We start from the raw sequence: 95,426 nt of genomic DNA, 5'->3' as shown, positions 1-95,426 counted from the left end.
GGGCCTCGCGAAAGACGGTGACGGTCGTCCCGGTCGTCGACGGCTCGAGCCGGACCCCGGACTCGTCGGCCTCGAGGCGGAGCTCGGCGCGGAAGACGTACCGGGCGTCCATCCTCAGGCGTCGCGCTCGGACTCGATCAGCTCGGCCATCTCGATGTCCTGCTCCGTGACGCCGCCCTCCTCGTGGGAGGTCAGTCGGATCTCGACTTCCTCGTAGCGGATGATGATCTCGGGGTGATGGAACTGCGCTTCGGCGATCTCGCCGACCATCTGGGCGAAGTTAACTCCGCGGAGGTAGTCGTCGAACTCGTAGGCGCGAACGATCTCGTCGCCCTCCTGGGTCCACTCGTCGGGCAGTTGTGCGTCGATCTCGTCGTCGGACAGTAGGTCGGCCATAGTCGCCCGAACGGAAGCCAATCAGATAATGATTGTGCCACGGCGTATTGACCGCGACGGGTCTCGAGACCCCCGCGAGCGGATCGAATCGGGATTCGGAGACCGTGACGACGACACTCGCGATAGACGATAACGCGCGTCGCGACCGAATCGATAGCCGGAACCGAGTTCGGGGACGGCCGTGGCGCCGACAAGGACTTATCCACGAGCGGAGTACGTGCTGGCAGTGTAATGTGTGACCGGTCAGGCGACTGCGCGAACGACGAGACGTGCCAACTCGTTCTCAAAAACGAACACACCGGGATCGAGACGACCGAGTACTACTGCAAGGCACACCTCGTCCTCAGAATCTGGGAAGTCGAAGCCGACGATGCACTCGATATCGTCGACGCGACGAAGCTCTGGCACTAACCGTCAGTCGTCGTCGGTCGCCTCGAGCGGCGAGGCGGTGCCGGTGACCGGTGGGGCGACGGGGCCGTCGTCGCCGGCGAAATCGGGATCGAACAACTGAAGGGCGGTGTTGATCGTGCTCCAGTCGTCTTCGGCCGCCGCCTCGCGGAGGCTCTTGGTCGGCGGCGCGAGCAACTGGTTGACCAGCGCGTCGGCCATCGCCTCGACGACCTCCCGCTGTTCCGCGGAAAACTCCTCGCCCTCGAGTCGCGACAGCGCCGTCTCGAGTTCGCGTTCCTTCATGCGCTCGGCGGATTCGTACATCGCGGCGATCACCTCGTCGGCGCGGGCGCGCTTGTACTGGTCACAGAGCAGGTCGAACTCGCGGTCGACCATCGATTCGACCTCGCTTGCCGCGTCCGCGCGCTGTTCGCGGGTCTCCTGGGTGATCGACTCGAGGTCGTCCAGATCGTAGACGGCGACGGTCGAGAGGTCGCCGGCGGCTGGCTCGACGTCGCGGGGCTGTCCGAGGTCGACGACGACGCGGTTCGTCTCGGCGTCGGCGTCGGCGCCACCGTCGGTCGCGAGGTGGTCCGGTTCGAGGATCGGCTCCTCGCTGCCGGTCGCGGTGACGACGACGTCGGCGCCGCCGGCGACGGTAGAAAGCGCCTCCAGCGGGATCGCCTCGGCGTCGGCGTCGAGTTCGGTCGCGAGGTGTTCGGCGTGGGCGACCGTCCGGTTCGCGACGACGATGTCCTCGACGCCGGCGTCGGCGAGGCTGCGAGCCGCGAGACGGCCCATCTCGCCGGCGCCGACGACGAGCGCGGTCGTCCCGTCGAGGGAGAGCTCCCGGTCGGCGAGTTTCGTCGCCGCCGACCCCAGCGAGACGACCCCCTCGTTGATCTCGGTCTCGGTTCGCGCCCGTTCGCCGACGTGGATCGCCTTCGTCACGGCGGTCTCGAGCATCTCGCCGATGCCGCCGATGGTCCGGGCGTCCTCGTAGGCGGTCCGGACCTGCCCGAGGATCTGATCCTCGCCGAGGACGACCGACTCGAGGCCGGCCGCGACCGACAGCAGGTGGTGTAAGCTCTCGTCGTGGTCGCTGACGACGACCGCGTCGTCGTCGACCGCCGCGAAGAACTCCTCGAGTGCGGCTCGTCCGACGGCGGCGTCGGTACCGACGACGTAGGCCTCGACACGGTTGCACGTCGAGAGCACGTACGCCTCCTCGATCTCCGGTACCGAGAGCAGGTCGGCGACGGCGTCGCGTTGGCTCTCGGGACTCGCGTCCGCGAGATCGTCGACGCTGCCGCTCTCGTGTGTTACGCGCGCAGCCGTGACGACTCCGGCCGAGATCACGGTCGATCACCCCCAGTATATAGTTCCTCGCCCAGCACGTCCTCAATCACTTGACGATAGTTGGAAGTACCGGTACGTAAAGCTGTCCAAAGGTCCGGAGAATTGACGACGTCGGTGACGATCTCCCGCCGTCGCTCGGACGGGACGTTCCGCGATTTCAGTTCCGTCCGCAACTCGGCACAGACCCGCGCCATCTCCCCCGCGCCGGCGAGCGTCTCCTCGAGGTCCTGCCGGAGGTGCTTGCTCAACGCGGGCGCGGTGCCGCCGGTCGCGACCGAGACGACGACGGGATCCTCGCGCACGGTCGCCGGGACGACGACGCTGCCGACGTCGCGCTCGCCCGATCGATCGGCGCGGTTGACCAGCGTGCCGCGCGCTCGAGCCGCCTCCGCGACGGCCTCGTTGAGCGCCGCGTCGTCGGTCGCGGCGACGACCAGCGCGGGATCGGTCCGCTCGAGCCAGTCGTCGACGGCGGCCGGATCGGGCGCGGCCCGGACCAGTTCGGTACCGCCGAACTCCCGATCGGCGAAGTCGGGGCTGACGACGATCACGTCGGCCTCGCGGGCGAACCGACGGGCCTTCCGGGCGCCGACCCGCCCGCCGCCGAAGACGAGTACCGTGGTGCCCGTGAAATCGTGCAGAAGCGGAATCATTCTGGTATCGAACGTTCGTTCGTCATCCGTTACTCGGCCTCCGTGTTTGCATCGGCGCGCTCGTCCAAACGAATACCGGTTTTCTTCAATATCTGTGTAGAGTGCAAGGTATCCCAGTCGTCGGCAGTTACGTCCCAGTAGTCGTCCATCCGTTCCCGAACCTGTTCGATTCGCCGCCGGCTCTCGGCCTCGCTGCGACCGTGGGTCATCGCGAAGAAGTTGTACGGCCAGACGCCATCGTGGCGCGGGCGCTCGTAACAGTGGGTGACGAAGGGCAGCGCGGCGATCTCGGGGCCGACCTCCGCGACCCGGTCGTCGGGCACGTTCCAGACCGTCATCCCGTTTTCCGTGTAGCCCAGCGCGTAGTGGTTCGGCACGACGCCGATCCGGCGGATCTTCCCCTCCCGCTCGAATCGCTTGATCGTCTCGAGGACCCACTCGGTCTCTCGACCGATCGTGTCGGCGACGTCGGCGTAGGGCGTCTCGGTGAGGGGAAGGCCGTCCTGGACCTCGAGGACGAGGTCGCGTTCGGCCGGTGAAAGCGTCTCGCTGTCGGCCGGCACCACGTCGGGGCCGAGATCGGTGCAGTCAACGCCGGCGCGCTCGACGTCGCCCTCGCCGTCCAGCGGGCCGTCGACGTAGAACTTCGCCTCGACGCGGAACTCCCGCTGTTTCGGCAGGTTGTACGTTTCCTGCCCGGTTTCGTCTTCGATCTCCGCGAGAACGTCTTCGACGCGATCCTCGTCGGCCACCGACACGACGAACCAGACGTTCAGATGGGGGTGTTCGCGCTCGTAGTTGTGGGCCACCTCGCGGTGGGCGTTGACCTGCTCGACGATCTCGTCGAACCGCTCTTCAGGGGCGTGCATGGCGACCAGCGTCGCCGCGCCGCCGATCTCCTGGGCGTTGACGAGCGGGCCGAACCGGGAGAGCACGCCGCGCTCGTCCAGGTCGCGGATCGTCTCGAGCAACTCGTCCGCCGTGATGTCGACCCCGCGGTCGCGCATCGCGGTCGCGGCCGGCTCGAAGGGCCGTTCGGTGACGGGGAATCCGCCCTGAAAGGCGTTGACGACCGCCCGCTCGCGCTCCGTGAGGTCGACGTCCGTACTCATACGTGACGGTCGGGACGCCCCCGATATAAGGGAACCGGACGGTGTCGGTCGACGGTGATAGCGAACGCGCCCGACCGACAACGCAGAAACCGCGTTGGGAATCAGTTATCCCGCCGCATCGCTCCCGCTTGACCGCCGGTCAGAAGGGATACTCGCGGTCCTCGTGTTGCAGCGAGATCCACTTCTTCTCGGTGACCTCCTCGAGGAAGTCGGTGGTGTTGTAGCCGCCGACGCCTGAGGCGCCGGTGCCACCGAATGGGACGTGGGCCTCGTCGTTGATCGGTTGGTCGTTGACGTGGACCATGCCGGTCTCGAGGCGGTCGGCGATCCGCTTGCCGGCGCCGACGTCGCCCGCGTGAACGGAGCCGGAGAGGCCGTACTCCACGGCGTTGTGGAGTTCGACGGCCTCGTCGACGTCCGAGAACGGGATGACCGGCGCGATGGGGCCGAAGTGCTCGTTGCACGCGGCGGCCATGTCGTTGGTCNGTTCGACGGCCTCGTCGACGTCCGAGAACGGGATGACCGGCGCGATGGGGCCGAAGTGCTCGTTGCACGCGGCGGCCATGTCGTTGGTCGCGTCGGAGAGGACCGTCGGCGCGACGACCAGCGAGTCGTCGACGCCCTCGAGGTCGACGGTCTCGCCGCCAGTCTCCAGCGTCGCGCCCTGGTCGATCGTCTCCTCGACGTACTGGAGTATCTCGTCGCGCTGGGACTCGTCGATGATCGGGCCGACGATCGTGTCCGGATCGTGGGCGCTGCCGACGGGCAGCGACTCGGCGCGCTCGGTCAGCTTCTCGACGTACTCGTCGTAGACGTCCTCGTGGACGAGGTGGCGGTTGATCGAGATGCAGACCTGGCCCTGGTGGACGAAGTTCCCGAAGACCGCGGCGTCGACTGCCTGATCGACGTCCGCATCGGCGGTGACGATGTGGGCGTTGTTACCGCCCAGTTCCATCGCCGCTTCGGCGAGGTTCTCGCCGGCGGTGGCGGCGACCTGCCGACCGACGGGGGTCGACCCGGTGAAGGCGACGACGTCGCTCTCGGGATGGCCGGCGACGCGGTCGCCGATCTCCGAGCCCCGGCCGGTGACGACGTTGAGGACACCCGCGGGGAGGCCGGCTTCCTCGAACAGCTTCGCGATGAGGAGTCCGCCCGCGATGGGCGTGTTCGTCGCCGGCTTGAGCACGACCGAATTCCCGGCCGCGATCGCTGGCGCGACCGCCCGCATCGAGAGGTTCAGGGGGAAGTTCCACGGCGAGATGACCGTGACGACGCNTCGACGATGTTCTCCTTGCCCGGGATGTTCGAACGAGCGTGTTCGCCTTTCATCCGCCGGGGCAGCGTCGCCGCCTCGGCCGCCTGATCGGTCGCGAGGTGGACCGACGTCCCGCCCATGACCCGGCTGCCGCCGGCCTCCCGGACGAGGAGTTCGACGATGTCCTCCTCCCACTCTTCGAGGCGTTCGACGACGCCCTGGACGATCTCCTCGCGGGTGGCCGGCGGCTGTTTGGCCCACTCCGTCTGGGCGTCCGCGGCGGCCTCGTAGGCCGCGTCGACGTCCGATTCGACGCCCGCGGGGACCTCCGTGATGACCTCGCGAGTCGAGGGATCCTCGACCGCGAGCGTCTCGCCGCTCTCGGACGGCACCCACTCCCCGTTGAGGTACAGTTCTCCCCAATCCGCCGTGATCGAAATGTCCAGTGACATTCATCGATACTGTGGCGCACGGTAGTATAACGCTCACGGTGCTCGAACGGTTCGCGTTGACACAATCCCGAACCTCTATTATTATAACAGCGGAGTCTCAGAGAGAGATTCAGACGTGCACGGCGATCACGTCGCCCGATTCGAACGAGGATACTGGAACAGGGCTGAAACGACAGCGGCGTATCGGCGGTCGGAACGAACCGACTCGAGTTCGCAACAGCGGTATGACTGCCGACGGTCGCGCGAACGACCGACCGAGCCGGGACGCCGTTCGGCGGGCGGTTCCAGAGACGAGAGCGGGACGGTTCGCGCGGCGGTCGCTACTCGTCGCCCCGAACGCCGGTGACCTCGTGGCCGAGCTCGCGGATGTCCTCGAGAATCCCCTCGTGGTCTGCGCTCGCCCGGTAGTAGATGACGATGTCGAAGCTCCCCTCGCGAAGCAGTTGCTGGCACTCCCAGACGAACTCCTCGTCGTCCAGCGTCAGCCCCTGGTGCTGGTTCGAGGAGAAATCGGAGTCGTCGTTGCCGGAGTAGACGTAGCAGTCCTCGGGATCGTACCCCGAGCGCTCGGCGATGACGTCGCCGACGTCGAGGGTCGCCTGCATCATCTGGACGTCCTCCTGGCCGTCGTAGTCGGTGTGGACGATCGCCCCGTTGAGATCGATCTCGCCGGGCTCGAGCAGTGCCTTGGTCCGCTGGTAGAGGTCGTCGTCGATCGCGTCTGGCATTGTCAGAACCGAGCGGGGCCGAACGGATAGCGGTCACGATTTTCTCGAGGAGCCTGCGTTCTCATGCTGCTAGATGGCACGCAAGACACATAGGGATAGAAGACCTTTACTCCGGCAATGAAGCGGTGGCTCCGTGAACGCGTCGACGCTGCCTACGAGCGGCTGCTCTCGCGAGAGATTTCCGGCGCACCGACCCACGTCGCGGTGATTCAAGACGGGAACCGACGGTACGCCCGCAGCAACGGCGACGACGCTCCCGAAGGCCACCGCGAAGGTGCGAAGACGACCGAACGGGTCCTCGAGTGGTGTCAGGACATCGGCGTCGAGGAGCTGACGCTGTACACGTTCTCGACCGAGAACTTCAACCGGCCCGACGAGCAAAACGAGGCGCTGTTCGATCTGCTCTGCGAGAAACTCCACGAGTTCGCGGACGCCGACCGCGTACACGAGAACGAGGTCTGCATCCGGGCGATCGGCGAGACGGAGCTGCTCCCCGACCGGGTGCAACACGCCATCGAATACGCCGAACGCCGTACACAGGAGTACGACCAATTCGTGCTCAACATCGCGCTCGCGTACGGCGGTCGGTCGCGGCTGCTCGAAGCCGCCCGCGGGGTCGCCGAGGACGTCGAGCAAGGCGACCTCGACCCAGCGGAAATCGACGTCGAGGACATCGAACGCCGACTTTACGACCGCCCGATCCGGGATGTCGACCTCATCATCCGACCCGCCGGCGAGGAGCGGACCTCGAACTTCCTGCCGTGGCACGCCAACGGCAACGAGGCGGCCGTCTTCTTCTGTACGCCCTACTGGCCGGAGTTCTCCAAGACGGACTTCCTGCGGGGGATCCGAACCTACGAACACCGCGCCGAGTCCTGGCGGCGAAACCGCGCTCGGCGGGCGCTGGCCCTGCTGGGCGCCGTCAGCGACGCCGAACTCGCGGAGGCGAAGTCGGTCGTCGAGCGGTTCCGCGACTCGCTGCCGACCGCCGAACAGCCCGATCCGGAGGAGTTAGAGACGATCCAAAACGAGCAGGGCGACGGCATCGACTCGAGCAGTCGGGCCGCCGACTGATCGACTGCGACCGCCGACGCACTCGCAGTCGCAATAGGGAGCCGACGCGACCCCAAAAATTTTACCGATATGTGTGGAAAAATAATAACCATGGTAGTAGCTGGCAGCGTCGTCGACATCGAGCGGCTCGCGCAAGTGACGAATTGCTCGATAGAGGCGGCTGCAACCCTGCTCGGGAGTTCACGGACGCGGATCGCGCTTCGGGTGCTGTCGCGGTGTGACCCGCCGGTCTCGCTCGATCGACTGGCGGCCGACGTCGCCGCGGTCGACGACGAGCGAACCCGGGCGGCGGCCCGCATCACGCTCGTTCACGCGACGCTGCCGAAACTCGAGGACTACGGGCTGCTCGAGTACGATCTCCGATCCGGAACCGTCCATCTGTCGGGTCCCCTCGTCGCCCTCGAGGAGCCGCTGGGAACGCTGCCGGACGGCGACGACCGCGAGTCGAGCGACGTCCGTGACCGGCGCCGTTAGCGGCCGAACCGACGCGAGCGGTTACAATATTCCCGGACGGCCCGCAGGAAGTCCCGCTTGCGGAAGTCCCGCCAGTTGACGTCCGTGAAGTACAGTTCCGAGTAGACCGACTGCCAGATCATAAAATCCGAGAGCCGCTCGGCGCCGGTCTTGATCACGAGGTCTGGCTCGGAGGGGAAAACGAGGTGATTCTCGACCCGCTCGTCGTCGATCTCCTCGGGCGCCAGTTGCCCGCCCTCGACGTGTTCCGCGAGCGTCCGGACCGCGCTGGTGAACTCGTGTTTCCCGCCGAGACCGATTCCGATTCGAATGGGCGCTTCCGCCGGCGTCCGATCGTCGGGGCCGCGGACGGCCACCTCGCGGGGCGCCTCGAGGGTCTCGAGTTCGCGTCGCAGGGCCGGCACCGCCGCGGCGTCGAGGACGCTGACGTAGACGGTCACCTGGGTGGCGTACTCGAAGGCCCACGCGAAGAAGTCCGTCAGCGTCCCGTAAGCGTCCCGCTCTAAGAGGTCGCGCTCGGTGATGACGAGCGCGATGTGATCGGGGAATTCGCCGTCGTGGCGACGGATGCGGAGGCTGAGATACTGTTCGTACAGACCCACGGCAGTGTGTTTCCCGTCCGATCCCATACCGGTTTCGGGTTTTCGCGGGTAGCGATTCCTCGTCTCGGCCGGCGACCGACCCGCCTGTAGCCGATCGGTCGGTCGTCCGAACGGAGAGGTTCCGACGCAACACCCCAGTGAGGCGGGGCAGAACGGCCACAGCGGAGTTCACGAAGCTTCAAGTGAACGCCACAGAAAGGACTCGATATCGTGACAGCACCTGTTCGGCGAGCAGGCGTGTTTGCAGCCCTCTGTACGCTCGCACTCGCCGTTCCGCTCGGCAACCCGCATGTCGGGGCTGTGATCGCCGCCGTCGCGGCTCTCGGGGCGCTCGCCGTGACCGACGGGCCGCTCTTCGAACTGCTGGCCTATCCGAGCGACTACGAAGCGGGGCGCCTCTACGGCATCGTCACGCTCGTGCTCGCGGGGACCACGCTCGGCCTCATCGCGGTCACGACGTCGATGTCGATCGCGGTTTTCGTCGGGACCGTCCTGCTGGTCGGATACGGCAACCTCGCCGAGCAACTCGCCCACCGGTGGACCGACCGCGATGTCGTCCACACGGCGGCCTTCTGCGTCGTCGCGACCGTCGCCGCCGTCGTCGGCCAGTCGGTGGCGCGCTCGATCGCCGACGGCGCCGCCTTCGAGTCGCTGTCGCCGGCGCTGCCGACGATGCTCTTCCTCGGGGCCAGCGGCGCGTTGCTGGCGTCACTGCTCCGGGACATCCTGTTCGCGAACGACGATCCCGTCGTCATGCTCACCGTCGGCCTCCTCGGCTGGCTGATCGCGGAGCTCGAGCCGGCGCTGGCCCTCTCCGGGGGCGAGATCGTCGTCGCGCTCGCGATCACCGTCGCATTCGGCTACCTCTCCTACGCCCTCGAGACGGCCTCGATCGCGGGGATGCTCACCGGGATCCTGCTGGGGCTGTTGACGATCGTCCTCGGCGGCTACGGCTGGTTCGCCGTCCTCATCTCCTTTTTCGCCATCGGCGGCCTCTCCTCGAAGTACCGCTACGAGGAGAAGGCCGAACGCGGCGTCGCCGAGGACAACAACGGCGCCCGGGGCAGCGGGAACGTCCTCGGTAACGCCGCCGTCGCGCTCGGGGCCGTCCTGGGATACGCGGCCAGCTCGGCGACGCTGTTGCCCGGCAATCCGGAGCCGAGCCTGTTTCTGTTCGCCTTCGCCGGCTCCGTCGCCACGGCGATGAGCGACACCCTCTCGAGCGAGATCGGCAGCGTCTTCGAGACGCCCCGGCTGATCACCACCTTAGAGCCCGTCGAACCCGGCACCGACGGCGGGGTCACTTGGCAGGGCGAGATCGCCGGCATCGCGGGCGCGATCATCGTCGCGACCATTTCCTACGGTCTCTTCGACGCGGTCGCGACCGTCGGCGCGGCGATCATCGTCGCCGCCGGCGTCGTCGGCATGACCGTCGACAGCCTGCTGGGAGCGACCCTCGAGGGGCGGGTGCTCGGCAACCAGAGCGTCAACTTCCTCGCGACGCTCTCGGGCGCGCTGGTCTGTGCACTGTTGGTCCTGTCGTTTGCCGTGCTCGGCTGAGAAGAACACCGATCGACAAGGGTCGCGAAAACGAGACGCGTTCCGTCCGCCCGGCTGCGGTGGCCGGTCTCAGTCGTCGGCGGTGGGGAACGAGCGTTCGGCGGTTTTCCCGGTCGATGCCTCGAGGTCGTCGAGCCGATCGTCGGGAACGATACGGTCGAGTCGGTCGTCGGCGCGCGCCTGCCCGGTCGCGCTGGCAGCGGTCGCCCAGAAGATCGTGAGCATCCAGACGCCGAGCAACGCGAGCGCCGCTGTTACCGGCGGTGTCATTACCGCTCGGTCGGCGCTCTCGGCTTATCAATTACTCGTCCGAGTCCCGCTCGCTGGGAGTCGCGCGAGCGCCGCATTAACAGCCACAGGAGTCGCCACAGCCGCGGCCGCCAGTCGACCGTCGAATCCACAGGTAGAGGCCGCTCCCGACGACGACGGCGCCGCTCCCGACCAGCAGTCCGGAGACGGTGCCGACGGCCGGAACCGCGACGGGCTCCGGCGGTACGAGCGTGCCGATACCGAGCCCGACGATGACGGCCGCGAGGAACTTCCCGATCCAGAGTGCAGAGGTCGACTCGAGCGCTGCTGTCTCCATCTTTCCCGAACTGTCACTCAGTACCACCTTCAGTCTTGGGGACGAGACGGGCGACTCGAGAATCGGGATCGAACCGGGACTCGAGGCCGAACAGGGCGACCCGACGGCGGCCGCTACTCCGTGTTCGGCGGTTCGTCCGCGATCTCGTCGATCGCGTGGATCTGAACGGCGGTCGGTCGCTTGGTGAACTGCCCCAGCGAGCGCGCGACGATCCGCTCGACGCCGCGGTCCGCCGCGAGATCGAGCAGCCGCTGGTCGAGGATCTCGTCTAAGACGATCGTCGTCGGCGCCGTCTCGAGTCCCTCGAGGGTGTCGTAGGCCCCGCTCGCGTCGGCCTCGTCGACGGCGTCGCCGTCGGCGTCGAGAAAGCGGACGCGGCCGGTGTTCCGCCGGACGATCGCCGTCGCGTGGCCGTAGACGGTCTCGGGTTCGGCGTCGGCGTCACTGGTATCGTCCCCAGCCGCCGCGCCGGAACCGGGTTCGGCCGATGTTGACTCGGCGGTCGGCTCCGTTGCTGACGCGTCTGAGATGTCATCGCGGACGGCACCGTCGTCGACGGTCTCGTCCCTGCCGTCCATGTCGCCGGTCGGCGCCGAGGGACTCGCCGTCTCGGGCGGTGACGTCGCGGGACCGTCGATCGCCTGCGACGAGTCGTCGGCGTCGCGGTCGGTCGCCGACTCGGTCGGCGCCGGGGCCGGGGTCGAACTGCCGTCGGTCGCGGCGACGGCCTCGCGGGGCTCGTTCATCCCCGAGACGGTATCGTAGGGGACCTTGTTCCGCAGGGCGGTGAACAGCTGGTGGTGGTCGAGATCCTCGACGGACTCGCCGGCCGGCGCGAACGCGACGTAGTCGACGTCGCCGACCTGGGACAGTTCCTCGAGGATGAGGTCACCGCCCCGGTCGCCGTCGAGGAACGCCGTGACCGTGCGATGGTGGGTCAGTTCGGCCACCGCGTCGGGGACGTTGGTTCCCTCGACCGCGATGGCGTTCTTGACGCCGTACTTGAGAAGAGTGAGGACGTCGGCACGGCCCTCGACGACGATGATCGCGTCGCTGTCGGTCACGCGGGGACCCGCGGGGAGCCCCTCGTACTCGGTGATGTCCTCCACGCGGACGTGTTGGCGGACCTCCGCGAGGATCTCTTCGGAGGACATGACGCTATCGTCGAAGCCCGTCTGGAGCAGTTCCTTCGCGCGGTCGACGACCGCCTTGCGCTTGGCCGCGCGGACGTCCTCGATTTCGGTTACCTCGAGGTCGGCCCGGCAGGGGCCGACCCGGTCGATCGTCTCGAGGGCGGCGGCGAGCGTCGCGGTCTCGACCTTGTCGAGGCTGGTCGCGATGGTGAGGTGACCTCGAGACTGGCCGCCCGTGCTGACGATTTCGACGTCGATGCGTCCGACTTTCTGCGACTGGCGGAGGTCGCGGAGATCGAGTTCGTCGCCGAGCAGGCCTTCGGTCTGACCGAAGATCGCGCCGACGACGTCGCTCCGCTCGACGACGCCCTCGGCCGTAACATCGGCGTGGATGAGATATTTCGACGTGTCTTCCATAGATCTGTCCTCGCTGCGCGGTCCCGCGGTCGGGATCGCGATCGGTTTATGTAGGTTTTGGATCGTGACGGGGAAATAGCTGTTGACCTTGCAGAACGCCGAGGATCGAATCGGCCGCCGGCGGAGGTCGACCGGCCCGGCGATCGGACCGTCCTCGAGTCGCCTCGAGCGGGACTCAGTACGCCGGGCGGTACCGGTACCAGTAGGCCGTGACGGCGAGCAACACGAGCAGACCGCCGAGGAAGAAGAGCAGGCCCGGCGGCGCGACGTCGAAGATCGCGTCGGCCACGTCCGCGGCGCCGTCGGCCGCCGCGTCGACGGTCTCGTTGTCGGTTGCGTTCTCGGTCGTCCCGTTGTCGTCGAGGCTCGACGCGCCGTCGCCGCTGGGTTCGTCACTGGTGATTCCGACGTCGTCCGACTGCTCCTCGAGGGCATCGGCACCGTCGCCGTCACCGCCCCCGCTTCCGTCCGTCCCGTCGGCCTCGCCCCCGCCATCGGTACTCTCCGGCGTCGCCTCGGCGGGCGCGGACTCCGTCACCGACTCGGCCCACCGCGTGAGACTGTACTGGACGAACAGGCCGCCGGCGGCGAGCAGCGCGACCCCGCCGACGAACCGCGAGAGGGCCTCGCGCAACAGGCTGGCCGTCGACTCGTCGCTCGTGACGATCAGCGGCCCGTCGGTCGTCGCGTAGACGCTCATCTCGTTGCCCCGCGAGGAGTACCACGTGTCGACGACCTCGACGAGCCCCGCCTCCTCCAAGTTCTCGAGGTGGTAGCGGACGTTCTGGATCGAAGAGTCGATGGCCTCGGCGACGTCGCTGGGCGTCGCGGGTTCCTCGTCGAGGCGCGCGTAGATCCGGCGGGCCGTCGTCGAGGAGAGCGCGCTGAACACCGCGTCGGCGTCCTCGCCCTCGAGGCCGACGATCCGCGGCTGGCCCTCGGTTTCGGCGGGTTCGGAGCGAAACGGGAACAGCCGGGCCATGTGAGTCGCTTCGTACTCGCGCGGCGATTACTATACGTTTTGTCCTGTCTGAAAGAGCGATTTTACCTTCGGATAACCAGTGGCTTGCGCTGGCAAAGAGCGATTTGAGTCCGAAACGACCGGCGGAGAGCGCTCTCGAGGCGTCGATAACGAAACGTCTTCAATCGCGACGGTTGAAGGGAAACTGTTACCAACGTCGGGCCGAACACCCGGATATGCGTCGACTGCAACTCCTGGGGTGGTCCGCGGTCGGGACCGTCCTCTGTGCGCTGGCGGTTCCGTGGTTCCTCTGGGGCGATTCGACGATCGTCGCCGGCCTGCCGCTGTGGCTCTGGTGGCACGTCGGCTGGATGGGACTCGCGTCCGTCGTCTTCTGGACATTCGCTCAGCGGGCGTGGGGAATCGGCATCGAACCCGGACATGGGGACGACTCGAGCGACGCGAGCGGGTCGGAGACCTCGGGCCTCGAGCGCGGGGATCGCTCGTCGCGGTCGGCACCGGGAGGTGACCGGCCGTGAGCGTCGCCGTACAGCTGGGGATCATCGTCGGCTACCTGCTACTGGCGCTGGCCGTCGGGCTGGTCGCCTACCGACTGACCGACCGGACCGCGGAGGACTTCTATCTCGCGAGTCGGACGCTGGGAACGGTCGTCCTACTCTTTACGACCTTCGCAACGCTGCTGTCGGCGTTTACCTTCTTCGCCGGTCCGAACATCGCCTACGCGCAGGGTCCCGAGTGGATCCTCGTCATGGGACTGATGGACGGGATCATCTTCGCGATTCTCTGGTACGTCATCGGCTACAAGCAGTGGCTGCTCGGCCGCCAGTACGGCTACGTCACGCTCGGCGAGATGCTCGGCGACCGCTTCGGGTCGAAACGGCTCCGCGGGCTGATCGCCGGTATCAGTTTGTTGTACCTCTTCCCGTACGTGATGCTCCAGCAGGTCGGCGCCGGGACCGCCCTCGAGGCGCTCACCGAGGGCGCGATCCCCTACGCCGCCGGCGCGGGGCTGATCACCGCGTTCATGATCCTCTACGTCGTCGTCGCCGGGATGCGCGGGATCGCCTGGACCGACACCTTGCAGGGCGCGTTCATGCTCGTCACGACGTGGGTCGCGACGATCTGGGTGCTCGCTGCCGTCGGCGGTCCCGGCGCCGCGACCGAAGCGATCGCCTCGAGCGAGGCGACGAGCGGATTCCTCTCGCTGGGCAGCGCCTATTACACGCCCCAGTGGATGCTCTCGACGGCGATCACGATCGGCTTCGGCGTCGCGATGTTCCCGCAGGTCAACCAGCGCTTCTTCGCCGCAGGGTCGAAGACGGTGCTCAAGCGCTCGTTTGCCCTCTGGCCGATCCTCTGCGTCCTGCTGTTCGTCCCCTCGTTCATGCTCGGCGCGTGGGCCGCCGGCCTCGAGGTGACGGTGCCGGAGGGCGGTAACGTGCTCCCGATCGTGCTCGCCGAGTACACGCCCGTCTGGTTCGCCGCGCTCGTCATCGCCGGCGCGATGGCGGCGATGATGTCCTCTTCGGACTCGATGCTGCTATCGGGGTCGTCCTATTTCACGCGGGATCTGTGTCGCCCGACCCTCGCGTTCTTCGGACGGGCGCTCTCCGAGCGAGGCGAGGATCTGATCGCCCGAATCGGCGTCGTGGTCTTCGCCAGCGCGGCCTTCCTCGCGAGCCTCTGGAACCCCGCGACGCTGTTCGAACTCGGCGACGCGGCCTTCAGCGGCTTCGCGCAACTGGCGCTGCCCGTACTCGTGGCCCTCTACTGGCGCCGGACGACTCGAACGGGGATCACGGCCGGAATCCTCGCCAGTCAGGCGTTCTACCTCTTGAGCCTCTTTCTCTCGATCGTTCCAAGCAGCTACGCCGGCTGGACGGCCGGCGTCGTCGGCATGGGCGTCGGACTGCTCGTCACCGTCGCCGTCTCGCTGATCACGACGCCCGCGGCCGCCGAGCGGCGGGCGATCTACTTCGAGCGGCTGGGCGCGGACTGAACGGCCGTCCGTCCGGCCGACCTCGCCGCGGCGCAACTGGTCTCTCGTGACTCCCTTGCCACTGGCACCGGGATTTTGTAGTTCGTCGCCCTGGGTACGCGCATGGACCTCGAACTCGACGGGAACAGCGCACTGGTGACGGCCTCCTCGAGCGGTCTCGGCTTCGCGAGCGCCGAGGCCCTCGCCGAAGAGGGCGCGAACGTGATGATCTGCGGCCGCGACGAGGAGCGCCTGGAGGAGGCCCGCGAGAAACTCGCCGAGGTGGGTGACGGAGAAGTCCGGGCGACGCCGACCGACCTCACGGACCCCGACGAGGTCTCCCACCTCGTCAGCGAGACGGCCAACGCCTTCGGCGGGATCGATCACCTCGTCACCTCCTCGGGCGGCCCGCCGAGCACCACCTTCCTCGAGACCGACGAACAGGACTGGTACCAGGCCTACGACCTGCTGGTGATGAGCGTCGTCTGGACGATCGAGAACGCCCACGAGCACCTCCTCGAGTCCGACCACGGTACGATCACCTGCATCACGTCTCGGACGGTCCGCGAGGTGGCCGATGGCCTCCTGCTGTCGAACTCCGTACGCCGCGGCGTGATCGGCCTCGTCAAGACCGTCTCACGGGAGTTCGCGCCCGAAATTCGCGCGAACGCGGTCCTCCCGGGAACGATCGAGACGCCCCGCATCGAGGAACTCATCGAGGCGAACATCGAGCGCGGCGTCTACGAGGACTACGAGGAGGGGCTGGCGGACATGTCGAGCGACATCCCGATGGACCGCCTCGGCGAGCCCCGCGAACTCGGCGACGTCGTGGCGCTGCTCTCGAGTCCCCGCGGGAGTTTCGTCAACGGTGTCGCCCTCCCGATCGACGGCGGGCTGTTGCGGAGTTAGGCGCGCTCGAAACCGCGTTCGAACTCCCTCGAGCGTGATTCGAACAGTAGGTGCACTCTCTGCGGTGGCGCGCGGTCGGGAGTCTGAGCGATAGCGAAGACTCCCGACGAAACTGCGCGAGGTCTTCGCGAACGTGTGAGCGAAGGCTTGTCAGAGCGTGCTCTGACAGTGGATGAGCGAGCGACTGAAGGGAGCGAGCGAATCGGTTGGGGAGGGTGTGGCAATTCCCTGTTGCCAGAACAAGCAGACCGCTTCGCTGTTCTTTTCGTGCCGTTCGAACGTCCCGTTCCATTCACGAGCCTCTACGTCGATCGGTCCAGCGGTACCCGTTCTCGAGTATCGCCATTCAAATCACCTCCTCGAAAGAATCCTCGTTCCTCGTTCTCGTAGCAACGGTGATTTCCACGTCCTCACTGCGCTCGGACAGCCGACAGCGCGCGCCACTGCACACTGGCTTTCCGGTGGGTACACTCAGAATCGCGAGCGGGACGCTGAGATCGTGTTCGGCGACGGGTTCGTCACTCGAACCGAGCCTCGAGCAGCCGTTCGACGTACTTCGCGAGCACGTCGACCTCGAGGTGGACCCGATCGCCGACCGACTTCTCGGAGAGCGTCGTGAGGTCGTAGGTCGTCGGGATGATGGCGACGGTCACTCGGCCAGCGGCTTCGTCTAGATCGGCGACGGTGAGGCTGATCCCGTCGAGCGTGATCGATCCCTTCTCGACGACGTACTTCGCGTACCCCTCGGGCAGTTCGAACTCGAAGAACCAGTCCTCTTCTACGGACTCGATTTCCGTCACCGTCGCGACCGCGTCGACGTGGCCCTGGACGACGTGGCCGTCGAACCGGCCGTCGGCCGGCATCGCTCGCTCGAGGTTGACGATCTCTCCCTCCTCGAGGGTCCCCAGATAGGTCCGCTCGACCGTCTCGGTCGCGAGGAAGACCTCGAACCACGCGCCGGTTTCGAAGCGTTCGACCGTCAGGCAGACACCGCTGACGCTGATGCTCTGGCCGTGCTCGAGGCCCGTCGCGACCGCGTCGGCGCCGATGCGCAGTCGGAGACCGTCGTCGGTCCGCTCGCGAGCGACGATCTCGCCGGTCTCCTCGACGATTCCAGTGAACATACTCGAAGGTCCGAGTCGACGGATAAAGCCGTTCCGAACTCGGAACTCGTTCCAGATCTGTGGCGACTCGAGTGTCGCCGGCGGCGATGATGGAGTCGCCGCGCTTTTGACCGCATCGCGCGTACGCCGGGGTAATGGCCGGTATCATCGACACGATCAAACTCGCGGGGACGCTCGTCTTCGCGCTTCCCGCCGCCATGGCCGGGATCCAGTTCCTGATCGACGGGAACACGCTCGTCGGCGCGACCCTAGTCACCCTCGCGGTGTTGCTCGTCGTCGTCCAGCATCACCTGACGACGCCGTCGGACCTCCCCGAACTGGTCGCCAAACGAGTCGTCGGATCGGTCGTCAGCGACCCGGAATCCGAGGACGAGGACCGCGACATCGTGGACGTGACTCCCGAGGACGAACGGAAGTAGTGTTCAGGTATCAACAGTTATTCCGCTGGAGCGACTACGGACCGATAGATGTCGGACCTCATTCTCGGACTTATTCACGCCGTCAACTTCGTAGCCGAGGGCGTCCTGAGCGTTTACGCTCGAGTAACTAGTTCCGAAGCGGACGCAGACGGCGACGCGACCGACGAGCGCTCGATAACCGACTCCAACGATACCCACTGAGCGCGCCGGTGGCCGCTACTCCTCGAGCAACGCCCGCGGCTCGAGCGAGCGCGACGGCGCCGACAGATAGGTCGCCCGCTCGCCCTCGTCGCCCTTCACGAGGAGGTCGGCGATCCGCAGCCAGCGGTCCCCCTCGACCCGCACCGCCGACTCGAGTCGCACGACGCTTCCGGACTCGATCTCGTCGCCGCCCGCGAGCGGTCGCTCTCGGGGCTCGAGCCCGACGCCGCCGACCCGCGTCGCGACGGCGTCGGGATCCTCGAAGCCGAACGCGCGGACCTCTGCCTCGAGGTCGGCCTCGACGGCGGTGACCGACTCGCTGTCGGCGGTCAACATCGCCGCCGCGGAGCGAAACGACTGGGTCGCGCCGACGTGGGCCCGCCGCTCCCGACCGCCGTCGCCGTCGACGACGAGCGTGCGGACGAGCCCCCCGTGGTAGCCGTCCGGACCGCGGGGCGCCGTCTCGAGGACGATCGGTTCGGCGGGTCGAAGCGGTTCGTCGGCCGCGTCGGCGCCGCCAGCGGCGACGGTCGCGTCACGACTCGAGGGCGCGTGTCCGGAATCGGGATTGACGACGGTGTTGCCCGCGGGAAATGCGCCCGCTGCCACGATGCCCTCGTCGATCGCCCTCCGGAGCCGGGCCGGGGTCACGGCGTCGCCGTCGGCCACGAGGTGGCCGTCGTCGACCGTCGCGTCCGCGAGTAGCGCGGCCCCCCGACGGATGCCGGCGCCCGCGGCGGTCTGCGCGGCGGCGATCCGCTCGCGTTCGGCCGGCGTTTTCGCCGCGCGAGCGCGTTCGAGGACGTCCGTCGAGGCCGGTTCGAAGCCGGCTTCCTCGAGGTAGAGCGCGGCGTCGTGGGGGAGCCGCGCCGGCGTCAGAACCGTTCCGGAAGCGACGCGATCGGCAAGTTGCGAGGCGAGCACTCGAGCGGGATGGGGCGACGCGTCGGCGGCCGTGGCCGTGAGCCATTCGCGCGTGTCACCGTCGAACGCGACGGCCGTGAGCGGTTGCTCCCGCTCGACCACTGACTGATCGCTGCGTTCCTCGGGCTCCGCGAGCGCCACCTGGCAGTACCGGAGTCCCGGATCGCGCGGGGAGCCGACGTGAACGAACGCGACGGCGTCGCGGTGCTCGAGGGCTTCGGCGAGACGCGACTCGAGGCGGTCGGCGACGCTGCCCGCGGGTGCGGTAGCGGCGTCGCCGCCGCTGGCGTCTTCGCTCTCGCCGATCGAGTCGGCGTCGGTCACGGCGCTTCGGCTTCGACCTCGTTGTCGTCGGCCTCGGCGTCCTGGGCGTCCTGGGGTTGCTGGGCCTGCTCGATCAGGTCCTCGAGGGGCATATCGGTCAGCCGGTTGTTGAGCAGGACGTCGATCGGCAGCGTCGGCGCGCCGTCGACTAAGTTCTCGAGGAGGACGAGCCGTTCCCGGGCCCGGGACATGCCGACGTAGAAGACGCGGCGTTCGTTGTCAGTGAGAACGGGGACGGGTGAGGTGTTCTTGGTGAACTCCTCGACGCCGGGGACGTCCTCGGGGTCGTCGACGGTCGCGACCATCTGCTCGACGACCTTCTCGGTGAGGTCGGTGCCGACGATGACGTGATCGGCCTCGCGACCCTTCGCGGAGTGGATGGTGCCGACGCGGACGCGGTCGGTCTCCATCCCGAGGTACTCGCCGATCGCGAAGTACGACCGGACGCTCTTCTTCTGGAAGTTGGTGACCTTCCGAACCATGTCGGCCGCCGAGGCGGGACCGGGCATGAACGGCACGTGGTCCGCGACGACGTCGGCGGGGATCATGAGCTCCGCTAAGTCGTCGATACCGGCCTCCTCCTGGCGGTCGTCGATTGTGTCGAAGAGGTCGTCGCGCTCGTTGGTCCCGAACGCCGACTCCTGGAGCATGTCGGCGAGCCGCCGGGCCTGCAGGCCGGTGACGTCCCTGCCTTCGTCGATGGCTTCGACGGCGCGGACGTACTGGGTGAGTCGGTCGGTCCACATCCGCTGGTCGGTCAGCGACGTGAACGGAACGCCCTCGGTAATGAACTCATCGATGAACTGGAACATCTGGTAGCGCGCCCGGAACAGGATCATGACGGTGCCGTCGGTCTGATCGAGCGTCCGCCGGACGTTCCGGACGACGTCGAGCATCGACGCGTTCGCTCGCGCCTCAACGGCGCCGCCTTCCTTGCGGGGCTTTAGGTCCTTGTCCTGGCGGGTCTCGATGTGGCGGATCTCCTTGTTGACCGCGTTGAGGACGTTCGAGGGGAGTCGATAGGAGTTCGGGAGAATGACGTCCTCGTCGACCTGCTCGTCGAGCAGGAGCGCGGGGTCGGCGCCCTGCCAGGAGTAGACGACCTGGTCGTCGTCGCCGGCGATCAGCACCTGCCGCATGTGGGGTTTCCACTCCTCGTAGACGTCGTACTGCAGCGTGGTGATGTCCTGGAACTCGTCGATCACCAGGAAGTCGACGTTCGGAAGCAGGGAGCGCTGTGCGACCCGCTCGAGCATGTCCGCGAAGCCGATCTTGCCCTCCTCGCCCTTGTAGGAGCGCCAGGCGCGGATCGCCTCGGGGACGTCGATCCGGTCGTCGTCGCTGGGCCAGGTCGGGGTGTACTTGTTGCCCTCCTGGGCGTTGGGATCGATTTCGGGCGGCAGTCGAACTTCTTCGTCGTTCCACTGGAAGGGGACGTCGTACCAGTCGGTGACGTCCCGTCGGGTCCGCTGGAGCCACTGGCTGGTCGCAATGACCTTGTTCCCGATCGTCGTCGATCGGGCGGTTCGGCGACCGGCGCCCGAGTACTCGTCCTCGTACTCGATGCCGTACTCCTCGCAGAACTCTTCCTTGTCGGACTCGCCGATGACGTCGCTTCGAGAGAGGTCCAGCAGTTCGTAGGCCTTCGCGTGCATCGTACAGACGTTGCCCTGCAGTGCGCGGGGACTCTCGCCGAGTCGCTCGGCCAGTCGCTCGCGAACCTCCTGTGCTGCCGCTCGCGTGTACGAGACGACGAGGATATCCCGGAAGGTTACACCCTCCTCCTCGAGGATCTCTTCGACGTGGTCGAGCAGGGCAGTAGTCTTCCCGCTGCCCGGACCACCGAACAACCGGGTCACCTTCGTCTCCGTGGTAGCCATTATCCCTGTTCAGGGTCGCAATACCCATAAGTCACGTGGGTTTTCGTCGGCAAAAATCGACGGCCGTTCGACAACGGAAACGGATCGGGACCGACGGTCAGGGGTTCCGCGGGGAGCGGGCGGTTCGCACGTTGGCCCCGTCGCGGATCTTGTCCTGACAGTCGGGACAGACCCGCGGATCGTCGACGTCGCGCGGCGTAAACACGCGCGCGTAGGCATCCGTTACGAACGCGCCGCAGTTCTGGCATTCCGGCATTGTTCTCAGCGAACTATAGGGTAACCATACGTTATAGTTGTATCGCATATTATGCGTTGAAATTACGGGTAGACGGATGCCTAACCCACCGTCTTCGAGCCGGCGAACGCTGTTCCGTTCGGTTCGGCGGACGCGAAAAAACGAGCGACGCGGAGTCGCGTTACGGCGTCGGTTCCCACCCGCAGACGGTACAGGCCGTAGCGGACGTGTCGTGCAGGCCGCCACACTCGGGGCACTGCTTCTTGTTATACTCCTGCTCCCACCCGACTCGTTCTACGGTGTGACCGCGGTCCGAGAGGAATTGGTCGATGACGTCGTCACCGCCGTCATTGGGTGAGGTTGCCATAAGTGTGTCAATGGCTGCCACAGTATTAAACGATTGGGTTGACCCCCACATCTGCCTCGAACGCCGAACACCATCGGCGACCCGACGACGGGGGTCGTCCCTCCGATCGACTCGAGCGGTGTTCCAGCGCCGCCGGCACGACCCGCGGACTTTTCTCGGTCTCGGCCCAACTAGCTCCCATGAGCGACCTTCGCCTCGATGCGACCCAACTCGATCGCTACTCGAGACACGTCATCATGGACGAGATCGGGCCCGAGGGCCAACAACGGCTGCTCGAGGCCAGCGTCCTCGTCGTCGGGGCGGGCGGTCTGGGCTCGCCGGCGATCCAGTACCTCGCGGCGGCGGGGGTCGGCCGACTGGGGATCGTCGACGACGACGTCGTCGAGCGGTCCAACCTGCAGCGCCAGATCGTCCACGGCGACGCCGACGTCGGCCGCCCGAAGGTCGAGAGTGCCGCCGACTACGTCGACGCGCTGAACCCGGACATCGACGTCGAGACCTACGAGACCCGCATCACGGCCGACAACGTCGGCGAACTCGTCGCCGGCTACGACGTCGTCTTAGACGCCAGCGACAACTTCGGCACCCGGTACCTGCTCAACGATCACTGCGTCCTCACCGAGACGCCGCTCTCCCACGGCGCGATCTACCGCTTCGAGGGGCAGGTCACGACGTTCACGAACGAGCGCGGGGGAGAAGGGGACTCTCCGCCCTGCTACCGCTGTATCTTTCCCGAGGCACCCGAACCGGGCACCGTCCCCGACTGCGCCACGACCGGCGTCCTCGGCGTCCTGCCCGGGACCGTCGGCTGCATTCAGGCCACCGAGGTCGTCAAGTACATCCTCGGAAAGGGGGAGCTCCTCGAGGGGCGCCTACTCATGTACGACGCGATGGACATGAGCTTCGAGGAGGTGCCGATCCAGTCGAACCCGACCTGTCCAGTCTGTGGCGACGAGCCCGAGATCGAGTCGGTCGAGGACGTTAGCTACGAGGGGAGCTGCGAGATTTCCGCGGATTGAACATCTAATCAGCAAGAATTTACACTTCGGTTTCTCCAGATTGAGTGACCGCTCCGCGGTGGCGCGTGCTGTCGGCTGGTCGAGTGATCGCGAGACCAGCCGACGAAGTTACGCGAGGGATGAGCGACCGGAGGGAGCGAATCGGCTGGGGAGGGAGTGGCAATTCCTTGCTGCCACGAGAGGCGGAACCTCGCGTTCATCCAAACGCCGCTCGGAAACGCGCCTCGGAACGTTGTGGCTATCTTCACTGAGCAACGTCACGTGAAAAATCGGTCCCGCTATTCCGCGTCGTCGGCCAGCCGCTGCTGGCACGCCTCGAGGATCGCAACCTGTCGCTCGAGTAAGTCGCCGGCCATTTCGTCGTTCGCGTCGGCCATCTCCTCGAGTTGCGCTCGCATCGACCGGAGCAACTCGAGGTGAGACGCGAGCTGCTGCTCGAACTCGTCGGCGGCGAACTCGTCGGCCGGGAGCTGGGCGTTTGCGTCCTCGAGGTCGCCGATCGACCCCTCTATCGACTGGGGCGCTCGACGATCCGAATCGGCGCCACCCAGCAACGCACTGACGGCGTCGAAGTAGCCGCTGGTTGCCGACTGCGTCGCCTCGAGGCCCTGCCGTTGCAGCCGGAGCGGCGTCTCGACCGCGGAGCGGGCGGCGGCCTGCTGGGCGGCGATCCCCTGCTTGACCAGCTCCTGTCCGGCGGTCATCGCGGCCCGCTGTGCCGAAATCATCGCTCCGAGCGGCGAGTCCGATCGACCGTCTCCGCCACTCGTTTCGGTGTCGGTGCCGATCTCGGTCTCCGCGTCGGAAACCGCCGCCTCGTCGACGCGCTCTCTGGCGACCACTCCGTCCACGTGCTCGGCGTCGGTCGCCTGGCCGGCGAGCGTCTCCGGATCGAGCTCTGTCTCGGAACCCGCGTCCGCGTCGGAGTCGACCGCGGATTCGATGTCGACGTCGGGAACGACGTCCGTCGGCGACTGCTGCTCGTCCGACGTCGGCGACTCGAGTGCGGTCTCCGGCCGTGGATCGGCCTCGGGACCCGAGCGAGCGTCGACGTCGGGATCCAGTTCCGCCTCCGGGCGGGCGTCAGCCCGCGACCCTGAGTCGTCCGTCGCGACCGATTCGATGTCGACGCCCGTATCGACCGCATCGGCGAAGTCCGTCGATTCGGTCCCGCTCGAGGACGCCTCGCGGTCGGCCTCAGTGGTCGATTCCGCGGCCGACTCGAGGTCGAGACCGGTGTCGACCGCGTCGGCGACGTCGGCGTCCGCGTCGGTCTCCGTCCGGTCCGGTTCGTCGGATTGGTCGCCACTGGACGCTACCGCGGCTTCGATATCGGTGCCAGTATCCAGTTCGTCGGCGAGATCCGTCTCCTCGGTCGCCGGTTCCGACGCGTCGTCGCTCGAGTCGCTCGTTGCCGACTCCGCGGTCGATTCGGGAACGTCTCCGCCGTCGGCGTCGTTCTCGCGGCCGGTGTCGTCCTCGAGGTCGGCATCGGCCGGCGCCCCCATCTCGGCGTGGTCGGGTGCAGACTTGGCCTCGCCGACCGGCGCGTTCTGGACGCCCGCGCGATCCATCTCGCTGGGGGCATCCCCGTCTCGAGTGCCGCTCATTTCGTCGGGAGACGCCCGTGTATCGGCGGTTTCGGCGTCGATCCCGCTCTCCGTGTCTCCCTCGCTCCCCGTGTCAGACTCGTCGCCGACATCCGGCTCGCGCTCCGTCTCCGACTCGCTCCCTCTGCTCGTCTCGTCTTCCGTTCCCGGTTCGTCCATCTCGAGTGGTTCCGCCTCGATCTCGCTCGGCGTCTCGGACGTGTCGGCCCTGTTACGCGCGTCGCTATCGTCGGAAGCGTCTATCGAGTCATCCGCCATCGAGTCGTCGGTCTCCCCCATCGGTTCGATCGGGTCGGAGTCGGCGGAAGCGTCCGTCGACTCGTCCAGTTCTGGATCGCCGGGCGCGTCTATCGGCTCGCCCATTCCCGGTTCGTCGGGCGGGTCTACCGACTCGTCGATATCCGGGTCGTCGATCATGGACGGCTCCGCTGGCCGTGTCGTCTCCGACTGCGCGTCGTCGGCTTCGAACGGATCGGGCGCCTCGGTGGGCGTATCGGCGGGCTCGGCGGTCCGCTCGGTTGCGTTCCCCGTCGCAGTCTCTCCCTCATCGACGGTGTCACGCTGGGCGGTCCGGCTCATCTCTTCGGCGAGTTCGGTGTCCGGGTCGCGCTCCGCAGCGTTCGCGGGTTCGTCGTCCGCTCGAGACACCGGCTCCGTCGCGTCGTCGATCTCCGACGGCGTCGATGCCGCTCTGTCGAGGTCCGCCGGTTCGTCCGTCGACGTCTCGGACGCCGTCTCGCCCGCCGCGGCCGTCTCGAGGCGGATCGTCTCGCTCGAGATCTCGTCGACGGCCTCCTCGTGGATCGCGACGGCGTCATCGTGGCTCCCCCTCCAGCCGAGGGCGGCCCTGATCGAGTCGACCAGGCCGGCCCGGGGCTCGACGAGGGCCGTGTCGTCCTCGACGGACGTGACGGTCCCGATCACCTCGCCGGACTCGTTCTCGACGGTTTTCTCGAGATCGTCGTCGGTAAACGTGGCGCTCATGGGTGACTCTCGGGCCGCTCCGAGGCAAGCCACTGCTGCCTGCACCCGCGGGCTGCGTCAGAACCGCCGCTCTGACGGGTCGACACGGTGGGATCGTCGCTCGAGACCGAGACTCCTCAGCGTCCGGGCGGGTCGAACTCGGTCTGTTCCGACTGCGGTTCCGGTCCGGTATCGTCCCTGACGGCGCGGAAGGCCCGACGGTATCTGGCGATCTTCCGGTAGAGGAACGCGCCGATGGCGAGGTCGAACAGGACCACGTAGCCGATAAACGCCGCGCCGAAGGGAAGCGGGGTGAAGCCGGTGACGAGCTCCGGGACGATACCGACCGTAACGTTGTACGTGCCGTGGATGAACGCGGCGATCAACACCCCCTTCGTGGCGATCGACCCGGCGTGCTCGGGATTGAACTTCGCGAGTCCGAGGTAGTAGCCCGCGATCGCCGAGTAGATGACGTGGCCGGGACCGACGAGCGCCCGGACGGTCGTGGTTCCGGCGGCGACGGTGAGGAGTCCGCCGTCGGCCGTCGCGACCGCGCCGGAAATGTAGAGGGTGTTCTCGATCGCGGCGAAGCCGAGTCCGGCGACGGCGCCGTAGACTGCGCCGTCGATGACGGCGTCGAACGCCTCGCTCCGGTACGCGAAGAACCGGACCGCGAGCAGCTTCACCGTCTCCTCGACGGGACCGACGATCAGGTAGAAAAAGAGGACCATCCCGACGGAGCCGAGCGCCTGAAAGCTCGGACTGAACAGGGAGTTGACGACGGCCGCGAACGTCGCGAACAACACGGCCAGCACGAAGGTCGCGACGAGCAACGTGAGCGGTTCGTTCGTCGTGATATCCGAGTACCAGATGAAGGCCGCGAGGATCGCCGCCGGAACGACCGAGAGCCCGAAGAAGACGGCGATGAATATCGATCCCTCCTCGAGGACGAGCAGCGCCGGTTGGACCAGCAACGCGACGGTGATCGCGAACGCGACCGCGAGCACGATCGTCTGCAACCCGTAGTTAATCGCGGTGTAGATCGCGTACGCGAATCGATCGAGGCGGGATCTCGGCTCCCACGTCGAGACGTCGTACAGATCGGTCGACTCCTCGCTGGCTGCTTCGACCGGATCGCGCCTGCGTGCCATACGCAAGTGTACACGAGCCGGCCCAGTATAGGTTCGGCACACGGACTCAAGTGGTGGGTACCCGGCGGCGTTCGGACTCACCGTCGCCGGGAAAGAACCCAACTCGGAATCCACAAAGGCCCGCCCCGCGTATCGGTGCCCATGCACTTCGATCAGCGAACCCAGCAGGCGCTTCGCGACGTCGGCCTCGAGACCGACGATCTCCGAGCGGCCTCTGAGGCGGTCGTCGAGGCCGTCGAAGCCGACGCGGCGGCGCTCGAGGAGTTCTTCGACGAGCGCGACGCGGTCTACTCGGATATGGATATGGCTCACTCGTCATCGGACTACCCCGAACACGCCGTCGAGTACCTCGATCTGACGACCCACGCCGACGAGATGCGGGGCTGGCTGCGGTTCGACACGTGGGGCGTCTACGTCGAGGACGGCCGCGTGCTGCCGGACGAATCCGTCGAACTGACGCTCGGACCGACGATCAATGACCGCGTGCGGTTCGCGCCGGACCGGGAGACGCTGCGGTGAGCTCCAGTATGGAGGGACAGCGATGACGACGGGACGCGTCCGCGGCATCTACACCACCGCGATCACGCAGCTGCTCCGCAACCGCGGCTGCGAGGTCGTCCAGGCCTCCGAACCCATCCGGGAGCGGTTCGATGCGTCGTTCGAGGCCGCGCCGGCGGACGTGGCGATCGAGACGACTCGGGACCGACAGGGCGTCGAACTCTCGGGCGAGCCCGACGCGGTCGAGACAGTCGCGAGCGAACTCGAGTCCCTCGCGATCGATAGCTTCCGCTGGGACGACGCCGTCCCCCGCGGCGCGGTCTTCGACTGCGAGGTCGTCGACGCCGGCGGCGGGGGCGGGGCGACGGTCGACCTCGGCGACGGCCGACGGGGCTACCTCCACTACGACGACGCCGACGGCTACGTCGACTCGGGGAACCGCTACCGCGTTCAGGTCACCGAGCCCGCGCCGCCGTGGACCGACGACGACCCGCGCGTCGAGCCGACCCTCGAAGCCGCGGACGGACTGGTCGCCCTCTCGCGCGATCGGTCCGGCGTTTCAGCGGCACTCCGGGGTGAGCGGGCCGACGAACTCGTCGGCATGACCGACCTCCTGTCGGTCGACGTCCCCGACGGCTGGGGCGTGCGCTGGCAGGGAACGGCAGCCGACGCCGACCTCGAGGCGATGGGAACCGCCCTCGAGCGGGCGGTCGATCGCGCGCAGGCGCTCGAGGACGCGCTCGCCGACGCGCCCGAGACGCCGGGCGAGCCCGACCACCTCGCCGCGCCGCGGACCACGACGTGGGTCTGGTTCGGCCGCGAGTCGCGGTTCGCGCTGGACGGAGTTCGCCGCGAGGTCGAGACGACGATGGCGGGCCACCACCGGACGAAGGCCGCCGACCGGGCCGCGAGCGCGGCCGTCGACTTCGCGGAGGCCGTCTGCGAGTCCCCCGGCGAGAGCGACGACGGCGACGGGTTCCCCTTCGATGCGGTCTCGCGCCAGTTCGGACCGACGACCGGCGACCGCCTCGAGATCGGCCACGGCAAGCCCGACGGGCGACTCATCTCGCTCGGCCGCGGCGAGGTAACCGACTGGGACGCCGACGGCTCAATCACCCTCGAGCGGTCGATGCGCGGCGGCGGCAGCTACGACGCGCTCGGAGTACCGAAGGAGGAGGGCGACGTCGCCATCACCAAGTTCCGCGAGGGCCGCTGGTGGTATCCGACGACGTACAGGGACGAAAACGGGACGGCGAAGGGAACGTACGTCAACGTCTGTACGCCTGTCGAACTCTTCCCCGGGACGGCGCGGTACGTCGACCTCTACGTCGACGTGATCCGCCGCGCCGACGGGACGGTCGAGACGGTGGACGAGGACGAACTCGAGGCCGCGGTCGACGACGGCCACGTCTCCGAAGAGTTGGCCGAGAAAGCGATGAACGTCGCGGCGGCGGTCGAACGGGCGCTCTCGAAGTAAGGCGGATCGAAATCGGGATTTTACCGGGTCGCCGGACGTAGCGCTCGAACGCTAGCGGTGACACTCGAGCCCCGAGACGCAGACTCAATCCGAGATGCTCGCGATATCGCCCTCGCCGGAGGCGGAGCCGGTCGGCAACAGGTGGACGTAGTCGTCGAGATCGAGGGCGAACTCGCGGTTCGTCGACGGCTGGATCCACCGGAACTCGAACTCGGCGCCGTGTTCCTCGCCGCCGTCGGTGACAGTGTGAGTCCAACTGTCGCGCGGTTCGTGGACCGTCGCGTGGAAGAAGTGCCGGACGTACCGCTTGGGCGGCGACTCGCGGCGCGTCCAGACGTCGGTCGTCAGCTTCGTCGCACCGTTTAACGTGCCGAGACCGCTTTCCTCGAGAACTTCTCTGAACAGCGCCTCCGCAGGCGATTCGCCGGCCTCGAGCGTCCCTTTCGGGATCTGGAGACCGTCGTGTCCCGGCCCCTCGAAGACCAGTAGCTCACCCGACCTGCGAGTGATGTATGCGCACGCTTTCTGGACGTACGTGACGTTACTCATGATACGATATCGACACCGTTCTCCCGTAAAAACCCTGTCCCGTAGTATGTTAAAAGACACTAAGGATATTGTACGTTCGATTCGGAATCGAGGGAGAAACGAAACGGACGGACTGGGAGATTAGTCCGAAGCGATCGTCGCGTCGACGTCCTCGATCGGCTCGTCGTCATCGAGGTGCGTAAAGAGCGTCGCGAGCGCCGGCCCGGAGACGTTGTGCCAGACGCTGAACAGCGCCGGGATCAGCGCGGCGCCGGGGCTGAAGTGCGCGGTGGCGAGGGCGACCGCGAGCCCGCTGTTCTGGAGGCCGACCTCGAACGCGCAGGCCCGCGCTCGATCCTCGGCCATATCGGTCGCGCGGCCGACAGCGTAGCCGGATCCCAGTCCGAGCCCGTTGTGCAGGACGACCGCGAGAAAGACGAGCGCGCCGGCGCCGAGAATCGTCTCGACGTTAAGTCCCACGACGGCCGCGACGATCGCGACGATCGCGACCACGCTGATCGCCGGGAAGACGGAGAGCCCCGCCTTCGCGACGGCCGGCGCGCGCCTGTCGAGGACGTAGCGCAGCGTCAGTCCGCCGACGACCGGAAGCAGTACGACCTGGACGATCGACTCGGCCATCTCCGCGAACGTGACCGAGATCGACTCGCCGGCCAGCGTGACGATCCAGGCCGGCATCACCAGGGGCGCGGCGATCGTCGTCACCGTCGTGATCGACACCGACAGCGCGACGTCACCCCGTCCGAGGTAGGTCATTACGTTCGACGCCGTTCCGCCCGGCGACGCGCCGAGCAGGATCAATCCGAGGCCGATCTCCCACGGTAGCCCGAGCGCGACGACGAGGGCGTACGCGATCGTCGGCATCAGAATCCACTGGGCCAGCGCACCGATGGCGACGTCGCGCGGCCGCTCGAGGATCCGCTGGACGTCGTCGGGCGTCAGCGTCAGCCCCATTCCGAGCATGATGATTCCCAGCAGGGGCGTGATATACGGCGCGATCGGCGTGAAGAGATCCGGCGCGTACAGCGCCAGCGGCGCGGCGATCAGCACCCAGAGGACGAAGTACTTGCTCGTGAACTCACCGATCCGCTCTAGAGAAGACTGCCAACCCATTCGAATCAGCAATCCGCGTGTCTCGGGCATTAACATTCCGGCTTCCGTGTATTTCCGCCCGCCGGACCGCGGTGCGTCTCGTCAGCCCGAACCGTCGACCGTTTCGAGCGCGTCCGTCTCGCTCGGGGAAAACCGGACGCTATCCGTTCGAGATATCGAAACCGCCGTCGAGCGATCGGCGTTCGCAGCGGCGTCGGACGGCGAAGTGTTCGCCGGTAACCGATCGACCGCAGATCGGACAGCCGTTCGCCAGCGTCGCCTCGCGCATCGGATCGGTCACCGGAATCGCGCTCCGACAGTCCGGACAGGTGAATTCGTACGTGTTCATGGGCTGTGTCCCTCTCGATTAGCGGTACGCCAGCGTTCGGGATAGCCGATCGACCCAAATATAGAGGGGGCTATAAGTAGTCGGTCGGTCGCCGACTGATTCGCGCTCGAGTCTCGACGAACCCGGGACATCTACTTCAGGGCCTCCGGACGAAGGAACGTCACAATGAGTTGTCGAGTACTCTTGACCGGCGCAACCGGAACGCTGGGGACGGCGCTGCGACCGCGCCTGTGCGACGCGGGCCGCGAGGTGGTCGCGGCGAGTCGTTCGCCGCCGACCGACGGCGGGACCGACGTCGAGTGGACCGCGCTGGATCTGGTCGACGGGACGGGAATCCGCGACATCGTGGCGGACATCGACGTAATCGTCCACGCCGCGACCGCCCCGCAGGGCGACACCGAGGCGGTCGACGTCCGCGGAACCGAACGGCTGCTCGAGGCGGCGGCCGACGCCGGCGTCTCGAACGTCGTTTACGTCTCGATCGTCGGCGTCGACGAGATCCCGTACTCGTACTACGAGCACAAACTGGCGGCCGAACGGGCCGTCGAGGAGAGTCCCGTTCCGTCGACCATCGTGCGGGCGACCCAGTTCCACTCGTTCGTTCACGACATCCTCGAGACGATCGCGCGCGTGCCGATCTGGCCGCTCCCGACGGGGATTCGACTCCAGCCGATCGACGTCGACGAGGCGGCAGCGGCGATCGCCGACCGCGCGACGCCGGACGCGGCCGGACGGGTACCAGACGTCGGCGGTCCCGAGATACTGACCGTCCGCGACCTCGCGGAAACCTATCGCGAGGTTCGGGGTCTCCGACGGCCCATCGTCCGCCTCCCGCTGCCGGGGTCGGTCGCCGCCGGTTTCCGGTCCGGCGCGGCCTGTTGTCCGGATCGAACCGTCGGCACCACGACGTGGGAGACGTGGCTCGAGGACGAGAATCGCGATCGCGACCGGCTCGCGGCGGACGCGAACAGATAGGCGCTGTCAGCCCCACTACCGCCGCTCACCACAGGTTCGCGACGATGAGTACGATTTGGGTGAGCAGTAGCGACAGGAGAACCACCAGCGCCGCCAGCTCGTAGTATCCCCAGTTCCCGTCGAACCCCTCGCTGCGCTCGAGGAGCGTCGCGCCCCCGCGAAACGCGGCGGCCGCGACGGCGACGAGGATCGGGAACGCGGCGAGGACGATCACCGTCGGCGCGTACTCCGGGCCGTAGTAGGTGCCGACGCTCCAGCGGATCCGGAGCGTCTCCCCGAGGAGGCCGGCCGCCGCGAGGCTCACGGCGGCGCTGACCGCAACCAGTGCGAGCCCGCCGCCGGCGGTCGGTCGGAGCGGACTCGAGCGCCCGAGGCGGGTCCGCAGCCAGTCCGCCGCGCGGCGCGCGATCCTCGTCGAGTCGGTTCGGTCGTCGATCGCTCGAGTCGACGGTGACATACGACCGTCAACGCGTTCGGGGCCAAAAGATTCGCGAGCGCGACTGCAGCGGCTGCAGTCGTGAAAATCCCTTTATAGTAGTTCTCGGTAGACGGTGCTACCGTGAGTGAGGAGCCGGACGTCGAGACGATCGGGACCCTGCTGGAGGACTCGACGGTGCGCACGATCCTCACCCAGACGAGCCAGGAACCCATGTCAGCGACCACCTTGAGCGATCGCTGTGACGCGTCCAAACCGACGGTGTACCGGCGGCTCGACGACCTCCGCGAGTGCGGGCTCCTCGTCGAGCGAACGAAACCGGATCCCGACGGCGGCCACCATCGGACCGTCTACGCGACGAACTTAGCGCGGATCACGATCGAACTCGAGGACGACGGGTTGACGCTTCGGATCGATCGCCGGACGGACATCGCGGACCGGTTCACGGATCTCATCGAGGGGATCTAGCGTGCAGTCGCTACCGCTGCAGCTCTGGGAGTCGACGGCCGCGGAGTGGCTCGTGACGTTCGTCCAGGCGACCGACGTTCTGAGCGCCCTCATCGGGCTGTTCATCGCGTACCAGGCCTACCGCGGCTACCGGCGAAACGACAGCCGACCGATGCTGGTCATCGCTATCGGGTTCGCACTCGCGCTCGCCGTGCCGTTCCTGCTGGTCGTGCTCTACGCGACGCTTCCGTTCCTCCCGGAGACGGCGATCGCCGTCCTCAGTCAGCTCAGTCAGCTGTCGGGTCTGGTCGCGATCCTCTACGCGCTCCGGATGCCCTCCTGACACGGCCGCCGCATCGATGACGCCGACTCGAGTCGAACTATCAAGGTCAATTGTTAACGTCTCTCACGAACTATACCCATCGATGTCGACGTTAAACGACGAGATGGCCGACGTGCGGTCGGAGGTCGACGACGTCCGCGACCGGCTCAGGGAGGACGTCCCCGACCTCTTTGCGTTCGACGTCACGGTCGGCAACATCGCGTACAACGCCAACAGTAACAGCGTCTCGGTCACCGTCGAGCCGAGCTCTCGAGCGCGGGAGCAACTCTCGGACGAACTCGGCGGGGTCAACGTGAAGACCGAAGGGCACCTCGAACTCGAGTTCAGATTGACGAACACCGACCGGGAGTAGTCCGTCCCGCGACTTTTCGCTCGAGGGCCGAAAACGCGCTCAGTCAGCCGCCAGCTTGTCGAGGCCGGCCGACTCGATGTCCGCACCGTCGACGGAGGAGCGAAGCGAGTCCATGCCGTCGTCGCGGTCGATGTCGAAGTCGTTCTCGTACAGTTCCTCGACGCGGGCCAGTTCCTCCGCGGAGAGTTTCGGAACGTCGCTCGCCGCGGTCCACTCGTCGATGTCGTCTCTCGTGCGGAACGTCGGCGTGACGGTCGCGACCGGTTCGTGGGAGAGCAGCCACGCGATCGACGCCTGGCCCATCGTGCGCTCGCCGTCGCGCTCTAAGAACCGCAACTTCTCGAGTTTCTCCCAACCGGTCTCGTACCACTCGTCGGGACGGAAGCCGCGGTGGTCGCCCTCACCGAGTTCGGTGTCGGGCGTGACCTGCTCGTTCAAGATCCCCGAGGAGTGGGGGACGCGGGGGATCAGGCTCGTCGACGAGCCCGTCTCCTCGATCGTCTCGAGGAAGTGGTTGCCGACCTCCTGCTCGAGCACGTTCCAGACTAACTGGACGGAGTCGAACTCCTCCTCGATGGCGAGGTCGCCCTCCGCGAGCCAGCCGATCGAGGGCCCTAACGCGAGGCCGGTCGCGTCGATCAGTCCCTCCTCCTCGAGTTCGTCGAGGAGTTCGAGCACGTCGGGCGTGATCTCGTCGACGTCGGCGTTGTGCAGTTGGAGGACGTCGACGGAGTCGACGCCGAGCCGATCGAGACTCTGCTCGACGGCGTCCCGGAGGTACTCGGGGTCCATCTCCTTTGGCAGTTCGCCGTGGCCGGCCTGGGGATTGTTGTAGAAGTCGTAGCCGACCTTGGTGGCGATCGTCACCTCGTCCCGGAACTCCGAGAGGGCCTCGCCGACCAGTTCTTCGCTGCGACCGTGGCCGTAGACGTCGCCGGTGTCGAAGTAGGTGATTCCCTGCTCGACGGCGTACCGGATCATCTCGAGGGCGTCGTCTTCCGAGCGGTCGCCCCACCAGTCGGTGCCGACGACCCACGCGCCGAAGCCGACTTCGCTGACCTCGACGCCGGAGTCGCCGAGTTCCTGGTATTGCATAGTCGTCCGTTCGTATCGAGGGAACTTATGGGATGCGGAATATCGCTTTCCTATTCCCGAAATATGATGGGGGTTGCGTAATCCGTCGACTCGATTCAATCGCGCCGCCGCTCCTGATCCAAACGACTCATGGGAGTCGACTGACAATCCACGGTATGGACACGCAGTGGGACCGACGCCTCGAGTACGCCGCGTTGCTACTCGCATTCGTCGTCGTCCCCATCGCAGCGGTCGTCATCCTCAGAGTCACTGCGATCCCGCGATTCGACCCGAGTCGCATCACGAACTGGGCGGTCGTCGGCGGCGTACTCCTCGCGGTCGCGGCGATCGCGCTTCCGGCCGTCTTGCTCTCGGGATGGCAATCGGCGCGGCAGTCGACGAGCGGGGAACCGCCACGGGAGCGCCGTCGCTCGTAGTCGACGGCTCGAAAAGGAGTCCGCTTCCGAACAGAACGGTCTCCGCGTCCGCACGGACGGTCCGCGAACGGTGTGGATTCGACTCGAGTTACTGGTCCTCGTCGTCGCCGTCCTCGGTTGCCTCGTCCTCGTCGTCGGTGCTGTCGGCGTCCTCATCCGGTTCGACCTTCATGTCCGAGGCGTCCTCCTCGGGCGTCTCTTCGGGTTCGATCGCGTCGGTCTGGGAGGGCTGGGCCTGTTCGGGATCGGGACCCGTCGCCTCGCTGGTCTCCTCGGCCATGGCCGTATCGGAGACGTCGACCTCGACCGTCTCGTCGTCGTCGCCGGTGTCCCGGCGCGGATCCTCCTCGTCACCCACGTGGTCCGGTTTGGTACGCGTCTCTTCCTCGTCCGTCTCGTCGCTGAACTCGATCCGCGATCCCGTCTCGCCCTCGTCGCCGAGCTGTGCCGACTCGTGGACGTCTCCGCTGGCGTCGATCTCGGATTCCTGTCCGGAATCGGGGCGCTCGGCGGCCGCGTGGGCCGCGTCGGAGACGTCTTTCCCCTCGGTCCCGCCCTCGATATCGGCTAAGGTCGGCTGGAACGTCTCCGCCTCGTCCCCGCCGCGGTTCCGCAGCCCGTAGCTGAACAGGCCGGCGGCGACGGCGGCTTTCGGGATCGCTCGGAGTTGGCCCTTGCCGAGCGATTTGAGCGCCGAGAGGAGCACCACGCCGCCACCCAGCAACGGCACCGCGGCTTTGAGATCGCCACCGACGATCGACAGCACCGCGCCTATCGGATCGTCTACGTCGTACTCGTCGAGTTTCTCGGTCGCTTCCGTCGGGAGCTCCGTCGACAGATCGTGATCGTGTTCCTCGGACATTGGATGAACCTCCGCGCACGCTGCGCTCGTGGTGGCTACACCCCCCGGACGGTTGAAGCTTGGACCGGCAACTGAAGCTGAACGTCGATCAGCCGCTCCAGTCGAACCGTTCCGGATTCCGTGCCGCGAGCGCCGTCCGGACCGCGGCGACGTTCTCGGGGACGTCGTGGACCCGGACGATATCGGCGCCGCGATCGGCCGCGATCGCGCTCGCCGCGACGGTCGACGGGCCGCGCTCGCCGGCCTCGCGGCCGACATGTTCGAACATCGACTTGTGGGAGTGTCCGATCAGGATCGCACAGCCCAGCGCCCGGAACTCGTCGGTGCGATCGAGGATCTCGAAGGCCTCGCGAGCCGACTTGCCGAAGCCGATCCCCGGATCGACGATGATATCCTCGCGGTCGATGCCGGCCTTCTCCGCGAGCAGAATCCGCTCGGAGAGGCGGTCGATCACGTCTTCGACGACGTCGTCGTACTCGACCTCGCGGCCCGGCACGACCGGCGCGTCGATGCTGTGCATCAACACCAGCATCGCGTCGTGGTCGGCGACGACGAAGCGCATCTCGGGATCCTCGAGCCCCGAGACGTCGTTGATGATGTCGGCGCCGGCCTCGAGGGCGGCCTCGGCGACGGCGGCTTTTCGGGTGTCGATCGAGACGAGGGAGTCGAGATCGGCGATCTCCTCGACGACGGGCACGACGCGGTCGATCTCCTGCTCGATCGGAACCGGGTCGGCGCCGGGCCGGGTCGACTCGCCGCCGACGTCGATCACGTCGACGCCGTTCTCGATCATCCGTTCGGCGCGGGCGACGGCGTCCTCGAGGGCGTCGTACTCGCCGCCGTCGTGGAAGCTGTCGGGCGTGACGTTCAGGATGCCCATGACGGCGGTGCGGTCGTCCCAGGGATAGCTCGAGTCGGCGGCGTCGGAACCGGCGGTCGCGGTCTGGCCGCTCGGGACCGCCGCAGTCGACTCCCGTGGACTCGAGGGCTCTCCGGCCGGCCCCTGTGGACTCGAGTCCGCCGCCGGTTCGATCTCGAGGCTCTCCCGAAGCTCCCGGGCGACCTCGAGCAAGCCGTGGGCGGTCGCGTCGGCGTCCGAACCCGCCGTCGGTCCGGGGTCGGACTCGAGGCGCTCGACGAGGCGTTCGAACTGGGTGACGGTGCCCATCAGGACGGCGTCGACCGACTCCTCGTCGCGTTGCAACCCCGAGAGGGCGCACTCGCCGCCGAGTCGCAGCAGTTCCCGTTCGACGGCCGTGGCCTGCCGGTAGCCCAGCGAGAGCGAGACGACGCGGTGGACGGCGTCGCCTTGGAGCTCCGGATCGCTCGCGGCGGGAACGTTCGCCGTCGCGAGCGTTTCCCGGGCGTCCTCGCGGTCGCGAATCCGCTTCGGTACGCCGGCGTTCGTCCAGCGCGATCGGGCCTCGGCGACGGCGAACAGCGAGCCCGTCACGAGCACGCAGTCGTCGGCGTCGGCCTCCCGAAGGGCGGTCTCGAGGGCGTCCTGGACGGCGGCCGACGTTCGGACGTCGGCGACGCCGGCATCTTCGAACACGTTCGCGAGGAGGTCGCGGTCCTCGGCGCGGTCGAGGGACGGCTCGGTCGCGACGACCGCGTCGGGCGTCGGCAGCGTCGCGGCCATCTCGCGGTGGTCCTTGTCGTGCATCGCCCCGAAGACGAGGTAGAGGTCGTCGTAGTCGTAGGTGCCGAGCGTCGTCGCGAGCGTCTCGCAGGCGCCGGGGTTGTGTGCGCCGTCTAAGACGACCAGCGGCTCGGTGTCCATCACCTCGAACCGACCGGGCCAGTGGGCGCTTCGCAGCCCGCGCGCGAGATCGTCGTCCGAGACGTCGGCGACCTGCCGGGCCAGGACGGCGGCGATCCCCGCGTTTTCGGCCTGGTGGGCCCCCAGCAGCGAGAGCCGCGTCTCGAGGTTCCAGTCGCCGCGCTCGACGGTGACGGCGGCTTCGGTGTGGTTCACCCGGCCGCCGTACGCGACGCGAACGTCGGGCTCGTCGTCGCGGTCGGCGTCCGCGGCCCCGACGGTGATCACGTCGCCCGCGACCTCGCGGACCCCCTCGAGGGCGTCGCCGGTGGTACCGGTCACCAGCGGGGCGTCGGCGGGCGCGACGTGGGCCTTGTCGCGGGCGATCTCGCCGACCGTGTCGCCGAGGATGCCCGTGTGCTCTAACGTGACGCTCGTGACCGCGCTCGCGACGGGGTCGACGACGCTCGTGGCGTCGTACTTGCCGCCGATGCCGACCTCGAGGACGGCGACGTCGACGTCCTCGCGGCCGAACTGCCAGACGGCCATGGCGGTCATCGTCTCGAAGAACGTCGGCGACTCGCCGTCGGCGCCCCGATCGGTGATGTACTCGCGGGTCGCCTCGACGAACTCGCCGACCGCCGAGCGGGGGATCTTCCGGCCGTCGACGCGGATCCGCTCGCGTAAGTCCTCGAGGTGGGGCGAGGTGTAGAGGCCGACCGAGAGTCCGGCTTCCCGGAGGCTTCGCTCGACCATCCGTGCCGTGCTCCCCTTGCCGTTGGAGCCGGCGATCTGCACGAACGCGACCCCGTCGTGGGGGTCGCCGAGGTGGGCGAGCAGCCGCGCCGTCGACTCCGTCCCGGGTTTGGGGCGAAAGCGCCGCAGATCGAATAAGAAATCCGCCGCCTCGTAATACTCCATACCCGAACCACAGAGTCCGCGCGCTTAGGAATGTCGGACTCCGCTCTCGAATCGCGGTCGCGTCTCGGTCGGATCGCGGTCGGATCTCGCGACCGAGCGGACCGGGCAGCGCCTCACGCGTTCGTCGCCGTCAGCGACAGGTCCAGCCCGACGTGATCGGTCAGGTAGTTCGGCACCTCGCCGTTATCGTCCGCGTAAAACTGCTCCGGCGGCGCGAGTTCCCGCCAGAACACGCGGCGCTCGAGTGCGTCGACGCGCAGGTCCAGCTCGTGGTCGGCCGTCGGCTCCTCGAGGAAGACGTAGTCGATTCGCTCGCCAGCGTCGTCGCTGGGGCAGTACGCCGGCGGCGCACCGCTCGGGTCGAAGGCGCAGCCGTCGATGATCGCGTCGTCGTTCGTGCCGCCCGGTCCGCGCCCGTGGTCGAGCCACGCGTCGGACAGCCCGGCGGTCGACGCGAACGACTCGAGGGCGTCGGCCGCCGCGCCGTCCGGCGCGATATTGAAATCGCCCGCGACGAGGGTCACGTTCTCCGGACTTGTCTGCTCGGCGACGAACGCGCCCAGTTCCTCGAGTTGCTGGCCTCGGAGCGCCGGGATGTCCTCGTCGCCGCCGTCGGTCCACGGCAGGAGCGAGCCGGACACCAGATGCGTCGTAAACAGATCGACCTTTCCGGGGCCGAGATCGAGTTCGACGTAGTTCGCCCCCTTTCCGACGTGGGCGTCGACGTAGGTCAGATGGTCGCTCGGTTCGGCGTCGTACTCGAGCGTTGCGTGGTCGGTCACGGTGACGCCCGCGACCAGATCCAGCAGTCCCGCACCCTTCTCGCCGCCGTCAGGTCCGGGACCCGGGATCGCCGTCCCGGTGCCGGCACCGTCGACGTACTCGGCTTCGACCGTCTCCTGCTCGTCGTTGAACACTTCGCAAAGTCCGACGACGTCGTAGCCCTCCGCGCCGAGTCGCCTGCCGAGTTCGCTCGCCCGCTCCTGGTACTGCGGTTTCGCCGCGACGTTAAAGGGGAGACCCGCGACGCCCTCCATGCCGTCGGTGAGCCACGCGTTCACCCAGAGGAATCGATAGGACTCGGACGCCGCCCGAACGGGTTTCGAAGCGCCCGCCGCGCCGAGCAGTGCGCCGCCGAGGCCGGTCGCGCCGGCTTTCAGTGCCGTTCGCCGTCGAAACGTCGGAAGATCCGCGCTGTCAGTCATGCGTCAACGACTGGTCATCCGACGACCGTTTTACATTTAATATTTTATCTATATCTACTAAAATTTGTTTCTGTATGGGTACGTTACTGGAATAGCTGACCGCGAGAGATCGTTGCGCCGGTTCTCTCGCGGCGGAGACGCCAGCGGATGCGAACTTCGCATCCGCGTTCATCCGGACGAGACGACCGACGATCGATCGAACGTTCCCTTCCGATCGCGACGGGCTAACACGTTCGGGAGAAAGGCGACCCGTTCAGCCTGTTTACGCTTCCGTACGCGTAATTTCGGGAGCCGCCGGAGGACAATCACCGATGCCAGCAACGGACTTCGACACCGAACGGACGTACGAGGAGGAGCGATTCAGCACCGTGCCGGTCTTCCGGAGCGATCGGATGAAGGTCGTCCTCGGCTACTTCGAGCCGGGACAGTTCATTCCGGTCCACGCGCCGGGTAGCGACGTGGCGATCTGCGTCCGGTCCGGACGCGGAGTCGTCCGCGAGGGCGACGCCGAACACGACGTCGAACCGGGCGACGTCGTCGTCGTTCCGGCCGACGTCGCCCGCGGCGTACGCGCTGCCGACGAGGACCGACTCGAGGCGCTGTTAGTTACGGCGCCGCCGCCGACGGACGAGGAACACGAGCCCGTTCGCGAGGGACTTCAACGGGACGTCTTCGACCCCTAACTCCGACGGTCACGTCGTCATCGCAGCGTCATCGCCGCCGTTACCGCAGCAGTCGCCGCTTGGACCACCGAAACGGCGTCGACCGCTCCCGGTTCATCCCAGTTGGCGGACCGCCGAGCCGCCGCCGTCGAAGTACCGGCGTCGATTGAAGAGGTAGACGACGGCCGCGATCCAGAGGACGCCGATGAACGCGTAGATGGCGTAGCCGTCGGGATGACCCGATCCGCGGAGCGCCGCCACCGCGTAGACGAGCGCGTACGTTCCGATCGGCGCGCCGACGTACGCCAGCGCGTTCGGCACCCATTCCACTCTCGAACGACGGGGAGCGGTCGCATCGGCGAAAAGCGCACCGAGAGCGACTACCGACAGGGGAACCAGAACCAGAAGCCCGAGCACCGTGAGGGCGAATCCGACACCGCCGGCGGGAACCTCGAGGAGAACGGAGCCCACTACGGGCGGTGCGACGAGAACGTACGCGGCGAGGATCTTCCGCCACTTCGGATCGGGGACGGGCGACCCGCCGTCGTCGGATACGTCCGGGGCTCGGTGCGCTCGCCGGAGTCTCGTCGTCACCCAGTCGGCAAACTGCGCGGCGAACATCGAGAACAGAACGACGAATCCGACGCCGAGAGCGAGGACGAACGGCGTCCCGATCACGGCGACGACAGCCCATTGCGACGGTTCGGAGACGATCGTCGCGACCGTATTAGCGCCGAAGACTAGCACCGCCGCGATCGAGGCGGCGAGACCGGTCCAGATACCTGCGCGACGACTCTCCGTTTCTCGATCGCTGTAGTAGTAGCCGACGAGCAATCCGGCTAGCAAGAGCGGCGTACCCGAAACGGAGCCGCCGGCGATGATCTCGTTCGCAATCGGATCCCAGGAGAGGGCGACGGTGAACGGGACCGTCGCGAGGCCGACGAGAATCGCGACCCGCAGCGAGTCGTCGGTCACACCATCGCGGAGAGCGTGGAGGGCGCGGATCGGGTGCATGGTGTCACTGTAATTATACCACTCGAGGAACCATTAATGTATTGATGGATGGGGCCGGAACGTTCGCACGAGACTACTCGAGCGACGGCTCCGCCGACCGCTCCTCGGCCTCGGGCGTCTCCTGGGTCACCTCGAGGAACGCCTCCTCGAGACTCCGGGCCTCGCCGGTCTCCGCGCGGGATTTCAGCTCTTCAGGATCGCCCTGTGCGACCAGTTTGCCCTTGTGGAGGACGCCGATCTCGTCGGCCAGTTCGTCGACGACGGGGAGGATGTGCGTCGAGAGGAAGATCGTCATCTCCTGGTCGGCCAGATCGGCGATCGTCTCCCGCATCGTCCGGGCCGCGCGGGGATCGAGTCCGCTGGTCGGTTCGTCGAGGAAGGCGACGGCCGGTTGGTGCAACACGGCCTGAATGACGCCGACCTTCTGGCGCATCCCCTTCGAGTAGCCCTCGATCCGCCGACCGGCGTCCTCGCGCAGGTCGAACCGCTCGAGCATCGACTCGATCCGCTCGGACGACTCGGCTTCCGGCAGATCGCGGAGTCCGGCGGCGTACTCGAGTTGCTCGCGGCCGGTGAGTTCGTCGTAGATCGGCGGCTCCTCGGGGAGGTAGCCGATGTGGGGCGTAACGGCGTTGCGATCGGTGATCGGCTGGCCGGCGACGCGGGCCGTCCCCGACGTCGGTCTGGTGAGCGTCGTCAGCATCCGCATCGTCGTGGTCTTCCCGGCCCCGTTCGGGCCGAGAAAGCCGTAGACCGTCCCGCGGTCGACGTCCATCGTCAGGTCGGAGACGGCGGTCGTCTCCCCGTATCGTTTGGTTAACCCGTCGGTCTCGATCGCGGGGACGTCAGCGGGGTTCATGATTGATTCTTCGTCCGGATAGAGTTAAAGGTGTGTCATTTATCGCGGCCGCGACTGGCGCGCCGTTACTGCACCTGTCCCGGCGTCATCCACTCGCCCTCGACGTAGTTCTCGACAGAGAGCCGTTCGGCGTCGTCGAGCGAAAGGGTCGCGGCGTCGACTGTCGTCACGCTCGCCTGGGACGTCTCGTTCGTCTCGTTTCCACTCTCGGTGCCGGATTCGTCGCTGCCAGATCCGGTTCCCTCGACTCGCCGTTCGAGGATCGTCCCGTCGTCGCCGACCGCGACGTCGTACGATGACCCCGTCGCGACGCCGTCGAGTTTCGATTCGACGCTCGTTTCGTGCTGGCGCCACTGACCGGCGGACCGACGCTCGTAGACCGTCCCGCCGTCGCCGGCCGCGAGTCCGTCGGTTCCGTCGCGGTCGACGGCCCGGATCGCCCGTCGCTTGTCGTCGACGACGTGGGGCGTCCAGCGGAAGCCGTCGTAGCGATAGACGATGCCGGAGCCGGCGGCGACGTTCACGTCCTGCTGGCCCTGACTCGCCAGATCGAAGAACGCGCCGCCGGCGAAGTCGATGCCGATCCGCTCCCACGTCTCGCCGCCGTCGGCAGTCTCCCCGACGAACTGGCTCGTGGTACAGACGTGGCCCGCCTCCCTTGCGTGGAAGTCGATCCCTGGAATCGTCGAGCCGCCGCCGGGTTTGATCACCTCCTCGTACTGCATCGCACCGCTGTCCTGACGGACGCCGACGAGCAGTTCGCCGGAGCCGTTGACGAAGTACACCCGCTCGTTCTCGCCGGCGGTCCCCCGCACGGCGCAGTCCTCCCAGGTGCTGGTCTTCCCCTTCGGCGCGGAGTAGTTAGTCAGCGTCCGCGTCTCGACGTCATACTCGCCGATGACGCCGCTGCCGCCGACGAACCAGACCGCTCGGCCGTCGTCGGTGGCATCGATTCCGGTCAAACGACGGCTCCGGGCCTGCGGGCCGTACGCCACGACCGTCTGCCAGCCGTCCTCGCGGCGGGCGATGACGTTTCCGTCGGCCCCGGCTGCGAACGGTCCCGCCGCGGTATCGACGGCGTCGTTTAACGCCTTTCCGGTCGGCGATTCGACCCGTTCCCACTCGCTGTCGTCCGATTGCGCGGCGGCCGTCGAACCGAACGGAAGGACACCGGCGGTCGCCGATGCGGTCGCGAGCCGAAGCACGTCGCGTCTGGTCTGGTCGGTCATGGGTCGCGACCCGGAGTAGCGCTCGAGGGCCTATAAGGACCCGAGACGTTCCAACTCGGTAGACTAAACGAGGGCGGCAACGCGCTCGATCGACGTCCGTCCGCATGACAATATCCGAACTATTTACTGGATACGGCACGCGGTTTCGACCATGGCCCCCGCAACGACGACACGTCGAGACGAGAACGGAGGCGATCGCTGATGACGGGAATCCCCGCGCTCGTCGCCAAAACGGAGTTTCGGCGGACGGTGCGAACGGTCGCGTCCGATACGACGAAACTCCTCATGACGGGGTTTCTGGCGTTCGTCATGGGCGGATTGATCCTTCTGGCGGGCGGCTATATGCTCCCGCGGCTGGGCGCGGAACTCGCCGATGGGGTGACGTCGGATACCGCCGCGTTCGCGACGGATCTCGTCACTGGCGGCGTCGGCGTCATCTGGTTCTTCCTGGCCTTCTTCACGACGCTCCGCGCGTTCTCGACGGCCGCGGATCCGGACGAACCGGAGTTCCTCCTGACCTCGACATCCCTTCGAAACGCCGTGATCGGCGTCATCGGCGCCGAAATCCTGCTGTTCGGGAGCTGGCTCCTGCCCGCGTCGCTCGTGCTCTCGGGCGCGTTCGCCTACGGCACGGGAACGATCTGGCCCGTTCTGGCCGGTCCGCTGCTCGTCTGCCTCGCCCTCGCAACCGCCGTCCCGATCGGTTTCGTGATCGGCATCAGCGTCCGACATCTCGTCACCGTCTACGAACCGATCGCCCGCTTCCGCATCGTGGTGTTCGCCGCGTTCTGGGTCGTGTACCTGTGGGTGTTCGCGACGGACCGCATTGGCGGGCTCACGAGCTGGCTGTTCTCCCTCCTCCAGGACACGCCGCTCGGCTGGCCCGGCCACATCTTGCTTGCCGCCGTCCCGAACGTCGACGCCTCGAGTACGGCGATGCTGGGCGGCGTCGTCGGCGCCGTCGCCGTCAGTGCCGCCGCGTTTGCCGCCGCGATCGCCATCGCCGGCGTCCACTGGTTCGCTGATCCGGCCCGGTTCGAGGAGGAAGAGGCGACCGCGACGGAGTCGTCGAACCGGCTCGCGGCCCTGCTCGGTCGCGGCCTCTCGCGGCCGGTCCGAACGGTGGCCGTCACCGCGATCCGACGGACGAAGCGAGCGCCGATCCGGCTGGCGTACGTCGCCTACCCGCTGTTCGGCTCGATCGCGTTCTTTCAGGAGATCGTCCAGACCGGACGCGTGCCCGCGTACATCGCCGTGATCCTCTCAGTGTACCTCGCCTGGGCTGCTGGCGCCCTGTTCACGCTCAACCCGCTGGGCGATCTGGGCCGCGGGCTGCCCGCCGTCGTGGCGTCGCCGCTGTCGGGTCGGCAGGCGATTACCGGGCTGGTCGTCGCCGGCGCGCTCGTCGCCGGCCCGATCGGCCTCGTCGGTTCGCTCGCCCTCGGTCTCGCCAGTCCGCTCTCGCTCGAGCGGACGGCCGCGCTGGCCGCGGGTACCGCCGTCGGCGCCGTCGTGACGCCCGCGCTTGCGACGGGTATCGGGACGGCGGCGCCCCGCTTCGGCAGCGTCAAGGTCACGAACAACCGCGAGGCGGTGATGCCGAGCAAGACCGCGTTCGTCGTCTATTCCCTGGCGATCGTCCTCCCGGCGATCGCCGCGATCGTGCTCTACGCCGACGCCCCCGAACTGATTGCCGAGACCGTGGTCGCCGTCTCGTCGTGGGTCCCCGGGCCGACGGTGTCGATCTCCGCACGCGGGATCACGATCGCCGCGTGGGTCGTCCTCGTGGCCGGCCTGATCGCGCCCGTCATCTCGTACCTGTACGCCGTCGAACGGTTCGACTGGTACACGCTCGACTGAATCCCCGACCCCCTTCGAACGCGATTAAATCGTACTCGGCGCCGGCGACCGTCGGCGCCCCGGTGTCGGCGACCCAATACTTATCTCGCGGGCCGAGAAACCGCTCGCGCAATGCCACGGCTGTGGCGGCTGACACGGAATCGGTACGGTCGCGCCGTCTACGACGCGCTCGCACGGCGCGGAATCACGGCGACGGAGCTGATCGAGTACGTCGCCGACCTCGAGGACGCGCCGGCCGCCGACGGCGGGGACCAACGCAGCGCGTACGCGGTCGAGACCTGCGACCCCTCGACGGTCGCGGCGCTCGACGCGCCGATCGAGGAACTCCAGTCCGACGAACTCGTCGTCGCCGCGCTCGAGGACGGCCGTCCCCGCGGCTACCTGTTTTGCTCCGTCGACGCGACCCACGAGATCCATCCCCTCGAGCGGGAACTGCGCTTCGAGGGGGCCTACATCAGGCGCGTCTTCGTCGATCCCGACCACCGCAACCGCGGCATCGCGACGGCGTTGGTCGGCGAGACCTGCCGACTCGCTCGGGAACGGGGTGCGGAGCGCGCGACGGCGCTAGTCGCGCTCGACAATAGCCCCTCGCGAGCCCTGTTCGAGCGCCGCGGCTTCGACCCGCGGCGGCGCCGCCGCTACGTCAGAGTCGGGCCGTTCTCCCATCGGTCGGTTCGACCGTCCTGACCGGAACGATTCCTCGAGAACGGTGAATTCGCCGCCTCGCGTCGATCGTCTGAAACTCCGTACCGGTACGTAGCGACCAAGAACTATATAGATCCGTACTAAGTAAATAGTTCTCGGAGCAGCTTTATTCCGGTTCGGGTGGAGGTATCACGCGAGCGGATGACCAACGAACTGCGAGAGGCGATACGGGGCGTCAGGAACCGACTGGATCTCGCCGATCGACGGGTTGGGACGACGGCGGACCGAACGAACGTGCTCGAACAGTTGACGGGCGCCGACTACATCAGCCTCGGGGCGCTGTTCGTCGGCTGGGCGAGCGCGCTGCTGTTCGTCGGCGGCGAACCCAACTGGGCGCTGCTGGCCATGTTTGGCGCGTTCCTGCTGGACAAGGCCGACGGCTGGTACGCCCGCCGCACGGGGACGTCGTCACCCTTCGGCCGGCAGGTGGACTCCTTCATCGACATCTTCGCCTACCTGGTGCCGGCGGTGTTGCTCTATCACTTCGTCCTCGCGCCGCACGTGCTCGCCAGCCTCGTCGTCGGCTTCCTCGTACTGGCCTTCGGCGGCCTGCGACTGGTCCGACACAACGAGGAGGGCTTCGGCTCCGACGGGGGCGCAAGTTACTACCACGGAACTACCGTCGTCCACACGAACCTCCTCGTGGTCGCGAACTACTTCGTCGCCGCCCTCGTCGCCCCATGGAACGGCTGGATTGCGGGACTGCTCGTCGCCGCCGCCTGCCCGCTGATGGTCTCGGACTACAAGGCCTACAAGACCGACGGCACCCACGTGCTGGCCGGCCTCGCCGCAGTCGCGGCCGTCGGCCTGGCGCTGGGCCTCGAGTTCGGCTACCTATGACGAGTCGGGCCGAGTACGCCGCGGTCGATCGGGGGCCGCAAACGCTCCGAATCGATCCTCACGTGCACACCACGGCGTCCTACGACGGGACGACGACGCCGGCGGAGCTGGTCGATGCGGCCCGCCGCGCCGGTCTCGACGGGATCGCCGTCACCGACCACGACACGATCGACGGCGCCCGCGAAGTCGCGCGACTGGCATCCGATGATCTCCTCGTCATCATTGGCTGCGAGGTCTCGACCGCTGACGGCCACCTGCTCGCGCTCGGCGTCGACGCCGCGCCGGAACCCGGCCGTCCACTCCCCCAAACGGCGCGAGCGGTGCGGGAGGCCGGCGGCGTCGCGATCGTCGCCCACCCGTTCCAGCGCTCGCGCCACGGGGCCCGCAGGGCCGCGATCGAGAACGTCGACGGCGTCGAGGTCTACAACGCCCACGCCGTCACGAACGTCCGTAACCGGCAGGCAGACCAGTTCGCGACCCGCCGCGACTACCCGCGGTTCGGCGCCAGCGACGCCCACCGACCCGAGAACGTCGGCCGCGCCGCCACCGACGTTCGACTCCCCGCTGACGCCGTCCCTTCCACCGCCGACACGCCCCCGACGGAGACGGTCCTCGAGGCGATGCGCGCCGGCCGAACCGATCCCGTCGGCGACCGAACGACGACCTGGCAGTACCTGACCAAGGTCGTCGGCAACGCCCGGCGGAAGACGACCTCGCTCTCGCTGTTCTGACTCCGTCTCGCCGTAGGAACGCGGCCGGCGATACGGCCGCGACGTTCCTCTCGTCGCGCTGTCGCCGCGATGTGAGGACCCTCGCTCGAGTACGGTTTGATCGACCGTCGCCGCTCGAGTCCGCCCCAACCGTCAAAAGGGACTTCTTTATCAGGATTGAGAACTACGTACCGTACAATACTGCTATGATGGCGCTCACCCACGGGTTCATGGCCCTCGCGGCCGCCGTGTTCCTCCTGCCGGCCATCGGCGAGTACGCCGGCCCGGCCATGCTCGCGGCCGCGTTTCTCGGCGGCCTCGCACCCGACGCCGATCTGGTGGCGCGCCACCGGAAGACGCTGCACTTTCCGGTCTGGTTTTCGGTCGCGACGCTCGCGCTCTCGATGCTCGCCGTCCTGACGGGGTCGGGTGCGCTCCTGGTGCTGACGATCGCCGTCGGGGCCGCCGCCCTTCACTCGCTTTCGGACGTCCTCGGCGGCAGCGCCGAGCGCGAGCCGTGGAATCCCACGACCGAGAACGGCGTCTACAACCACGTCCTCGGGCGCTGGCACCGGCCGCGCCGGTACGTCCGCTACTCGGGTGCGCCGGAGGACTTCCTCGTCTGTCTCGCCTTCGCGGCCGTCGCGATCAACTCGGGACTGACCGGGCCCGCCGTCGACCGCGTCCTGTTCGGCCTGGTCGCGTTCGCGGGTGGCTACTCGCTGTGTCGGAAGCGATTCGCAACGATCGGCGCGGTCGCTAGCGGTCTCGTCCCGATGAGACTGCGCGCGGTCCTCCCCGCGGTGTCCGTCGAGGAGACGGAAACCGACGGGACGACGGTCGACATCCGGTTCGGGCGCTGAGGTAACGCACGAAACTGCGGTCGGAGATTGGGGCCGTCAGCCCAGTCACGAACGGTTCCAGTCAATCGTAGTCGTCTTCTGTGGATCTCTGCTGCCGATAGCGGGTAAGAGCGATTTTGGTCACGAACGAACCGATGACGACACCGGTGATGACCTTCGCGGCTTCTCTAGCGCTGAGACCGCTGAGTCCCCAGCTGATCGTTCCGAGGGCGATCGGAAAGAGAATCCAGACGATTACGAAGTCACGGTCGATTTCGGCCATCCTCTGTCGTCTCACATGACGATAAGCTTCGTCTCGGCAAAACAGTAGGGTACTAGCAATACGGTCTTCACGCTCGTGTCAATATTCCCGACCTGAAAGAGGTGAGCTCGTCCTCGAGAGACGAATAGCGCTATCGAATCTGTCGGAGGACTGCTGAAGCGAAGATACCCTGAATAAAACCGACCAGTTCTCAGACCGGTTCGGTTACGGCCTGATCAGTCCGAACGGCCCCACTCGGCCGTGCGCTTCGGGCGGTCGGTGATCGCCTGCACGTCGATCGGCTCGTCCTTAGCCTCGAGGGCCTCGAGCGCGGCCGAGGCGCTGGCGGGCGTCGAGAAGTAGGTGATCTCCTCCTCGACGGCGACCTCGAGCAGGTCGCGGTCGCGGGAGACGATGAGGTCGACCTTCCCCTCACGGACGGCCTGAGCGAGGTCGACTTCCTCGCAGAGGTCGAAGTACTTGGTGAAGCCGTCGACCAGTGCCTCGCCCTCCTCGGTCTCCGGGTCCGGGAACTTGTCGGCCGAGAGGTCGATGATCGCGGTGCCCGACTCGGGGATCGGCTTGCCCGTCGCGTCCTGGGCCTTGTCGTAGGCCTTGCCGAAGGTGTCGGCGCTGCCCATGACCTCGCCGGTGGACTTCATCTCCGGGCCGAGACGCGGGTCCGAGCCCGGCAGGCGGTCAAAGGGCAGGACGACCTCCTTGATCGAGGTCTGCTCGGGGATCTGCTCCTCGATCGCGAGGTCCGCGAGCGTGTTGCCGGCCATGACCTTGGCGGCGATCTTGGCGATCGGGACGCCCGTGGCCTTCGAGATGAACGGGACGGTACGCGAGGAGCGCGGGTTCGCCTCGAGGACGTAGACCTCGCCGTCGCGGACCGCGAGCTGGACGTTGAGCAGCCCGACGGTGTCGAGTGCGGTCGCGATGTCCTCGGTGACCTCGCGGACGCGCTCTAAGGTGTCGTCGTCGAGCGAGCGCGGCGGGATCATACAGGCCGAGTCGCCGGAGTGGACCCCCGCGGCCTCGACGTGTTCCATCACGCCGCCGATGAGCACGTCCTCGCCGTCGGCGACGGCGTCGACGTCCAGTTCCACGGCGTCGGCGAGGAAGTCGTCGACCAGGATCGGCTTGTCCGGGCTGACGCGGACGGCTTCCTCGATGTAGGTCTCGAGTTCCGCGTCGTCGTAGACGACGTCCATCGCGCGGCCGCCCAGCACGTAGGAGGGACGCACGAGGACCGGGTAGCCGATCTCGTGGGCGAGTTCCATCGCTTCCTCCTCGCTGTGGGCGGCGCCGCCCTCGGGCTGGGCGATGCCCAGTTCGTCCATCAGAGCGTTGAAGCGGTCGCGGTCCTCCGCCAGGTCCATCGCCTCGACGCTCGTACCCATGACCTCGCAGTCGAGTCCGCGGCGCTCGAGTTCGTCCTCGAGCGGTTCGCCGATGTTGACGGAGGTCTGGCCGCCGAACTGGACCATCACGCCGTCGGCGCCGGTCGCCTCGGCGACGTCGGCGACCTCCTCGGCGGTGATCGGCTCGAAGAAGAGGCCGTCGGAGGTGTCGTAGTCGGTCGAGACGGTCTCGGGGTTGTTGTTGACGACGTGGGCCTCGATGCCCATGTCACGGAGCGCCTGAACCGCGTGGACCGAACAGTAGTCGAACTCGACGCCCTGTCCGATGCGGATCGGACCGCCGCCGACGACGATCACGCTCTCGATGTCGCGGTCGACCTCGAGTTCGCCGGCCGCGGCGTCGCCCTTCAGCGGCCCCTTCTCGAACTCGTTCTTGCGCGCCGAGTAGTAGTACGGCGTCTCGGCCTCGAACTCGCCGGCGCAGGTGTCGACCTGCTTGTAGGTGCGACCCGGCACTTCCTGTTCGACGGCGCCGACGTCGGCGCCCGCCGCGGCGGCGATCGTCGCGTTCGTGTGACCGGCGATCGCGGCCTCGGTGAAATCGCCCTCCTGGGCGGCGACCGTGGCGTCGGCGATGCGCTTGAAGCGCTCGGTGTACCACTCGTAGATGTCCGTCAGCTCGCAGATCTCGTCAACCGTGTAGCCGCGTTCGAACGCCTCGAACATGGCGTAGGGTCGGTCCGGTGACGGACGAGCCAGATACTGCTCCTCGAGTTCCTCGTCGCCGACCTCGTTCCAGTCGACGTCGGGTTCGTACTCGGAAGAGCGCAGCGCCTTGAGCAGCGACTCCTCGAAGCTGCGGCCGATGGCCATCGCCTCGCCGGTCGACTTCATCGCCGTCGTCAGTTCGAAGTCGACGTCGTCGAACTTGTCTTTGGGCCAGCGCGGGACCTTGGTGACGACGTAGTCGATCGCGGGTTCGAAGGCGGCGGTCGTCTCGCCGGTGATCTCGTTTTCGATCTCGTGGAGGCGCTTGCCGAGCGCGACCTTCGCGGTCACGCGGGCGATCGGGTAGCCGGTCGCCTTCGAGGCCAGCGCGGAGGAGCGGGAGACGCGCGGGTTGACCTCGACGACGCGGTACTCGCCGCCGGGGGTGCCGTCGTCGCGCCAGGCGAACTGGATGTTACAGCCGCCCTGAATGCCGAGTTCGCGGATGACCTCGAGCGCGGCGGTGCGCATCTCCTGGTGACCCTCGTCGGGGACGACCTGCGAGGGGGTGACGACCGTCGACTCCCCGGTGTGGATGCCCATCGGGTCGATGTTCTCCATGTTGCAGATGATGATACAGGAGTCGTCGGCGTCGCGCATGACCTCGTACTCGTACTCGACCCAGCCCGCGATGGACTCGGTGATCAGCACCTCGCTGTTACGCGAGAGGCGCAGGCCCTTGCGAACGCGGCGCAGCAGTTCGTCCATCTCGTGGACGACGCCCGATCCCGAACCGCCCAGCGTGTATGTCGTACGGGCGATGACCGGCAGTCCGCCGACCTCGTCGACGGCGGCCTGAACGCGCTCTTTCAGGCCCTCCTCGGTCATCTCCGAGACCTCCTCGCCCTCCTCGAGCGAGATGGTCGTCGACCGCGGGACGGGCTGGCCGATCTTCTCCATGCGCTGGCGGAAGAGATCGCGGTCCTCCGTGGCGTAGATGGTGTCCAGCGGCGTTCCCATGATCTCGACGTCGTACTCCTCGAGAACGCCTTCCTCGGCCAGTTCGGCCGTGACGTTCAGGCCGGTCTGGCCGCCCAGGCCGGCGATGACGCCGTCGGGCTGCTCCTTGCGGATTATCTCGGAGATGGCCTCGGTCGTGATCGGCTCGATGTAGACGCGGTCGGCCATCTCCGGGTCCGTCATGATCGTCGCGGGGTTGGAGTTGACGAGGACGACGCGGGCGCCCTCCTCCTGCAGCGCCCGGCAGGCCTGTGCGCCGGAGTAGTCGAATTCGGCTGCCTGTCCGATCTGGATCGGGCCGCTCCCGATCAGCAGAATCGTGCGTCCGTCCCCTGTCTCGCCCTCGCTTGGCTGGTCCGTACTCATTTCTCTTGTTCGTCCGGAGTTCGCACATCGTAATAAGCCCCACGATACAGTACGAATCTCGAAATGGCTTTTCGAAATTCGAACCCAACCCTCGATACGGGTCGTCGACGGCGCGACCCGTCGTGCCGTTTCGACGGAAATTACCCATATTTTATCTCATTTCCGGCGCGATCCGCTCTGGCGTTTCACGGATCAGCGTCCGTCTGCGCCCTCCGTCTCGAGGTCGACAGTTCGGCGATCGGGTGAGCGAGTCCGCGCGCGCCGGCCGAATCGCTTATCGTGGCCCCGTTACTGTTCGGACGCAACGAGATGGTCGACGCCGGACGCACACGTTCGATGCTATCGAAAGCCGTGCTGTACGTCGATCCCGACGAGACGGCTCGACGACGGCTGTCGCGCGACCTCGCGGCCGGCGCGGCCGACGCCGCGATCGAACTCGAGGAGGTAGCGACCGCGGGCGCCCTCCGCGACGCGCTCGCGGACGGGTCGAGCGCGTACGCCTGCGTCGTCACCGAATACCGCCTCGACGATCCGGAGACGGACGCGCTCGCGCTGTACGATTCGCTGCGAGCCGACGGACTGGCGACTGCCCCGTTTCTCCTCTACACCGCCGACGGAAGCGAGACGCTCGCCAGCGAGGCGATCACGGCCGGCTTCTCGGGCTACGTTCCGAAGGGACGGACTGATTCGGTCGAGCGACTCCGCGAGCAGTTGCAAACCGTGGGCGGACCGGACGCGAACCGAGCGGGCCGCGCTCGGACGGACCAGCGGGCGGCGCCGCGGGACCCGAACCGAGAGTGCGAACGCGAGCGGGACCTCGAGCGGTACCGAACGGTCGTGGAAACGGTCGGGGACTCGATGTACGTGCTCGACGAGTCCGACCGCATCGAGATGGCCAACGAAGCCATGGCCGACGCGTTCGAGACGACGCGCGACGAACTCCTCGGCCGGCCGGTGGACGACTTCGTCGCCGACGAAGACGCCGGCCGCATCCGCTCGACGCTCGAGGCGGTCCGGGCGATCGACGGTCGGACGTGGAAGACCGTCGACCTGACCGTCGAAGTGGCCGACGGAACGACCCGCGACGCCGAAGTCAACGTCGCGCCGCTGGTCGACGACGGAACGCTGACGGGGAGCGTCGGCGTGATCCGCGACGTCTCCGAGCGGACGAAGCGCGAGCGGCGGATCAGACGGCTCCACGACGGGACACGCCGGCTAATGGCGGCGACCGAGACCGACGAGATCGCCCGCATCGTGACCGAAATCGCCGCCGACGCGCTCGATCTCGATCTCAACTCCGTTCACCTGTACGAGCCGAACGTGCTGACGCGATCGGCGGCCCGCGCCCCCGGCGAGAGCGAGCCGGCCGTCGGCGACGGTTCGCCGGACGCGACCGACGAGGAGCAGGGCGGACTCGTTCCCGTCGCCATGAGCGACCGCGTGCTCGAACTGTTCGACGGGATCCCGTCGAACATCGAACCCGGCGGCGGGATCGCCTGGGACGCCTACGAGGCCGGCGAGGCGATCGTCCACGGCGACGTCCGGCAGGCGCCGAACGTTCGCAACCCCGAGACGCCGATCCGCAGCGAGGCCCACGTTCCGCTGGGCGATCACGGGGTCTTCATCGTGAGTTCGCTCGAGACTAACGACTTCGATCCGGAAGCGCTGACGCTGGCGCGGATCCTCGCGGCCAACGCTGAAGCCGCCCTCGACCGCGCCGAGCGCGAGGGCGAACTCGCGGAGCACGGCCGCGAACTCGAGCGCCAGAACGAACGACTCGAGGCCTTCGCCAGTACGGTTTCACACGACCTCCGAAACCCGTTGACGCTCGCGACGGGCCACCTCGAACTCCTCGCGGGCCGGATCGACGGCGACGACGAGATCGACCGCCACGTCCAAGAGCTCGAGTGGGCCCTCACCCGAATGGACGAGCTTGTCGAGAACGTCCTGACCTTAGCTCGGAGCGGCCGGCGGTTGACCGAGACCGAGCCGGTCGACCTCGCCGCCGTCGTCGAGCGCGCCGACCGAACGGTCGAGGGCGACCTCGAGGTGGTGTGTGACGGATCGCTGCCGACGGTCGACGGCGACGAGGAGCGGCTTCGGGTCCTCTTCGAGAACGTGTTCCGTAACACCGTGGAGCACGGTTCGACGAGCCCTGTCTCGCACGCTCGTCAGGACGACGGAAGACACACCGCGTCTTCCGAGCCCTCGGTCGCCGATGCTCCCGAGGACGCCGTCGAACACGGTTCGACGAGCCCTCCGTCGCAAACTCAGGAGGACGCTGTGGAGCACGGCTCCGCGAGCCCCGGCTCCCAGGGGACCCAGGAGGATCTCGACGAAGAGACGACGAACCGCGGCGAACGCGTCGGGGGGACCGTGACCGTCACGGTCGAGTCAACCCTCGAGGGGTTCGCGATCGCCGACGACGGGCCCGGAATCCCGCCCGGTGAACGCGACCACGTCCTCGAGTGGGGGTACAGTACGGACGCCGAGGGAACCGGCTTCGGGCTGGCGATCGTCGCCGAGGTCGTCGAGGCCCACGGCTGGTCGGTCGCGGTCGAAGAAAGCGACGCGGGCGGGTTGCGGTTGGCCGTCTCCATCCCGTCGTGACGGATCGGGCGGGCCGCTATCGGACGCGGCTCGCCAGAAAACGGGACCCGGGGCCGTTACAGCGCGCGGTCGTGTTCGCTCTCGAACTCGCGCTGGCGGCGGTACTGGTCGACGAACTCCTCGACGTCGAACTCGAGCATCTGGGTCTCGAACTCGGAGATAGCGGTGTCGTCGTCGGCGTGGCTGACCGCGTGTTCCATCAGTTCGACCACCAGTTCGACGACGATCTCGTGGAGCCGCCGGGCGTCGAAGTCGGTCACCCACAGCATCGCGTAGCCGACGGCGCCGTCGTCGCTGGCGTCGTAGGTGCGGACCTTCTCGGGAAACTCCTCCATGACGACGCCAAGCAGGTGGGGCGTGCCGAACTCCTCGAACTCGTCGGCCGGCTCGATCGTCTCCCGCAGGACGGCGACGAGCGATTCGGGGAAAAAGCGCGAGGGCGGGTGGACGTCCGTGACGACGGCGTGGGACGCGCCGCAGGGACAGGAGTACTCGCGCATCCCCAGATCGATCTCGTGGGGGTCGATCGAGTTGCCACAGGGAAGCTCGAGGTGCCGGTCGCCGCCGGATCCCGGGACGCGGGGCTCTGCCATTGCTCCTCATTGGGGGGGACGAGCCAAAAGGGCGACGACTCGAGGCGTGTGCCGACGGCCGCAGTCGCCGACCGAAATCTTTCACCGGCGCTCACTCGGGCCGGCGTAGGGCGAGGCTGTACATCTCGCCGGCCGACTCCGAGCCGATCGCTTCGACGAGGGCATCGGCCCGTTCGAGCAACGCGGCCCCCAGTTCCGAGTCCGCGGGGAGCGCGTCGACCCGCGAGCGAACCACCTCGGCGTGGGCCTCGAGATGGCTCGCGGTCCACGGGACGGGGTCCAACAGCATTCGGTGCCGATCGACCGTCCACCCGTAGCCGGCGAACAGCCGACCGAGCGCTTCCGCCGGGTAGAAGGTCACCATCGGCGCTCCGTCGGCGAGCTGTGCGGCCGCGTTCTCGAGAGCGAAGAGGTCGCGAACGGCGGCCTCGTCGGGCAACGGCTCGTAGTCGTCAACGAGGAGGTGACAGCCCGGCGCGGCGACGCGGGTCAGCTCGCCGGCGATCGCATCGAGGTCGGCGGGCGGAACCACGTTGAACAGCCCGTGTGCAGTGATCACCTCGACGGCGTCGTCGGGAAGGGGGAGCGCCCGAAGGTCGGCCTCGAGGACGGCGAGTCGATTGCGCGCTCGTCTCGAGTCGTCGTTGCCATCGTCATCGGTGGGCGATCGGACGCGCTCGAGCGTGGTCTCCGCGTGCGTTCGATCGTCGGTCACGGCGTAGACCCGCGCCGCGCCGTTCGCGAGCAGCCCCGCCGTCGCGTTGCCGACGCCGGCGCCGGCTTCCAGACAGACCGCGCCCTCGATCGGGCGGTCCTCGAGGGCGGTCGTGACGGTGCGTGGGACGTCCATGTGGTCTCGCGGGTCGGCTCGCCGTCGGGGGCGGTTCAGTGGTGGAGCTGTTCGGGGACCGGGCTGTCGTCGTGTCGTGCTTCCTCGACGAGCGAGCGCTGTGCGCTCTCGGCCATCCCGTCGTACCGGGTGGCGGCGTCGAGCACCATCGCGACGAGCTTCGGATCGCCGGGCGAGACGACGGTCGAGAGCCCTTGCGACGCGGCGAAGTCGAACCGTTCGCGGATCTCGTCGGGCGTATCCACCGGCTCGTACCAGTTGGCGTACGGCCGATCAGCTTCGGGCAACTCCTCGGTCGGGGGCCACGACCCCTTCGCGAAGGCCTTGATCCCGAGCGTACCGATCCCCGCCTCGTCCGCGCGCTCGAGGACGGCCTCGTAATCGTGGTCGTCGTCGTCCTTCGCGGCGACGACCGGATTCAGGGGGAACATCACCGTTGCGAGGTCGTCGATCCGATCCATCGCGTCGAGGATGAGTTGGGGGTTCCCGTGGCTCGTGAGGCCGATATCGCCGATCAGACCCTCCTCCTTGGCGTCGCGAAACGCCGCGAGCGCGCCGTCGTCGCCCGTGATCTCCTCGAGTTCCTCCTCGTACTCGAGGCCGTGGACCTGATAGAGGTCGATGTGATCGACGCCGAGCCGATCGAGCGAGCGCTCGAGTTTGCGGCGCGCGCCGTCATAGTCCCGCTCCTGGGTCTTGCAGCCGAGGTAGATCTCCTCGCGGTGCTGGCGGAGTTTGGGACCGAGCTTGCGTTCGGCGTCGCCGTAGGTCGGCGCGACATCGAAGTGGTTGACGCCGCGGTCGAGAACGAGTTCGACCATCTGGTTCGCGCCCTCCTGCTCGAGCCAGTTGAGCGCGATCGCACCGAAGGTCGCAATCGTGCTTTCGTGGCCGGTCGGGCCCAAGTCACGCGTTTCCATACCAGTCCATTGGCGAGGCTGCACATAAGTCACGGGCCATCGGCAGCCCGATTCGGCCCGCGTGAGTAGAACGAGTGAACGAAGCGAGACGCCGCGATCGGACCGAATCCTCAGGGCCAGTCGTCGCGGACCGGTTCGGCGTCGTCGTCGCCCGTCTCGGTGTTCGCGGCGATGATCCAGTCGGCCGCCTCCGCGGCGTTCTCGACGTCCAAGTACTCCCAGTCGACCTCGTCGGCGAGCTGTTCGTCCTCCTCGGTCGAGCCGATGAAGACGTACCGGTCGGTGTCGAACTGGTCTTTGACGCCCTCGAGGCTCTCGGCTTTGCCACGCGGTCCGGAGAAGAAGTCCTGTCGGATGCGGTTCTTCCGGGTGAAGTTCGTCACGACGTACGTGGGTTTCTCGGAGACGACGCCGATGTACTCCGTCCAGCCTCTGGCGTCTTCGAAGACGCTCTCGGGCGAGGCGAGCTCTTTCAGCGCCTCGAGCTCGAACGCCAGGGTCATGTCGCTGTCGCCGTTCATAGGTCACCGAAGGCGCGCACGCGGGAAAACGACTTCGATACTTTCGACGGAACGGGAGCCGCGGATTCGAGCGACGAGCGGCAGTCGGTCGTCAGCGCGACCGCTCTGGCTCGTCGGAACGAGTCGCGAACGGCTACCGCCGGCAGGAACGAAGAAACGACCGCGAAGAGACCGCAACCGGACCGACCGGCGGGTCAGGCGCTACTCGAAGTACCGTTCGTAGATCGAGTCAGCCGTTCGAAGAGCCAGCGCCTGCCCGGTGTGGGTCGGATTCTGTCCACCCAGGCCGTTGGGGATCGCGCTGTGGTCGCCGACGAACAGCCGGTCGACGTCGAAGGCCTCGCCGCCCTCGTCGATCACGCGGCCCATCGACATCGTGCTGTGGATGTGGATGAGATACGGCGCCATGTTCGTCCGGTGGACGTGCTCGGCCCCGGCGGCCCGCAGGAGCTCGGAGCCGGTCCGGGCCAGCGTCTCGCGTTTCACGTAGTCGGCCTCGCTGGGCTGCCACTCGATCTTCGCGAGGTTGCCGTTCTGGTCCTCGTCGTCGCTCAGGCTCACGCCGTTGTGCTGGAGCGGCTCGTCGTCGATGCTCAGCAGGAGCGTGACCGTCCGCCGCCAGTCGGCCATCTTGTCCTTCAGCTCCGAGCCGACGAGTTGACCGTGGGTGTCCCACGGCTCGCCGTCGGTGTCGTTGTCCGCCGCCAGGCCGACCGCGCTCGTCCCCATCATCGCGCCGTGCTGGGACGGCGCGTTGCTGACGACGCCGATGATCCCCTCCTCGAGTTCGACGCGGCCGCCCCACGGCTGGCCGACGTGGGGATCGATCGCCCGCTCGCCGACCAGATCCTCGAGTGCGTCGGGCTCGAAGACGCCGTGGACGGCGTCGAACCAGTGGTGGGTCAGCCCCTTGCCGACCCAGCCGTTGTCGGGCAGGCCGGAGTTGAGCCAGAGCCGCGGCGTCTGCAGGGAGCCGGCGGCCATGACGACGACGTCGGTGTCCATGCTGCCGGTCGTCCCCCGCCACGTATCGCGGAAGTCGACGCCCGTCGCTTCGCCGCCTTCGGTCCGGACGTTGGTTACGACGGTGTTCGGCCGGATCGTCACGTTGCCCGTGTCCAGCGCCTCCGGGACCCAGCTCACGTTGCTCGACTTCCGAGCCTTCTCGCGGACGGGGGCGCCCCGCGGTGACGACGCACCGCGATAGTGATCGTTGGCCAGCGTGCTGCCCTCGACCTCGGGGTAGGTGAAGGGACCGTCGTAGTCTTCGTCCTCGAGTTTCTCGTCGGGCTGGGAGATCAGGCTCGGCGTCGGCCGGTAGCTCGGGAGGTCGTCGTCGGTCACGTTGAGCCCGTCGTTCAGGCCGAGCCCGAGCCGCTCCGCGCCCTCGTAGAGCACGGCCTCCTTCGTCGCCGTCGCGCCGGGTCCGAAGTCGAACTTCTCCTCGATGAGCCGGTAGTAGGGCACCAGATCGCCGTACTCGATCGGCCAGTCGTCGGTGTCGTTGACCGACGGGACCGTCGTCCGCGGGTGGTTCGCGTAGTAGTGCAGCGTCGTGCCGCCGACGCCGCTAACCTGATTGACGGTGAGGTCGCCGCCGGTCTCGAACTCCCAGGCGCCCTGCGTGCGATCGGCGGGGCCGAGGCGGAGCTTGCCGGCCGCGGAGTTGTTCATGTCGTCCTCGAGGCCGTTGAACTGCCGGTCTAAGAGCTCCCCGTTGAGGTCGTCGGGGTCGGAGCTCTCGGTCGCGCCGGGCTCCTCGTGTGGCCGGGGCCACTTCTCGTTGCCGTGCCACGGGCCCGCCTCGATGATCTGTACGTCCAGTCCGTGTGCGCCGAGCTGCCACGCGAGTGCGGGGCCGTCGCCGCCTGCGCCGATTACGATTACGTCGGTATTACTCGTCATTGTGTCTCACTTCCAGTCGTTGTCGTCGAACGATTCGATCGGGGCCTCGTGGAGTCCGGCGTGGCCGTCGGCCGGCCCGGGGTAGCCCGTCTGTCGGTGACCCTGCACCGCGCCCGCGGGAGTTTCCAGGTCCCGGTCGGCCATCGGCTCCGTGCCGTCTTCGTACCCCGACCACTCGGAGTAGTAGCCGTACGCGGTCAGGCTGAGCATCGATCCGGAGAGCTTCTTCGCCAGAATCGCCTCCGGAAGGATCACGTCGGCGACTGTCTCCAGCGAGTCGTAGGAGTCGATCACGAACAGCAGACACTGGACCCGGTCGATCGGCGCGAGGAACGTGAAGAAGCCGCCGCCGGCGAACTTCCGTCTCGGCCGGATGTTCTTTCGGTTCCCGCCGCCGAGCACGAAGACCAGCGCGTAGAGGTCGAGCACGGTCGCGTGCAGCGTCGCCAGGGGCAGTTCCGACTGCTTGTTCGTCATCTCCTCGATCGAGCCGTCCCGCGAGGCCGTCTCGACGGTCAGCACCGAGTCGCCGTTGCCGACGACGCGAAGCTCGAGTCCGGCCAGCGAGCCGAAGACGTCGGACCGGGACATCCCCAGGTCCGACTCGGTCGAGAACCCGAGTTCCGACTCGAGCCCCGCGACCAGTTGCTCGAGCCCGTTCTCGTCGGCTGGCAGGTCGACGCGAAGTGCCTCCCGGTCGGCGCGACCGTCGTTGCGGTCGTCCTTTTCGCCGTGTCCGCGTCCGCGTCCCTTTCCACGGCCTCGTCCGCGACCGTTCCCGCGGCCGCGGCCGCGCTTTCGGCCCGGAGCGCGGTCGCGCTGGTGGGACTGCCCGGTCCCGTGTTCGACGTTCCAGATCAGGTACTCCTCGAGATCGATCGCGAGCGCGCCCGGTTCCTGCACGCCGTCGCGCTTCGGCGTCTCGGGAATGATCGCGTCGACGATCGATCGGTAGGTCTGTCGCGTGTGCTCGTCGATGTCGATTTCTTCTTCCCACCAGCCCGCGGCCGCCGCGGGCAGCGAGAGCCCGGCGATCCCGGCTGCACCGGTGGCCCCCAGCATCAGCGAGCGCCGCGACACCGCGGGCGACTCGCTCGAGCCGCCGGCCGGCCTGTCGATCTCGTGATTCGATACCGCTCGTTCGTGTTCGCTCTTGTCTCTCATTTACTGCGTTCGGTTCCGATCGCGTTTCCCACGTCTGTGCCCCCCATGTCGTTCCGCGTTGCTGTCCTCAGTGCGTTCTCCCCACCCCCCGCAACTGCTGTTACCTCTCCTTTTGATGGCAGTCTTATAATGTTTATTGCCGAAGTGAATTTCAATACTACTGATAGCTGTTACCAGCATTTTTATACATAGTTAGATTCAGCTATCCGCGTCCATCCGTGAATGAATCCCGGTCATCGTCGATACCGTCGGCAGAACGAGGGAGTCGGAACCGCTAGATCGGTACGAACGCGTTCGACGGTAACGGGGGAAGTGACTCGAGTCGCGATCGAAAATCCGCCGCGAAAACGAAGCGGTCGTCGCCGAGAGACGGGGGGCTGCCGGTCGACCCCGTCGGCCGCTGGCGCCGCGTTACTGGGACTGTTCCTGTGCCAGGGCCAGCTCGTCGAGGTCGACCTGCTGCTGGAGGAGGACCTCGGCCTGGTCGGCGACCTCGCGCTGTTCGCGCATCAGCTGTTTGAACTTGCTCTGGGGCGAGAGGTCGCCGATGAGGACGCCGCCGACGATCTTGCCGTCCTTGAAGGCGATGCGGCGCCACTCGGTGTCGCTGTACTTGCGCTCGGCGTGTTCGTCGCCGAGCGTCGGGTGACCGAACGAAAGGAACGGGAAGTCAAAGTGCGTGATGGAGTACGAGGAGACCCACTCGAACTCCTCTGCCTCGGCGTCGTTGGCCATGTTGACCGCGGCGACGCGACCCTGCTCCTTGGCCGAGCCCCACGAGCCGTTCTGGGCCTGATCGCCCAGCAGGACGTCGTAGAAGCGCGTGATGTCGCCGGCGGCGTAGACGTCGTCGACGTTGGTCTGCATGTACTCGTCGACGACGAGTCCGTTGTTCTGCTCGAGGCCGGCTCCGCGGAGGAACTCCGTGTTGAAGGTGAGGCCGATGGCGACGCCGGCGAAGTCACAGTCGTAGCGGTCACCGTTGGGGTCGACCGCGGCGGTGACGTGGCCGTCGTCGTCGACTTCGAAGCGGTCGACGCCGCTGTCGAAGACCGGTTCGACGCCGACCTCGCGCATGCCTTCGTGCATGATCTCGGCGCCGTCGGCCGAGAGCGCGTAGCGCCACCAGCGGTCGCCGCGCATCAGGTAGTCGGCCTCGATGCCCTGCGCGCCGCAGACGGCCGCGAAGTCGATGCCCAGCAGGCCGGCGCCCACGATGACGCCGCGGTCGGACTGCTCGGCGTGCTCGCGGATCCCGCGGGCGTCCTCGAACGTCCAAAAGTGGTGGACGCCGTCGGCGTCGCTGTTTTCGACCGGGAGCTGCGTCGGCGTCCCGCCGGTCGCGACCAGGAGCTTATCGTACTCGATATCGCCGTTGTCGTGGGTGTGGACGACCCGCTCGTCCGTGTCGACGCTCGTGACGTGGGTGTTCAGGGAGAGGTCGATATCGCGCTCGTCGTACCAGTCTTCCTGGTGAATCGAGATCGGGGCTTCCGGCAGTTTGCCCTTCGCGTGTTCCTTGATGAGAATGCGGTTATACAGTGGCTCCCCCTCATCGGTGATGACGGTAATCGTCGCCTCCGGATCCTCCTCCCGGAGGGTCTCGGCAGCCGAACTGCCGGAGATACCGTCACCGATGATCACGTAATGGGTCATATTCGGACCGTTCGTAATGCGGGTTAAAGTGGGTTGCTATCTCGTCTATTTTACCCATCGGGAGTTTCCCTGCAACAGTTGTATGCTGAAATCGGATTCGAACCTTCAAATCGGTAATCACACGTCGATCTTTCGTTTCCGATAGTTGACTTCGCAAGGTTTGCTGTTATCTCTGACGGTCACCCGTCCGAGCGAGCCGTCGGTATCGCGGCCGGCCTTCATAGTTGTCCGAACCGTTCTTTAGGCGCTGCTCCCTACATCGTCGCATGAAACTCCGTCAAAACGCGAAACACTTCGCCTATCGGAAGGCCCTCGAGACGCCGGGCGTCCGTTCGGTCGCCAACGCGGGGCTGGTCAGACTGCACACGAAAATCTTCACCGGGAAGGCCGACCCCGCTCACGCCGAGGAGCGAAAAGACCACCTCGACGCCCTCTTCGACGCGACGATGGATAGCTACCTGCGAGCGCTGCAGGAAGGGTTTTCCGAGGCCGAAGCCCGCGAGATCACCCACATTCAGGCCAACTTCGACTTCTACAACCACGGCTGGACCGAGATGATGGAGATTCCGGTCGACGAACTCGAGGCCCACCACGAGCGCTACGGCGACTTCTTCGAGCGATGGGATATCACGATCGACGACCCGCTCGGCCAGTTCGAACCGCCGGAGGGACTTCCCGAGGCGCCCTCGACGCCCGAAAAACTCGACGACCCCGAACACCCCCACGCGGAGGGCGGATTCGCCGACGACGTCTACGTCGAGACCGAGGAGGGTGACCTCGTCGTGGGCGGCCAGGACGAACCGGACGACGCCGACGTCTCGACGGCGGTCGATCTCGGGGACGAGGATATCGAAGCCGACTGACCGACTTCCGGTCCATTCTGCCGCGCCTACTCGCGATCGAGCCCGTATTTCCCACTGTCGTTTTCGACGTTTGTTCTCGTCTACCGGATAGTAATCTAACAGTAACAATATTGTTTGCAGATTTGTTTTCCGTCGATGAACCGACGAACGTATCTCGCGGCAGCAACGTCGGCGGCGGGACTCGGGCTGGCGGGCTGTGCCAACTCGCCCGCGCTCGACGAGGACGCAGAGAACGGCGACGACTCGTCGCCGCCGGCGAGCGATCCCGCCCCGGATTTCCCCGACGCCGCCGGAACCGTCGACGACTTCGAGGACCTCGAGGCATGGGCGGTCGCCGGCGGGACGCTGACGGCGGATCCGGACCGCGCCGCCGTCGGCTCGCAGAGCGCTCGACTGACGGTCGGCGAGACCGAGCAAATGGCCAGACTCACGAGGACGTTCGCCGACCCGCGCGATCTCACCGACGTCGTTCCCGGCGTCGCCGTCGCGGCGGACGAACTCGTCGTCCCGTGGCTCCGACTGGTCGACGACGAGGGTGCCGCGATCGAGTACCGTCGCGGAATCGTCGGCGACCTCCCCCTCGAGCGGTACAACTTCGGCGTCAGCGAGACCGATCCGGCGTTCGACGCGGCGAGCGTCCGGAAAGTGTCCCTGCGCCTCTGGACGGCCGAGGGGGACCGACGGACGGTCTGGTTCGACGACCTTCACTTCACGCCGCGGCCGGAGACGGGGCAGGTGATGATCCAGTTCGACGACGCACACGTCACCGACTACACGGAAGCGTTGCCGCGCCTCGAGTCGCACGACTATCCCGCGACGACGTTCGTCAACTCCGGGTACATCGGCGGCGGCGACGTCGGCGGCGATCCCCGATTGACGACCGACCAGCTCCGCGAACTCCGGGACGCCGGCTGGTGCGTCGCGAACCACGCGAAGAACCACCCGAAACTGCCCGAACTCGACGCCGACGAACAGGAGGCCCAGATCCGAGCGGGCAAGGAGTGGCTCGTCGAGCGAGGGTTCGAGGACGGCGCCGACTACTTCGCCTACCCGTTCGGCCAGTACGACGCGACGTCGATCGAACTCGTCGACGAGTACCACTCGATCGGCTTCGGCGGCGGCCCGCCGGCCCAGGGGTATACGACGAATACGAAACTGGCCTCCAGAATCGGCAATCCCAGCGCCGACCGCGTCCGGACCGCGCTCGAGCACACCGTCGAACGACGCGGAATCACCGGTCTCTTCTTCCACCGCCTCGAGGGCGACCACCTCGAGGCCTTCGAGACGATGATCGAAACGATCCGCGAGTACGAGTCGAAGGGCGAACTCGAGGTGATTCTCCCCCGGGACCTCGAGGAGCGGTTCCTGTTCTAAGGGCTCGACCCCGCGCCTATCAGGGGGAATCGGGCGGTGTCGGGATCCAAGCCGCTAAGTGTCCGGAGAGACCCATTTTAACAACGAGACGATTCGATGGCACTCGATAGCAATGATCGGTCGATCGCCGGCTTCACCATGGCCGGCCACGCGCTCGTCCACTGGTTCGAGACGTCGATCCCGATCTTTCTGGTGGTCTGGCTCGATACGTTCGACACCGGCGTCGCCCTGTTCGGACAGGTCGTCGCGCTCGGTTACGCGCTCTTCGGAATCGGCGCGCTGCCGAGCGGTATCCTTTCGGACCGATACGAGACCAAGCGGCTCATCCTGTACTGTCTCGCGGGGATGAGCGGGGCCTTCCTCATCCTCTCGTTCGCGAGGTCGGTCTACGCGATCGCCGTCGCCCTCGTCCTGTGGGGAGTCGCCGCCAGTATCTACCACCCCGCCGGGCTGGCGCTCATCAGCACCGGCGTCGAGGAGCGGGGCACCGTCTTCGCCTGGCACGGGATCGCCGGCAACGCCGGCATCGCCCTGGGCCCGTTCGTCACGGCGACGCTGCTCGTCGTCTTGGACTGGGAGCTCGTCGCGGCGATTCTGGCCGTCCCCGGCGTTCTCGCAGTGCTGTACGGCCTCAGCGCGTCGTTCGATCCGACGGCGGCCGTCGACGACGACGTCGACGCCAGCCCTGACGAGGCGCTGTCGGTCTCGGAACTGTTCGCGGAGACGCGGACGCTGTTCGCGAGCGCGTTCGCCGTCGTCTTCGCCATCGTGATGTTCGAAGGGCTGTACTACCGCGGGATGTTGACCTACCTGCCCGAGATCCTCCACGGCCTCGAGGCGATGGCCGGCTTCGCCGTCCCCGCGAGCCTCGAGGGGATCGAGCCGGCCGATTACATCTACGTTGGACTGCTGGTCGTCGGGATGGCGGGCCAGTACGCCGGCGGGAAACTGACCGACCGCGTGGCGCCGGCCCGCGGGATGATCGCCATCTTCGCCGTCCTCGCGGTGCTGGCCGTCGCGTTCGTTCCCGTCACCGGCATGGGGATCGTCGCGATCGCGGCGCTCTGTGGCGCCTTCGGGTTCTTCCTGTTCGCGATCCAGCCGTTCTACCAGAACGCCGTCGCGGTCTACACGCCCGCAGACAGTCGCGGGCTCTCGTACGGCTACACCTACCTCGGCGAGTTCGGCTTCGGCTCGGCGAGCATCGCCATCGGCGGCTTCGTCCTCGGCGGCTTCCCGCTCGCGGCGTTCTTCGCGTTGATCGCCGGCTTCGCCCTCGTCGGCGGCCTGCTCGCGGGCGGCCTACTGGTCGGTAGCGGGCGGCTCGCGACCGACGCGAGGGAAATCGAAGCCGAAGCGGACGATTGACACTGTACGGTTAGAGGGTCCGAACGGGACAGCGTACCGACGGCCGAAGGGACCGATCAAACGGCAAAGCGAGGGACGAATAGAACGGCTCCGTCGACTCGAGTCGCTGTTAAAACCAGTCCGGTTCGGCGTAGTCGGCCGTCTTGTGCTCCTCGGGCCAGATAGTCTGCTGGACGCCCGTCCCGTCGTCGTTCTCCTGCCACTGGAAGAACAGCGGGTGGACGTTGTCTTCACCGTAGATGACGTCGTGGGCGTGCTCGTGGCTCGAGTCGTGGAACTCGATGGTTCCGGTCGTCCCGGTAACGGAGATGTCCTCGAGTTCGCTCACCAGGTCGTCGGAGTCGAACGTTCCGGCCTCCTCGACCGCCTTCGCGAAGAGTTTGACCGCGTCGAACGAGATGTAGCCGGTGTAGACGGGCGCGGACCCGTCGTTCCTGCGCTGGTACTCGTCGACGAACGGCAGGGTCTTTTCGGTGATTTCGGTGGTCGGTGTCGCAAAGGCGTACCCGGTCGCGTAGCGGCAGGCGCCGTCGACCCTTCCGTAGTACGAGGACAGCTGCATCGGCACGTGAATTCCGTTGAAGGCGAACGGCCGTTCCGCTGGCCCCCAATCCATCACGGCCTGGGTCCCAGTGTGGGCTGCCGCAATGATCGCCGCGTCGGCTCCCGTCCGTTCGACCTCGTCGTAGATGTCCGAGAAATCGTCGGTCGCCGGTTCGTACCGCTTTTGCATCGCAACGTCGACGGCCGTGTCACCCAATTGGTTCTGGTACACCTCCCACAGTCTCTCGGTCCAATCGTAGTCTTCGACGAGGATAGCGACGGAGCCCCAGTCGAGTTCAGGTCCCATCTCGTCCAGAAAATCGATCTGGGTCTCGGCGAGGTTCACGTCGTTGATCGGACCGACACGGAAATGGTACTTGTACTCCTCGTACTGGTCGCTGACCATCTGGCTCGCCGCCGTCGTCGCGGAACCGACCGTGAGATGGGGGATCTCCTGCTCGGCAATGTCGTCCATCAAGTGAATGAGCACCTCGGAGGTGGCGACGCCGATCGTAACGTCCGCGCCTTCCTCGAGAACGAGCCGCTGGTACTGACGGCGTGCCTCGGGCGGACTCCCGTTCGTGTCGCCAATGGCCAACTCGACGGCTCGACCGTCGATTCCGTCGTCGTCGTTGAGTTGGTCGCGAGCGATTTCGGCACCCTCGACGATCGATTGCCCGGTGGAGTTGCTGTCCGGATCGGGTGCCAGAACGCCGATCGTAACCGGATCGATATCGGCGCTCCCCACGACCGATCCGACGGTCTCGATACAGCCCGCTAGTGAGAGACCGACCACTCCGCTAGCCGTCGTTTTGAGCACGTGACGGCGATCGAGATCGCGTCGCTGAGTAGCGCCAGCAGAAGTATTACCGTCCCCATTCCTGAGGGTATTGTCGTTCATATTGAACAGTTGTTTCGACCTACGTTTCTTAACGTTTGCGGAGAATAGCATGAGCAAGGGAAACAGTCCGGCAGGCACGACAGCAGAGAGAGTCTGTTAGAACCATTGATTTAATCCAGGATACATACTCGATATTCTCAGAATAATTCCTATTGCACCATTCATATACTATTGTCGTGGATTTAACAACACATACATTTATTGGCCTCCATTATCAGTACTGATAACTGCAGATCACCATTTATGTAGTAACGAAATCACCCGTACGCTATCATGGATTTCGTTCGACGGTTGGTGCCGACAGCTATCCGACGCAGGTATGCAGTGAAGTTCGGAATCGCGTTGTTGATTCTCGGGCTCTCGGTAGGGCTACTCGGAGCCGGTGCAACGGGAGCAATCACGAATCAGGTAGAAGACCGGGTTCAGGCAGATCACGCTTCTTCGGCCGAACAGGAAGCACAGAGCCTACAGATGTGGAACGAGCAGAACGAACACACGATCGGGACGATCGCCCGATCCGACGTCGTCGCCAGCGACGATCCGGAAACGATCCAGTACCGCTTCCTCGACTGGCAGGAGCACTTAGATGCTGACACGTTCGATATCTCCTACGTCGACCTCAACAACGACACCGTGACGGCGAGTACCAACGAGGCGTACCGCGATAGGGCGACTACCGAGATCGACAACGTTCCCGACGAGGCGTACTCGACGGCCACCGAAAACGTCCCCTGGGTCTCTGACGCCTACCTCGCCGAGGGCGGATTCGGTCAGAATACCACCGTGATCACCTACGTCCAACTCTCGGCCGAAAACGAGGACCGGGCGATCATCTACACCGCCAATCTCGAAGCCTACGCGAACCAGCTGCAGAACGATGACGGTGTCACGACGATGGTTCTTGACGGCGACAACGAGGTTATGCTCGATAACACGGAGGACTACAGCGAATCCCACGAGACGCTCGGCATGGCGTACGGTGGCAACACGGGTCTCTTGGAGTCCGCCCGAACCGAGGGAGCGACTACGCAGCAGGTCGACAGTTCGTCGCTGGCCTTCGAGAACAACGCCTACGACTTCGGGAACGAGGGCGAGTACGTCACGAGTTCTGCCCGTATCTTCGGTACCGACTGGGTCATCGTGACCCACGAACCGGCCGATCAGGCGCTCGGGTTCGTCACCACAATCGGTCGGTGGGGCGGCATCGCGACGATCGTGGGCGTGCTCATGATCGGTGTGATCGGCGTCGTCCTCGGTCGGAACACCGCCGTTTCGATCGACCGTCTCACCGAGAAGGCCAGCAAGATGGAAGAGGGCGACCTCAGCGTCGACCTCGAGACCAAACGCATCGACAACATCGGCCGGCTCTACGAGGGCTTCGACTCGATGCGCGTCGCCTTAGGCGAACAGATCGAAGAGGCCGAATCCGCACGCGAGGACGCCGAACGCGAGCGCGAGCGCATCGCGGAGATCAACGACCAACTCGAGCGGACGGCCGACGAGTACAGCGACGTGATGGAAGCGGCCGCCGACGGCGACCTGACCGCCCGGTTGGACGCCGAGACGGACAACGAGGCGATGGCGGAGATCGCCGAGGACTTCAACGACATGCTCGAGGAGATCGAGGAAACCGTCGCCGATCTCAACCGGTTCGCGACCGACGTCGCGACCGCCTCCGAGCAGGTGACCGCCTCCAGCGAGGAGGTTCGCTCCGCCTCCCAGCAGGTCACGGAGTCGATCCAGGAGATTTCCGACGGCGCCGAGCAACAGAACCAGTCGCTGCAGTCGGTCACCCAGGAGATGAGCGGCCTCTCAACGACCACCGAGGAGATCGCCGCCTCCTCGAACGAGGTCGCGGACATCGCCGAACAGACCGTCGACACCGGCCAGGAAGGACAGGAGGCCGCCCAGGAAGCGGTCACCGCGATGGACCAGATCGAGACCGAGGCGGAGGACGCCGTCAGCGAGATCCGCCGCCTCGAACAGGAGGTCCAGCAGATCGACGAACTGATCAACACCATTTCCGAGATCGCCCGCCAGACGAACATGCTGGCGCTGAACGCCAACATCGAGGCCTCCCGCTCGGCCGGCGGGAAGGACGACGAAGGGTTCTCCGTCGTCGCCAAGGAGGTCAAGGCGCTCTCCGAGGACGTCGCCGAGGCGGCCGACGAAGCCGAGGACCGCCTCGAGGCGATCCGCGAACACACCGAGCGGTCCGCGGACGAGGTCGAGGGCACCAGCGACCAGATCGAGGCCGCCAGCGAGCAGGTCACCGAGGCCGTCGAAGCCTTAGAAGAGATCGCCAACCTCGCCCAGGAGACCAACGTGGGCGTCCAGGAGATCTCCGCCGCGACCGAAGAGCAGGCCGCCTCGACGCAGGAAGTCGTCGCGATGGTCGACGACGCCGCGACGATCTCCGAGGAGACGACCACCGAGGCCGAGAACGTCGCCGCCGCCGCCGAAGAGCAGACCACGGCCCTGACCGAAGTGACCCGGTCCGCCTCCGACCTCTCCGGCCAGGCCGCGGAGCTCTCCGAAGCGCTCGACCGCTTCGAGACCGACATCAGTCGCGAGCAACTCGAGGACGACTCCGATTCGGACGCCGATGGCGATCCGACCGCCGCGACGAGTACGTCCGAGTTCGACGCCGCGGTCGACGCGGACGGAGACGAGTCACAGTCCGACGAGCAGACGCGGGAGTCCGAGCGCGACCAGCAAGGACAGGGAATCACCCTCTCGACCGACGAAAGCGAGACGTTCGAGTCGCCCGAGACGACCACCGAGCAGGCGACCGAACGCGACGCGGCACGGCCGACCGAGTCGTTCGAGGCCGAGCCGGCGGAAACCGAGTCCGACGACGTCGAGCCGGCCGCTGAGGCGGCCGATGCCGAAGCCGCGCCGGCTCCGGACGCCGACGCGGCGTCGTCCGAGTCGGACGAGCAGGCGTCGATCACGGACAGCGGATCGACGACCGAGGGCGAGATCGAGGCCGAGCCGACGCCGGCCCCCGCCCCGGACGATCTCGAGGAGTCCGACCGGTCGAACCAAGAGCCGACGGCCGACGATGAGACGACCGCCGGCGACGAACTCGGTGCCGAGGAGATCCTCGGGATCGACGACGACGGCACGGCCGCCAGCGACCCGGCAGCCGATGACGACGAGCCCGACGAATCGGCAGCCGACGCCGACCAGACCGACGGCTCCGAGGACGCCGTGACGGACGCGACGGATCCGCTCGCGGACGACGCGGACTCGGCGGTGGCGATCGAGCCGGTCGAAGACGGCGAGTCGGATGACGCTGAGACGGCCAGTCCCGACGAGACGGAGACGGCCGATACCGACGACACCGACGAGAACGACGACGTGTTCACGTTCGGCAACACGGACGAGTAGAGCGAACACGCGACTCGAGTCGTTTCGGGGCGATCAATTCCGGCGGTGATTCGCCGCCGGGCATCGCTGTCATTTTACCTACGATCGAAACGGGATCCGCGCTGAGCCGGGGCTCCAGTCGTGGCGAAGCCACCGCTCTCATCAGGGACGGCAGTACCAGTACCCACTCACCGCTCAGTGGTCCGCCGGCTGTCGAACCGAGACGCGGCGACTCGACTCGGAGACCGCCCGCGCACAACGCAGGCCGGTCTCGAGCGCGCCGCCGGCCCGTCGCTGGGGGAACTGCGGCTGCCGGACGACCGTCGCGTCGTAGAGTCCGTCGGGTGTGTCGATCGTGCGCTCGTTCGAAGACATCCCGTCGACGCTCGAGTGAACGCCGTCGGGAACCGGCTGCCGGATCCGCGTCGAGTCGACGGCGACGAGATCGTTCCGGTCGAACGCCGAGAACCGGGTCGCCAGCGCCTCGAGCCACCGCCGTTCGACCGTCGCGCTCGAGCGATCCTCGGCGACCGCTTCGCCGCCGTCGAGCAGGTAGTACTGGTGCCCGCCGGGCGCGTCGGGCGAGCGCAGCAGCGTCGGCGCGACGAGTTCGCCGAACGGGGCGTCGTCGACCATCGTCACGCGATAGGCGTCGGTCAGCGGCGTCTCGGCACTCGTCGAGACCCGCAGACAGGTCCGCGTTCGGAACGACGCCGACGGGGAACCCAGCGACGACTCGAAGCCCTCGGGGACGGTCGCCAGCACGATCGCGTCGACGGCGTGGCGCTCGCTCGCGCCGCCTCGGTCGACGGTGATCGACTCGACGGCGCCGTCCGTCGTCCCAAGTTCGCTCACGCGCGCGTTCGTCGTGATCCGCTCGCGACCGACGGCGTCGACCAGCGACTCGACGAGGACGGCCGCGCTCTCGGCGAAATAGCCCCGCATCTCCCGGCCGAACCGGGTCCGCTCCCGCCGTCCGCGACAGTGCTCGAGCACCCACGCGGCGCTGACGTCCGACGCCGCCGAGCCGAAGCGAGCCTCGAGCAGCGGTCCGTAGAACCGCTCGTAGACGGCGTCGCTCGCGTGCTCGCGGACGAACTCCGCCGCCGGGACGTCACCGTAGTCCGACGGCTCGTAGGCGTCGAACCGCGGCCGTCGCCGAGGGAGGCCGCGGCAATCGATCCCGCTCTGAAGCGTGGCGAGACGCGCGGTATCCGAAAGCGACAGCGGCGGGTAGGCCAGAAACTCCCAAGGCGCGTCGACGGGGTGGACAGTGCCGTCGACGTACATCGCCGTCCGGATCGGGCCCCACTCGAGGCGATCGGACAGGCCGAGTTCCGCGAGCAACTCGAGGACGGCCTCGTCCCCGGGACGGGTAAACGAGACGGGGACGCGCTCGAGCGGCGCAGCGGGGGTTCCGGACGGCGAAGGCGGAGACTGGGACGGTGAAGACGAAGTCGAAGGCGGGGTCGTGGCTGCGATGCCGCCTAGTTCGTCGCCCGGTTCGAAGACGCGAACGTCGTAGCCGCGCTGGCGGAGGCGATAGGCGGCCGCGAGTCCGGACAGCGATCCGCCGACGACGCCGATCATATCGAGTGAACGGGGGTAGCGACTCTTTGCAATTGCGGTCGGTCGACCGGCGGGCCGTCGCGGTCCGCTACCTTTTTGCCTGCCGTCTCGGAAGGAATCGGCATGCTCACCGTGCGGGCACCCGCGACGAGTGCGAACCTCGGGAGTGGCTTCGACGTCTTCGGTGTCGCCCTCGGCACGCCCGCCGACGTGGTCCGAGTCGAACGCGCGCCGGAAACGCGGATCACCGTGACCGGCGCCGGCAGCCAGTACATTCCGGAGGATCCGGAACAGAACACTGTCGGAGCGGTCGCCGACGCCCTCGACGCGCCGGCCCACATCAAGATCGACAAGGGCGTGCGCCCCTCTTCGGGGCTTGGCTCCTCGGCGGCCAGCGCGGCCGCCGCGGCCGTCGCGCTCAACGCGCTCTACGACCGCGGGCTCTCCCGGAAGGAGCTCGTCCCCGTCGCCGCCGAGGGCGAGGCGCTCGTCTCCGGCGAGGCCCACGCCGACAACGTCGCCCCCTCGCTGCTGGGCGGCTTTACCGTCGTCACCGACGACGGCGTCACGCAGCTCGACGCCTCGATCCCCGTCGTCGCCTGCCTCCCCGAGATGTCCGTTTCCACGCGCGACGCGCGCGAGGTCGTCCCCGATTCAGCCGCCCTCGAGGACGTCGTCGACACCGTCGGCAACGCCGCGACGCTGACCGTCGGGATGACCCGTGACGATCCCGACCTCGTCGGCCGCGGGATGGAAGACGCCATCGTCACCCCCGAACGCACCGCCCTGATCGACGGCTACGACCGCGTTCGCGACGCCGCCCTCGAGGCCGGCGCGACGGGCGTCACCGTCAGCGGCGCCGGGCCGGGCATCCTCGCGGCCTGTCACCGCCCCGACCAGGGCGCGATCGCCGGCGCGATGATCGACGCGTTCGACGCCCTCGGCATCGAGAGTCGCGCCTACCAGACCCGGATCGGCGAGGGCGCGACGCTGTACCGGGACTGATCGTCGATTCCTGGTTCCAGTCGTCTCGAGTAACCCATGGGGACCCGAACCGACGCCGCGCTCGCGACACTCGTTCTCGCCGCCGTCGGGATCGCGTTCGTCCTCGCCGACGCGTCGCTATCACCCCTCGCAGTCGCTCTCGGCGGACTCGGCACGATCGTCTTCGAACTCGTAGCCGCTCGCGCCTACGAGACCGTTCGGGACTACTGGGAACGACCGCTCGTGGAGGGACTGTCCCTCGTCGCGGCGCTGATCGTCGTCGCCGTCGGCGCCACCGCCGCACCGGAGGTCGTGTTGTCACTGTTCTGTGGCGGAGCGGTGACGTATCTCACGTTTCTCGCGCTCGTCGAAACAGGGATCGTTCCACCGCCGGAGACGTGGTGGTAGCCTCGAGCTACCGCGGTCTGCGAGCCGTCTTCCAGCGGCGTCCGTAGATCCGCGGAAGCGCGTTGACCTTGGCCCCGCGAACGTTCCCTGGCACGGTCGACACGCGCGTAGAGATGCCGGCCGGGAGCGGGCCGTAGGGCACCGATGAGACCGCAGTCGGGTTATTCGACACCGGTTTCCGGCCGGCGTAGCCGGAGCCTCGTTGCTTCGACTCGTACAGGGTTTCGAATTTCGAGTGTCCCTCGATGACCCCGTTCCGTGCCGTTTTGGCGGCCTTTTTCGCCTTCTGTTGGATCGCCGCGTCCGCCGCGTCGGGTTTTATTTCGTCGACGAACGATCTGACGTCCGCTGCTGCCTCGGAGTCGCCGGACGACTCGAGCGCGTCGGGACCGACGACATCCTCGAGTTCGGCCTTGAGTTGTCGTAACTCCGTCTGGAAATCGACGAGGTCGACGGTGTTCCAGAGTTCGTGAAGGTTGACGGCGCGTCGAATCGTGCTGAGATCCAGCACCTGGTCCGGATCCTTCTCGCGAATCGCGTCGGAAAGTCCGTCTAGCTCGAGGAGATCCGGTAGCGCCGACAGCTCGACGACGTCCGGCAGATTCTCGAGATCGATCGTCTCGAGGAGGTCGTCGACTTCCTCGACGACGTCCCACAGTTCGGCCGCCGTCGCCGACAGCGAATCGGACGGCTCGCCGTCGGCGGTTTCCCGGATCAACCGCTCGGTTCCCGCTTCGAGCCGGTCCGATAGTTGCTCGGCGGCAGATGGAGACGTCGTCTGGCTCATACGGAATGGAGGTGCTAGACGGAGATAACGGAGTCGCTTGCCGATCGGTTGTGCGTCGGGACCGTCCGTACCGAAAGCGAGTTTCGCCGCCGATCAGTTAGACGCCGCGACCCTGCATCTTCTCCTCCTCGGGGAGGTCTGCGTTCGCGTCGCCTTTCATCCCCTTGCCGAGGTTCTTCGAAATTTCGGCGAGTCGCTCGGGGTCGTCCCAGTTGTTCGTCGCCTCGACGATCGCTTCGGCCATCGCCGGCGGGTTCTCGGCGCCGAAGATGCCGCTACCCACGAAGATGCCGTCGCACTCGTGGTGCATCATGAGCGCGGCGTCGGCCGGCGTCGCGATACCGCCTGCCGCGAAGTTGACGACCGGAAGCCGGCCCATCTCGGCGGTCTCGTGGACCAGTTCCGCGGGCGCCTCGATCTCGCGGGCGTAGGCCTCGCGCTCCTCGTGTTTCATCCCCTCGAGTTCGCGGATCGCGCCCTTGATCGTCCGCTGGTGGTGGACGGCCTGGTTGACGTCGCCGGTGCCGGCCTCGCCCTTGGTTCGGATCATCGCCGCGCCCTCGTCGATCCGGCGCAGCACCTCGCCCAAGTTACGCGCGCCGCAGACGAAGGGCGCGGTGAAGTCGCGCTTGTCGATGTGGTAGGCGTCGTCGGCGGGGGTGAGCACCTCGGATTCGTCGATCATGTCGACGCCGACGGCCTCGAGAATCTGGGCCTCCTTCGTGTGGCCGATCCGCGATTTGCCCATCACCGGGATCGACACTTCGCTCACGATCTCCTCGACGTCGGCGGGGTCGGCCATCCGGGCGACGCCGCCGCGCTTGCGGATGTCCGCCGGGACCGCTTCCAGCGCCATCACGGCGACCGCGCCGGCGTCCTCGGCGATACGGGCCTGCTCCTTGTTGACGACGTCCATGATGACGCCGCCCTTCTGCATCTGAGCGAACCCCCGCTTGACGAGATCGGTTCCGCGCCTGAGTTCCTCGAGATCGGTCTCGGTTTCGTCAGTCATAGTACGCAGTTGTGAGCCACCGCACTTACGCGTGTCCGTTCGAGTCCGAGTCACACGGATGACAGAACCGAAGCCGGTCAGCCGAAGCGGGAACGGCGACACCGGGGACGCGCCGTCTCACGCGTCGCCGACCGGTTCGCCCGGATGCAACCGCGCACGCACTCGAGGTCCGGATAGTCGCGCGATCGGTCGCGGCCAACAGCCTAGTTCCGCGCGCAGTTCGGGCTCGACCTCGAGCGTCGCGCCGATCGGGGTTCCGATCGCGATCTCGCCCCAGAGCTCGGCCCGCGTCCGCAGGAGGTCGCCGTCCCTGGTCGTGTAGCACCACAGCGTCCGCTCGCGGCGATCGGTGCCGACTCGAGTTCGGGGCGGAGCGACCGCGAGTCGAACCCGTTCCCGCCCTCGGCCGTCGTCGCGATCGTCGGCGACGACACACCGGAATCCCTTCGGTCCGTCGTCGATCTCGATGGCGGCGCGCTCCTTCGGATACCCCCAGATCTCGCGGCCGAGCGCGACCGAGGCGTCGGTCGTGACGGGGAGCCAGTGGACGTAGCCGCCGATCTCGCCGCCGGCCAGTTGTGCGATCGGGACGTCGGTCCGTCCGTTTCTAACCGCTGGGACGATGACCGCGAACTCGTCGTAGGGCTCGAGCGCGACGTTGTCCTCGGGATCGTCGACCCGACCGCCGACGCGGTGATACCGGATTCCGACGAACGTCGCGCAACTGAGTCCGGGTGCGACCGCGAGCGCGGAGAGGCCGTCCGGCAGGAGCGCCTCGAGTCGGCTACGACGGGCCGGGACCGTCACGCCGCCCATCGCGAAGTCGAGCTCGAGCGGGAGGTCGATCTCGTGGCCGGTCGAGAGGGTGACGCGGGTCCGGTCGCCGAACGCGGACGGGAGCAAGGACGGAGGCGAGGATCGCATACGTGGCCGAACGACTCGAAACCGAATAGGCGTACGGGTCGTCTGGAGACGCGGCGGCCGGCAACCGCTACTGTTTTGCGAGCCCCGTTCGTGGGGCCGGACGAAACGATGTTCGCGTCGTCCACGCTGCCCGACCGGGAGCCGCTGCCGACCTATCTCACGCCAGTTCCGAAGACCCTCGAGGACCTCGGCCTGCGGTTCGCGTGGCTCGTCGTGGCGATCAACCTCGCGGGGACGGCCTTCGGCTTCTGGTACTATGGGCCCCAGCTCGGCGAGACGCCGGCGGTGATGTGGCCGTGGGTGCCCGACAGCCCAATGGCGACGCTGCTGATCGCGCTGGCGGTCGCCTGCTGGAAGCTGGGGTACGAACAGCCGTGGCTGACGTCGCTGGCCTTCTTCGGCAACGTCATCCTGGGGCTGTGGACGCCGTACACGCTGCTCGCGTTCGCCGACGCCTACAGCTATCTCGACCCGCTGATGTACCAGTTCCTCTTCTGGAGCCACCTGTCGATGGTCGTCCAGGCGCTCGTCCTCCACCGAATCTCCGATTTCCCCGTGTGGGGCGTCGCCGTGGCCGTAGCGTGGTACGGCAGCAACCTGATCGTCGATTACTTCGTGCCGATCGCCGGCGGACCACACCACACGGCCATCCCCGTCCCGGGGGACGAACCGATGTTCCTCGGCGCGGACGCGCTCGGCGTCGTCGCCGCTGGTGAGGTGACGTTCGCGCTGCTCGCCGTCTTCCTCGCGCTCGCGATCCGGGTCAAAAAGTGCGAAGCGGCCCGCGGGGGCGCCCCGGCGGACCGCGTGGGTCGATAGCGGTCGACTATGGTTCGTATCGCCGTGCGAGCTGGAGGAACGGATCGAGCGCCGCCGCCTCCGGACGGCGTTCGACCGTCCCCGCGTCCGTGTCGTACCGCACGACCGCCGCGTCGATCAGTTTCGGCAGGTGGTTGTGACGGAACCCGGCCGTGATCGCGTCGACTCGCGTCCCCGACGCCTCGCCGTCCCGGAGTGCGACCTGTGCCACGAGGTCCTCCAGGGCGACCGCGCCTACCTTCCCCGAGAGGTAATACAGCGCGTCGCGTCGCTGATCGTCGAGCAACAGCTCGAAGATCGTGTTCGCCGGGAGCGAGTCGGTACCAGTCCGTGATTCCGCGTTCGACGTCTCTGTTGTCATGGTGCTCTCTGTACTCGGCTTACGCGACTACCCGCGACTCGGCGGCGACGAACGACTTCAGCAGAGCACGAACGACGAATGGTCGATCGGGACGATAAACGTTGCTTTACCACCGTACTTATTTCTTGAACGTTGGGTAATACCGCGTATTCGAACAGGATAGTCGGATATACTTGGAGCTGTGATCGGGCAGTTTCGGAGACCATCGGCGAGACACGTCGTCTGCCGGTCGAAAGCATCCGAGACGGTCGTCCTCGACTCCAGTCCGCTCGGGAGTCGCTCGAGCGGTGCTCGGCCACGGTCGTCAGCCGTCCAATCGACGGAGAATGCGACACGAAACCGTTCGCCGACACCCACAGTCACTGACGATTACCGACGCGATCGGGCGACGTTGGCGGTCGCAAAACGGTGTCTCGAGTCGAACGACGAGAGAAGCGGAGCGACCGGTTCGCCGAGGTCGACGCGACTACTCGAGGATGACGACCGCCGACTCGGTCTCGATCATCTCGCCCTCGCCCGAGTAGGTGCGCTCGCGTTCGACCTCGAAGAGGTCGGCCTCGAGTTTCTCGCCGGCGACCCGAAGGACGCCATCATCGTCGTCAATCTCGTACTCGCCGCTCTCGATTCCCGCATCGATCTCGCCGACCTTCGAGCCGAACCTCGGCCCGAGCGTCGAGTAGTCGAGGTCGATCGACGCGATTTCGGTGGTGACCTCGGGTTCCTCCTCGAGGACGGTCAGGTCCTGGACGTGCATCACGTTCTGGATGGCGTCCTCGAAGCCCTCGATGGGGCCGTAGACCGACACCGACTCGAGGTCGGCGTTCAGCGGCAGCTGGTTCTCGCTCTTGTAGCGGCGCAGCGCCGAGATGACCTCCATGGCGGCCTCGCCGGCCTCGAGGTCGGCCTCGTGGCCCTGCGGGCTGGGCCAGTCGCGGACGTGGATGCTGCTGTCCTCGAGGTCGCTCCCGTCGTCGGCGTAGACGGCCTGCCAGATCTCCTCGGTCGCGTGGGGCAGGAACGGCGCCCACAGCTCGAGGAAGGTCCGGTGGGCCGTCCGCAGCGCGTACTGCGTCGAGGGCTCGTCCTCGCGGGTCTTGGCGATCTCGAGGTAGTCGTCACAGAACGTGTTCCAGAAGAAGGTCCGCAGCCGGTCGCGGGCCTTCGCGAACTCATACTCCTCGAGGTGGGCGGTGAGGTCCTCGACGGCGTCGTCGAGTTCCGCCAGCAGCCAGCGGTCGATCGCCTCGAGTTCGGCGGGTTCCTCGGGCTCGCGGGGCGCGAGCGTGTCGACGAGCTTCGAGGCGTTCCAGAGCTTGCGCAGGAGCTTTTCGCCCGCCGTTAGGTCCTTCTCCTGATACGGGAAGTCGTCACCGACCGCCGCGCTCGCGGCCCAGAAGCGGACGGCGTCGACGGGGAAGTCCGCGAGCACCTCGTCGGGCTCGACCACGTTACCGCGGGACTTGGACATCTTCTCGCGGTTCTCGTCTAAGACGTGGCCGTTGATCATCGTCGCGTCGAAGGGAACCTCGCCGGTGTGCTCGTAGCACTTGACGATGGTGTGGAACAGCCAGAACGAGATGATGTCGTGACCCTGTGGGCGCAGGTCGAACGGGTACAGCTCCGGGTTCTCCATCCGGAACTCCTCGGCGTCGTCGTCCCAGTCCCAGCCCGCGTTGATCAGCGGCGTCAGCGAGGAGGTGGCCCACGTGTCGAAGACGTCCTCTTCGGCGACGAAGTCGTCGGCCCCGCACTCGGGACACGCGTCGACCGGCGGCTCGTCCGAGAGCGGGTCAACTGGTAACTCCTCGCGGTCGGCCATGATCTCGTGGTCGCAGTCCGCGCAGTACCAGACCGGGAACGGGATCCCCGAGTCGCGCTGACGGGAGATCAGCCAGTCCCACTCGAGGCCCTCGATCCAGTGCTTGTAGCGGCTGAACATCTTCTCGGGGTACCAGTCCATCTCCCGGCCGGCCTCGAGGTACTCCTCCTTGTGGTCTAAGATTTCGACGTACCACTGCTTGGAGACGCGGTACTCGACGGCGGTGTCACAGCGCTCGTGGACCTGGACCGCGTGGGTGATCTCCCAGCGGTCGCGGAGGTAGCCCTCGTCGTCGAGGTCCTCGACGATGGCCTCGCGGGCCTCCTCGGTCGACATGCCCTCGTAGTCGCCGGCGAGGTCGGTCATCGTCGCGGACTCGTCGATGGCCACGCGCAGCGGGAGGTCGTGGGCCTGGTACCACTCGATGTCGTTCTGGTCGCCGAAGGTACAGCACATCACGACGCCGCTGCCCTTCTCCATGTCGACGCGCTCGTCCTCGATGATCGGCACTTCGTGGCCGAAGATCGGAATCCGAGCTTTCTCGCCGACGAGATCCTGATTCTCCTCGTCGTCGGGGTGGACGAAGACGGAGACGCAGGCGGGGATGAGTTCGGGTCGGGTCGTGGAGATGATGAACTCATCGCGGTCGGTACCTTCAGTAGCCAGTTCGAACGCGATGTCGTTGAAGTGCGAGCCGCGCTCGTCGTCCTCCATCTCGACCTGGGAGATGGCCGTCTCGCAGTCCGGACACCAGATGGCGGGCGCCTTCTTGCGGTACTCGCGGCCCTTCTCGTAGAGGTCGAGGAAGGAGAGCTGTGAGACCCGCTGGACGCGCGGTTCGATCGTCTTGTAGGTGTTGTTCCAGTCGATCGAGGTGCCGAGATCCTGCATCTTCTCGGTGAACTCGGCCTCGTACTCCTGACAGACCTCGCGGCAGAGTTCCTGGAACTCGCGGCGCTCGTAGTCCTGGTGGCGGATGTCCAGCTCCGACTCGGTCAGTCGCTCGCTGGCGATCCCGTTGTCGTCGTAGCCGAAGGGGAAGAGCACGTCGCCGTCGGCCATCCGCTGGTATCGTGCGGCGAAGTCCTGCAGGGTCGAGCCGTAGAGGTGGCCCATGTGCAGGCTGCCCGAGACCGTCGGCGGCGGCGTGTCGATCGCGTAGACCGTGTTGGGGTCGCGCTCGGCGTCACTCTCGTAGGCGTAGACGTCGGCGTCGATCCAGCGCTGCTGCCAGCGTTCCTCGACCGCTTCGGGGTCGTAGCCGCCCTCGAGGGTCGGCTCTCGAGTTGCGGGATCGCTCTCGGCGTCCGTTTCGGGCGCGTCCGTGCTCATGCTCTCACCGCCCGCGGGGGGCGTCGGCCGTGCGTCGTCGTGGCGTCGAAGGTGTGCGTACTCATTGCTGATACCGGTCGTTGCTCGGTGAATGCTGGTCGCCGACAATACATCCGTCGAAACGGGGTGGGGAATGCGGGGCTAGGACGCCCCTACGAAAACCGCCTCTCGCGGGCCGTCGAACGCGTCGGCCGTACCCGCGACCGGACGGAACATACGTATTCGGGAGTTACCACCCGGGACGGTGTTAGGTTTTTCGTCACGCTGAGATCGACCGGCGACGGATCGATCGGCACACAAAGATCACGGGGGTCGACTGGCCGATCGCCAACCGACCGACCCCTTAACGTCGGACCGGTCCATGCAATTACGTATGAGCGCCGACACGACTAGGCGGGAACTGCTCGGGAGCGTCGGAACGGCCGGTCTCCTCGGACTCTCCGGCTGTCTCGGATCGACTCCGGTGGTTAGCAACCGCAGCGAGGAGCGCGAGACGATCCCCCTCGAGGACACGGCGTCGATCGCGATCGTCGGCGAGATCGGACGGATCTCGGTCACCGGCGCAGATCGGGACGATGTGCGCGTCGAGATCGTCAAGGAGTCCGATTCGATTCGGACCGATCTCGAGGAGCTGACCCTCGAAACCGAATTCGCCGACGGCCGACTCGAACTCCGATCGGAGTGGGACGGCAGCGAAGGCTGGCTCGCCAGTCGTCCCTCGATGGACCTCGACGTAGAGATACCCCACGAGGTCGCCCTCGAGCGGGTCGAAACGAGTACGGGACGGATCACCGTCCGCGACGTCGCGGGCGATCTGCACGCGGGCACGGACACGGGACAAGTCGATATCGCGAGCGTCGACGGGACCGTCTCCGCTAAGGCGAGCACGGGCCGAGTCGAGATCCGGGACGCGGAGCGACTCGGCGACGTGTCCACCTCGACCGGCCAGATCAGCGTCGAGGTACCAGCGATCGACGGTGAGACGACGATCTCGGCATCGACCGGACAGGTAACCGCCGCCGTGAGCGAGGCCGTCGACGCCGACCTGCGCGTGGAGACGAACACGGGGCGGATCGACGTCGACGACCTCCCGCTCGAGGACGCGACCCGAAGCGAGGAGCAAGTAACTGGGCGACTCGGCGACGGCGGGCCGCAGCTTCGAGTCGAAACGGACACCGGACGGATCACGGTTGAATCGCTCCAATAACCCGAATCGCCCTGCCCGTCGGCGGTTGCTGATGGGTCCCGGTGATCACTGGAGGTCGCCGGCGGTCGCAGCCGGTCCCACGGCTCGACCGGGAACAGCGTATCGAAGCGGTGCCGGACTCACTCGCCCTCGAGGTCGATAACCGCCCTCGAGTCGGTCACGTACCGTAGTTCGCCGCCGAGATACCCCGCCAGCCGCTCGAGGAAGCCGTCCCTGAGATCGTCCGCGTCCGTGTCGGCGATCGCGATCCGATCGTGGACGGTCGGATCGTGGTCGCCCTGCATGACGACGGTGAAGAGTTCGCGCGGCGTGACCGGTTCGCCGGCCTCGAGCCGCGAGACGACGCCCGACAGCGAGGACTCGATGGTCGTCTCGACGTCGAAGCGCACGTCGACCGAGACGCGCTCGTCGCCGCTCGCCGCGAGGAACTCCTCGCAGCTTCTGACCGCCGGCTCGAGGACGGTCTCGAAGTCGGTGCCCGACTCCTCGAGCCCCAGATAGGCGAACGCGAGCATCGCCCGGAGCCCGGCGCGGAACTCCTCGTCGGTCGCCGCCTCCTCGAACACCTGTCGGCGGTCCTTCTCGGCCAGCGTGTGCAGGAACAGGTCGAAGTCGAGGACGGCAGCGCGGATGCGCCGTCGAATACGGGCCTCCGCGTTCCGCTTCGATTGGTCGTGGCTCATCTCGCGGTCGCCGAGCAGGTAGGCGCGATCCGCGGGGGTGAGAACCCCCCGTTCGCGGTCGATATCGGTGTTCATAATCGGATTTGGATTATATAACACCGGTTTCCATCCGAACCGTTATGAGCGGGCCGGTCGGAGCCGGAGACGATGATCGAGCGTGAGTGACGAATGAGCGGGTCCGTCGCGACGAAGTACGCCGAGTGGATCGTTTCCCACAGCCGCCTCGTGATCGTCATCGTCCTCTTGCTCACCGCCGTCGTCGCCGCCGGCGCGGCGGTCGGCGAGAGCGGGGACGGCGGAATCGGCCAGTTCGAGACCGACTCCGAGGAGACCGACGCGCTCGAGGAGATCGAGGCGACCTACGGCACCGACGACGCGATCGTCGCTCAGGTGGTCGTCCGCGACGAGGGCGGCGACGCCCTCACCCGCGAGTCGCTGCTCGAGGGGCTGCGACTCCAGCGAGCGGTTCGCGAGGACGAGGAGCTGAACGCCACGCTCGACGAGCAGGGGTTCGTCGGCCTGGAGAACGTCGTCGGGACGGCCGCCGTCTACGAGGACCGAACGGAAGCGGGGACGGAGCCACCGGAGACGGGCGCGCCCGCGCTCGAGGAACAGATTACGGCGCTCGAGTCGCGCTCCGACGAGGAGGTCGAAGCGCTGCTGGCCGACGTGCTCGATCCCGAGCGCGACGCGAGGAAACAGGGCCAGTCGGCGGGAGCAGGTGAGTGGGCGGACCCCTACGAGTTCCTCCCGCGCGACTACGAGCCGGGCGAGACGACGGCCGACGCGCGCATCACGTTCGTCTTTCAGGTCGACGGTAGCGGCCCGGAGGAAGAGCCGCGGAACGCCTACGACGCGCAGGTCGAACTCGCCGACCGGGTCGACGAGCGCTTCGACGACGCGTTCGTCTTCGGGCAGGGGATCACCGACGAGGCGTCGTCGAACGCCGTCGGCGACAGCTTCGCGATCATCACGCCCGTCGCGCTCGTCCTCGTGTTGGGCGTGCTGGCGGTCACCTATCGGGACGTCGTCGACGTCCTGATCGGACTCGTCGGGATCGGCGTCGTGATGGCCTGGCTCGCCGGCGTACAGGGTTGGCTCGAGATCCCCTCGAGCCAACTGCTGATCGCGGTGCCGTTTCTCCTGATCGGGCTCAGTATCGACTACGCGCTGCACGTGGTCATGCGCTACCGGGAGGCCAGAGCCGGCGAACTCGAGGGGGCCGCGGCGCCGGAGCCGACGGCGAGTGCGACCGCGAACGGCGGTCCGGTCGGTTCACGAGCCGGCATGAACCGCGGACTCGCGGGCGTCGTCCTCGCGCTCGGCGCGGCGACGGTCTCGACGGGCGTCGGCTTCCTCTCGAACGTCGTCAGCCCGCTCGGGGCGGTGCGGGACTTCGCCGTCCTGAGCGCTGGCGGCATCCTCGCGACGTTCGTCGCCTTCGCCGTCTTCGTGCCGGCGCTGAAGGTGGAAATCGACGAGGTCCTCGAGTCCCGGTTCGACCGGGACCGCGCGAAACGCCCGTTCGGCTCAGGGCCGGGTGCCACCGGCCGGGCGCTCTCGCGACTGGTCGCGATTCCCCAGCGGCTCCCGCTCGCGGTGATCCTCGCGGCGCTTCTCCTCGCCGCCGGCGGCGCCTACGGCGCGACGGGGATCGATACGGAGTTCAACCAGGCGGATTTCCTCCCCGAAGACGCGCCCGGCTGGGCCAAATCCCTCCCGGGACCGCTCGCACCCGATACGTACACGATCCGCGACGACGCCGCGTACCTCGGCGACAACTTCGCCGAGCGAGGCGAGGGGAGTCGAACGCAGATTCTGATACGCGGGCCCGTTACCGATCCCGACGCGCTCGCGGCGATGGACGAGGCCGGCAGTGCAGTCGGCGAGGGCGACACGGTCGTCGTCGGCCCGGACGGCGAGGCCGCGATCGAGGGGCCGCCGTCGGTCGTCCGCGAGGTCGCCGCCGAGAACGAGTCCGTCGCGGCCGCCGTCGCGGAGCGCGATACGGACGGCGACGGGCTGCCCGACGAGGACGTCACCGGCGTCTACGACGCCCTGTTCGACGCCGACGCGGACCGCGCGGGAGACGTCCTCTACCGGACGGACGAGGGGGCGTACGAATCGGCGCGCCTCCTCGTGACCGTTCGGGGGGACGCTCCCGCCCAGACCGTCGCCGACGACAGTCGTGACGTTGCGGCCGCCGTCGAGCGCGCGGGGCCCGTCGCGGCGATCGCCACCGGCGGGCCCGTGACGACGGCGGTCGTTCAGGACGCGCTCCTCGAGACGCTCGTGCAGGCCTTCGCGATCACGCTGGCGGTCATCTTGGTCTTCCTGACGGCCCTCTACTGGGTGCGCCACCGGGCGCTCTCGCTGGGTGCGGTCACGCTCGCTCCGGTCGTGATCGCCCTCGCGTGGCTGCTCGGGACGATGGCGCTGCTCGACCTGCCGTTCAACAGCGAGACGGCCGTCATCACGAGCCTCGCGATCGGGCTGGGCGTCGACTACAGCATCCACGTCGCCGAGCGGTTCGTCGACGAGCGCGACCGCCGGCCGACGCTCGAGGCGGCGCTCGCGGCGACGATCACCGGCACCGGCGGGGCGCTCCTGGGGAGCGCGGCGACGACGGCGGCGGGGTTCGGCGTTCTCGCGCTGGCGCTCGCCCCGCCGCTCCAGCGGTTCGGACTGGTAACGGGCCTGAGCATCGTCTTCGCGTTCGTCGCTTGTCTGACCGTCCTGCCGTGTCTGCTCGTGGGTCGCGAACGGCTGCTGGCTCGAGTAGGGTAGGTACCGTTACCGCGACTCGTCGTCGGAGTGGGCTCGCACCCAGAGCTCACCGATGCGAGAGAGTCGGGTTCGGTAGGATTTGCCGTGTTCTTCGCGCTCGATGTACCCCTTCCCGCCGGGACCGAGCCGATCGACGTTGTAGATGACCTTCGACCGGAAGCTGTCGGTGTACTCCTCGTTCAGTTCGCGAGCCAGCGACTCCGCGAGTTCGGAGACCGAATCGAACTCGCCGTCTTCGCCGAGTTTGAACAGGATGAGCTCCTCGAAGGGTTTGACGTTCGAGAAGGAGGCGACGGGCAGTTCGACGATGTGGCGACCGTCGATCTCCTTGGCCCCGATCGTCGTCCCGCGCTCGTCGAACTCCGAGAGGAGGTCGCGGGCGCTCTCGAGGCGGTCGTCGATCCGGTCGCCGTCGAGGGTGTCGGCACTTTCTCCCTGTACGCCCGCCCCGGCGCCCAGTTCCTCGAGGAGTTCGATCTGCTCGCGGAGCTCCTCGGCCAGTTCCGTCTCGAGGTACTTCTCGGGGGCCGTGTAGTAGGTGTGGATCCCCTCGCGGTCCTCTTGGCGCTCGACCATCAGCGAGTGGGCGGCGTTGGCGAAGGCGAAACTCACCGTGCGGGGCATCGCGGCGACGTTGACCCAGACCTCGTTGCCGTCGTCGAGTTCGGCGGTGATGAGGTCGTAGGCCTGCTCGAAGGCCGCGTCGTAGTCGTAGACGTCTTCGAGGACGAACCGCTCGGTGGTCGCCCCCAGCAGGTTCTTGAAGTCGGTCTCGAGTTTGTCCGAGAGGTGCCGGGAGTACTCGACGTTGGCCTCGCTCCCGACGGCGCCCTCGAGGAGGATGACGCTGTCGACGTCGATCTGATCGCGCACCAGCGGCGCGATCAGCCGGTCGTAGTCGAAGCCGACCGGGACGATGTGGGTTTGCATACGTGAGAGGTGGCACGGCGAGGTAATCAATCCCGGTACGTCGGCATCGGTGTGAGCCACGGTCACGACGGGCAGCGACGGCGGTCCGTCGGGTCGACCTCGAGACCGATCGAACCGGTTCCGTGGTGACCGTTTCGCGGGTGCGGTTCAGGACTGGTAGCCGAGCGCCCGGAGGTGGTCCTCGACGACCTCGTCGTCGACGTCGCCTCGTCCGACCGGCTCTTCCGCGACGATATCGCGCCGGTTCTCCCAGGGGACGACGAGCCAGGGAACGAGTCGGAGCTCCGGCGTCCAGACGTAGCCCGGATGTTCGTAGCGGTCGCCGGTGAGTCGAGAGTAGAGGTTCGAGGTCTCGCCGAGCAGTTCCCCGTGGTCGGCGGTGATGACGGTCTTTCCGTCGAGTTGCTCGACGAGGCGTTCGACGTGCTCGAGGACCAACTGCAGGTTTTCGACGTACACCTCCTGGAGTTCGGCCGGGGAAACGTAGCCCGCCTCCGCGGCGTCCATCAGGTACACCATCCCCTCCGAGCGACTAGTGACGTCGGCGTCGGACTGCCAGGCGGAGAACTCGAGCCCGTGGTTCGTTCGGAGCCGCTCGCGCAACGCCTCGGCTTTCGGTCCGAAGTACGGGCCGTGGGGCTGCATGAAGTGGACGAGCAACCGTTTGTCCGGATGGCGTTCGTAGGTCTCGACGGCCTTCTCGCGGACGATCCCCGGCCGGTAGTTCCGGTAGAGTTCACTGTCGAGGACGTCCCGCTGAGACTCGGGGTACGTCGAGACGAACTCGTGGAACGTGCCGTCCTCGAGGTGGTGGGAGAACCCGTTCGCGGAGACGTACACCGTGTCGTGGAACGTCTCCCCGGCGAACGTCTTGTCCATGAACTCGTTGCTCGTCGACGCGACGGAGACGGCGGCATCGAGTTCCCCGTCGATCGTATTGTGGGCGGCGAGGGCGTCGAACCGACAGGCGTCCAGCAACAGGAGATTGTCCCAGTCCGCGTCCATGACGTTCGTCGGACGCCCGTGCTCCCGATAGAAGACGTGTTTCTGCACGTCACCGTACCGCTTTTTGAGTTCGTGTTTGAACGATTCGGGATTCTTACACGCCTCGATAAAATTGGAGAGGGTGTACTTCTCCGGGGAGAGGTCCATCGTCTCGAGGTGCAACTGGACGGTCAATCAATTTTAGCGTTCGATGGACTGAAATTCACTATATCGAGACGGTTTCGAACGCAGTCGAGCGGGCGGTCCAGACGGGGCAGCGAGTCTCCGAGCGTTAGGAGGCGTCCGACGCGTCGCCGTCGAAGTCGACCGTTCGGATCAGTTGCGCGATCGTCTCGCGGTCGCGCTCCGGATCGATATTCAACTCGTCGTTCGACGACGCCGAGTCGGCGGTCTCGGCGCGAACGCCGTCCTCGAGCGGGAGCACCCCGCCGGCCATCCCGAACGTCGACTCGAGCGGCCAGACGGCGACGTGGGCCTCGGCGTCGATCCGGTCCGGTTCCTCGCCCGTCTCTCCGTCGACGGGGTACCCCACGTCGAGGACGTACCACGAGCCCCCGTTGCCGTTGGACGCCTCGAACTCAAGGCTGTTCCGGGTGCCCTCGACGGCCAGCCCTTCGGACTCGAGGGTGTCGACGAACTGGTCTCTCGCTTTCGGTGCGGCCTTCGAGAAGACGGCCGTCGTCGATAGCCCGAGATCGTCGGGCGAGGGGGAGACGGTCACGTCGACGACGAACAGGGAGCGGGCCGGAATGTCACTCGCCTCGAGCGCGTCCACGCCGGTCGCGGGCGTAATGCGCTCGTAGACCGTCGTCTCGGCGGTAATCGAGGCGAGCATGGCACTCGTCTCGCCGGTTCGCGTTCCCAGCGGTCGCCACGAGTCGGCTACTGCCTCCGGCAGATCGAACGTCATCACCCTCGCGTATGCCGTCGTCGCCTTTCGGTCTTCGGACTGCTGACGCTGCCTGCAATTCGGAGTCGCGCGACGCGGCGTCAAACGGCGATCACTCCCGGCAGCGTCGAACGATGATCACTCCCGGCGGTCCTGGTGGCGGACCCGCACCATCCCTTCGGAGGTGACGCCGACGATCAGCGGCGTCGACACCTCGCGTCCCGACACCGCCGACCCCGCGGCGTCGCTGACGACCTTCATCAGGTCCGGCGCGGTGTGATCGACCTTGACGCCCTGCTCGTCGCAGGCGTCGTAGACCAACTGCGGAACGTCGTAGAGGTCGGTCCCGGCCGGCACCCGAACGCGGACCGGCGCCCGCAACGCCTCCGCGAAGGCCACCGTCTCGCGAGCCTTCGCCAAGTTCTCGCGCGCGCTCGACTCGATCGAGGAGACGTTCGCCCGCGAGGTGCCAAGCGCGTCGGCGATGTCGGCCTGCGAGACGCCGCGTTCGCGGAGCGCGAGCACCTGCGCCTGGCGGTGTGTCAACACGCTCGTCTCGGCGTCGAACCCGATCTCCTCGAGCAGTTCCTCGGTCTCGTCGATCACGGCGATCGCCTCCACTCCCGCTCCCGCTCGCGTCCGCTCATACCCCTGTCTAAGACGACGGCAGGGTCAAAGCTTCCCCGGTCCCGTCCCCGTTGGTCGCCGATCGGACGGCGGGAACTCGGCCGAACGCTCTATGCCCGAGGATGTCCACGCGGTCGTCCACCCCGCGCTGGATCACCGGATCGTCCGGACCACCGAAGCGGACGGCAGCGGCGTCGATCAGCGGACGGTAGTCGAGGGCGCGGTCACAGCGTCCCGGTGCCCTCGATGGACCGCCGAGGGCTCGAGCGAACGGCGCCGTTCGCTCAGACGCCCGTTGAAATCGATCCGTCGATCGATCGGAACTAACCAATAGAGATAACAGTCGGTATGACTGAGTGTATACTGCGCACCGGCTGCGCCACGGCGGGTCCGTGCCTCTGACATCGCCTCTCGCCGTGTCTCACGCGGCTCCCGCGAGGGGAGTGAGAGTTACCCGAGGGGGGAAACTCTTTCGCCGCGTATTTCGCGTCCCGCTTCGGACGTGAGCGACTGGTTTTCGCGGGAACTAGAGACCAATGGGCCGCGCCGTCGTCAGTACTCGAGATGCCAGCGCCGTTCGTCCTTCGCGGCGAGTACTTCCGCGACGCCGTCGGCCAGGCGATACTCGGTCTCCTCCCGGACGACGGTCCCGGCCCGCTCTAGGTGCTCCAGATGGGCGTACGATTCTCCGGGGCCGTGGAGGATGTGGATGTCCTCGAGGTCGCCGAACAGGGCCGCGCTCACGGACCAGGTGTCGCAGGGACCCTCGCGATCCAGCGCGTCGAGGACCCGCCAGGCGCGTTCCGCGTGGTGGTCGATGATGTGCTGGGCCCGGTCAGCGGGCTCGTCGATCGGATCGCGGTGGCCCGGCCACGCGCGATCGTAGTCGATCTCGACGATCCCCCGCAGCGCCCGCAGATAGCGCTCGAGCGGCCGATCGACGCGGACGTCCGCGCCGCAGACGTTGGGCGTGTAGACGGGCAACAGCGCGTCGCCGGAGATGACCTCCCGCTGTCCCTCGAGGGTCGTTTCGAACATGCTCAATCCCGCGGCGTGGCCGGACGCGTGGACGACCTCGAGTTCGCCGCCGGGTACGGGGAACGTCTCGCCGTCGGCGAACGTCGTGACCGTCGGCGACGCGGCGCTCGTCCCGGCGTCAGCCATCCGCTCCCGGAGGATGGCCCGCTTCTCCTCGGGCATCCCCCACTGCTCGAAGTACTCCTCCTGGAGCTCGTACATCGCGTCCCAGGCGTCCTCGTCGCCCTCGACGAGCGGCGCGTCGGCCTCGTGGACGTAGACCTCGGCGCCGCTTTCGGCCTGAATCTCGCCCGCCAGTCCGGTGTGGTCGCCGTGCCAGTGGGTGAGGAAGATCCGATCGATGTCGGCGAAGGCGAGGTCCCGTTCGGCGAGGGCGGCCTCGAGTTGCTCTCGCGTCGTCGCCGTCCAGTCGCCGGTGTCGACCAGCGCCGCCTCCGATTCGTTCGCGAAGAGGTACGCGTTGTTGTCGCCTTCGAACGCCGAGTTCGACAGGGGGATCCGCTCCATGCCGTTGTGTCGCACAAGCGACGGGAAAACCCTTGCGTCGCGACGGTCGCGGCGTTCTATCCGCGAAGCGCCGTATCCGTCGTCGACTCCCCGAATCAGCTGCCGTCGGGTGCCTAACAGTCGCTGCAACTGTACTCACGTCGTATTGCAATACGGGCGCTAAACTGCGCGAAAACGGAGCGATCGACGACTGTCCACTCGATGGGTCGACTACGAGCCCCAGAAGTTCTCTCGGCTGCCGAGCCGTTCGCGGGCCGGCTTGCCTTTGTCCCCGCCGTCCGTGTCGGCGTCGGATTCCGCGTCCTCATCCTCGTCCTTGTCCTCGCCCCCGCCCTCGTCGTCGGCCGACATCGCGTCGGCGTCGGACTCCGCGTCCTCGTCGGGATCCATCGGGAGGAGTTCGAGTTCCTCGGCGCGGGCGTGGTTGCTGTGGACCTGGGTCACCTGAACGCGGGCTCGGGCCTCCGGCAGAATGCCGTCGACCAGCACGATAAACCCGTCTTCCGTCCGCCCGACGCCGGCGCCGCTCTCGTGCATGTCGACGACGTCGATAACGATCTCCTCGCCCGACTTGACGGGCTGGGTCTTCAGATCCTCGATGGGCTGGCTGTAGTGCTTACACCACTCCTTGCCCCCGCGGTCGCCGTAGTGTTGACACCCCATTCCCGAGATCCGCTCGGAAAAGCTCGGGCAGTCGTCGGCAAGTGGACAGTCTGCCATATCGCGTACTACCAGTGGCGTCGTTAAACCGTTTCCGTCTTGCGGATCGATAGCGGCACGATGAGTAACGTTGGTAGTTTTTCCTCTCGACACCAGACAGTCTGTAATCTATTTTAGAGATTTACTTACGGATCGTTAAATGAACTGGTCTCATATGAAAGCGCGTTTCGAAAAGGTTTACGGTACGGGCGTGGCAGTGATAAATGATGAAAATCCTCGTTACGGTCAAAGAAGTCGCGACCGTCGAAGACGAGTTCGAAATCGAGGGTACTGGGATCGCCGACCAGTATCTGGGCGCCGACCTCAACGAGTGGGACGACTACGCCATCGAGGAGGCCGTCCAGCTCCAGGAGGCGGGCGTCGCCGACGAAGTCGTGACAGTCACGATCGGTCCGGAGGAGTGCGAACAGACCATCCGGCAGGCGCTGGCGAAAGGCGCCGATCGCGCCGTCCGCATCTGGGACGACTCGCTCGAGGACGTCGATCTGCTGGACGTCGGCGCCAAGACGGAGATCCTGAGCGCCGTCGTCGAGGAGGAAGATCCCGACCTCGTCCTGACGGGCGTCCAGGCCGGCGACGACAGCTTCGGCGCGACGGGCGTCTCCGTCGCCGAGCACCTCGGCTACCAGTGGGGCGCCGTCGTCAATCACTTAGAGCACGACTTCGACGACGCGGCCTCCGTGCGACGCGAACTCGAGGGCGGGGTCGAGGAGCTGACCGAGATCGAGCTCCCCGCGGTCCTGACGATCCAGACGGGGATCAACGAGCCCCGCTACGCCAGCCTGCGCGGGATCCGGCAGGCCCAGCGAAAGGAACTCGACGTCAAGGCGCTGGCCGATCTCGGCGTCGACGAGAGCGCCGTCGACGCCGAACTCGAGCTGACGGACATGTACGAACCCGAAAGCGAGAGCGACGTGACGACCTGGGAAGGCAGCGCCGAGGAGACGGCTGGAGAGCTCGCTGAACTGCTTCGCGACAAGGGGGTGGCACAATGACGGACATTCTCGCAGTCACGGACCACCGTCGCGGCGAACTGCGCGACGTCAGCTACGAGATCATTACCGCAGGTCGCCAGCTGGCTAACGAGACCGGCGGCGACCTGCATCTGGCGGTCATCAGCGGCACCGTCGACGAGTTCGCGGAGAAGCTCAACCGCGAGGGCGTCGACGCCATTCACACCGTCGACTACGGCGAGGAGTTCAACCACGACGTCTACACGCAGGCGATCAGCCAGCTCTACGATGAGCTCGCCCCGCAGTACGTCCTTGCGCCCAACAGCGTCAACGGCCTCGACTACGCCCCCGCCGTCGCCACCCAACTCGACCTGCCGATCGTCACCGACACGATCGACCTCGAGACCGACGGCGAGACGTTGATCGCTACCCGCGAAATGTACGGCGGCAAGGTCGAGACGACTAACGAACTCGAGGGGAGCGCGGTGGCGACGATCCGCAGCGCCGAGTGGCCCCAGGCCGAAGGCACCGGCGACGCCGCGATCGAGGCCTTCGACGCCGACATCGACGAGGACGCCATCGGCTCGACGGTCAACGGCTTCGAGGAGGTCGGCGGCGGCGACGTCGACATCACCGAAGCGGACGTCCTCGTAAGCGTCGGCCGCGGAATCGAGGAGGAGGACAACCTCCCGCTGATCGAGGAGCTCGCGGACGCCCTCAGCGCGACGGTCTCGTCCTCCCGGCCGATCGTCGACAACGGCTGGCTGCCCAAGAACCGACAGGTCGGCCAGTCCGGGAAGGTCGTCACGCCGGACGTCTACATCGCGATCGGCATCTCCGGGGCCGTCCAGCACGTCGCCGGGATGAAGGGCTCGGATACGATCGTCGCGATCAACACCGACCCCAACGCGCCGATCATGGACATCGCCGACTACGCGATCGTCGACGACCTCTTCGACGTCGTTCCCGCGCTCACCGAAGAGTTCCAGTAAGCGAGACTCGCGCAACGCGAGGGTGGGGGTTTTCTCGGGACGTCGGAGGCGAACGTTCGAGCGGAGATCCGTTTCCACCGGTTCCGAACGACTAATTCGTTCGAATTCAATTTGCTTCGGCCCCTCACGGAAAGCGTGGTTACTCGCGGTTCAGCGATCCGTATTTCGTATCGACGGGATGGTACGTTCCCTCATCGAACAAGCAGATTCGTATTCCAGATAAATTATGTTTGGTCCGCAATCGCACTTTGCTGTAACCACGACGTGTGAATTTTATAGCGATAGCGTCTCGATCTCGAGAACGGATTCCCACAAATACCGGTTGTTAGTCCCTCACAAATACGATCTCGTGTGACAGTATAGTAACCATTCGTCTTTATACCAAATCGAATTACTATTTATTCTAATAAGTATCTAAATCCAGACAGTATCGTTATATGTGATGAGTGAAATACGCAGGTATGTCCGTTCACTTGAATCGTCGAAAACTATTGACCGGTTTCTGTGGAGCCGGTCTCGGCGGCCTCGCCGGCTGTCTCAGTTCGGTTCCCGGACTCGACTCGAACGACATCGAGGACGGGAGTGACGTCGGCGGGACCGACCGAACGCTCAGACTCGGAATCATGCAACCGTTGAGCGGCAATCTCGAGACCGTCGGGAAGCCGATGCGAAACGCCGCGGAGCTCCCGATTCGGCAAGTCGAAGACGAGATTTCGCTCGACATCGAGTACGAAGTCGTCGATACCGAAACCTCGCCGTCCACGGGCGTCCAGGGCGCCTACGACCTGGCCAAGCAGAACTATCCGATGGTTAACGGGCCGGCAGCCTCGGACGTGACGCTGCAGGCGACCCAGCAGGTTCTCATTCCGTACCGGACCGTCTGCTGTTCGCCGGGCGCGACCACGCCGACGATCACCTCGCTCAACGACGCCGGGCTGGTCTTCCGGACCGCGGTCTCCGACTCGCTGCAGGCGGTCGTGCTCGCCGACCGGGCGGCGAACGACCTCGGCCACGACAGCGCCGCGACCCTCTACGCGAACAACGACTACGGCTGGCAGTTGAGCCAGGCGTTCTCGCGCTCGTTCCGGAACGATCACGGCGGAACGGTTTCGGCGCAGGTTCCGCTAACGGAAGGGCAGGACACCTACGAGGGAGCGATCGAACGAGCCAGAACGGACGATCCCGAACTGCTCGTCGTGATCGGGTATCCGGAGACCGGCGGACAGGTGTTCGCCGACCTAGGTGGCGACGCTCCGGAAGACATCCTCGTCACCGACGGCCTGCAGGACAGCGATCTCCACGACCAGGTCGACTACTCGCTCGACGGCATCCGCGGCACCGCGCCGCTGGTCGACGGACCGGGGACCGAGACGTTCACGGAACTGTTCGAGGACACCTACGACGCCGAACCGGGCGTCTTCACGCCTCACTCCTACGACGCGAGCGCCGTCCTGTTGCTCGCGAACGCCTACGCCGGGCAAAACGACGGGACCGCCATCAGAAACGCCATGCAGGCGGTTACGACCGGCGACGGCGAAGAGATCACGCCGGAGTCCCTCGCCGACGGGATCGAACTCGCGGCCCAAGGTGACTCCGTCACCTACCAGGGCGCCTCGAGTTCGGTGTCCTTCGACGAGAACGGAGACATGACCGACGCCCTCTTCCAGTACTGGGAGTTCGACGAAAGCGCGGATGGCGGCATCGCCGAACTGGACAGGGTGAGTTCGTAATGGCGTCGCTTTCCTCCCTGGTGCCGTCGTTCGTCAGGCGACGGTACCTCGTGAAGTTCGTGGTGTCGATTCTGGCGGTCGTGCTCGTCATCGGGGCCGTCGGCGCGGTCAGCTACGTCGATATCGACAACACGGTTCGGTCGGACTCGAACGAGCAACTCGAATCGACCGCCGAGATGCAGGCCGACACGATCAGCAACTGGGTCGAGACGATGCGGGTTCAGACGCGGACCGCCTCCGATTCGCAGATCCTCCAGGAGGGCGATCCCCAGGAGGTCCAGGGCCAACTCGTCGAAGAGCAAGCCCGGATGGACGTCGACGTGCGGGCGATTCACTACGTCGACACCGAAAACGATGAAATCGTGACGAGTACGAACGCCGCCTACCGCGGCGAGTCATTCGAAAACTTGACGGAACCGTGGGCTGCCGACGGCTTCGAGGAGAACCTCGGGGTCGAGGAGTCCGTCTGGCACTCCCAGGAAGCGTACCAATCGCCGACCCTCGATGACCAAGTGATGGCCTTCGCCAGCCCGGTGACGGAACGCGAAGATCGAGCCGTCGTCATCATCGGCACGCTCGAGTATCAGGTCGAGCAACTCCACCAGGAGAACACGTCGGCGTCGACGGCCATTCTCGATAGCAACGGATCGGTGGTCTTTCAGGCCGACTCCGCGTCGATCGACGACGAAGCGGTCGACGACGAGGCGATGGCTGCCGCTCTGGGCGGCCGACTAACGCGCATTCAGGACGACGACGTGGTACGGGCGTACGTTCCCGTCGGGAACACGCAATGGGTCGCCATCACGTCCGTGCCGAACGAGCAGGCGTACGGCGTCGTCTCCGACGTCGAAACGAACGTCATCGCGATGGTGTTGACGAGCCTGGTCGCGCTCGGCGTCGTCGGCGTCGTTCTCGGCCGGCAGACCGTCGGCCCGCTGGCCAGATTACGCGATCGGACGACCGAGATGGAACAGGGTAACCTCGACGTCGATCTCGAGACGGACCGCGTCGACGAGATCGGACGGCTGTACGACGGCTTCGACAGCATGCGAAACTCGCTGCGCGACCAGATCGAAGCCGCCGAGACCGCACGCGAGGAGGCCGAAGCGGCTCGGGCCGAGACCGAGTCCATAAACCGCCATCTCGAGGCGAAAGCCGAGGAGTTCAGCGCCGTGATGGACGACTGTGCAGACGGCGATCTGACCC

General features: G+C 66.9%; 88 protein-coding genes and 1 pseudogene (1 of these 89 running past the window's edge). 37 read left to right on the top strand and 52 right to left on the bottom strand.

Annotation, left to right across the window (positions count from 1 at the left end; translation table 11 throughout):
- Nucleotides 1-114 precede the first annotated feature (114 nt).
- Nucleotides 115-396, bottom strand: coding sequence for a 4a-hydroxytetrahydrobiopterin dehydratase (locus C477_RS07500; RefSeq protein ID WP_008893857.1), 282 nt, complete (start codon nucleotides 394-396; stop codon nucleotides 115-117).
- A 231-nt stretch (nucleotides 397-627) separates the two neighbouring features.
- Between C477_RS07500 and C477_RS07495 the strand changes: the two genes are divergently transcribed.
- On the top strand, nucleotides 628-807 hold the full coding sequence (locus C477_RS07495; RefSeq protein WP_008893856.1) for a hypothetical protein: 180 nt from the start codon (nucleotides 628-630) through the stop codon (nucleotides 805-807).
- Between the two features lie 3 nt (nucleotides 808-810).
- Here C477_RS07495 and hemA read toward each other — a convergent pair whose 3' ends face one another.
- The 5 genes and pseudogenes from hemA to C477_RS07470 all read right to left on the bottom strand — a co-directional run bounded on the left by hemA (nucleotide 811) and on the right by C477_RS07470 (nucleotide 6,345).
- Nucleotides 811-2,145 (bottom strand): glutamyl-tRNA reductase, encoded by a 1,335-nt coding sequence (hemA, locus tag C477_RS07490; RefSeq protein ID WP_008893855.1) that lies wholly within the window; start codon nucleotides 2,143-2,145, stop codon nucleotides 811-813.
- A complete protein-coding gene (locus C477_RS07485) occupies nucleotides 2,142-2,798 on the bottom strand; it encodes a precorrin-2 dehydrogenase/sirohydrochlorin ferrochelatase family protein (RefSeq protein ID WP_008893854.1) in 657 nt (218 codons plus the stop codon). Before C477_RS07485 ends, hemA begins: the two co-directional genes overlap by 4 nt.
- 29 nt (nucleotides 2,799-2,827) lie before the next feature.
- A complete protein-coding gene (gene ahbB, locus C477_RS07480) occupies nucleotides 2,828-3,910 on the bottom strand; it encodes a siroheme decarboxylase subunit beta (protein ID WP_008893853.1) in 1,083 nt (360 codons plus the stop codon).
- A 139-nt stretch (nucleotides 3,911-4,049) separates the two neighbouring features.
- A pseudogene (locus C477_RS07475) lies at nucleotides 4,050-5,617 on the bottom strand (aldehyde dehydrogenase family protein).
- A 320-nt stretch (nucleotides 5,618-5,937) separates the two neighbouring features.
- A complete protein-coding gene (locus C477_RS07470; protein WP_008893852.1) occupies nucleotides 5,938-6,345 on the bottom strand; it encodes a DUF5778 family protein in 408 nt (135 codons plus the stop codon).
- A gap of 117 nt (nucleotides 6,346-6,462) precedes the next feature.
- Here C477_RS07470 and uppS point away from each other — a divergent pair, with 117 nt between their 5' ends.
- Entirely contained in the window at nucleotides 6,463-7,419 is a 957-nt protein-coding gene (gene uppS / locus C477_RS07465; protein WP_008893851.1) for a polyprenyl diphosphate synthase, read from the top strand.
- Between the two features lie 90 nt (nucleotides 7,420-7,509).
- Complete coding sequence (locus tag C477_RS07460) at nucleotides 7,510-7,893, top strand: DUF7344 domain-containing protein (RefSeq protein WP_008893850.1); 384 nt, start codon at nucleotides 7,510-7,512, stop codon at nucleotides 7,891-7,893.
- Here C477_RS07460 and C477_RS07455 read toward each other — a convergent pair.
- Entirely contained in the window at nucleotides 7,890-8,495 is a 606-nt protein-coding gene (locus tag C477_RS07455) for an undecaprenyl diphosphate synthase family protein (RefSeq protein WP_008893849.1), read from the bottom strand. The two genes, C477_RS07460 and C477_RS07455, sit on opposite strands and share 4 nt — an antisense overlap.
- Nucleotides 8,496-8,705: 210 nt before the next feature.
- Between C477_RS07455 and C477_RS07450 the strand changes: the two genes are divergently transcribed.
- On the top strand, nucleotides 8,706-10,055 hold the full coding sequence (locus C477_RS07450; protein WP_049914393.1) for a DUF92 domain-containing protein: 1,350 nt from the start codon (nucleotides 8,706-8,708) through the stop codon (nucleotides 10,053-10,055).
- Between the two features lie 69 nt (nucleotides 10,056-10,124).
- On the opposite strand, the gene C477_RS07445 is transcribed toward C477_RS07450, so the two are convergent.
- The 4 genes from C477_RS07445 to C477_RS07430 form a co-directional block, all read right to left on the bottom strand.
- Nucleotides 10,125-10,325 carry a hypothetical protein gene (locus tag C477_RS07445; RefSeq protein ID WP_008893847.1) on the bottom strand — a complete coding sequence of 67 codons (201 nt, stop codon included), beginning with the start codon at nucleotides 10,323-10,325 and terminating at the stop codon, nucleotides 10,125-10,127.
- A gap of 76 nt (nucleotides 10,326-10,401) precedes the next feature.
- The gene (locus C477_RS07440) at nucleotides 10,402-10,641 is read right to left on the bottom strand and encodes a hypothetical protein (RefSeq protein ID WP_008893846.1); all 240 of its coding nucleotides are present in this window, start codon (nucleotides 10,639-10,641) and stop codon (nucleotides 10,402-10,404) included.
- Between the two features lie 113 nt (nucleotides 10,642-10,754).
- Entirely contained in the window at nucleotides 10,755-12,191 is a 1,437-nt protein-coding gene (gene dnaG / locus C477_RS07435; RefSeq protein WP_008893845.1) for a DNA primase DnaG, read from the bottom strand.
- Nucleotides 12,192-12,366: 175 nt separating this feature from the next.
- Nucleotides 12,367-13,173 carry an ArsR/SmtB family transcription factor gene (locus tag C477_RS07430; protein WP_008893844.1) on the bottom strand — a complete coding sequence of 269 codons (807 nt, stop codon included), beginning with the start codon at nucleotides 13,171-13,173 and terminating at the stop codon, nucleotides 12,367-12,369.
- 215 nt (nucleotides 13,174-13,388) lie between these two features.
- Between C477_RS07430 and C477_RS07425 the strand changes: the two genes are divergently transcribed.
- The 3 genes from C477_RS07425 (at nucleotide 13,389) to C477_RS07415 (ending at nucleotide 16,060) form a co-directional block, all read left to right on the top strand.
- Nucleotides 13,389-13,691: a DUF3311 domain-containing protein gene (locus C477_RS07425; protein ID WP_008893843.1), complete on the top strand. Its 303-nt coding sequence runs from the start codon at nucleotides 13,389-13,391 to the stop codon at nucleotides 13,689-13,691.
- Nucleotides 13,688-15,172 carry a sodium:solute symporter family protein gene (locus C477_RS07420; protein ID WP_008893842.1) on the top strand — a complete coding sequence of 495 codons (1,485 nt, stop codon included), beginning with the start codon at nucleotides 13,688-13,690 and terminating at the stop codon, nucleotides 15,170-15,172. The genes C477_RS07425 and C477_RS07420 overlap by 4 nt, the downstream gene beginning before the upstream one ends.
- Nucleotides 15,173-15,274: 102 nt before the next feature.
- Nucleotides 15,275-16,060: an SDR family oxidoreductase gene (locus C477_RS07415; protein ID WP_008893841.1), complete on the top strand. Its 786-nt coding sequence runs from the start codon at nucleotides 15,275-15,277 to the stop codon at nucleotides 16,058-16,060.
- 518 nt (nucleotides 16,061-16,578) lie between these two features.
- Here C477_RS07415 and C477_RS07410 read toward each other — a convergent pair.
- Nucleotides 16,579-17,184 carry a riboflavin synthase gene (locus C477_RS07410; RefSeq protein ID WP_008893840.1) on the bottom strand — a complete coding sequence of 202 codons (606 nt, stop codon included), beginning with the start codon at nucleotides 17,182-17,184 and terminating at the stop codon, nucleotides 16,579-16,581.
- Between the two features lie 134 nt (nucleotides 17,185-17,318).
- On the opposite strand from C477_RS07410, the gene C477_RS07405 reads away from it, so the two are divergent.
- Both C477_RS07405 and C477_RS24015 read left to right on the top strand, forming a co-directional pair.
- The gene (locus tag C477_RS07405; protein ID WP_008893839.1) at nucleotides 17,319-17,603 is read left to right on the top strand and encodes a DUF7533 family protein; all 285 of its coding nucleotides are present in this window, start codon (nucleotides 17,319-17,321) and stop codon (nucleotides 17,601-17,603) included.
- 48 nt (nucleotides 17,604-17,651) lie between these two features.
- Complete coding sequence (locus C477_RS24015) at nucleotides 17,652-17,804, top strand: hypothetical protein (protein ID WP_008893838.1); 153 nt, start codon at nucleotides 17,652-17,654, stop codon at nucleotides 17,802-17,804.
- A 15-nt stretch (nucleotides 17,805-17,819) separates the two neighbouring features.
- Here the strand turns inward: C477_RS24015 and C477_RS07400 are convergent, their stop codons facing one another.
- The 4 genes from C477_RS07400 to C477_RS07390 all read right to left on the bottom strand — a co-directional run bounded on the left by C477_RS07400 (nucleotide 17,820) and on the right by C477_RS07390 (nucleotide 21,534).
- Entirely contained in the window at nucleotides 17,820-19,052 is a 1,233-nt protein-coding gene (locus tag C477_RS07400; protein ID WP_008893837.1) for a M24 family metallopeptidase, read from the bottom strand.
- On the bottom strand, nucleotides 19,049-20,932 hold the full coding sequence (locus tag C477_RS07395; protein WP_008893836.1) for a UvrD-helicase domain-containing protein: 1,884 nt from the start codon (nucleotides 20,930-20,932) through the stop codon (nucleotides 19,049-19,051). Before C477_RS07395 ends, C477_RS07400 begins: the two co-directional genes overlap by 4 nt.
- Before the next feature lie 97 nt (nucleotides 20,933-21,029).
- Entirely contained in the window at nucleotides 21,030-21,188 is a 159-nt protein-coding gene (locus tag C477_RS24010; protein WP_008893835.1) for a DUF7563 family protein, read from the bottom strand.
- Between the two features lie 160 nt (nucleotides 21,189-21,348).
- Nucleotides 21,349-21,534 (bottom strand): HVO_0416 family zinc finger protein, encoded by a 186-nt coding sequence (locus C477_RS07390; protein WP_008893834.1) that lies wholly within the window; start codon nucleotides 21,532-21,534, stop codon nucleotides 21,349-21,351.
- A gap of 179 nt (nucleotides 21,535-21,713) precedes the next feature.
- Between C477_RS07390 and ubaA the strand changes: the two genes are divergently transcribed.
- Nucleotides 21,714-22,553 (top strand): SAMP-activating enzyme E1, encoded by an 840-nt coding sequence (gene ubaA, locus C477_RS07385; RefSeq protein WP_008893833.1) that lies wholly within the window; start codon nucleotides 21,714-21,716, stop codon nucleotides 22,551-22,553.
- Nucleotides 22,554-22,831: 278 nt separating this feature from the next.
- On the opposite strand, the gene C477_RS07380 is transcribed toward ubaA, so the two are convergent.
- Together C477_RS07380 and C477_RS07375 are read right to left on the bottom strand one after the other, a co-directional pair.
- Nucleotides 22,832-25,147, bottom strand: coding sequence for an ATPase AAA (locus C477_RS07380; RefSeq protein ID WP_008893832.1), 2,316 nt, complete (start codon nucleotides 25,145-25,147; stop codon nucleotides 22,832-22,834).
- 116 nt (nucleotides 25,148-25,263) lie between these two features.
- Nucleotides 25,264-26,277: a PrsW family intramembrane metalloprotease gene (locus C477_RS07375; protein WP_008893831.1), complete on the bottom strand. Its 1,014-nt coding sequence runs from the start codon at nucleotides 26,275-26,277 to the stop codon at nucleotides 25,264-25,266.
- A 141-nt stretch (nucleotides 26,278-26,418) separates the two neighbouring features.
- Between C477_RS07375 and C477_RS07370 the strand changes: the two genes are divergently transcribed.
- A complete protein-coding gene (locus C477_RS07370; RefSeq protein ID WP_008893830.1) occupies nucleotides 26,419-26,796 on the top strand; it encodes a DUF7532 family protein in 378 nt (125 codons plus the stop codon).
- A gap of 22 nt (nucleotides 26,797-26,818) precedes the next feature.
- Complete coding sequence (locus C477_RS07365; RefSeq protein ID WP_008893829.1) at nucleotides 26,819-28,252, top strand: DUF402 domain-containing protein; 1,434 nt, start codon at nucleotides 26,819-26,821, stop codon at nucleotides 28,250-28,252.
- Between the two features lie 84 nt (nucleotides 28,253-28,336).
- On the opposite strand, the gene C477_RS07360 is transcribed toward C477_RS07365, so the two are convergent.
- The 3 genes from C477_RS07360 to C477_RS07350 all read right to left on the bottom strand — a co-directional run bounded on the left by C477_RS07360 (nucleotide 28,337) and on the right by C477_RS07350 (nucleotide 30,239).
- Complete coding sequence (locus tag C477_RS07360) at nucleotides 28,337-28,801, bottom strand: NUDIX hydrolase (RefSeq protein ID WP_008893828.1); 465 nt, start codon at nucleotides 28,799-28,801, stop codon at nucleotides 28,337-28,339.
- A 120-nt stretch (nucleotides 28,802-28,921) separates the two neighbouring features.
- Nucleotides 28,922-29,911 carry a bile acid:sodium symporter family protein gene (locus C477_RS07355; RefSeq protein WP_008893827.1) on the bottom strand — a complete coding sequence of 330 codons (990 nt, stop codon included), beginning with the start codon at nucleotides 29,909-29,911 and terminating at the stop codon, nucleotides 28,922-28,924.
- Between the two features lie 139 nt (nucleotides 29,912-30,050).
- Complete coding sequence (locus C477_RS07350) at nucleotides 30,051-30,239, bottom strand: DUF7560 family zinc ribbon protein (protein WP_008893826.1); 189 nt, start codon at nucleotides 30,237-30,239, stop codon at nucleotides 30,051-30,053.
- A gap of 165 nt (nucleotides 30,240-30,404) precedes the next feature.
- On the opposite strand from C477_RS07350, the gene C477_RS07345 reads away from it, so the two are divergent.
- Nucleotides 30,405-31,214 (top strand): SDR family oxidoreductase, encoded by an 810-nt coding sequence (locus C477_RS07345; protein ID WP_008893825.1) that lies wholly within the window; start codon nucleotides 30,405-30,407, stop codon nucleotides 31,212-31,214.
- Nucleotides 31,215-31,239: 25 nt separating this feature from the next.
- Here the strand turns inward: C477_RS07345 and C477_RS07340 are convergent, their stop codons facing one another.
- Nucleotides 31,240-31,671, bottom strand: a complete 432-nt coding sequence (locus tag C477_RS07340; protein ID WP_008893824.1) for a hypothetical protein — start codon at nucleotides 31,669-31,671, stop codon at nucleotides 31,240-31,242.
- Nucleotides 31,672-31,773: 102 nt separating this feature from the next.
- Between C477_RS07340 and C477_RS07335 the strand changes: the two genes are divergently transcribed.
- The 3 genes from C477_RS07335 (at nucleotide 31,774) to C477_RS07325 (ending at nucleotide 32,792) form a co-directional block, all read left to right on the top strand.
- A complete protein-coding gene (locus C477_RS07335; RefSeq protein WP_008893823.1) occupies nucleotides 31,774-32,118 on the top strand; it encodes a winged helix-turn-helix domain-containing protein in 345 nt (114 codons plus the stop codon).
- A gap of 1 nt (nucleotide 32,119) precedes the next feature.
- Nucleotides 32,120-32,440, top strand: a complete 321-nt coding sequence (locus tag C477_RS07330; protein WP_008893822.1) for a DUF7521 family protein — start codon at nucleotides 32,120-32,122, stop codon at nucleotides 32,438-32,440.
- Nucleotides 32,441-32,522: 82 nt separating this feature from the next.
- Nucleotides 32,523-32,792, top strand: a complete 270-nt coding sequence (locus C477_RS07325; RefSeq protein WP_008893821.1) for a hypothetical protein — start codon at nucleotides 32,523-32,525, stop codon at nucleotides 32,790-32,792.
- 39 nt (nucleotides 32,793-32,831) lie between these two features.
- On the opposite strand, the gene C477_RS07320 is transcribed toward C477_RS07325, so the two are convergent.
- Nucleotides 32,832-33,887 carry an aldo/keto reductase gene (locus C477_RS07320; protein ID WP_008893820.1) on the bottom strand — a complete coding sequence of 352 codons (1,056 nt, stop codon included), beginning with the start codon at nucleotides 33,885-33,887 and terminating at the stop codon, nucleotides 32,832-32,834.
- 155 nt (nucleotides 33,888-34,042) lie between these two features.
- Between C477_RS07320 and C477_RS07315 the strand changes: the two genes are divergently transcribed.
- Nucleotides 34,043-34,303, top strand: coding sequence for a hypothetical protein (locus C477_RS07315; protein WP_008893819.1), 261 nt, complete (start codon nucleotides 34,043-34,045; stop codon nucleotides 34,301-34,303).
- Nucleotides 34,304-34,391: 88 nt separating this feature from the next.
- Here C477_RS07315 and C477_RS07310 read toward each other — a convergent pair whose 3' ends face one another.
- The 3 genes from C477_RS07310 to C477_RS07300 form a co-directional block, all read right to left on the bottom strand.
- Entirely contained in the window at nucleotides 34,392-35,165 is a 774-nt protein-coding gene (locus C477_RS07310; RefSeq protein WP_008893818.1) for a hypothetical protein, read from the bottom strand.
- Nucleotides 35,166-35,253: 88 nt separating this feature from the next.
- Nucleotides 35,254-37,848 carry a dihydropteroate synthase gene (gene folP, locus C477_RS07305; protein WP_008893817.1) on the bottom strand — a complete coding sequence of 865 codons (2,595 nt, stop codon included), beginning with the start codon at nucleotides 37,846-37,848 and terminating at the stop codon, nucleotides 35,254-35,256.
- A gap of 113 nt (nucleotides 37,849-37,961) precedes the next feature.
- Nucleotides 37,962-39,053, bottom strand: coding sequence for an endonuclease/exonuclease/phosphatase family protein (locus C477_RS07300; RefSeq protein ID WP_008893816.1), 1,092 nt, complete (start codon nucleotides 39,051-39,053; stop codon nucleotides 37,962-37,964).
- 311 nt (nucleotides 39,054-39,364) lie between these two features.
- Between C477_RS07300 and C477_RS07295 the strand changes: the two genes are divergently transcribed.
- The gene (locus tag C477_RS07295; RefSeq protein ID WP_008893815.1) at nucleotides 39,365-39,736 is read left to right on the top strand and encodes a cupin domain-containing protein; all 372 of its coding nucleotides are present in this window, start codon (nucleotides 39,365-39,367) and stop codon (nucleotides 39,734-39,736) included.
- A 93-nt stretch (nucleotides 39,737-39,829) separates the two neighbouring features.
- Here C477_RS07295 and C477_RS07290 read toward each other — a convergent pair whose 3' ends face one another.
- The 3 genes from C477_RS07290 to C477_RS07280 all read right to left on the bottom strand — a co-directional run bounded on the left by C477_RS07290 (nucleotide 39,830) and on the right by C477_RS07280 (nucleotide 42,817).
- Nucleotides 39,830-40,729 (bottom strand): DUF5518 domain-containing protein, encoded by a 900-nt coding sequence (locus C477_RS07290; protein WP_008893814.1) that lies wholly within the window; start codon nucleotides 40,727-40,729, stop codon nucleotides 39,830-39,832.
- Nucleotides 40,730-40,802: 73 nt separating this feature from the next.
- Nucleotides 40,803-41,588: an ABC transporter ATP-binding protein gene (locus C477_RS07285; RefSeq protein WP_008893813.1), complete on the bottom strand. Its 786-nt coding sequence runs from the start codon at nucleotides 41,586-41,588 to the stop codon at nucleotides 40,803-40,805.
- Between the two features lie 65 nt (nucleotides 41,589-41,653).
- Entirely contained in the window at nucleotides 41,654-42,817 is a 1,164-nt protein-coding gene (locus C477_RS07280) for a beta propeller repeat protein (RefSeq protein ID WP_008893812.1), read from the bottom strand.
- Nucleotides 42,818-43,018: 201 nt separating this feature from the next.
- Here C477_RS07280 and C477_RS07275 point away from each other — a divergent pair, with 201 nt between their 5' ends.
- The 5 genes from C477_RS07275 (at nucleotide 43,019) to C477_RS07255 (ending at nucleotide 47,795) form a co-directional block, all read left to right on the top strand.
- A complete protein-coding gene (locus tag C477_RS07275; protein ID WP_008893811.1) occupies nucleotides 43,019-44,677 on the top strand; it encodes a hypothetical protein in 1,659 nt (552 codons plus the stop codon).
- A 111-nt stretch (nucleotides 44,678-44,788) separates the two neighbouring features.
- Complete coding sequence (locus C477_RS07270; protein WP_008893810.1) at nucleotides 44,789-45,364, top strand: GNAT family N-acetyltransferase; 576 nt, start codon at nucleotides 44,789-44,791, stop codon at nucleotides 45,362-45,364.
- 159 nt (nucleotides 45,365-45,523) lie between these two features.
- Entirely contained in the window at nucleotides 45,524-46,222 is a 699-nt protein-coding gene (locus C477_RS07265) for a CDP-alcohol phosphatidyltransferase family protein (RefSeq protein WP_008893809.1), read from the top strand.
- The gene (locus tag C477_RS07260; RefSeq protein WP_008893808.1) at nucleotides 46,219-46,953 is read left to right on the top strand and encodes a CehA/McbA family metallohydrolase; all 735 of its coding nucleotides are present in this window, start codon (nucleotides 46,219-46,221) and stop codon (nucleotides 46,951-46,953) included. Before C477_RS07265 ends, C477_RS07260 begins: the two co-directional genes overlap by 4 nt.
- A 185-nt stretch (nucleotides 46,954-47,138) precedes the next feature.
- A complete protein-coding gene (locus tag C477_RS07255; RefSeq protein ID WP_008893807.1) occupies nucleotides 47,139-47,795 on the top strand; it encodes a metal-dependent hydrolase in 657 nt (218 codons plus the stop codon).
- Nucleotides 47,796-47,856: 61 nt separating this feature from the next.
- Here the strand turns inward: C477_RS07255 and C477_RS07250 are convergent, their stop codons facing one another.
- Together C477_RS07250 and carB are read right to left on the bottom strand one after the other, a co-directional pair.
- Nucleotides 47,857-48,057 (bottom strand): hypothetical protein, encoded by a 201-nt coding sequence (locus C477_RS07250; RefSeq protein ID WP_008893806.1) that lies wholly within the window; start codon nucleotides 48,055-48,057, stop codon nucleotides 47,857-47,859.
- 215 nt (nucleotides 48,058-48,272) lie between these two features.
- Nucleotides 48,273-51,497, bottom strand: coding sequence for a carbamoyl-phosphate synthase large subunit (carB, locus tag C477_RS07245; protein ID WP_008893805.1), 3,225 nt, complete (start codon nucleotides 51,495-51,497; stop codon nucleotides 48,273-48,275).
- Nucleotides 51,498-51,833: 336 nt separating this feature from the next.
- Between carB and C477_RS07240 the strand changes: the two genes are divergently transcribed.
- Complete coding sequence (locus C477_RS07240; protein WP_049914398.1) at nucleotides 51,834-54,107, top strand: hybrid sensor histidine kinase/response regulator; 2,274 nt, start codon at nucleotides 51,834-51,836, stop codon at nucleotides 54,105-54,107.
- A 56-nt stretch (nucleotides 54,108-54,163) separates the two neighbouring features.
- On the opposite strand, the gene C477_RS07235 is transcribed toward C477_RS07240, so the two are convergent.
- From C477_RS07235 to C477_RS07205, 7 genes are all read right to left on the bottom strand, one after another.
- A complete protein-coding gene (locus C477_RS07235) occupies nucleotides 54,164-54,700 on the bottom strand; it encodes a DUF5815 family protein (RefSeq protein WP_008893803.1) in 537 nt (178 codons plus the stop codon).
- A 91-nt stretch (nucleotides 54,701-54,791) separates the two neighbouring features.
- Nucleotides 54,792-55,550 carry a class I SAM-dependent methyltransferase gene (locus C477_RS07230; RefSeq protein ID WP_008893802.1) on the bottom strand — a complete coding sequence of 253 codons (759 nt, stop codon included), beginning with the start codon at nucleotides 55,548-55,550 and terminating at the stop codon, nucleotides 54,792-54,794.
- Between the two features lie 35 nt (nucleotides 55,551-55,585).
- Complete coding sequence (locus C477_RS07225) at nucleotides 55,586-56,470, bottom strand: aldo/keto reductase (protein WP_008893801.1); 885 nt, start codon at nucleotides 56,468-56,470, stop codon at nucleotides 55,586-55,588.
- 110 nt (nucleotides 56,471-56,580) lie between these two features.
- Nucleotides 56,581-56,991, bottom strand: a complete 411-nt coding sequence (locus C477_RS07220; RefSeq protein ID WP_008893800.1) for a DUF7124 domain-containing protein — start codon at nucleotides 56,989-56,991, stop codon at nucleotides 56,581-56,583.
- Nucleotides 56,992-57,192: 201 nt separating this feature from the next.
- Nucleotides 57,193-58,896 carry a GMC family oxidoreductase N-terminal domain-containing protein gene (locus tag C477_RS07215; protein WP_008893799.1) on the bottom strand — a complete coding sequence of 568 codons (1,704 nt, stop codon included), beginning with the start codon at nucleotides 58,894-58,896 and terminating at the stop codon, nucleotides 57,193-57,195.
- A 6-nt stretch (nucleotides 58,897-58,902) separates the two neighbouring features.
- Nucleotides 58,903-60,060, bottom strand: coding sequence for a hypothetical protein (locus C477_RS23810; protein WP_008893798.1), 1,158 nt, complete (start codon nucleotides 60,058-60,060; stop codon nucleotides 58,903-58,905).
- 411 nt (nucleotides 60,061-60,471) lie between these two features.
- Complete coding sequence (locus tag C477_RS07205) at nucleotides 60,472-61,716, bottom strand: NAD(P)/FAD-dependent oxidoreductase (RefSeq protein WP_008893797.1); 1,245 nt, start codon at nucleotides 61,714-61,716, stop codon at nucleotides 60,472-60,474.
- 266 nt (nucleotides 61,717-61,982) lie between these two features.
- On the opposite strand from C477_RS07205, the gene C477_RS07200 reads away from it, so the two are divergent.
- From C477_RS07200 to C477_RS07190, 3 genes are all read left to right on the top strand, one after another.
- A complete protein-coding gene (locus C477_RS07200; RefSeq protein ID WP_008893796.1) occupies nucleotides 61,983-62,579 on the top strand; it encodes a DUF6149 family protein in 597 nt (198 codons plus the stop codon).
- A gap of 135 nt (nucleotides 62,580-62,714) precedes the next feature.
- Nucleotides 62,715-63,953, top strand: a complete 1,239-nt coding sequence (locus C477_RS07195; RefSeq protein WP_008893795.1) for a polysaccharide deacetylase family protein — start codon at nucleotides 62,715-62,717, stop codon at nucleotides 63,951-63,953.
- A gap of 96 nt (nucleotides 63,954-64,049) precedes the next feature.
- Nucleotides 64,050-65,321 (top strand): MFS transporter, encoded by a 1,272-nt coding sequence (locus C477_RS07190; protein ID WP_008893794.1) that lies wholly within the window; start codon nucleotides 64,050-64,052, stop codon nucleotides 65,319-65,321.
- Nucleotides 65,322-65,430: 109 nt separating this feature from the next.
- Here the strand turns inward: C477_RS07190 and C477_RS07185 are convergent, their stop codons facing one another.
- On the bottom strand, nucleotides 65,431-66,765 hold the full coding sequence (locus C477_RS07185) for an ABC transporter substrate-binding protein (RefSeq protein WP_169332646.1): 1,335 nt from the start codon (nucleotides 66,763-66,765) through the stop codon (nucleotides 65,431-65,433).
- A gap of 273 nt (nucleotides 66,766-67,038) precedes the next feature.
- On the opposite strand from C477_RS07185, the gene C477_RS07180 reads away from it, so the two are divergent.
- Nucleotides 67,039-70,158, top strand: coding sequence for a methyl-accepting chemotaxis protein (locus C477_RS07180; RefSeq protein ID WP_049914389.1), 3,120 nt, complete (start codon nucleotides 67,039-67,041; stop codon nucleotides 70,156-70,158).
- 174 nt (nucleotides 70,159-70,332) lie between these two features.
- Here the strand turns inward: C477_RS07180 and C477_RS07175 are convergent, their stop codons facing one another.
- Nucleotides 70,333-71,727 (bottom strand): FAD-dependent oxidoreductase, encoded by a 1,395-nt coding sequence (locus tag C477_RS07175; RefSeq protein WP_008893791.1) that lies wholly within the window; start codon nucleotides 71,725-71,727, stop codon nucleotides 70,333-70,335.
- A 102-nt stretch (nucleotides 71,728-71,829) separates the two neighbouring features.
- Between C477_RS07175 and C477_RS07170 the strand changes: the two genes are divergently transcribed.
- Both C477_RS07170 and C477_RS07165 read left to right on the top strand, forming a co-directional pair.
- A complete protein-coding gene (locus C477_RS07170) occupies nucleotides 71,830-72,711 on the top strand; it encodes a homoserine kinase (RefSeq protein WP_008893790.1) in 882 nt (293 codons plus the stop codon).
- 36 nt (nucleotides 72,712-72,747) lie between these two features.
- Complete coding sequence (locus C477_RS07165; protein WP_008893789.1) at nucleotides 72,748-73,098, top strand: hypothetical protein; 351 nt, start codon at nucleotides 72,748-72,750, stop codon at nucleotides 73,096-73,098.
- 7 nt (nucleotides 73,099-73,105) lie between these two features.
- Here C477_RS07165 and C477_RS07160 read toward each other — a convergent pair whose 3' ends face one another.
- The 3 genes from C477_RS07160 to C477_RS07150 all read right to left on the bottom strand — a co-directional run bounded on the left by C477_RS07160 (nucleotide 73,106) and on the right by C477_RS07150 (nucleotide 75,821).
- Complete coding sequence (locus C477_RS07160; protein ID WP_008893788.1) at nucleotides 73,106-73,885, bottom strand: hypothetical protein; 780 nt, start codon at nucleotides 73,883-73,885, stop codon at nucleotides 73,106-73,108.
- 97 nt (nucleotides 73,886-73,982) lie between these two features.
- The gene (gene pdxS, locus C477_RS07155; protein WP_008893787.1) at nucleotides 73,983-74,897 is read right to left on the bottom strand and encodes a pyridoxal 5'-phosphate synthase lyase subunit PdxS; all 915 of its coding nucleotides are present in this window, start codon (nucleotides 74,895-74,897) and stop codon (nucleotides 73,983-73,985) included.
- Nucleotides 74,898-75,014: 117 nt separating this feature from the next.
- Entirely contained in the window at nucleotides 75,015-75,821 is an 807-nt protein-coding gene (locus C477_RS07150; RefSeq protein WP_008893786.1) for an acetoacetate decarboxylase family protein, read from the bottom strand.
- A gap of 108 nt (nucleotides 75,822-75,929) precedes the next feature.
- Between C477_RS07150 and C477_RS07145 the strand changes: the two genes are divergently transcribed.
- Nucleotides 75,930-76,640 carry a DUF1405 domain-containing protein gene (locus tag C477_RS07145; protein ID WP_008893785.1) on the top strand — a complete coding sequence of 237 codons (711 nt, stop codon included), beginning with the start codon at nucleotides 75,930-75,932 and terminating at the stop codon, nucleotides 76,638-76,640.
- Between the two features lie 7 nt (nucleotides 76,641-76,647).
- On the opposite strand, the gene C477_RS07140 is transcribed toward C477_RS07145, so the two are convergent.
- Complete coding sequence (locus C477_RS07140) at nucleotides 76,648-77,001, bottom strand: DUF7344 domain-containing protein (protein ID WP_008893784.1); 354 nt, start codon at nucleotides 76,999-77,001, stop codon at nucleotides 76,648-76,650.
- Between the two features lie 466 nt (nucleotides 77,002-77,467).
- A complete protein-coding gene (locus C477_RS07135) occupies nucleotides 77,468-80,260 on the bottom strand; it encodes a valine--tRNA ligase (RefSeq protein ID WP_083870258.1) in 2,793 nt (930 codons plus the stop codon).
- A gap of 265 nt (nucleotides 80,261-80,525) precedes the next feature.
- Here C477_RS07135 and C477_RS07130 point away from each other — a divergent pair, with 265 nt between their 5' ends.
- A complete protein-coding gene (locus C477_RS07130) occupies nucleotides 80,526-81,359 on the top strand; it encodes a DUF4097 family beta strand repeat-containing protein (protein ID WP_008893782.1) in 834 nt (277 codons plus the stop codon).
- A 119-nt stretch (nucleotides 81,360-81,478) separates the two neighbouring features.
- On the opposite strand, the gene C477_RS07125 is transcribed toward C477_RS07130, so the two are convergent.
- The gene (locus C477_RS07125; RefSeq protein WP_008893781.1) at nucleotides 81,479-82,117 is read right to left on the bottom strand and encodes a hypothetical protein; all 639 of its coding nucleotides are present in this window, start codon (nucleotides 82,115-82,117) and stop codon (nucleotides 81,479-81,481) included.
- A gap of 93 nt (nucleotides 82,118-82,210) precedes the next feature.
- Here C477_RS07125 and C477_RS07120 point away from each other — a divergent pair, with 93 nt between their 5' ends.
- Complete coding sequence (locus C477_RS07120) at nucleotides 82,211-84,829, top strand: efflux RND transporter permease subunit (protein WP_008893780.1); 2,619 nt, start codon at nucleotides 82,211-82,213, stop codon at nucleotides 84,827-84,829.
- A 6-nt stretch (nucleotides 84,830-84,835) separates the two neighbouring features.
- On the opposite strand, the gene C477_RS07115 is transcribed toward C477_RS07120, so the two are convergent.
- From C477_RS07115 to C477_RS07085, 6 genes are all read right to left on the bottom strand, one after another.
- Complete coding sequence (locus tag C477_RS07115) at nucleotides 84,836-85,759, bottom strand: HFX_2341 family transcriptional regulator (protein WP_008893779.1); 924 nt, start codon at nucleotides 85,757-85,759, stop codon at nucleotides 84,836-84,838.
- Between the two features lie 147 nt (nucleotides 85,760-85,906).
- Nucleotides 85,907-86,938, bottom strand: a complete 1,032-nt coding sequence (locus C477_RS07110; RefSeq protein WP_008893778.1) for an alkaline phosphatase family protein — start codon at nucleotides 86,936-86,938, stop codon at nucleotides 85,907-85,909.
- A 97-nt stretch (nucleotides 86,939-87,035) separates the two neighbouring features.
- On the bottom strand, nucleotides 87,036-87,674 hold the full coding sequence (locus tag C477_RS07105) for a hypothetical protein (protein ID WP_008893777.1): 639 nt from the start codon (nucleotides 87,672-87,674) through the stop codon (nucleotides 87,036-87,038).
- 117 nt (nucleotides 87,675-87,791) lie between these two features.
- Nucleotides 87,792-88,259, bottom strand: coding sequence for a Tfx family DNA-binding protein (locus C477_RS07100; protein WP_049914395.1), 468 nt, complete (start codon nucleotides 88,257-88,259; stop codon nucleotides 87,792-87,794).
- A gap of 573 nt (nucleotides 88,260-88,832) precedes the next feature.
- Nucleotides 88,833-89,825, bottom strand: a complete 993-nt coding sequence (locus C477_RS07090; protein WP_008893774.1) for an MBL fold metallo-hydrolase — start codon at nucleotides 89,823-89,825, stop codon at nucleotides 88,833-88,835.
- Between the two features lie 210 nt (nucleotides 89,826-90,035).
- Complete coding sequence (locus C477_RS07085; protein WP_008893773.1) at nucleotides 90,036-90,545, bottom strand: TRAM domain-containing protein; 510 nt, start codon at nucleotides 90,543-90,545, stop codon at nucleotides 90,036-90,038.
- A gap of 206 nt (nucleotides 90,546-90,751) precedes the next feature.
- Here C477_RS07085 and C477_RS07080 point away from each other — a divergent pair, with 206 nt between their 5' ends.
- The 4 genes from C477_RS07080 to C477_RS07065 all read left to right on the top strand — a co-directional run.
- On the top strand, nucleotides 90,752-91,540 hold the full coding sequence (locus C477_RS07080) for an electron transfer flavoprotein subunit beta/FixA family protein (protein WP_008893772.1): 789 nt from the start codon (nucleotides 90,752-90,754) through the stop codon (nucleotides 91,538-91,540).
- Nucleotides 91,537-92,490 carry an electron transfer flavoprotein subunit alpha/FixB family protein gene (locus C477_RS07075; RefSeq protein ID WP_008893771.1) on the top strand — a complete coding sequence of 318 codons (954 nt, stop codon included), beginning with the start codon at nucleotides 91,537-91,539 and terminating at the stop codon, nucleotides 92,488-92,490. The genes C477_RS07080 and C477_RS07075 overlap by 4 nt, the downstream gene beginning before the upstream one ends.
- A gap of 461 nt (nucleotides 92,491-92,951) precedes the next feature.
- The gene (locus C477_RS07070) at nucleotides 92,952-94,220 is read left to right on the top strand and encodes an ABC transporter substrate-binding protein (protein ID WP_049914386.1); all 1,269 of its coding nucleotides are present in this window, start codon (nucleotides 92,952-92,954) and stop codon (nucleotides 94,218-94,220) included.
- On the top strand, nucleotides 94,220-95,426 hold the 5' end (the start) of the coding sequence (locus C477_RS07065) for a methyl-accepting chemotaxis protein (protein ID WP_008893769.1). It continues 1,460 nt past the right edge of the window; only the first 1,207 of its 2,667 coding nucleotides appear in the window; the start codon lies at nucleotides 94,220-94,222; its stop codon lies off the right edge, out of view. Before C477_RS07070 ends, C477_RS07065 begins: the two co-directional genes overlap by 1 nt.

Source organism: Haloterrigena salina JCM 13891 (genome assembly GCF_000337495.1).
Classification (GTDB): Archaea; Halobacteriota; Halobacteria; order Halobacteriales; family Natrialbaceae; genus Haloterrigena; species Haloterrigena salina.
This window is presented reverse-complemented; position numbering and strand designations above follow the sequence as displayed.

Excerpts from the sequence above, each read along its gene's own strand:
- C477_RS07500 (WP_008893857.1), bottom strand. The coding sequence starts at position 396 with ATGGCCGACCTACTGTCCGACGACGAGATCGACGCACAACTGCCCGAC.
- C477_RS07495 (WP_008893856.1), top strand. The coding sequence starts at position 628 with ATGTGTGACCGGTCAGGCGACTGCGCGAACGACGAGACGTGCCAACTC.
- C477_RS07485 (WP_008893854.1), bottom strand. The coding sequence starts at position 2,798 with ATGATTCCGCTTCTGCACGATTTCACGGGCACCACGGTACTCGTCTTC.
- ahbB (WP_008893853.1), bottom strand. The coding sequence starts at position 3,910 with ATGAGTACGGACGTCGACCTCACGGAGCGCGAGCGGGCGGTCGTCAAC.
- C477_RS07470 (WP_008893852.1), bottom strand. The coding sequence starts at position 6,345 with ATGCCAGACGCGATCGACGACGACCTCTACCAGCGGACCAAGGCACTG.
- uppS (WP_008893851.1), top strand. The coding sequence starts at position 6,463 with ATGAAGCGGTGGCTCCGTGAACGCGTCGACGCTGCCTACGAGCGGCTG.
- C477_RS07460 (WP_008893850.1), top strand. The coding sequence starts at position 7,510 with ATGGTAGTAGCTGGCAGCGTCGTCGACATCGAGCGGCTCGCGCAAGTG.
- C477_RS07445 (WP_008893847.1), bottom strand. The coding sequence starts at position 10,325 with ATGACACCGCCGGTAACAGCGGCGCTCGCGTTGCTCGGCGTCTGGATG.
- C477_RS07440 (WP_008893846.1), bottom strand. The coding sequence starts at position 10,641 with ATGGAGACAGCAGCGCTCGAGTCGACCTCTGCACTCTGGATCGGGAAG.
- dnaG (WP_008893845.1), bottom strand. The coding sequence starts at position 12,191 with ATGGAAGACACGTCGAAATATCTCATCCACGCCGATGTTACGGCCGAG.
- C477_RS07430 (WP_008893844.1), bottom strand. The coding sequence starts at position 13,173 with ATGGCCCGGCTGTTCCCGTTTCGCTCCGAACCCGCCGAAACCGAGGGC.
- C477_RS07425 (WP_008893843.1), top strand. The coding sequence starts at position 13,389 with ATGCGTCGACTGCAACTCCTGGGGTGGTCCGCGGTCGGGACCGTCCTC.
- C477_RS07415 (WP_008893841.1), top strand. The coding sequence starts at position 15,275 with ATGGACCTCGAACTCGACGGGAACAGCGCACTGGTGACGGCCTCCTCG.
- C477_RS07410 (WP_008893840.1), bottom strand. The coding sequence starts at position 17,184 with ATGTTCACTGGAATCGTCGAGGAGACCGGCGAGATCGTCGCTCGCGAG.
- C477_RS07405 (WP_008893839.1), top strand. The coding sequence starts at position 17,319 with ATGGCCGGTATCATCGACACGATCAAACTCGCGGGGACGCTCGTCTTC.
- C477_RS24015 (WP_008893838.1), top strand. The coding sequence starts at position 17,652 with ATGTCGGACCTCATTCTCGGACTTATTCACGCCGTCAACTTCGTAGCC.
- C477_RS07395 (WP_008893836.1), bottom strand. The coding sequence starts at position 20,932 with ATGGCTACCACGGAGACGAAGGTGACCCGGTTGTTCGGTGGTCCGGGC.
- C477_RS24010 (WP_008893835.1), bottom strand. The coding sequence starts at position 21,188 with ATGCCGGAATGCCAGAACTGCGGCGCGTTCGTAACGGATGCCTACGCG.
- C477_RS07390 (WP_008893834.1), bottom strand. The coding sequence starts at position 21,534 with ATGGCAACCTCACCCAATGACGGCGGTGACGACGTCATCGACCAATTC.
- ubaA (WP_008893833.1), top strand. The coding sequence starts at position 21,714 with ATGAGCGACCTTCGCCTCGATGCGACCCAACTCGATCGCTACTCGAGA.
- C477_RS07380 (WP_008893832.1), bottom strand. The coding sequence starts at position 25,147 with ATGAGCGCCACGTTTACCGACGACGATCTCGAGAAAACCGTCGAGAAC.
- C477_RS07375 (WP_008893831.1), bottom strand. The coding sequence starts at position 26,277 with ATGGCACGCAGGCGCGATCCGGTCGAAGCAGCCAGCGAGGAGTCGACC.
- C477_RS07370 (WP_008893830.1), top strand. The coding sequence starts at position 26,419 with ATGCACTTCGATCAGCGAACCCAGCAGGCGCTTCGCGACGTCGGCCTC.
- C477_RS07365 (WP_008893829.1), top strand. The coding sequence starts at position 26,819 with ATGACGACGGGACGCGTCCGCGGCATCTACACCACCGCGATCACGCAG.
- C477_RS07360 (WP_008893828.1), bottom strand. The coding sequence starts at position 28,801 with ATGAGTAACGTCACGTACGTCCAGAAAGCGTGCGCATACATCACTCGC.
- C477_RS07355 (WP_008893827.1), bottom strand. The coding sequence starts at position 29,911 with ATGGGTTGGCAGTCTTCTCTAGAGCGGATCGGTGAGTTCACGAGCAAG.
- C477_RS07350 (WP_008893826.1), bottom strand. The coding sequence starts at position 30,239 with ATGAACACGTACGAATTCACCTGTCCGGACTGTCGGAGCGCGATTCCG.
- C477_RS07345 (WP_008893825.1), top strand. The coding sequence starts at position 30,405 with ATGAGTTGTCGAGTACTCTTGACCGGCGCAACCGGAACGCTGGGGACG.
- C477_RS07340 (WP_008893824.1), bottom strand. The coding sequence starts at position 31,671 with ATGTCACCGTCGACTCGAGCGATCGACGACCGAACCGACTCGACGAGG.
- C477_RS07325 (WP_008893821.1), top strand. The coding sequence starts at position 32,523 with ATGTCGACGTTAAACGACGAGATGGCCGACGTGCGGTCGGAGGTCGAC.
- C477_RS07320 (WP_008893820.1), bottom strand. The coding sequence starts at position 33,887 with ATGCAATACCAGGAACTCGGCGACTCCGGCGTCGAGGTCAGCGAAGTC.
- C477_RS07315 (WP_008893819.1), top strand. The coding sequence starts at position 34,043 with ATGGACACGCAGTGGGACCGACGCCTCGAGTACGCCGCGTTGCTACTC.
- C477_RS07310 (WP_008893818.1), bottom strand. The coding sequence starts at position 35,165 with ATGTCCGAGGAACACGATCACGATCTGTCGACGGAGCTCCCGACGGAA.
- folP (WP_008893817.1), bottom strand. The coding sequence starts at position 37,848 with ATGGAGTATTACGAGGCGGCGGATTTCTTATTCGATCTGCGGCGCTTT.
- C477_RS07300 (WP_008893816.1), bottom strand. The coding sequence starts at position 39,053 with ATGACTGACAGCGCGGATCTTCCGACGTTTCGACGGCGAACGGCACTG.
- C477_RS07295 (WP_008893815.1), top strand. The coding sequence starts at position 39,365 with ATGCCAGCAACGGACTTCGACACCGAACGGACGTACGAGGAGGAGCGA.
- C477_RS07290 (WP_008893814.1), bottom strand. The coding sequence starts at position 40,729 with ATGCACCCGATCCGCGCCCTCCACGCTCTCCGCGATGGTGTGACCGAC.
- C477_RS07285 (WP_008893813.1), bottom strand. The coding sequence starts at position 41,588 with ATGAACCCCGCTGACGTCCCCGCGATCGAGACCGACGGGTTAACCAAA.
- C477_RS07280 (WP_008893812.1), bottom strand. The coding sequence starts at position 42,817 with ATGACCGACCAGACCAGACGCGACGTGCTTCGGCTCGCGACCGCATCG.
- C477_RS07275 (WP_008893811.1), top strand. The coding sequence starts at position 43,019 with ATGACGGGAATCCCCGCGCTCGTCGCCAAAACGGAGTTTCGGCGGACG.
- C477_RS07270 (WP_008893810.1), top strand. The coding sequence starts at position 44,789 with ATGCCACGGCTGTGGCGGCTGACACGGAATCGGTACGGTCGCGCCGTC.
- C477_RS07265 (WP_008893809.1), top strand. The coding sequence starts at position 45,524 with ATGACCAACGAACTGCGAGAGGCGATACGGGGCGTCAGGAACCGACTG.
- C477_RS07260 (WP_008893808.1), top strand. The coding sequence starts at position 46,219 with ATGACGAGTCGGGCCGAGTACGCCGCGGTCGATCGGGGGCCGCAAACG.
- C477_RS07255 (WP_008893807.1), top strand. The coding sequence starts at position 47,139 with ATGATGGCGCTCACCCACGGGTTCATGGCCCTCGCGGCCGCCGTGTTC.
- C477_RS07250 (WP_008893806.1), bottom strand. The coding sequence starts at position 48,057 with ATGGCCGAAATCGACCGTGACTTCGTAATCGTCTGGATTCTCTTTCCG.
- carB (WP_008893805.1), bottom strand. The coding sequence starts at position 51,497 with ATGAGTACGGACCAGCCAAGCGAGGGCGAGACAGGGGACGGACGCACG.
- C477_RS07240 (WP_049914398.1), top strand. The coding sequence starts at position 51,834 with ATGCTATCGAAAGCCGTGCTGTACGTCGATCCCGACGAGACGGCTCGA.
- C477_RS07235 (WP_008893803.1), bottom strand. The coding sequence starts at position 54,700 with ATGGCAGAGCCCCGCGTCCCGGGATCCGGCGGCGACCGGCACCTCGAG.
- C477_RS07230 (WP_008893802.1), bottom strand. The coding sequence starts at position 55,550 with ATGGACGTCCCACGCACCGTCACGACCGCCCTCGAGGACCGCCCGATC.
- C477_RS07225 (WP_008893801.1), bottom strand. The coding sequence starts at position 56,470 with ATGGAAACGCGTGACTTGGGCCCGACCGGCCACGAAAGCACGATTGCG.
- C477_RS07220 (WP_008893800.1), bottom strand. The coding sequence starts at position 56,991 with ATGAACGGCGACAGCGACATGACCCTGGCGTTCGAGCTCGAGGCGCTG.
- C477_RS07215 (WP_008893799.1), bottom strand. The coding sequence starts at position 58,896 with ATGACGAGTAATACCGACGTAATCGTAATCGGCGCAGGCGGCGACGGC.
- C477_RS23810 (WP_008893798.1), bottom strand. The coding sequence starts at position 60,060 with ATGAGAGACAAGAGCGAACACGAACGAGCGGTATCGAATCACGAGATC.
- C477_RS07205 (WP_008893797.1), bottom strand. The coding sequence starts at position 61,716 with ATGACCCATTACGTGATCATCGGTGACGGTATCTCCGGCAGTTCGGCT.
- C477_RS07200 (WP_008893796.1), top strand. The coding sequence starts at position 61,983 with ATGAAACTCCGTCAAAACGCGAAACACTTCGCCTATCGGAAGGCCCTC.
- C477_RS07195 (WP_008893795.1), top strand. The coding sequence starts at position 62,715 with ATGAACCGACGAACGTATCTCGCGGCAGCAACGTCGGCGGCGGGACTC.
- C477_RS07190 (WP_008893794.1), top strand. The coding sequence starts at position 64,050 with ATGGCACTCGATAGCAATGATCGGTCGATCGCCGGCTTCACCATGGCC.
- C477_RS07185 (WP_169332646.1), bottom strand. The coding sequence starts at position 66,765 with ATGAACGACAATACCCTCAGGAATGGGGACGGTAATACTTCTGCTGGC.
- C477_RS07180 (WP_049914389.1), top strand. The coding sequence starts at position 67,039 with ATGGATTTCGTTCGACGGTTGGTGCCGACAGCTATCCGACGCAGGTAT.
- C477_RS07175 (WP_008893791.1), bottom strand. The coding sequence starts at position 71,727 with ATGATCGGCGTCGTCGGCGGATCGCTGTCCGGACTCGCGGCCGCCTAT.
- C477_RS07170 (WP_008893790.1), top strand. The coding sequence starts at position 71,830 with ATGCTCACCGTGCGGGCACCCGCGACGAGTGCGAACCTCGGGAGTGGC.
- C477_RS07165 (WP_008893789.1), top strand. The coding sequence starts at position 72,748 with ATGGGGACCCGAACCGACGCCGCGCTCGCGACACTCGTTCTCGCCGCC.
- C477_RS07160 (WP_008893788.1), bottom strand. The coding sequence starts at position 73,885 with ATGAGCCAGACGACGTCTCCATCTGCCGCCGAGCAACTATCGGACCGG.
- pdxS (WP_008893787.1), bottom strand. The coding sequence starts at position 74,897 with ATGACTGACGAAACCGAGACCGATCTCGAGGAACTCAGGCGCGGAACC.
- C477_RS07150 (WP_008893786.1), bottom strand. The coding sequence starts at position 75,821 with ATGCGATCCTCGCCTCCGTCCTTGCTCCCGTCCGCGTTCGGCGACCGG.
- C477_RS07145 (WP_008893785.1), top strand. The coding sequence starts at position 75,930 with ATGTTCGCGTCGTCCACGCTGCCCGACCGGGAGCCGCTGCCGACCTAT.
- C477_RS07140 (WP_008893784.1), bottom strand. The coding sequence starts at position 77,001 with ATGACAACAGAGACGTCGAACGCGGAATCACGGACTGGTACCGACTCG.
- C477_RS07130 (WP_008893782.1), top strand. The coding sequence starts at position 80,526 with ATGAGCGCCGACACGACTAGGCGGGAACTGCTCGGGAGCGTCGGAACG.
- C477_RS07125 (WP_008893781.1), bottom strand. The coding sequence starts at position 82,117 with ATGAACACCGATATCGACCGCGAACGGGGGGTTCTCACCCCCGCGGAT.
- C477_RS07120 (WP_008893780.1), top strand. The coding sequence starts at position 82,211 with ATGAGCGGGTCCGTCGCGACGAAGTACGCCGAGTGGATCGTTTCCCAC.
- C477_RS07115 (WP_008893779.1), bottom strand. The coding sequence starts at position 85,759 with ATGCAAACCCACATCGTCCCGGTCGGCTTCGACTACGACCGGCTGATC.
- C477_RS07105 (WP_008893777.1), bottom strand. The coding sequence starts at position 87,674 with ATGACGTTCGATCTGCCGGAGGCAGTAGCCGACTCGTGGCGACCGCTG.
- C477_RS07090 (WP_008893774.1), bottom strand. The coding sequence starts at position 89,825 with ATGGAGCGGATCCCCCTGTCGAACTCGGCGTTCGAAGGCGACAACAAC.
- C477_RS07085 (WP_008893773.1), bottom strand. The coding sequence starts at position 90,545 with ATGGCAGACTGTCCACTTGCCGACGACTGCCCGAGCTTTTCCGAGCGG.
- C477_RS07080 (WP_008893772.1), top strand. The coding sequence starts at position 90,752 with ATGAAAATCCTCGTTACGGTCAAAGAAGTCGCGACCGTCGAAGACGAG.
- C477_RS07075 (WP_008893771.1), top strand. The coding sequence starts at position 91,537 with ATGACGGACATTCTCGCAGTCACGGACCACCGTCGCGGCGAACTGCGC.
- C477_RS07070 (WP_049914386.1), top strand. The coding sequence starts at position 92,952 with ATGTCCGTTCACTTGAATCGTCGAAAACTATTGACCGGTTTCTGTGGA.